Genomic DNA, 107,331 nt, shown 5'->3' on the forward strand with positions numbered 1-107,331 from the left:
GCCCGGATGTGGCGGCCTCGTCGGACGCCGCCCCGGCGGACCCGGAGGCCGCGCGCGAGGCCGAGGTGCTGGATCACTGGCGCGCGCCCCTGACCATCCGGCCGCAGGATCTGGCGCGCAAGGCGCTGGGCGGGGCCATGTCGGCGCTCAAGGCGGGGCAGGGGCTGAACGCCCTGCGGCTGGCCCGCGCCGCCGCCGAGATCGCCCGGCTCGACGCCGTGCTGGACTGGACCGAGGAGGACCCGGCCGAGGCCGAGGCGAGCGCCGAGTTCCGCTTCCAGCAGATGCAGCTCTTCATCCGCGAACGCGCCCTCAATCTCGCCGAGGACCTGTTCGCCGACCGCGACCTGCCGGAGCCCTACGCCGGACTGAAAGCCGACCTCGCCCGCCGCCGCGCGGCGCAGGCCGAGGTGGATCGGGGTGAGGGCCAGGGTGCGGGAGTGTCGGGATGACAGGGTTTCGCGATTTTTCCATGAGAGGCGCCAACCCGATCTCCTTCTCCCCTCCGGGGGAGAAGGTGGGCGGCGGAGCCGCTCGGATGAGGGGGATGTGTCCGCGCGCTCGTCGTCTGACGGTGGGGCTGCGTTTGGCTTACCCCTCATCCGTCACGCTTCGCGCGACACCTTCTCCCCCAAGGGGAGAAGGGCAATCCAGGCCGCGTCGGGTCGAGAAGGCGGAGCCTTCTGAGCGCGGCCCAAAAGAAAAGGCGCGGCTGCCGAAGCTGCCGCGCCCTTCCGTTTCGACGTGGGTGTCGATCCTTAGAGGATCTTCAGGTCCACGGCCGAGGTCTTGCCGCGCTGGGATTCCAGCTCGTATTCGACCTTGGCGTTTTCATCGAGGCCCGCGAGGCCAGCCTTTTGCACCGCGGTGATGTGGACGAAAACGTCCTGACCGCCGCCATCAGGCTGGATGAAGCCATAACCCTTGGTCGGGTTGAACCACTTGACCGTACCGGTCGCCATTGTGCGTCTCCGTAAACGCGCTTTTCCAGGCGGATGCCCCTGCGGGGAATCCGTCAGCCCATCTGGACAAGCTCGTTCAGTAGAAGGAGCGCTGCACGGGGATGGAGACCGCGCGAAATCCGGACTGCGGGCGAAGTTCTCACCCGCAAAGCAGCGGCGGTCAACAGCAAAGAGATTCGCTCGCAAGGCGAACAGGGTAAGCGAAGGCTTACCTTCCCTAGCGGCAGAGGCCCCGGGCGGCCCCGTCCAGATGCAGGTGATCGGCGTGGGCGTCGTTGTAATCCGGGCTCAGAACGGTCGAGAAGACGCGGCAGGCCCCGTTCCTCAGGGTGCGCAGGAAGCCGGCGCGGGGTTCGGCCTCCGGACCGTCTCCGTTCCAGTCGCGGGCGACGGAGATGACGCGGCCGTCCTCCAGGGTGACGCCTGCGACATCAAGCGCGTTGGCGCGGGCGTGTTCGCTGGGCCGGGCGTCGGGGTTGTCGGAGTTGTAGATGCGGCGGCAGGCGTAGGAGCCGTAGGTGTCCACCCGGGCGACCTTGCTGCCGAAGGCCTGCTGTGCGGCGGGCTGGAGGACCTGGCGGTCCCAGATGACGTAGCGGACGGCCAGGGGGCACTGCATGACCAGGCCGCCGGGGGCCAGGGGGGTGATGTCGCCGCCGGTCAGGCGCACGGCGCCCTGGACGAAGCAGAAACCGCCGTCGTCGCGGTCGTCGGCGCGCTCGACCTGCACCCCCGCCTCGCGCAGGATGCGCATGCAGGCGTCGGTGGTGGCCACGACCTCCTCGGGGGCGGCGGTGCGGGTGAGTTCGAAATCGCTGACCTTGGCGGCGGTGGCCTGACCGATCGGATGGTTCAGGTCCAGCGGCTTCCACGGCAGGTCCTGATGCGGGGCGAAGGCGTTGAGCAGGGCGAAGGCCGCGCAGACGCCCAGCGCGGCCTCCCACAGCAGGTTCCAGAAATCGGCGAAGTCGCGCTTCATGCCGGGACAGGGTTAACCGCCCCGGCGGCGCGGGCAAGGGGGAAGGGGGAAGGGGGAAGGGGGAAGGGGGCGGAGCGGCTAGGGGGCGAAGGCCAGGGGGATCAGCCGCTGCAGCGCCGCCTGGCAGGCGCGCTGGCCGGACGGGCCGTCATTGGTCAGGACGATGACGGCGCGGCGGCGCTGCGGGGCGGCGGCGACGGTGCAGTGCCACAGGGTGTTGGAGCCGTCGTGGCCGATGACCGGGCCGGGCCCGCCGACGCCGCCCCACGGCTGGTCGCGGACGCCCCAGCCGCAGGCGTAGGGCGGCGGAGACCCGGCGGGCGGGGTGGTGAGACGGCCCAGGCTGTCGGCGCTGAGCCAGCCGGGGGCGCCGCCCATCATGGCGCTGATGAAGCGGGCGTAGTCGCCCAGGCTCATGTGGGCCGTGCCCGCCGGGCCGAGGGCCGCGGGATTGTCGGCCCCGGGGTTGTCGGGCGGGACGGGGGTGCGGGTCTCGCCGATCATGCGGTGGCCCCAGGGATTGTCCCGTCCGGGCGGCGGGCCGAAGCCGGCGCTGGTCAGGTTGAGCGGGCCGTAGAGCTCGGTCCGCATGGCGTCCTCCCACGATCCGCCGGTGATCCGTTCGATGGCCGCGCCGATCAGGATGTAGTCGGCGTTGCCGTAGCTGAAGGCGCCGCGCGGACCGGCGGGCGGGGCGGCCAGCACCTGCTCGACCAGGGCCCGGCGCTGGGCGGGCAGGGGGCGGGGGTCGGCGCGGGCGCTGATCAGCCAGTCGCGGCCCAAGACGGGGGCGTCCAGCAGGCCGGCGCGATGGTGCATGACGTCCTCGAGCGTCAGGCCGTCCCAGCCGCTGTCGATCGTCAGACCGGGGAAGGCCTCGGCCAGCGGCATGGCCCAGCGGGCGCGGCCCTGCTCGATCAGACGGGCGAGGACCGCGGCGGTCATGGCCTTGGTGTTGGAGCCCAGATGCCAGCGGTCGTGGCGGCCGGCGAGGTCTACCTCGCCGCTGCGTCGCACGCCGCGCACGCCGGACCAGCCGAGCGCGCCGTCGGTGATGACGCCGGCGGCCATGGCGGGCGGGGCGGCGGCGGCGAAGACCGCGTCCAGCGCCTCGTCCGCGCCGGCCAGGTCGGTGGCGAAGGCGGCGCGGGGCAGGGCGCCCGCCACCGGAAGGGCGGCGAGGCCGGTCAGCAGTCGGCGGCGGGACGGGCTCATCCGGTGTCTCCTGTGCAGAACGACAGGCTTAGCCGTAACGGTGGTCGATTACACATTAGAACGCGGAAAGGTTTCAGCCCGACGACGAAACGCGCGCGGCGACATTGCCCTGACGGACCACCGGGCGCACGGTGGGCACATGGGCAAGAAAGACGACTACGACGACGCGCTGGAACGGCTGCAGGTCGCGATGGTGGAGACCCAGGCCTGGACCATCGCCGAGGGGCGACGGACCCTGATCGTGTTCGAAGGCCGCGATACCGCGGGCAAGGACGGGGCCATCAAGCGGCTGACGGAATATATGTCGCCGCGCCAGACGCGGGTCGTGGCCCTGCCGAAGCCGACGGAGCGCGAGGCCACCCAGTGGTATTTCCAGCGCTATGTCGGCCACCTGCCGGCGGCGGGGGAGACGGTGATCCTGAACCGCTCCTGGTACAACCGCGGCGGGGTCGAGCCGGTGATGGGCTTCTGTACGCCCGACCAGCACGCGCACTTCCTGAGGAACGCCCCGCGGTTCGAGCGGATGCTGACAGACGACGGCATCGTGCTGATCAAGCTGTGGCTGGACATCTCGCGGCAGGAGCAGTCGCAACGGCTGGCCGAGCGGCGCGAGGACCCGCTGAAGCGGTTCAAGCTGTCGTCGCTGGACGCCGAGGCCGAGGCGCGCTGGGACGCCTACAGCGGCGCCCGCAACCGGATGCTGGAGGAGACCGACAGCAAGGCCGCGCGCTGGACGGTGGTGGCGACCGACGACAAGAAGACGGCGCGGCTGAACATCATCCGCCACGTCCTGCGCAGCATCGCCTGTCCGACCGCGGAGGTGGAGGCGCCCGATCCGAAGATCGTCTTCCCGGCGGAAGACAATCTGGACCGGCTGTTCCGCTAGACGCCCAGTTCGGCCCGGAGCGCGGCGGGCGACAGCCCCTGCGACCGGAGGTGGGCGAGCGTCACCGAGCCGTCCCGCTTGGCGTAGCGGCGGCCGTCCGGGCCGGTGATCAGCCGGTGGTGGCGATAGACCGGCGTCGGCCAGCCCATCAGGGCCTGCAGCAGGACCTGGATGTGCGTCGCCTCGAACAGGTCCTGTCCGCGAATGACGTGGCTCACCCCCTGCCGCGCGTCATCGTGGGTGACGGCGACGTGGTAGGCGGTCCCGGCGTCCTTGCGGGCGACAACGACGTCGCCGGCCGTCCCGGGCCGGGCGCGGATCAGGCCGCGTTCGCCGTCCGGCCCCTCGCCCTCCTCGACGAAGGCCAGGGCCTGCCAGGCCCGGTCGCCCAGCGCCTCGCGCGCGCGGTCCAGCGACAGGCGCCAGGCGAAGGCCCGGCCTTCGGCCAGCAGGACGGCTTCTTCCTCGGGCGGGTGCGGCCCGGGACGGACGGCCTCGGCGGCGCCGTGCGGGGCGTCTCCGATGGCGTCGAGAATTTCCTTGCGGGTGCGGAAGCAGCGGTAGAGCAGTCCGCGCCGGTCGAGGGTGTCGATGACGACGGCGTAGTCGGCCAGATGCTCCGACTGGCGCCGCACCGGGGTCTCCCAGTCCAGCCCCAGCCAGGCGAGGTCTTCCAGAATGCCGACGTCGAACTCCGGCTTGCAGCGGGTCGGGTCGATGTCCTCGATGCGCAGGAGAAACCGTCCGCCGGCCGTGTTCGCGGCTGTCCACGCGGTCAGGGCCGAGAAGGCGTGGCCCTTGTGCAGGCGGCCGGTCGGGGAGGGGGCGAAGCGGGTGATCATCGGATGAAATCTCGCGGTTTCCGGACGTCATCGCCCCATCCGGCTTGCGCGGAGAGGGGCGGATGGATGAGGTCGGTCCTCGAGAACATGATCCACGCCTAGATCAGCCGTCGCGCCCTGTCGATGAGACCCGATGCCTTCTGTCCCCGGCCCTGAACAGATCGCCGCCGCCCGCGAGGCGCTGGTCGCGCTGGATGCGCGACTGGCCACGGCGCACGCCGGCCTGCCGGCTTTCGCATGGCGCGCGCGGACGGGCGGGTTCGAGGGGCTGTTCCGGATGATCGTGGAGCAGCAGGTCTCGGTGCAGTCCGCCGCCGCCATCTGGAAACGGGTGGTGGACGGGCTGGCGGGGGAGGTGACGCCCGGGCGGGTGCTGGCCGCCGAGATCGAGACGTTGCGGTCGTTCGGCCTGTCGATCCAGAAGGCGACCTACGGCCACGAGATCGCGCGCGCCCATGTGGAGGGGCGGATCGACTTCGACCATCTGGAGCGGCTGTCGGACGAGGAGGCGGTGGCCCGGCTCGTCGCCATCAAGGGCGTCGGGCGGTGGACGGCCGAGACGTTCCTGATGTTCTGCGAGGGGCGGACCGATGTGTTCCCGGGTGGGGACATCGCCCTGCAGGAGGCGATACGCTGGGCTGATGGATCGCCGGAGCGGCCGAAGGAGAAGGCGGCCAATCTTCGGGCCGAGCTGTGGTCCCCGCATCGCAGTGTGGCGGCCCATCTGCTCTGGGCCTGGTACGGGGCGGTGAAGCGCGGTGAGATCGTGCTGGAGAACCCGCCCGCATAGAGGCTAGGGTCCAGCGCATGACGCCCCTGGTCGACCCCGCCATCGCCAATCCCGAGACGGTTCTCGGCGCGCTTGATTTCGCAGGCGTGGCCGTCTTCGCGGCGACCGGGGCGCTGGCGGCCGCCCGTCAGAAGCATGACCTGGTCACCTTCGCCTTCTTCGGCGCCATCACGGGGGTCGGCGGCGGGACGCTGCGCGACCTGCTGATCGGGGCGCCGGTCTTCTGGGTGCAGGACTGGCGCTACATCGCCATCTGTCTGGCCGCCTCGGTGGCGGTTTGGATGGTGGGCGCCCGGCCGTGGCGGTTCCGCGCCCTGCTGTGGCTCGATGCGATCGGTCTGGCGGCCTACGGGGTCATGGGCGCGGCCAAGGCGGGCGCCTTCGGCATCGCGCCGCTGATCTGCATCGTCATGGGGGCGCTGACAGCCTGTTTCGGCGGGGTGGTACGCGACCTGCTGGCGGGCGAGCCCTCGATCCTGCTGCGGCGCGAGATCACCGTCTCGGCGGCCCTGCTGGCGGCGACGGTGTTCGTGGTGGCGCGGGTCGTGGGGCTGGAGGTCTGGCCTGCCGCCTTCCTGGGCGGAGCCCTGGGCTTCGGCCTGCGCGCGGGGGCGCTGGCCTGGGGCTGGAGCCTGCCCGCCTTCCCCGGCACTGTCACCCGCTGAGCCCGCGCGAACGTCGCGAAAGCGTCGTCGTCCGGTCATCGCCAAGCTGTCGAATCAGGGCTACCGTCGATCCTGCCTGACGAGGGAAGGAGACGTGTCTTCAGTCCTGTCGCTTCGATAACCCTCCGTCTCCCGGAGCGGACCTGATGCAGGTCCTCAGTCGTCCCCCCTCGGGCTGGCCCGCTCTGGTATTGAACGCCGACTTCCGGCCCCTGTCCTACTATCCGCTGTCGATCTGGCCGTGGGAGGAGGTGGTCAAGGCGGTGTACCAGGACCGCGTCGACGTGGTCTCGGTGTACGACAAGGTCGTGCGCAGCCCCTCCATGGAAATCCAGCTGCCCAGCGTGATCGCGCTGAAGAGCTATGTGGATCAGGATCGGCAGCCGGCCTTCACCCGCTTCAACGTCTTCCTGCGCGACGGCTTCGTCTGCCAGTACTGCGGGGACTCGACCGAGCTGACGTTCGACCACGTGATCCCGCGCTGCCGCGGCGGGCGCACGACGTGGGAGAACATCGTCGCCGCCTGCGGCCCCTGCAACCTGCGCAAGGGCGGGCGCACGCCCCAGCAGGCCCAGATGATGATCCGCCGCGCGCCCCACCGCCCCAGCGCCTGGCAGTTGCAGGAACACGGGCGGCGGTTCCCGCCGCACTACCTGCACCAGAGCTGGCTCGATTATCTCTACTGGGACATCGAGCTGGAGCCGTAGGGGCTAAATCAGAGGCTCTCGGCGCTGTAGGGCTTCGCTGGGGATGGCGGCAGCGTCGGCTGGAACACCAGTTCAGAGTTTTGCACATTGTCCCGCATGTGGCGCGAGAATGTCAGTTGGCCTTGGTCAAAGCACCAAGTTGCCACGTCGCCGGAGAACTGCGCCCCAAACGCGTTCTGCAGAGGCTCACTATCAACCTGACAGGGCAAGCCGTAGGCCTGCTTCAGCGCTTGAATGTGGTGGTCAAAGTCCTCGGCACTGGTCTCCAGGATCATGCCGCTGAACTTGGCGTCCTTGAAGCTCACAAACTCGTCGAGCACCGGCCTGTCTGCGAGCGAGAAGCCCACAAGATCGCAATACACAGCTATCTCATCGGAGCTTGGGCGGCATTGCTCGACAATTTTGAGATCATCTCTCGCTTGGACCAGTGTGGTTTCCCCACTGACCATTCCGCGGAAGGAGAACTTCGGCAGTGGTGCGGGTGTAGGTGGCGTTGCGCTCGTTTCCGACCGAGCTTCACAGCCCGCAAGTAAAACAATGCAGATCAAACCCGCTACCGTTCGCACTCGGCCCTCCTTCACGCGAATTCGGTTTAGCATGCACTCTTCGGTAGGTGGTGACTATCGGTGATCTGACCACCACGCAGTTAAGCAAGCGACCGAACGACGCTTCGCGATCCCCCACGGAACACCGCTCGAATCCCCACGTTGACGGCGGGCCTCTGTCGCCCCATTCGAGCCGCCATGAAAATCCGCGTCCGCGCCGAACTCGTCTATCGTTTCGATCCTCCGACGGACGCCATCTATCAGCTGCAGGTCGCGCACTGGCCGGGGCAGAACATCCTCGAGGAGCGGCTGGAGACCACGCCGCCGGTGGAGTTCATCGAGAACGAGGACGCCGAGTTCGGGGCGCGGACGCTGCGGGCGCATCTGTCGGGCGAGGTGGCCCTTACCTATGAGGCGGTGGTCGACAACGGCCTGCTGAAGGGGCTGCCGCCGGTGACGGTGCAGCATGACTGGAATGACCTGCCGGCCGAGGTGCTGACCTATCTGAACCCCAGCCGCTACTGCCCGTCGGACCAGTTCGGGCGGTTCGTGGAGCGGACCTTCGGCGGTACGGTCGGGGGCGAGCGGGTGCTGGCCATCCTCGACTGGATCAAGGCCAATATCGACTATGAGCCCGGGTCCTCGGACAGCGAGACGACGGCCGCGCGGACCTTCATCGACCGGGCCGGGGTGTGCCGCGACTTCACCCATCTGGGCATCACCCTGTGCCGGGCGTCGGGCATTCCGGCGCGGGCCGTCAGCGCCTACGCCTTCGATCTGACACCGCCGGACTTCCACGCCATCTTCGAAATCTGGCTGTCGGACGGCTGGTGGCTGGTGGACCCGACAGGGCTGGCGCCGGTCGAAGGGCTGGTGCGGATCGCCTGCGGCCGCGACGCCGCCGACATCGCCTTCCTGACCACCCAGGGGACGTGTCGCTTTGTGCGGCAGTCGGTCAGCGCCGTGGCGGTCGACTAGCGGGGTTCGCGCCCCTTCCACACCTCGATGAAGTCCAGTTTGCGCAGGACCTTGCTCTGCGGGTCGATCAGGACGTGGGCGCCGGCGGGGGCCGTGACCTCGCCCCGGCCGCCGGTCATCGATACGGTGACGAGGCGGCCATCGATCTCGACCTCGACCGGCATGGGGAAGGTTTCGCCGTCGCCGGTCACCCACTCCAGCCGCAGGGTGTCGCCGTCGCGGGTCTGGCGCAGATCGGGCAGGGCGGCGTTGTAGAGATAGCCGCGGAAGAACCAGCCCAGATCCTGACCGGTCTCCTCATTGACGATGGCCAGGAACTCGTTGGTCGTGGCGTAGCGCGTGGTGAAATTGCCGGGGCGCGGGTCCGGGCGGCCATAGACGAGCCGGGTGACCGACCGGAAGAAGGCCTCGTCACCGACCAGCATCCGCAGCGAATGCGCGATCAGCGACCCCTTGTTGTAGATGTCGAGCCCCGGACCGACGTCGCCCTTGTAGACCTCGTCCTCTGACTTGAGCGTGCCCGAGACGACCGGGAAGCGGTTGATCAGGCCGTTACGCTGGTCGAGCAGTTCGGCCTGGAAGTAGCGGTCGCCATGCAGCCAGCGCAGGTAGAGGGGCTGCATATAGCTGCCCAGACCCTCGTGCAGCCACATGTCGTCGGCGTTGCGGTTGGTCATCTGGTTGCCGAACCACTCGTGCGCCAGTTCGTGGTGCAGCAGCCAGTCGTAGCCCTTGCCGTCCAGCCGGTAGCCGTTGCCGTAGGCGTTGATGGTCTGGTGCTCCATGCCAAGGTGCGGGGTCTCAACGACGCCCATCTTCTCGTCGCCGAAGGGGAAGGGGCCGACGGTGGCTTCGTAGAAGTCCAGCATGGGCGCGAACTCGGCGAACAGGGCGCTGACATTGGCCGCGTCGTCGGTGCGCAGATACCAGTAGGACAGCCTGATCGTGTTGCCGAAACGGCTGCGGTAGTCGGCGCTGACCTCGTCGTAGGGTCCGATGTTCAGGGCGATGGCGTAGGTGTTGGGATTGGCCGCCGACCAGTTCCAGGTGGTCCAGCCGTCGCCGTGATCCTCGGTCCCCATGAAGCGGCCGTTCGACGGGGCGGCCAGGTCGGACGGGATGGTGATGTGCAGATCGACCCGGCCCGGCTCGGCCAGGGGGCTATCGATACAGGGCCAGAAGAGGTCGCAGCCTTCGCCCTGGATGGCGGTGGCGATCCACGGCTGGCCGTCGACGGTGGCGGACCAGACGAAGCCGCCGTCCCAGGGCGCGCGGGGCGCGACGCGCGGGGCGCCGGCGTAGGCGATGCGGATCCGGACGGTGTCGCCCGGCGTCAGGTCGCGGCCGAGGTCGATCCAGAGACGCCCCTCCGGATTGCGCCAGCCGCCCTCGCCCTGCGCCAGCTCCCGCCCGTCGACCTGCACCGACGAGATGGTCAGCAAGGTGTCCAGTTCGACCGGCAGGACGCTGAGCGTTCCGGTGGCGGTGAAGTCGAGGACGGCGACGCCCTCGATGGTCCTGTCGTCGGGGATGACCTTCAGCGTCAGGTCGGCCTTGTCGAAGCGGACGGCTTCCTGCTCGGGCGTGCGCGGCTGGTCGGTGGCGAGGGTGAAGTCGGTTGATTCGCGGGTGGGCTTCGGCTCGGCGGCCGGGGCGTCCTGGGCCAGGGCCGGCGCGGCCGTCAGGGCCATGAGCGAGGCGCCCAGAAGGGCGGCGCGGCGGATGGACTTGGACATGAGACAGCTCCCCGGAACAGGGGCGCAGACTGGCGGGGAGGGGCGGTTCACGCAACCGTCAGGACGCGAAGCCGTGCGCCTTTCGCTGGGCCTTCGTGGCGCGCCGGGCCCAGGCCTTGTCGATCTGCTCGCGCAGCCTGCCGTCGTCGGCCGCCTCGTAGCGGACCAGAACGGCGGGCCAGCCCTCGAAATGCGGGGTCTGGAAATAGGTCCGGGGCTCGGTCGCCATCAGGAAATCCACCGTCTCCCGATCCAGCGCCAGGGCGAGCGTGGTCGGATCGGCGTTGTCGTTGACGATCCAGTGGCCGCGCATCCGGATGCAGCGCCCGCCGTGCAGGGTCGAATCTTCCGCGCCGGGGCGGCTCAGGGCGTAGGCGAACATCTCGTCGCGCGTCATGGGCGGCAGGATGCGCCGTATTCCGCGCAAAGCAAAAGGGCCGGTGTTTCCACCGGCCCCTTCAGAACGCGTACAGCAGCGCGGCTTAGGCGGCGGCTTGCTCGGCCAGCTTGGCCTTGACCTGGCGCTTGATGCGCTGGGCGGCGACCGACAGCTGCTCGTCGCGGGCCTTGACGATGAAGGCGTCCAGGCCGCCCTTGTAGTCGAGGGTGCGCAGGGCGGCGTTCGAGATCCGCAGCGAGAAGGTTTGACCCAGGGCGTCCGAGGTCACCTTGACGGCCTTCAGCGACGGCAGGAAGCGGCGCTTGGTCTTGATGTTCGAGTGGCTCACGCTGTTGCCGACCATGGGGCCGATACCGGTGAGTTCGCAACGACGCGACATCTGACTATCCTTCGGAGCGGTCCGCGACGGGCGCGAACGCAATGAAACAGGTGCGCGCGAGACACCGTCCAGCGCGAGAGGTGGGGCGTATAGAGGAAGAGTCCGCGGGGCGTCAAGGCGTCTGCAGCCCGGGAACCGTTCAGGCCCCGTTCAATTCCCGCCATATATCCCGTCTAACCATGACTGAACCAATCGCCCGAGGGGCAAGGATGAAGACCGCACTGACCCGAACCGCCGCTGTCGCCGTTCCCGCGATCGTCGGCGCCCTGTTCCTGGCCGCGCCCGCGACGCCGCAGGCGGCCATGACCGTCCAGCAGAACGGGGACACCGTCCTGCCCGGCTACTGGGAGTATACGACCAGCGCCGTGGGCGTGCGCGACACCGAGCAGAAATGCGTGCGGCCCAGCGAGATCAACCGGTTCTTCGGCGGGCTGTCGACCCGCCGGTGGACCTGCACCTATCCCGTGCGTCAGGTCGGCGCCGGCAACGCCCGTTTCGAGGGCACCTGCGTGGATCACAAGAACCGCCGGGTGAACGTGCGTCTGAACGGCACCTACACCCAGCAGAGCTTCAGCTTCCGCGGCGGGGCCCAGCTGGCGCGCGGCACGCCCTATCTGCCCGCCTCGATCACGGCGCGCCGCATCAGTGCGACCTGCCCGGCCAACGCCGAATATTTCTGATCCCGGATCGTCTCCCGCCGCCCCCGGGCGGCGGGAGACCTTGCAGGCTTACCAGTAGCCGCCGGGGCATTCGCCGACCGCCGTCGCGACGACATAGTCGGACTTCGAGCCGTGCAGGGTGCCGGAGCCCACGTTGCCGTTGACGCAGCGGTCCAGCTGATGACCGACCACCGTCGTGTAAGTCGCGTCAGTATAATAGTATTTTTCGTAGAGCAGGCCGGGCGGAACCGCGGACGCGGCCCCGGCCACACCGGCGACGGCCACGGCCGCCACGAACGCAAGAGACTTGATCAGCTTCATCTCGAACCCTCCAGTGGTGAAGGCTCGCATCAGGCGCGCATCCGGGCGTGGATGTACAATCTTAAATAGCGTTAACCGATAACTTTCGCGTGTCTTTCTCAGTGCGCCTTCGCGCCGGGCTTGAGCCGGGCAAGCTGGTGCAGGGCGAAGGCGATGACGCCGCCGACGACCACGCCGATCACCGCCGAGGCCAGGGCGGTGGTCAGCCAGCCGACCAGACCGCCCAGCGGGCCGGTCGCGTGGGCGGCGGCGTGGGCCAGATGCTCCACGGGCTCCGCCGGCCAGTGCAGACCCAGCTCGTGCGTTCCGTGCATCAGGATGCCGCCGCCGACCCACAGCATGGCGAAGGTGCCGATGACGGACAGGGCGTCCATGACCACCGGCATGCCCTTCACCAGCCCGCGGCCGACGGTCTGGCTGAAGCGTGAGGGCTTGCGGGCCATGTGCAGGCCGATGTCGTCCATCTTCACGATCAGCCCGACCGCCCCGTAGACGATCACCGTCATGGCCAGGCCGACCACGACCAGCACCCCGGCCTTGGTCCACAGCGTCTGATCGACCACGTCGTTCAGGGCGATGACCATGATCTCGGCCGACAGGATCAGGTCGGTGCGTACAGCGCCGGAAACGGTTTTCTTCTCCAGATGGGCGGGGTCGTCGGTGGCGGGGGCGTCCGTCTCGTGATGGCCGTGGCCGCCGAACATCTCCATCAGCTTTTCGGCCCCCTCGAAGCAGAGGTAGGTCCCGCCGAGCATCAGGATCGGCGTCAGGGCCCAGGGCGCGAAGGCTGTGAGCAGAAGCGCCGCCGGCAGGATGATGAGCAGCTTGTTGCGTATGGAGCCGACGGCGATCTTGCCGATGATCGGCAGTTCGCGACTGGGCTCCAGTCCGGTGACGTATTTCGGCGTCACCGCCGCATCGTCGACCACCACCCCCGCCGCCTTGGCCCCGGCCTTGCCCGCGGCCGCTCCGACATCGTCGATCGACGCCGCCGCCATCTTGGCGATCCCCGCCACGTCGTCGAGCAGGGCAATAAGTCCGGAGGGCATGGGAGCGTCACAACGTGAGGGGAGAGAGACGGCAGAGGTAGGGCAGGCGCGGGCGCCGCGCAAAACAAAAGGCCCGGGATCGCTCCCGGGCCTCCCGCTTTCAGCGATGCGCGACTGATCAGGCGGCTTCGGCCTCGGCGGCCGGGGCGATGGCCTTCTTGGCGCTGAGCGACTTGCCCAGCAGCTCGACGGCGGCGTCCTTGTCGATCTTGTTGGCGGCGGCGACTTCGCGGGCCATGCGATCCAGGGCCGACTCGTACAGCTGACGCTCCGAGTAGGACTGTTCCGGCTGGCTGTCGGCGCGGTGCAGGTCACGGACCACTTCGGCGATCGAGATCAGGTCGCCCGAGTTGATCTTGGCTTCGTACTCCTGGGCGCGGCGCGACCACATGGTGCGCTTCACCCGGGCGCGGCCCTTCAGGGTGGTCAGCGCCTTGGTGACGACGTCATCGGCGGCCAGCGAGCGCAGGCCGGCGGTCTTGGCCTTCTTGGTCGGGACGCGCAGCGTCATCTTCTCGTGGTCGAAGGTCACGACATAGACCTCCAGCGACATGCCCGCGACTTCCTGGGTCTCGATCGCCGCCACCTTGCCGACGCCGTGCGCCGGATAGACGACCGCATCGCCAACCTTGAATTCCAGACCAGTCTTGCTCGTCATGTCACTTCCTTTCCCGGCTCAGCGGGAGGGGAGAGGCGAAGGCGCAAGGACAACAGAAGAACAGCCGCCGGAAACCTGCCCCGTCGGTGATGTGGTTCTGGTCGTCAAATGCGGAAACGGATCACCCAACCTCTGGCCGACCCCGCCTTCGTGGACGAGGTTCTGTCGCAAACGCGGGCGGCGCGAGGTTTTCGCGGACCGCCCGACCCAATGACAGTAACCTATCACAAATCTGCGGAATTTCAAAACGTCCACAGCGTCGGCGCCCGGAAGGGTGGAAATCCTCGCCGGATCGCGACAGGGGGGCGGTGAAACGATCGTCAGGCCATCCTGAGTGAAATCAGGATCCCGTGCCGGGCTTGGTTGAGAAATATTTCTCGAACTTGCCGGTCTCGCGCTCGAACTGCTCGCGGTCTTCCGGCGGCGTGCCCTTGACCGTGATGTTCGGCCAGACCTTGGCGTATTCGGCGTTGACCTGAAGCCATTTGCCGTCCGGTTCGTCTTCTGTGTCCGGGACGATGGCGTCGACGGGGCATTCAGGCTCGCAGACGCCGCAGTCGATGCATTCGTCCGGCGCGATCACCAGGAAGTTTTCGCCCTCGTAGAAGCAGTCGACCGGACACACTTCGACGCAGTCCATGAATTTGCAGCGGACGCAGGCGTCGGTGACGATGTAGGTCATGGGGCGGGAGCAAGCGTTCGGTGAGGGGCGCGGGACGCGCAGATGACCCTCACGCGGCGAACTGTCAACCGACAGCGGCAATGAGGGGGTTGCGGCGGCCCCGTGATGCTCTATTTGGTATCTATCACTCTTACAGTTTCTGGAGCCTCCCCATGCGTCCTCTCCTCCGTTACGCCGCGGCCGGCGTCGCCTCGCTCGCCTTGCTGACCGGCGGAGCCGTCGTCGCCCAGACGGCGCTCACGCGCGTGCCGGCTCAGGTCACCGCCGGCGCCTACAAGCTGGATTCCGATCACGGCAAGATCACCTGGTCGGTCAGCCACCTGGGCTTCTCGACCTACACCGGCCAGTTTGTGAACGTGCAGGCCGAACTGAGCCTGAATCCGTCGAACCCGTCGGCCTCGACCCTGACGGCGACCATTCCGCTGACGGATGTGATGACCGGCAGCCAGGGCCTGAACGGCCACCTGCAGACCGCCGACTTCTTCGACACCGCCAACCATCCGACGGCGACCTTCGTCTCGCGCTCGGTCACGGTTCATGCCGATGACGCCAATGAGGCCACGGTGGTCGGCGACCTGACCCTGCGCGGCGTGACCCGCCCGGTGACCATCGAGGTCGACTTCAATCAGGCCGGCCCGTCGATGGGCGACACCTACAAGGCCGGTTTCGACGGTGAGGCGACCATCAAGCGGTCGGACTTCGGCATCACCTACGGCATTCCGATGGGGCTGAGCGACGAAGTCGAACTGCACATCGAGGGCGAGTTCATCCTTCAGCGCTGATCGCGTACAGGGCGCGGGCCTCTTCGGGAGGTCCGCGCCGCTCGCCGAGGGCCAGAACCTCGAGATCGAACAGCCGCCCGCCGAGGGCGAAGACCAGACGGTCGCCGGGGTGGACCGAGCGGCTGGCCTTGTCGAGGCGAACCTGCCGACCCTGATGGGTCAGGCGGACCGCCCCCTTCTCCACCATTGTCGCCGCCAGCGTCCGCGTCTTCGCGAACCGCGCGCGCCACAGCCAGACATCGATACGACAGGCCGCGTCGTTCAACGCGGGGCCGCCTTGCGCCGGGGTCGCTTGCGGCGCGCCGGCTCCGACTTCGCGGCGGGTGACGGCGCGGTCAGGGCCGCGAGGGCCGCGAAAGGCGAATCCTTGACCGGCCTCGGCGTTTTGCCCGGCCGGTCCGGCTGCTGGGCGCGCACGGTCTTCAGACCGGCGAACAGGGCCCGGGCCTCGTCGGCGGTGATGCCCAGGTCTCGCAGGTCCCTGTCCGAGAGCTTGCCGTCCCCCCTCGCGCGGCGTTCGGCCAGCGCTTCCAGCAGCTCGACCGGGGCGGCGAAGCGGCCGACCGCGCGCAGGCCGAATGCGGAGAGCAGGCGCGGCGGGGGCGGCGGTTCAGGCAGGATGCTGAGACCGATCGTCTTTGGCCGGAAGGTTTCCCGCGTCATGAAGGCCTGCGCGGTGATCCGGGCGCGTGCCTTCAGCACGCCGGGCAGCCAGACGGAATGCGCGCCGACGCGGATGCCGAACTCCTTCAGGGTCCGCCGTTCGGCCTGGCTCAGGGCGGCCAAATCGCGTTCGACCTCCCGCCGGTCGATGATCCCGCCCGCTTCCAGCAGGCGGAAGGCGAGGCCGCGCGGCAGGCCCTTCAGCGTCCCGTTCTCGACCACGGTCCTGAGGCGGCGCAACGGTCGCAGGGCGCGACCGGACTCGCCCGCCAGCCAGGCCTCCAGCCGTTTGGTCGCCCGCTCGCGCGCGGCGACGGCGCCGAGGTCCCCCAGCAGTCGGACCCTGGGCGCGAAAGGCTCGCCGCCGACGATGACACCGGCCTGCGCCCCGCGCCACAGCACGGCGCCGTCCGGGGTGATGGAGAAGGCTTCGTCCGGTTCCGCCGCCAGACGACCCAGCCGTTTCGCGATCTCGGGCGTCACCGCCTGACGGGCGGCGTGGCGCAGGGCGCGGTCCTCAAGCGCGGTGGAGCCCTTGTCGATGCGGAATTCGATGCCGCTCAGATGGCCGACGGCATGGCCTTCCACGATGACCTCGCCGGTCTCGTCCTCGACCTGGGCGACGGCGTCGCCGCGGACGTTCAGGGCCTGCATCAGGGCGGTGGTGCGCCGGTCGACGAAGCGGGCGGTCAGTCGTTCGTGGAGGACGTCGGAGAGCCGTTCCTCCAGCACCTTGGTCCGGTCGCGCCAGCCCTGGGCCTGATCGAGCCAGTCAGGGCGATTGGCGATGTAGCTGAGCGTCCGCACGCCCGACAGCCGCGCCGAAAGCTGGTCGATCTGGCCGTCGTCACGGTCCAGTTCTGCGAAGCGCGGCGCGATCCAGTCCTCGGTCAGGCGACCGCGCTTTCCCGTCAACGCCTGGAAGATGTCCTTGGCCAGCCGCCCGTGCTCGTCGAGCGTGGTCTTCTGGAAGTCCGGAAGCTGGCACGCCTCCCACAGCCGCATGATGGCGCCGCGGGAGCGGCCGATCCGGGCCACCTCCTCGTCCTTGATCAGGCGGCGCAGCAGGGTCTCGTCCAGGGCGGGCGAAGTGAGGTTGAGGCCCCTCACGCCCGGCGTCTCGACCAGCGACCGGAGCAGGTCGTTCAGGGTGTTGAAATCCAGCCGGGCGTTTCGCCACTCGGCGCTATCGACCGGATCGAAGCGATGCTCAACCACCTGCTCGACCAGATCGGGGTCCAGCTCCAGCGCCTCGCCCGTGACGCCGAAGGTGCCGTCGCGCAGGTGCCGCCCGGCGCGGCCGGCGATCTGGCCGATCTCCGTGGCGTGCAGCCAGCGGGTCCGACGGCCGTCGAACTTCCTCAGCCCCGCGAAGGCCACATGGTCGACGTCCATGTTCAGCCCCATGCCGATGGCGTCCGTGGCGACAAGGAAGTCCACCTCGCCGGACTGGAACAGCTCGACCTGGGCGTTGCGGGTGCGGGGCGACAGGCTGCCCATGACCACGGCCGCGCCGCCGCGCTGACGCCGGATCAGCTCGGCGATGGCGTAGACCTGGTCGGTCGAGAAGGCGACGACGGCGCTGCGGCGGGGCAGGCGGGTCAGCTTCTTCGAGCCCGCGTAGGACAGGACCGACAGACGGTCGCGCGACACGATGTCCACGTCCGGCACGAGGGCGCGGATCAGCGGTCCCATGGTGCCCGCGCCGAGGAACATGGTCTCCTCGCGGCCGCGGGCGTGCAGCAGGCGCTGGGTGAAGACGTGGCCGCGCTCGGGATCGGCGACCAGCTGGATTTCGTCCACGGCCAGGAACTCGACCGTCCGCTCCAGCGGCATGGCTTCCACCGTGCAGACGAAATAGTGCGGCCGCTCGGGGACGATCTTCTCCTCGCCCGTGATCAGGGCGACCCGGGCGGCGCCCCGCTGTTTGACGATGCGGTCGTAGATCTCGCGCGCCAGAAGGCGCAGCGGCAGGCCGATCATGCCCGAGGCGTGACCCAGCATCCGCTCGACCGCCAGGTGGGTCTTGCCGGTGTTCGTGGGCCCCAGGATCGCTGTCACGCGCGACGGGGCCCGGCCTGTTCCGCGGTCACTCATATCGGATGAAAGGTGGCCTTTCCGGCGCGGTTCCTCAAGCGGGGTCTCGCGGTCGTGACCGGAGTAAACGCGACGCTGCGCGGGGGCGGAACAGGCGCGAAACGAATCGGGACCGAATCGGCGACTCGGCCTGATTCGGGCTTTGTTCCCTACAAGATATTGTATCTTAAGGCCGATTAACCACAACCGGAAAGTGGCGTCGCGGCGACGTCCTGTCGGGTCTGGCGACGCTGACGGGAATTTCCTGGACGCGGCCGCTTCCCCCGGCGCGTCCGACCCGCTAGGTCAGGCCCCCGTGGCCCCGTAGCTCAGCTGCATAGAGCAAGGCTTTCCTAAAGCCGAGGTCGGAGGTTGGAGTCCTCCCGGGGTCGCCATCCGGCGCGTGACCAGGCCCGTCTCCCGCACGCGGCGACGCCGTCTGCACCGCTTCTGCACATCGTCTCTGCCGACACTCCTCCGGGGGTCCCGAAGGCCTGAACCTCGAGGCGAGACAAGGGCTCCTCATCGAAGGGGAGGCCCATGTTCGGCAATCATCCATTTTCGCGTTCGTCCTTCTGGCTGAAGGGCGCCGTCGCGCTGCTGCTGGCCATTCTGGCCAATGTGCTTTTGTTCCAGAGTGTGCCGTGGGGTGCGGTTCTCGGCGGGTTCGCGGCGGCCTGGATCGCCGGACTGGTTCTGGTGCGGCGGGGGCTGGTCCGCGACCGGCGAGCCCTGCTGGCCCTGCTGGCGGCGGCGAGCTTGGCGGGACTGATGGTCGAGCGGCCGGGACTTCTGCCGTGGATGCTCTTCGGCCTGATGCTCACCTTGGCTGCGCTTTCAGGCCGGGTGAAGAGCGGCGAGCCGGTGTGGCGCTGGTTCCAGCGTCTGCTTCTGCACGGGGTGGTGTCGCTGGTCGGACCGATCCTCGACATGGTGCGGCTGGCGCGGCTGCGGCGGCGCGGCCCTTCAAGGATGTCCCCCGTCGCCCTTCTGAAGGTGGCGGCCTTGCCGCTGATCGGCGGGCTGGTCTTCCTGCTGCTGTTCGCGCGCGCCAACCCGCTGATCGCCGATGCGCTGGACGCGGCCAGCCTGCCGGCGCCGTCGGGGGCGACCGTGTTGCGCCTCATCGGCTGCGTCATCGTGGGCGTGATGGCGTGGACGACGCTGCGGCCGCGCTGGCGGCGCAAGCTTCTGGCCCTGCCGTCGCTGGGGCAGAGGGCGCTTCCGGGCGTCAGCACCGCCTCGGTGACCCTGTCGCTGATCGTCTTCAACGCCCTGTTCGCGCTTCAGAACGGGCTGGACATCGCCTTCCTGTGGAGCGGCGCGCCCCTGCCGGGAGACACCACCCTGGCCGACTACGCCCACCGGGGCGCCTATCCCCTGATCGGGACGGCCCTGCTGGCCGGGCTGTTCGTGCTGGTCGCCCTGCGTCCGGGATCGGAGACCGCGCAACGGCCGCCGGTGCGTCGGCTGGTCGTGCTTTGGGTGGCGCAGAACATGGTGCTGGTCGCCTCATCCCTGCTGCGGACGGCCGACTACATCGACGGGTACGCCCTGACCCGCTTCCGCATCGTGGCCATGGTCTGGATGGTCATGGTCGGCATCGGCCTGCTGCTGATCTGCTGGCGGATGCTGAAGGGCAGGGACGGGCACTGGCTGATCGACGCCAACGCCAGGGTGGCGCTTGTCGTCCTGACGGGGCTGAGCGTGATCGACACCGGCGCGATCGCCGCCGCCTGGAATGTGCGCCATGCGCGGGAAGTGGACGGCACGGGCGCGGTGCTGGACCTCGGCTATCTGAACGCCATCGGCGAACCCGCGCTGGTGTCGCTGGTGGAGCTGGAACAGGCGACGGATGATCCGGAGCTGAAGGATCGGGCGGCCGCCGTCCGTCGAGACGTGATGGACCGCGTCGATCGCGACAATCGGGCCTGGCGGGGCTGGACCTGGCGTCGGGCGCGGCGGCTGGCGCGGGTGGAGGCGCTGGCGGCGCGCGAACCCCTCGTCATTCCTCTCGCTGGCGAGCGGCTGTGGGACGGACGTCTGGCCCCGCCGCGCCGCCCTGAGCCTGCTCCCGAGCCTGTGGCGCCTTCCGTTCCGGTCCCGGCCTCGGACCACGCCCTCACCCCGTTGACCTCTGCCCCCGGAGTCTGAACATGGCGATCATGCAGCGCACCGTTCTGGTGGTCGATGACGACCCCCACATTCGCGATCTCCTGACCTTCGCCCTGCGCAAGGCGGGACTGGCCACGCGTGAAGCCGGGGACGGGGAAGCGGCCCTGGCCGATCTGGAGGCCCATGCCTCCGATCTGGTCGTGCTGGACATCAACATGCCGCGCATGGACGGGATCGAGACCTGTCGTCGTCTGCGGGCCAAGGGAGACACGCCGGTGCTGTTCCTGTCCTCGCGCGACGACGAGTTCGACCGTATCCTCGGCATCGAACTCGGGGCCGACGACTATGTCACCAAGCCCTTCAGCCCGCGGGAGGTGGTGGCCCGGGTGGCGGCCATCCTGCGGCGGACGGCGCGGACGCCCGCGCCCCTGCCGTCGGGGGCGGTGACCCACGGCAAGCTGTCGCTGGACGCCGAGGGCTGGCGCGCCGCCTGGGGCGGGGCCGAGGTGCCGCTGACGGTGACCGAGTTCGCCATCGTCCGGGTGCTGGCCGCCCAGCCGCGCATGGTCTTCACCCGCGACGCCATCATCGACCGGGTGCACGGCCCCGGCTTCGCCATGACGGACCGGACCATCGACAGCCATGTCCGCAACCTGCGCGGCAAGTTCGCGTCAGTGGGCGGCGGCGATGTGGTCGAGACCCGGCCCGGCCTCGGCTACCAGCTGGGACCCTGCCTCGGCGCGGCGGCGTGACGGGAGAGCCCGGCCGCTTCCGCCTGTTCGTGCGGCGCCACTGGCCGGCCCTCAGGCTGAGGACGATCCTGCTGTCGGTGCTGCTGTTCGCGGCCCTGCTGCCGGGCTTCGCGGGGATCTTCCTGCGGGTGTACGAGAACACCCTCGTCCGGCAGACGGAGGCGGAGCTGGTCGCCCAGACGGCGGCCCTGTCGGCCACGGCGGAGGCCTTGTGGCCGGGATCGCGACTGACGTCCCCGACCGAGATGCAGCGCCGCACGCCGGGCTGGTACCAGCCGGAGGGGGCGACCATCGACCTGGGGTCGACGCCGGTGCTGCCCCCCCGGCCGGCCACGGCTCCGGCCGCGCCGCCGCGACCGGATGCGGTCGGGGTCGGTGAACGACTGGATCCCATCATGGAGGAGACCAGCCGCACCACCCTGGCCTCCATCATCCTGCTGGACCGGGACGGAACGGTGGTGCGCGGCTTCGGGCAGGGGGGCGGCTGGAGCGCCCTTCCCGAGGTGCGCGCCGCCCTCGCCGGGCGGCCGTCGACGGTGCTGAGGCGCAATGCGGACTACCGGCCGCGATATTCGATGGAATGGCTCAGCCGGGCGTCGGCGCTGCGGATCCATCACGCCCGGCCGGTGACGGTGAACGGTCGGGTGGAAGGCGTCATCCTGGTGTCCCGGTCACCCCGCGCCCTGTTCCGGGGCGTCTACCAGGACCGCATCAAGATCGCGCTGGGGATCGTCGGCGTGCTGGGGTTCATCGCCTTCCTGGCGGTGCTGGTTTCGCGCGGCATCGCCAAGCCGATCGAACGTCTGAGCCGGGTGACGCGCGAGGTGGCCGCGGGTGGGGGAGAGGTCCCGCCGCCGCCCGCCACCGCGGCGGTCGAGATCCGCACCCTGTACGAGGACTTCGGGGTCATGGCGAAAGCCATCGAGCGACGCTCACGATACCTTCGCGACTTCGCGGCCGCGGTCAGCCATGAGTTCAAGACGCCGCTGGCCGGGATCAACGGCGCGGTCGAGCTGCTGCAGGACCATGAGGACATGTCGCCCGCCGAGCGGCGTCGCTTCCTGGACAATATCGCCGGCGACGGGCATCGGCTGTCGGCGCTGGTCACCCGGCTGATGGATCTGGCGCGGGCCGATATGGCGCGGCCGGAGGCAGGGCTGTCGGTCGATATTCGGCCGCCTCTTCTGAAGGCCGTGGACGCCGCCTCGCCCGGGCTGGCGGTGACGTTGGACCTGCCGGACGATATGCCGCCCGTCGCCGCCCCCGAGGCGACGCTGGAAGTGGTCGTGGCCACCATGCTCGAGAACAGCCGGCAGGCCGGGGCGTCCTCGGCGCGGATCGCCGCACGCCTGGCCGGGGATACGCTGGTTCTCTCGATCGCGGATGACGGCCCGGGGATCGCGCCGGCCGATCGCCAGCGTATCTTCGAGCCCTTCTTCACCACGCGTCGCAGTGAGGGCGGGGCCGGGCTCGGCCTGTCGATCGCCCGCGCGCTTCTGGCGGCCAATCAGGCCACGCTGGACCTGGCGCCGAGCGGGGACGGGGCGGTGTTCGAGATTGGTTTGCCGCTCGCCGGCTGAGCCTCAGCGCAGGTGCGAGCCGTCGCCGTGCTGGCCGAAGCTTTCCCACTCCGGAGGGGCCGCCTTGTGCACGAACTGTTCGGACACCAGCCAGCCCTTCAGCGGGCGGAGGACCGCCAGACAGGCGAGGGTCAGCAGGGGCATGGTCACGACGAGGTGGACCCAGACCGGCGGGTGAACGGCAAACTCGAACCACATGAACAGGCCCATGCCGATGACGCCGACCAGGCTCATGCCGAAGAAGGCCGGACCGTCAGCCGGGTCCGCGAAGCTGTAGTCCAGGCCGCAGTTCGGGCAGTTGTCCCGGATCTTCAGGAAGCCGCGCAGCAGCGGGCCCTCGCCGCATCGGGGGCAGCGGCAGCGCAGGCCGGTCTTCAGGGTGCTGAGGCGCGGATAGACGGGGTCGGTCATGGGGTCAGCCGGGGTGCTTCCAGTGCTCATTCCGACATCGCATGTCGGCCTGTCGGCGGGGTAGCGCAAGCGGGGCTGTTTGTCGCGGGGCGCCGGGCGAACAATGGCTCTCCGGTCACCATCCGTTAACCGTGCTTAAAGGGCGTTCGCGCGAGTGTGCGCGCGTATGTCCGGGGTCCGCACCAGCAAACGCATCCTGAAGTCGACCGTGGCGGTGGCCGCGGCCGGCACGGTCGCGCTCGCCCCGCTGGCGCCCCTGTACGCCCAGGAGGGCGGCGGCGCGCTGGACCCGATCACCATCCGGGTCGGCGCCAATGCGACCTTCACCCGCGTGGAATTCGCCGGCGTCATCGGCGCGCGGTCCCAGGTCCGGCGTGAGGGTGACGCGGTCATCATCCGGATCGGCTCCACCGCCGCGCCGGATATCTCGCGCCTGCGGGTTGATCCGCCCCCGGGGGTCGAGAAGGTCGAGACCCGCGCCGTCCGCGGCGGGACCGAAGTGGTCCTGACCCTCGCCGACGGGGCCGATATCCGCAGCGGCTCGTCCGACGGCGCAGTCTTCGTCAACTTCTATCCCACAGCGCCGGAAGCCTCGATCCTGCCCGCGGCGCCGGTCGAGGCGGTCACCGTGCCGGTGGCGTCGCGTCTCGGGCCGGACAAGGTCACCCTCGACTTCAAATGGGACCGTCCGGTCCCGGCGGCGGTCTTCCGCCGGGGGGAGGCGGTCTGGGTGGTGTTCGACGCGCCCGGCCGGATGGACATGGACGGCGCCCGCGCCCTCGGTCCTGCAACCGCCGCGCACTGGACGGCGACGCCTGACCATGTCGCGGTCCGGATCGCCGCGCCGCGCGGCCTGCGGGTTTCAGCGGTCGCCACGGGTTCGACCTGGAGCGTGACGATCGGTGGTCCCGCCGCTTCGGCCGGCGGCGTCACCGTCGACCGTGAGGAAACGGGAGAACCGGCGCTGGTCGCGCGGATGGCCGGGGCGACCCGGGCGATCTGGCTGACCGATCCGATGGCGGGAGACCGTTTCGCGGCCGTGACCGCCCGCGCCCCCGGAAAGGGTTTCGCGGACAGCCGCCAGACCATCGACATGACCCTGCTGCCGACGGCCCACGGTCTGGCGGTCGAGACCCTGGTGTCCGATCTGACCGTCCGGGCGGACGGCGATCTCGTGACCCTGGCCCGTCCGGGCGGGCTGACCCTGTCGGCGCCGTCGGCGACGCTGGACGAGGCCAGCACCGAGCCCGGCGCGCCGCGCAAGGGGCGTTACCCCGGCCAGATTGTGGACGGATGGGACAATACCGGCCATGCCGGCTTCGCGGCGCGCTATCGTGAGCTGCAGGACGCCGCCGGCGCGGAGTCGGCCGCGGCCGGGGACGATCCGCGTGCGCCCATCGAGGCGCGCATGGCGCTGGCCCGGTTCCTGGTGGGCTCCGGGCTTTACTACGAGGCCATCGGCGTTCTGAACGCCGTCGTCGCCCAGACGCCGAACATGCAGGGCGAGCCGGAGTTGCGGGGCCTGCGCGGCGCCGCGCGCGCCGCCATCGGTCGCCTGGCCGAGGCCCAGGGCGACTTCGCTTCCTCCGCCGTCGCGGGCGATCCCGCCTCCGCGGTCTGGCGCGGCTATATCGCCGCCAAACAGGGCGATTGGGAATCGGCGCGTCAGGCCTTCTCCGCCGGCGCCGGGGCCGTGGACGACTTCCCGCCGGTCTGGCGCGCCCGGTTCGGCTCGGCCCACGCCGAAGCCGCGCTCGAGAGCGGTGATCCGGAAGCGGCCCGCGCCCTTCTGGCCTACGTCTTCAGCCAGAACGCCCCCGCGGCGGACCAGCTGGTCGCCCGCAATGTGCAGGCCCGTCTGTTCGAGCAGGACGGCATGAGCGATCGCGCCCTCGCGGTCTACCAGGCCGTCAGCCGGGCCCCGCTCGACAATGTCGCCGTGCCCGCCAAGCTGGGCGTGATCCGGCTGTCGCTCGAACGCGGAACGATGAAGCCGGATGTGGCGGCCAGGGAGCTGGAGGCCCTGCGCTGGCGCTGGCGGGGTGATGCCATCGAGCTGTCGGTCATTCGGGAGCTGGGGCAGCTCTATCTTTCGCAGGGTCTCTATCGCGAGGCGCTGACGGCGTTGAAAGGCGTCAACGGCCGCATGCAGCGCCTGTCGGGCGCCGCCGACCTGCAGACGGATCTGTCGAACGCCTTCCGCATGCTGTTCCTTGAAGGGGGGGCGGACGGGCTGCAGCCTGTGCAGGCGCTGGGCCTGTTCTACGACTTCCGTGAGCTGACCCCGGTCGGCGCCGACGGGGACGAGATGGTTCGCCGGCTGTCCCGGCGCCTGGTCGACGTGGATCTTCTCGATCAGGCCGCCGAGCTCCTGAAGCACCAGGTGGATGAGCGGCTGGACGGCGTCGCCAAGGCCCAGGTCGCGACCGACCTGGCGACGATCTATCTGATGGACCGGCAGCCCGAGAAGGCGCTGCAGGCGCTGTGGAGCTCGCGCACGACCCTGCTGCCCACGGCGCTGAACGCCGAGCGGCGGGCGCTGGAGGCGCGGGCCCTGATGACCCTCGGTCGCTATGATCATGCGCTGGAGGTGCTGGGCGCGGACGCGTCGTCCGAAGCGAAGGCGGTGAAGGCGGAAATCTTCTGGAAGCAGGAGAACTGGGGTGGCGCGGCGGCCCTGTACGAGGCGGCGCTGGGGGACCGCTACCGGAACACCGCGGCCCTCACCCCGGACGAGGAAGCCCGGCTGATCCGCGCCGGCGTCGGCTATTCCCTGGCCCACGATGCGGCCGGACTGGGGCGGCTGTCGCGGAACTATCGTCCGTTCGTGGCCGGCGCCCGGTCCAAGGTCGCCCTGTCCATCGCGCTGGACGGCATGGGCGGCATGGACGGCGCGGTGTCGGCGAGCGATTTCGCGACCCTCAGCGCCTCGGCCGACACCTTCGCCGGCTGGGTCAACGAGATGAAGAGCGATCTCAGACAAAGAACGGGCGGGAATCGCCCCGCGACCCCCGCCCGTTCCTGACTTCAGCGCGTACGGCGCGCCCGTGGGCCCGCCGACGTGAACCGCTTACTTGTTCACCGCATCCTTGAGCGGCTTCGAGACGCGGAAGCGCACAGCCTTCGAAGCGGCGATCTGGATGGTGCCGCCGGTGGCCGGGTTACGGCCTTCGCGGGCAGCGCGGGCGGCGGTGTCGAAGACACCCAGGTTCGAGATGCGCACGTCGCCGCCGGCGACCAGCGACTTGTGGATGTTCTCGACGATCGCGGTCAGGACGCGGCCGGCGTCGGCTTGGCTGACGCCCGCGTCCTTGGCGACGGCGGCGATGAGTTCGGCTTGAGTAGTCATTGTGGGTCGTTTCCCGATTAAGTTCGCCCCGCGAGTCAGGGGCGACGACGGACGGATCAACGCCGTTTTTTTTCCGCATGGCAAGCGGCTTCGGCGCTGAAAGCCCCACGGGGTGGGGATTTATCCGCCCCCGGAGGCTCTCTGGAAGCTCTCGACCAGGCTTCCGGCGACCAGTCTCCACCCGTCCACGAGCACGAAAAAGATCAGCTTGAACGGAAGCGAGATGACGACCGGCGGCAGCATCATCATGCCCATCGACATGAGCACGCTCGCGACCACAAGATCGATCACAAGGAACGGAACGAAAAGGAGAAATCCGATTTCGAAGGCCCGCTTCAGTTCGCTGATCATGAAGGCCGGGGTGACCACCCGGAGGGGCAGGTCGACGGCTTGCCGAGGGGCCTCGATATTGGACAGGCGGGTGAACAGGGCGAGGTCGTCCTGGTCGACCTGACCGAGCATGAAAGTCTTCACAGGTTCTGATGCCGCATCGAAGGCCTGCGGCAGCTCCATCTGCTGGTCCAGCAGGGGGCGGATGCCCGAATCATAGGCGTCCTGCCAGGTCGGAGCCATGACGATGGCGCTCAGAAACAGGGCCAGGGAGACCAGAACCGCGTTGGGCGGGGATTGCTGCATGCCCAGGGCGGTCCGCAGCAGAGAGAGGACGACGACGATCCGCACGAAGCTGGTCGTCATGATCACGATGGACGGCGCCAGCGACAGCACCGTCATCAGGCCGACCAACTGGACGACCCGCTCGGTCAGGCCGGCGCCCGTGCCCAGGTCGACGTTGATCGCGGCGCCGCCCGAGGCGACCTCCTGGGCCAGGGCGGCGAAGGGCCAGCACAGGCAGAGCAGGGTGGTCAGCAGGGACAGAAGGGCCGCCCGCTTCAGCTCGGCGCGGGTCGGCACGGCGAAGACGCCCTTGAGCGCGGTCAACGGCCCAGCTCCGGGCCGCGGGGCTCAATGAGCTCCTTGCCCTCGCCGAGGAGGATCAGTCGCTCCTCGCTGTCCACCCGGACCAGGACCAGCCGCCGGGCGGGGTCCAGGACCAGGGTCTCGACCACCTGCATCCGGCGTTCGCCGCGCTCGGCGCTGAGTCGGGCCAGCAGTTGGGGCGCGTAACGCCGCGCCGCCCAGGCCGCCAGCCCGATGATGCCGAGGGTGAAGGCGAGGGCGAAAACGGCCCTGAGCAGATCAAGGAAATTCATGCGGACGGGCCCCGCCGGAGACTGATTCCGACGCAGCAGATTTCGGCGATCATGGTTAACGCCACGTTGAGATAACGCCTCATTAACCATGCAGGCGGCATTTTCTGCCCATCGAACCGTGGGCGATCCGCGCCCGGAGACCCGAACCTTGGGCTTCACCGACCTTCCCCTGCTGGGCCAGATCAAGGGCCGCCTGTCCTGGCTGGACCAGCGCCAGCGCGTCATCGCCGAGAACGTCGCCAACTCGGACACCCCGGGCTACGTCGGCCGCGACCTGACCCAGCCGACCGACTTCGCGGCGGCGCTGCGCAACGGCGGCGGCGTGCGGATGACCCGGACCAGCGCCATGCACATTGCGCCGGCCGACCAGGGGGCGACGCGTTTCGACACGGTCAAGGCGCCGGACTCCGAGACCACGCTCGACGGCAACGCCGTGGTGGTCGAGGAGCAGATGCTGAAGATGGCCGAGAGCCGCATGGCCTATGACGCGGCGATCGGATTCTACCAGAAGTCCATGCAGATGCTGCGCGCGGCGGCCCGTCCGCCGGGCCGCGGCTGATGAGAGGGAGATAGCCGATGCCGGACCCCGTTCCCCCCCGCAACAACGCCATGGCCGTCGCCGCCAGCGCCCTGAAGGCGCAGCAGTCGCGCATGCGGATCATCGCCGAGAACATCGCCAACGCCCAGTCCACGGCCCTGACGGCGGGCGGCGAACCCTATCGCCGGCAGATTCCCGTCTTCCAGGCGCGCGAGATCGACGGCGCGACCGGTGTGACCCTGGCCGAGGTGCGACCCGACCAGGGCGACTTCCGGTCGGAGTACGACCCCTCCCACCCGGCAGCCAACGCCGAGGGCTATGTATTGCGTCCGAACGTCGACACCCTCGTCGAGGCCATGGACATGCGCGAGGCCCAGCGGGCGTATGAGGCCAACCTGAACGTCATCGAGACGGCGCGGTCGATGGAGACCCGCACGCTCGACCTGATCAAGCGATAGGACTGAGCCATGAACCCCATGATGGCGGCCAAGGCCTATTCCGCGATCCAGGGCGGCGCCCTGCCGACCGCGCCGACGGCGGCGCCGCAGGCCTCGGGCTTCGCCGAGATGCTGACCAACGTCATGGGCGACATGACCCAGGCCACCCGCGGCGCGGAGGCCCAGATGGCGGCCTCGGTCCAGGGGCAGGGCAGCCTGATCGACGTGGTCACCGCCGTCAGCTCGGCCGAGGCGTCCCTGGAAACGGTCATGGCCGTTCGCGACCAGGTCATCTCGGCCTATCAGGAAATCATGCGGATGCCGATCTGACGGCGCTTCAGGCCCGATACCGGGCCTGATCCCTGATCAGCCCTCGATCGACACGACCGGTTGCAGCGGGCGAAGCGGCCGGCTGCGGCGCGACTTCAGCCAGCCGCGGATGCGGTTCTGGATCGGTGTGTCGACGATCGTGTGGAAGAGCCAGGCGAAGACGAAGGCCGCCGCCACGCCCGCGAACCAGAGCGCCCACTGAACCGGCGAGGGCAGGGCGAATTTGGCCACCAGCACATTGATCACGCCGAACCAGGCGATCCGCACGACCTCATTGGTGATGAACATCGAGAAGGAGACCTGGGCGGCCTTCTCGACCCATTTCGACGGGCGTGGCGTGGGCGTGGCGCCCGCGGCCAGGATGATGGTCGAGATGCAGGCCAGAGAGATGAGGGCGTGCTTGTCGAAATACTGGACGAAGGCCAGCAGCAGGGCCGCGCCGATCCCGGCCCAGCCCGCCGCCCGCGGCGCGATCCCGACCTTCTGCGCGAACCAGGCCAGGCACATGCCCAGCAGGAACAGCGGCAGGGCGCGGAAGAAGCCGAAGCCCATCGGCATCTGGTAGACCGGGTAGCCCAGCAGGGTCCAGGTCAGCTGGTTGGCCACCAGGTACAGGCCGACGCCCAGCGCCAGAACGCTCCAGGGGCCCAGCCTGACCAGACCGCGCAGGATCCACGGGAAGGCAAGGTAGCAGCCGATCAGGGCCGACACCGACCAGCTGGGGGCGTTCCAGCCCAGGCCGCCATGAACGCCGAACGCCTGGGTCAGGGTCACCTGCGCGGGCAGCTGGTCCCAGCGGAACCATTCCGGCGCACGGGGGGCGAAGCCCAGCAGGCCGCCGAACACGACCAGGGCCACCAGGCCGGCGACCATGATGAGGTGGGCGGGCAGGACCCGCAGATAGCGCTTCAGGAAGAAGTCGCCGGCCGACATCGATCCGCGCGACACCGCCGCGCCGTAGACCCGCATCAGCACATAGCCGCTGTCGATCAGGAAGAAGTTGGTGAGCAGGAAGCCGCCGCGTTCGAACACGGGGTGCAGGCCTTCGGCCAGCGGCACGGGGGCCGACATCTGGAAGTGATGCAGGATGATCAGGCTGGCCACAATGAAACGCAGGGCGTCCAGCCAACCGCCGCGAACGATCGGGACTGTCTCATTTCGGGTCGAAATCACATTCCAGGGCATCGAACCGGCCTCCTTCGCGGGGCGCTCCGCAAGGAGTGCGCCGGTTGCCATCCGGCCGGGACTCGGGCATTGGGCCGCGCGTCACAAGGACCCGTTCGATCGGGTGGCTACCCCGGGCGCCGATCCCCCGGGAAACCTGAACCGGTAAGGGCCGAAGTCGCCGCCGGTCCAACCGCAGACCGTTCGCATGACCCTTCTCGCCTCCGCGCGCCAGCAATGGCTCGCCAGCCCGCGCCGTGACCTCCTGGCCGGCACGGTCGTCGCCCTGGCCCTGATCCCCGAGGCCATCGCCTTCTCCATCATCGCCGGCGTGGATCCGGCGGTCGGCCTGTACGCCAGCTTCATCATCGCCGTGACCATCGCCATCGTCGGCGGACGCCCGGCGATGATCTCGGCCGCGACCGGCGCCATGGCCCTGGTCATGGTCACCCTGGTCCGGGACCACGGGCTGGAATATCTGTTGGCGGCCTCCCTCCTGACCGGGGTCTTCCAGATCCTCGTCGGCCTGCTGAAGCTCGGCCGCTATATCCGGTTCGTCAGCCGCAGCGTTATGACCGGCTTCGTCAACTCGCTGGCCATCCTGATCTTCCTCGCCCAGATGCCCGAGTTGATCGGCGCCAACTGGCAGACCTTCGCCCTCGTCGCGGCGGCCCTGGCGATCATCTATGGCGTCCCGCGCCTGACGAAGGCCGTGCCCTCGCCGCTGATCGCCATCATCGTGATCAGCGCCTTCGTCATCTGGACCGGAATGGATGTCCGCACGGTCGGCGACATGGGGCAGATGCCCACCACCCTGCCGGCCTTCCATATTCCGGCCGTGCCCCTGACCTGGGAGACGCTGACCATCATCGGCCCGGTGGCGGCGACGCTCGCCTTCGTCGGCCTGCTCGAGTCCCTGCTGACGGCCAACCTGCTGGACGACATCACCGACACCCCGTCGGACAAGGACCGCGAGACCCGGGGGCAGGGGATCGCCAACATCATGGCCTCCCTGTTCGGCGGCATGGCGGGCTGCGCCATGATCGGCCAGTCGATCATCAATGTGACCTCCGGGGCGCGCGGACGGCTGTCGACCCTGTGGGCCGGCCTCTTCCTCCTGTTCCTGATCCTGGTGCTCCAGGACTGGGTGGCCCGCATTCCCATGGCCGCGCTGGTGGCCGTGATGATCATGGTGTCGGTCGGCACCTTCGACTGGAAGTCGGTGCTCAATATCCGTGCGATCCCGCTTCAGTCCTCGATCGTGATGATCGCCACCACGGTGACGGTGGTGGCCACCCACGACCTGTCCAAGGGCGTGGTGCTGGGCGTCATCCTGTCGGCCGTGTTCTTCATGCGGAAGCTGGGCAAGACCCTGACGGTGCGGGAAATCGGGACGCCGGAACCGGGCGTCCTCCGCTATCGCGTCAGCGGTCAGCTGTTCTTCGGCTCGGCGGATGTTTTCGCCGCCGCCTTCGAGCATCACGGCCAGCCGAAGCGGGTCGAGATCGACATGAGCGAGGCCCATCTCTGGGACCTGACCGGGGTGGCCGCCGTCGACAAGGTCGTCTTCCGCTATCGTCGGCAGGGCGCCGACGTCGAGGTCACCGGCATGAACGCCGCCGCCGTGACGCTCGTCGAGCGCCTCGGAAAACACGACAAGGCCCATCTGCCCGCGGCGGGCGCCGCCCACTGACGACGGCGCATGGCGCGGCTTCGGCCGCGCCTATTTCCGCGTCAGCCGCAGGAACTCTTCGCGGGTGCGCGGGTCGTCGCGGAAGGCGCCGCTCAGGTGGCTGGTGGTCAGGCTGGCGCCCGGCGCGTTGACGCCGCGCAGGGTCATGCAGCTGTGTTCGGCCTCGATCACCACGCCTACGCCTTGCGGACGCAGCACTTCCTCGATCGCCAGCGCGATCTCCGAGGTCATCTTCTCCTGGATCTGCAGGCGGCGGGCGAAGCCGCGCACCACCCGGGCCAGCTTGGAGATGCCGACCACGCGGTCGGTCGGCAGGTAGCCGACGTGGGCCACGCCGACGACCGGCAGCATGTGGTGCTCACAGGCGCTGACGAAGCGAATGTCCTTCAGCACGACCATCTGGTTGTAGCCGCCGACCTCCTCGAAGGTCTTTTCCAGATACTGGCGCGGGTCGGTCTCATAGCCCTCGTAAAGCTCGCGGTAGCTGCGCGCGACGCGCGCCGGCGTCTCCAGCAGGCCCTCGCGGTCGGGATTGTCCCCGGCCCATTCGATCAGGGTGCGGACAGCGGCTTCGGCGTCGGCCTGGGTGATGCTCGGCTTGGTCATGGGGCCTTAGACCCCGAAGCGGCGACAGTTTCCAGCCCCAGGTCTTTATCGATGAAGGCGATGCGCTGGCGGATCGCCCATGATCGATCCTGTCGGAGCAACCGTGCCAGTGCTTCGACGTCCGCGACGGCGCGACGATGGCGAACCAATCCGTCCGCGGCGATCCGGCGAACCGCGGCGGAGCGGTCTCGCGCGGCCAGCTCGAGAATTCGGTCGAGTGGCGCGGGACGTTCAATCGGTCGACTCTGAAATTTCGGAATGCGCCGGCTGATGTTGAACGACTTGTCGATCCACTGACGATCATAGCCCATCCGACGGGTCGCCTGGCCGTCGATCAGGGTGCGAAACGCGGTGGCTCGAACGGCGACGCTGGAGGCTTCCTGGGCGATGGTCAGAAGCCGGTCATCTAGCAGACCTGTCATCAAGACATGCGCGAAGACCTGATGAACGGCCGCCGTCTGTTCGGTGGCGATGCGCCCAATAAGACAGGCCACTACGTCCGGGCGAGCGAAAGCCTGGTCCAGCACGACGGCGTCAGCATCGGTCCGCCGCCAGTGAGTTTTTCGGTCCAGGAGGAAAAGGGCCGCTTCCGCGACGACCTCGGGCGCCGCTTGCGCGAACACCCTCCTCGTGCAGCCGGTCGCCGCTCGGCGCACGGGTGCGGCCCAGTCGTTCAGCCGATAGGCGATGGCGGCGAGGACAAAGGCGCTGTCGGCTGTCTGAATCCTCGCAAGCGCGGATTCGCGGACATAGCCGTTCGCGCTGAACAGGAAGAGCGTGGCCAGTTCGGGCGCGTGTCGCATCTGGGCGATAGCCACCTCGCGATAGGAAAACGGGGTAAGGAGAGGCGGCGCCGACCGGAACAATCCGCCGAGAACCCGGTGTATCCAGCCCGGCCGAGCCAGATGGAACCAGTCGTAGTGACTCCACGCGAAAGCGGAATAGACGAGGTTGATGTCAGACGGAGGAAGCGCCGACAGCGCGCTGACAAACCTGCGAACCACCTCGCGCTCCGGCGCGCGCCTCTGCAACTGATCCAGAACGGACTCGAGCAGGACGAAGAATGAGGCCGGCAAGGCCAAGTGTGCGGGTGTGTTCACAACCGGTCGTACCACAAGGTCATGTCGAACCGCCAAGCCACTAACGCCTTGTTAACCACGCTCCCGGCATTTCTTGCCCGGTTCGGTCGCGCGTTCTGCGGCCCGTGGAGCCTGTCATGAACGGCGCGGAAGTTCTGGATGTGGGTCGCGACGCCCTGTGGCTGACGATCCAGCTGTGCGCGCCGATCCTGCTGGTCGGTCTGGTCGTCGGCGTGGTCATCGGCCTGGTGCAGGCCCTGACCCAGATCCAGGAGCAGACCCTCATCTATGCCCCCAAGATCATCGCCATCTTCGTTTCGCTCCTGCTCTTCCTGCCGCTGATGGGCGCCCTGCTGGGCGGCTTCATGCGGACCATCGCCGCGCGCATCGCCGGCATGTGACCGGCGCGTGGAGCCGTACGCCACATCCGAGCAGGTCTGGCAGGGCGCGCTGATCTTCGCCCGCATCGGCGCGGTGCTGCTGATGCTGCCCGGCGTGGGCGAAAGTTATGTGCCGCCGCGCATCCGCCTGTCGTTCGCCCTGGTCGTGACCCTGGCCCTGTGGCCGGTCGTGGCGGGCGGGCTGCCCGCCCTGCCGGGGACCCTCGGAGGAATGGCGGGCTGGGTGATCCGAGAGGTGGTCGTCGGCCTGATGATCGGAGCCCTGCTGCGCGCCTTCCTGACCGCCCTGTCGACCGCCGGCGAGATCGTTTCGCTGCAGACCACGCTCAGCTTCGCCCAGACGGCCAATCCCATGCAGGCCCAGCCGGGCACCACCATCTCGGCTTTCCTGATGCTGTTGGGCACGACCCTGATCTTCGCCACCGACACCCATCATCTCTTCATCGCCGGGCTGGTGGGCTCCTACGACCTGATCGCGCCCGCCCGTCCGCTGATGACGGGAGATTTCGCGACCCTGGCGATCCGCACGATCGGGGACAGCTTCGCGCTCGGCGTTCAGCTTTCAGCGCCGCTGCTGGTCTTTGCCCTGATCTTCAACCTCGCTTCGGGACTGGTCGGCCGGGTCATGCCGCAGTTCCAGATCTTCTTCGCCGCAGCCCCGCTCAGCGTGATCCTCGGGCTGTCCATCTTCGCCATGAGCCTCGGCGTGCTGGGGACGGTCTTCATCGACCGGTACCGCGCCCTGGCCCAGGTCTTCGCGGGAGGCGCCGGTGGCTGAAGGCGCCGATCCCGAGTCGAAGACAGAAGAAGCCACCCCACGAAAACTAGCCGATGCGCGGCAGAAGGGGGATGTCGCCAAGTCGATGGACGTCGGCTCGGCCGCCGCCCTTCTGGGCTCCACAGCGGTGCTGCTGGGCGCCGGGGGCTGGTTCGCCTCGTCGATGGCCGAGCAACTGCTGCCCTTCATCGCCGCCCCTCACCGGATGATGGGCGGACTGGATGCGGGCGCGGGCGTCGAGATCGGCATGCACGCCCTCTGGGCGGTGACGCCCTTTCTCGGCGCCCTGATGCTGGCGACGATCGTCGGCGGGGTCGGGGGCAACCTGGCGCAGTCCGGCCTGATCTTCACGGCCGACAAGCTGAAGCCGCAATGGAGCCGGCTCAATCCGCTCGAAGGCTTCAAACGCATCTTCGGCCCGGACGGCCTGGTGCAGTTTCTCAAGACCTTCCTCAAGCTTCTGGCCGTCAGCTTCATCTGCTGGATGGTGATGAAGCCGCACGTCCGGGAGTTCGAGAACCTGTCCGCCCTGCCGCCGGCGGCCATCCTGCCGCTGGCGCGGGACATGGCGATCGCCCTGATGGCGGCGGCGATCATCTTCCTCGGGTTCACGGCGGGGGCCGACTACCTGTGGCAGCGCTTCCGGTTCGCCAAGCGCATGCGGATGTCCAAGGAAGAGCTGAAGGAAGACTACAAGCAGGCGGAAGGCGACCCGCACGTGAAGGCGAAGCTGAAGCAGATCCGCATGCAGCGCAGTCGTCAGCGGATGATGGCCAATGTGCCCAAGGCGACGGTGATCGTGACCAACCCGACCCACTACTCGGTCGCCCTGCGCTATGAGCCCGACCAGGGCGACGCCGCGCCGGTCTGCGTCGCCAAGGGTGTCGACGCCCTGGCCCTGCGCATCCGGGAGGTCGCACGCGAGCACGAGGTGCCGATCGTCGAGAATGTGCCACTGGCCCGGGCGCTCTACGCCGCCGTCGACATCGACGAAACCATCCCGCGCGAGCATTTCGAAGCGGCGGCCAAGGTGATCGGATTTGTCATGGGTCAGCGCCGCAAACGCTGACCATTCACCGGTCTTAACGCGCCTCTTAACGGGTCATTTACCACGCGCCCGGCATTTTCTGCCCAGCGGGTCGAATGAGGGTCCCGTAAGTATCGGGGTCAGGGCGCGTGGGCGGCTTCACGGCGGCGTTGCAGAAGTTCGGGATCGGCCGTCTGGCCGTGGTGCTGGGCGTCGCCGCCGGCGTCGCGGCGGTGCTGATCGCCGTCATGCTGCGCATCGGGCAGGCGCCGGACGCCCTGCTGTATTCGAACCTCGATCTGCGCGAGGCGTCCGAGGTCACCACCGCGCTGGACAGCGCCGGCATCAAATACAGCTCGCGCGGCGACGGCTCGACCATCTTCGTCAGCCGTGACCAGGTCGGCGAGGCCCGCATGCTGGTGGCGGGCAAGGGGCTCGTGACTTCGGGCAGCGTCGGCTACGAAATCTTCGACAACCAGTCGGTGCTGGGCCAGACCGAGTTCCAGCAGAATCTGAACGCCAAGCGCGCCCTGGAGGGCGAGCTGGCGCGCACCATCCTGGGTCTGCGCGGCATCCAGTCGGCGCGGGTGATGATCGCCCTGCCGGAGCGCCAGCTGTTCCAGGCCCAGGCGGCCGAGCCCACCGCTTCGGTGGTCGTCGGCGTGACGGGCGGGCAGCTGAGTAGCGCCCAGGTTCAGGCGATCCGCAACGTCGTCGCCTCTTCCGTGCCCAACATGAAGCCGGAGAAGGTCACCCTGACCGACACCTCGAACCGCACCCTGGCCGCGGGCTCGGCGGCCGACGGGTTCAGCGCGGCCTCGGCCGAGGAGGCGCGGGGGCAGACCGAGGCCCAGCTGCAGGCCCGCATCAAGGATATCGTCGAGGGCGTCGTCGGCGTCGGCGGCGCGCGGGTGCAGGTCACCGCCGAGATCGATCATGCCCGCTCCACCACCCAGGAGCAGCGCTTCGATCCGGACGGGCAGGTGGTTCGCTCGACGTCCACCAACGGGACGGAAAGCACCGACACGACCGGCGTCCCGGACGGCGGAGCGACGGCGACCAACAACATTCCGGGCGGGCAGGCGCCGGGCGCCGCCCAGCAGGGCTCGCGCGACACCCAGAACACCGAGACCACCAACTACGAGATCTCCAACACCACCACGACGACGGTGAAGGAAGCCGGCGAGATCAAGAAGCTGGCCGTGTCCGTCCTGCTGGACGGCAAATGGACCCCCGCCGCCAACGGCGACGGCGAGCCGACCTATGAGCCGCGCACGGCCGAGGAGATCGCCCAGATCAAGTCGCTGGTCGCCGCCGCGGTGGGCATCGACGAGACTCGTGGCGACAAGATCGAGGTGCTGAACGTCCGCTTCAACCGCGACGCGGTGGCGGGCGGCGGCGCCGAGGCCGGGTCCTCGCTGTTCAACTTCACCAAGGACGACCTGATGCGGGGCGTGGAGCTGCTGGTCCTGCTGGTGACCGGCGTCCTGCTGATCTTCTTCGTCCTGCGCCCGCTGCTGAAGACCGCGACCGGCGGCGGCGCGCCTGAAATGGCCGGCGCCGGCGGCGTTCCGGTCACCGCCCTGCAGACCTCGATCGTCGGCGCCGGCGGCGCCGTCCCCCAGCTGGGCGCGCCGTCCGACATGGAGCAGCGTCTGGACATCGCCCGCATCGAGGGACAGGTGAAGGCGTCGTCGGTGAAGAAGGTCGCCGAGTTCGTCGAGAAACATCCGGAGGAGTCGACCTCGCTTCTCCGCAGCTGGGTGCATGAAGGCTGATGTCCGGCGCCCGCATGGTCACCAAGAAGCCGGCGGTCGATGACGTCAGGAAACTGACGGGACCGGAGAAGGCGGCTGTCATCCTGCTCTCCCTTGGCGAAGAGCACACCCGGCTCTGGGAAGGGCTGGATGATGAGGAGGTGAAGGAAATCTCCCAGGCCATGGCCGGCCTGGGCACCGTCAGTTCGACGGTGGTCGAGGAGCTGATGGTCGAGTTCGTCTCGGGCATGACCGGCTCGGGCGCTGTCATGGGCAGCTACGAGCAGACCCAGAAACTGCTGGCGTCCTTCATGCCGGGCGACCGCGTCGAAGCCCTGATGGAGGAAATCCGGGGGCCGGCGGGCCGGACCATGTGGGACAAGCTCGGCAATGTGAACGAGGCCGTGCTCGCCAACTATCTGAAGAACGAATACCCGCAGACCGTTGCGGTGGTTCTGTCCAAGATCAAGCCGGACCACGCCTCGCGCGTGCTGACCAGCCTGCCCGAGGACTTCGCCCTGGAGTGCGTGCAGCGGATGCTGCGGATGGAGCCGGTCCAGCGCGACATTCTGGACAAGATCGAGCAGACGCTGCGCACGGAGTTCATGTCGAACCTGGCGCGCACCTCCAAGCGCGACAGCCACGAGCTGATGGCCGACATCTTCAACAGCTTCGACCGTCAGACCGAGGCCCGCTTCATCGGTGCGCTCGAGGAGCGCAACCGCGAGGCCGCCGAACGTATCCGCGCCCTGATGTTTGTGTTCGAGGACCTGTCGAAGCTGGACCCCGGCGGCGTCCAGACCCTGCTGCGCGCGGTCGAGAAGGACTCGCTGGCGCTGGCCATGAAGGGCGCCTCGGAAACCCTGCGCGAGATGTTCTTCTCGAACATGTCCGAGCGCGCGGCGAAGATCATGCGGGAGGACATGGAGTCGATGGGGCCGGTGCGTCTGAAGGACGTCGACCAGGCCCAGATGGCCATGGTGCAGGTCGCCAAGGATCTCGCCGCCAAGGGTGAGATCATGCTGGTCGGCCAGGGCGGCGATGACGAGTTGATCTACTGACATGACCGCGCAAGCCGAAAAACGCCTGTTCTCCTTCGACACCGAGTTCGACGCGGGCGGCGAGGTCGTGCGCGGTTCGGGCTGGCGTCCGACCAAGCACGCCTGGACCCAGGCGGAGGTCGAGGCCCTGGTCGCCCAGGCGGCGGCGGACGCGCGCGAAACGGCGCTGGCGGAAATGGCCAGCCTGCAGGCGGCGGCCCTGTCGTCGATCAGCCAGGCCCTGGCCAATGCCGCGCCGGCGCTCGGTCAGATCGCCCGCGCCCATCGCGAGCAGTCCGCGGAACTGGCCATGGCCGCCGCAAGGGTCGTGGCCGCCTCGGCGCTCGACCGCTTCCCGCAGGCGCCGCTGCAGGCCGCGCTTGAGGCGCTCGGGCAGGAGATCGACGCGTCGCCGCGCCTGGTCATCCGCACTGGCCAGCTGAACGACGACACCCGCGAACGGCTGCAGCAGATGGCCGCCGACGCCGGCTTCTCGGGGGCGCTGGCCTTCCGCGACGAACCGGGGCTGCCGCCCGCCGCCTTCCGGCTCGAATGGGCCGATGGTCGCGCGGACTTCGAGCCGGACGCCGCCTTCGGCCGCATGGCCGAGGCTCTGAATTCTGCCCTGGCCGCCGAGGCCGGGCACGCTGAAACCCTGAACGACGGGAGGTTCTGATGGCCACCGACACCATGGCTCTGGAGGAGTTCTCCTCCGAGAACGGCTTCCCCGCCCACGAAGAGGTCACCGAGAAGTCGGCGCACGATCTGGCGCCGGTCTTTGATGTGCCCGTGAACATCTCGGCGGTCCTCGGCAAGGCTCACATGTCCGTCGCCCAGTTGCTCAAGCTGAACCGCGGCAGCGTGCTTGAGCTGGACCGCAAGGTCGGGGAGGCGATCGACATCTTCGTCAACAACCGTCTCGTCGCCCGCGGCGAGGTGGTGGTCGTGGAAGACCGTCTGGGCGTGACCATGACGGAAATCATCAAGACGGAAGACTCGGGCGCCTGATCGGCGACCGGCTGTAAGAGATTAGAGGAGAAGACCCATGCGGCTTCTGGTGGTTGGCAGGCTCAGCGGACAGCTGGCGACGGCGGTGAAGATGGCCATGGCGCACGGCGCCAAGGTCCAGCACGTCGAGCGCGGCGATCAGGCGACGGAGCAGCTGCGACGGGGGCAGGGCGCCGACCTGCTGATGGTCGACTATCGCGTCGACATCGCCGCCCTGATCTCGGCCAACGAGAACGAGCGGATCCACGTCCCGGTCGTGGCCTGCGGCGTCGACGCCGACGCGGTGGACGCGGCCAACGCCATCCGGGCGGGCGCCAAGGAGTTCATCCCGCTGCCGCCGGAAGCGGACCTGATCGCGGCGGTCCTGTCGGCGGTCGCCGACGACGAGCGCCCGATGATCTCGGCCGACCCGTCGATGAAGCACGTCATCCAGCTGGCCGACCAGGTCGCCCGCTCGGAAGCCTCGATCCTGATCACCGGGGAGAGCGGCGTCGGTAAGGAAGTCATGGCCCGCTATCTGCACGCCGGGTCCAAGCGCGCCGAGCGTCCGTTCATCAGCGTCAACTGCGCCGCCATTCCGGACAATCTGCTGGAGTCCGAGCTGTTCGGTCACGAGAAGGGGGCCTTCACCGGCGCCCTGGCCCGCCGCATCGGCAAGTTCGAGGAGGCCGACGGCGGCACCCTGCTGCTGGACGAAATCTCGGAGATGGACGTCCGGCTGCAGGCCAAGCTGCTGCGCGCGATTCAAGAGCGGGTCATCGACCGAGTCGGCGGGACCAAGCCGGTGCCGGTCAACATCCGCATCATCGCCACCTCCAACCGCGACCTGGCCAAGTCGGTCGCCGAGGGCAGCTTCCGCGAAGACCTGCTGTATCGCCTGAACGTCGTGAACCTGCGTCTGCCCGCCCTGCGCGAACGTCCGGGCGACATCGGCGTGCTGGCCGATCACTTCGTGAAGAAGTACGCGGCCGCCAATGGCGTGCCGGTGCGCCCGATCTCGGCCGAGGCGCGTCGCGCCCTGACCACCCATCGCTGGAACGGCAACGTCCGCGAGCTGGAGAACGCCATGCACCGCGCGGTGCTGCTGGCGGTCGGTCCCGAGATCGACGTGGACGCCATCCGTCTGCCGGACGGCCAGCCGCTGAGCGCCGGGACCGCGGGGGCGGCCTCGAGCCCCGACGCGGGCCCCGCCGCCCGGGCCGCCCACGCCGCGGATGTCGTCACCCGCTCCCACGTCGGCCAGACGGTGGCGCAGATGGAAAAGACCCTGATCCTCGACACCCTGTCGCACTGCCTGGGCAATCGCACCCACGCGGCGAACATCCTGGGCATCTCGATCCGGACCCTGCGCAACAAGCTGAACGAATACGCTGACGAGGGCACGTCCATCCCGGCCCCGCAGTCGGGCGTCGCCGCCTCCGGCTACGCGGCCTGATCCATGACCCACGGCCCGGACCGCAGAAGCGTCCTGAAGGCCCTCCTCCTTACGGGAGGGCTTCGCCATGACTGACGCCGTGCTGATGAAGGACGGCCTGGCCCGACCGACAGCCAGCGACATGCGCGGCTGGCTGCTGCGCGGCGAGGTGCTGATGGCCATCGGCGTGATCGGCGTGATCATGCTGCTGATCCTGCCGATCCCGAAATTCCTGCTGGATCTGCTGCTGGCTTTCTCGCTGGTGTCGTCGGTGCTGATCCTGATGACCGCCGTGATGATGAAGCGGCCGCTGGACTTCGCCATCTTTCCGACGGTCCTGCTCGTCTCGACCCTGTTCCGCCTGGGCCTCAACCTGGCCTCGACCCGCCTGATCCTGACCCACGGCCAGGAGGGGCACAGCTCGGCCGGTCAGGTCATCGCCGCCTTCGGCGAGCTGATGATGGGCGGCAATTTCATCATCGGGGTGATCATCTTCGCGATCATTCTGGTGGTGAATTTCGTCGTCATCACCAAGGGCTCGACCCGGATCGCGGAAGTGTCCGCCCGCTTCACCCTGGACTCCATGCCGGGCAAGCAGATGGCCATCGACGCCGACCTGTCGTCCGGCCTGATCACCGAGGACCAGGCCAAGCTGCGCCGCAAGGAGCTGGAGCAGGAATCGACCTTCTTCGGGGCCATGGACGGCGCCTCGAAATTCGTGCGGGGCGATGCGGTCGCCGGCCTGATCATCACCTTCATCAACGCGATCGGCGGCATGCTGATCGGCGCCATCTCGCACGGGATGCCGATCGCCGACGCCGCCAACGCCTATGTTCAGCTGACCATCGGCGACGGTCTGGTGACCCAGGTCCCGGCCATCATCATCTCCATCGCCGCCGGCTTCCTGGTGTCGAAGGCGGGTGTCGAGGGCACCGCCGACAAGGCCTTCGTCAGCCAACTGGCCACCAATCCGGTCTCGCTGGGCGTGGTGTCGGGCGCCGCCGCCCTGATCGGTCTGATCCCCGGCATGCCGATCATCCCCTTCATGGCGCTGGCCGCCGGATCGGGGTTCATGGCCTGGCGACTGGGGCGCGAACGGCTGAAGCCCAAGCCGACCGAGGCGGAACTCGCCCAGACCGCCAGCAGCCCGGCCGAGGACGTGGAAGAGCCGATCGGCACAGCCCTCACCATCGACGAGGTGAAGATCGAGCTGGGCTATTCCCTTCTGTCGCTCATCAATGATCTGGAAGGCCGACGCCTGACCGATCAGGTTCGCGCCCTCCGGCGGTCCCTGGCCCAGGAGTACGGCTTCGTCATGCCGTCGGTGCGTATTCTGGACAACATGCGTCTGGGCACCCAGGGCTATGCGATCCGGATCAAGGAGATGGAGGCCGGCGCCGGCGAGGTGCGTCTGGGCTCGCTGATGGCCATGGACCCCGCCGGGCGTCAGGTGGAGCTGCCGGGCGAACATACGCGCGAGCCCGCCTTCGGCCTGCCCGCGACCTGGATCGACGAAAGCCTGCGCGAGGAGGCGACCTTCCGCGGCTACACCATCGTCGATCCCTCGACGGTGCTGACCACCCACCTGACCGAGATCCTCAAGGAGAACATGGCGGACCTGCTCTCCTACGCGGAGGTGCAGAAGCTGCTGAAGGAGCTGGGCGCGGAAGAGAAGAAGCTGGTCGAGGAGCTGATCCCCTCGGTCGTCACCGTGACCACCCTGCAGCGCGTTCTGCAGTCCCTGCTGCGCGAGAAGGTGTCGATCCGCGATCTGGGCGCCATTCTGGAAGGCCTGGCCGAGGCCGCGCCGCACACCACCTCGGTCACCACCCTGGTCGAACACGTCCGCGCCCGGCTGGCCCGCCAGCTGTGCTGGCAGCACAAGGGTGAGGACGGCGCCCTGCCGATCGTCACCCTGTCGCCCGAATGGGAACAGGCCTTTGCCGAAAGCCTCATCGGTCCCGGAGAAGACAAGCAACTGGCCATGGCGCCGTCGCGCCTGCAGGACTTCATCCGCGCCGTCCGCGACGTCTTCGAGCGCGCGGCCATGTCGGGCGAGACGGCGGTCCTGCTGACCGGGCCTCAGGTCCGCCCCTATGTCCGCTCGATCATCGAGCGGTTCCGCGGACAGACGGTCGTCATGAGCCAGAACGAGGTGCACCCCAAGGCGCGCCTTCGGACGATCGGATCGGTCTGATCGGCAGGGGTGGCGCCGCCCCGACGGTGGTGGCCTCCGGGGCGGCGCCTGCGGACGACATGCCGATTGAAAAGTGCCGCCCGCCTTCGCCCTCTAGGCGGAAAGCGGAACTGTGGCAGCCCTAACTTTAGTTATAGCCCGGACGGAGCGGGAGGTTTACCGGACCTCGGTCCAGCCGCCGGAGGAGGCGCTGCGGGCCGCGTCGTTGACCGGTCTGGCGATGAGGCCGGACTGGGTGATCCAGAGCTCGTACTGGGCGCCGTCGGCCATCGGCATGTAGGCGGCGCCGCCATACAGGGTGTCCACGGCGTCGATGTATTTCCGGTATTTCCGCGCCGTGTCCCAGGCGCTGATCTTCCAGGGCAGGCCGTTGTCGTTGTCCGTGATCGCCAGCGGGTGAACGCTGCGCTCGGCGTTGATTTCCTGCTGGATCGACTGGTAGCGGCCCGAGAGGCGGTCGAGCCTGTACTGGGTGTTCAGGCCCAGAACGTTGGCCCAGGGCTTCCATTTCAGAACCTGGGCCTCGATCCGCCACTCGTCGCCGTGCAGCGGATAGAGGTTGGTCGCGGCGGGCAGGTTCTCGTCATTGGCGGCCTGCATGACCGTGGCCTCGAAATACTGCGGACCGATCTGGCGGGTCGTGACGGTGGCGACCGGCCGCTCAAAGGTGAGGCGGGAGTAGGTCTGCACATCGAGGGCGAGCAGGGTCGCGATCATGGCGGCGGCCAGAAAGCCCGCGCCGCCCACGCCGCCCACCAGTCCGCCGATCACCTTGCCCCGGAACAGGGCGCCGAGACCCTTGATCAGAAGGACCAGGCCCAGCAGCGCGACGACCGCCGGAACAACCCACCACCACCAAACCATCTGTGTCCCTTTCCCCCGATCAAGACGGGTCTATCTTTACCCTAAATCGGCAGCGACGCGAGGGTTTCTCCCCTGAGGCGACTGGACAGGAAATTTGATGCGTCTAATGCTCCTTTTTGATGAGTAGGGCGTGGCGCGATACCCTGTTGGGCATGGGGCGGTTCCTTCGCACGCCGGCGCTTGGTCGGCGGGTGGCGGGCTTGCTGACCCTCGCCATCGTGCTTCTGCTGGCGACCAACATCGCCACGCTTGTGATGATCAACAGGACGGCGCGCTTCAACGACGAAGTCGATGCGGCCCAGCAGCTGCGCCGCCAGACGCGGACCGTCCTTATTCACCTGATCGACGCCGAGACCGGTCAGCGTGGTTTTCTCCTGACCGGCAATCCCGATTATCTGGAGGTCCATGGAGAGGCCTCGAGAGAGCTGCCGCAGGAGCTGGAGGAGCTGACCCGGCTCGCCAGGAACGATCCGGATCTGGCGCCGCGGGCCGCGCATCTGCGTGAGCTGGCCGAGTCGAAGCTGACCGAACTGGACCGGACCGTCGCCCTGGCGCGGACGGGACGGGTGGGGCCGGCCCTGAGCATCGTCCGCAGCAACGAGGGCAAGGCGGCCATGGACGCCTTCCGGGACGAGGCCGACGCCATTGATGACATCACCGAGACGCGTCTGCAGCTCCGCCGGAGCCAGTCCGAGCGCTCCAGCAGCGTCACCGTCGGCGCCAATGCGGCCGGGGCCATTCTGATCCTTGTTCTCGCCGGCGTCAGCGGCTGGCTGGTCCGCCGCTATGTGCTGGAGATCCAGGAGGCGCGCGACGCGGTCTCGCGGATGAACGCGGGCCTTGAGGGGCAGGTGCGCGAGCGGACGGCCGACCTCACCCGGGCCAACGAGGAAATCCAGCGGTTCGCCTACATCGTCAGCCACGACCTGCGTGCGCCCCTGGTCAATGTCATGGGCTACACCTCCGAGCTCGAGCAGGCCGGCAGGGTGGTCGACAAGGCCATTACCGAGGCGGAGAGCAAGCGAAAGGTCGATCCGGACGTCGTCATGGCGGTCCGCGAGGACATGCCCGAGGCGATCGGCTTCATCCGCGCCTCCACCGAGAAGATGGATCGGCTGATCAACGCCATCCTGAAGCTGTCCAGGGAAGGTCGCCGCAGCCTCGTGCCCGAACTTCTGGACATGTCGAAAATGGTCCAGGACATCGCGGACAGCATCCGACACCAGACCGGGGAGGCGGGGGCCGAGATCGTGGTCGAGGCGCTGCCGCGTCTGGACAGCGACCGGCTGTCGATCGAACAGATCTTCGGCAATCTGATCGACAACGCCGTCAAATACCTCGACCACGACAGGCCCGGCCGGATCGTCGTCTCCGGGCAGGATGACGGGACCTGGGTGACCTACCGGATCGAGGACAATGGTCGCGGGATCGCGCCACGGGATCACGAGCGCATTTTCGAGCTGTTCCGTCGGTCCGGCCGTCAGGATCGCAAGGGCGAGGGGCTGGGGCTGGCGTTTGTCCGGAACAGCGTTCGCCGCCTCGGCGGAGACATCACCGTGACGTCGGAGCTCGGCAAGGGCTCGACATTTATCCTGAAATTCCCCACACGCCTCATCCTCGCAGAGGCCGGAGACTATTGATGAGCAGTTCCGTCAAGATCGTGATGATCGAGGACGACCTCGGTCACGCCAAGCTGATCGAGAAAAACATCCGTCGCGCCAATATCGCCAATGAGATCGCGCACTTCGCGGACGGCGGCACGGCCATCGACTATCTGTTCAGCGCCGAGGTCCGCGCCAACGGGCCGCTCCTGATCCTGCTGGACCTGAACCTTCCCGATATGTCGGGCACGGACATTCTGGAGCGGGTGAAGGGCGATGAGCGGCTGCGCCGCGCGCCGGTGGTGGTGCTGACCACCACGGACGACAAGGTCGAGATCCAGCGCTGCTATGATCTGGGCTGCAACGTCTACATCACCAAGCCGGTCGACTACGAGAATTTCGCGGACGCCATCCGCCAGCTCGGGCTGTTCCTCTCTGTCATGCAGGCGCCGGAAATCGAGTGAAATCCGAGGGCGAGGTCATTCGCCTGCTCTACATCGACGATGATCGCGGACTGTCGCGACTGGTCGAGAAGGAGCTGGGCCGTCACGGCTACGCCGTCACCTGCGCTCCCGACGGAGACGCGGGACTGGAAACGCTTGTCACCCGCTCCGGGGATTTCGACGTCATCGCCCTGGACCACTACATGCCCGGCCGTGAAGGCCTGGATGTGCTGCCGGACATCGTCGCCCTGAACGACCCGCCGCCGGTGGTCTACGTCACCGGCGCGCAGGAGGGGCGTATCGCGGTCGCCGCCCTTCGCGCCGGCGCGGCCGACTACGTCATCAAGGACGTGTCCGAGGACTTCACCACCCTGCTGCGCAATGCGGTGGAGGACGCCATCCAGCGCCGCCGCCTGCAGCGGGAGCACGACGCCGCCCAGGAGCAGGTTCGCCTCGCCCGTGACCGCGCCGAAGCCATGCTGCGCGAGGTGAACCACCGGGTCGGCAACTCGCTGCAACTGGTGTCCAGCTTCATGTCGTTGCAGATGCGGCACCTCACCGACGACGGCGCCCGGGCGGCGCTGCGGGAGTCCCAGGCCCGGATCGAGGCGGTGGCCCATGTCCACCGCCGCCTCTACACCTCCGGCGACATGTCGTCGGTCGAGATGGACGAGTATCTGCGGGGCCTGATCGACGAACTGGCCAAGTCTCTCGGCCCCGATGACAGCTCGCCGCGCCTCAGTCTGGACGCCGAACCCATCCGGGTCTCGACCGATCAGGCGGTGTCGCTGGGCGTGGTGGTGACCGAGCTGGTCACCAATGCGGTCAAATACGCCTATGCGCCCGGTCAGGGCGGCGAAATCCGCGTCATCCTGCGCACGGACGGACCGCATCGCGCCCTCCTGACGGTCGAGGACGACGGGCCCGGCATGGGCGACGGCACGCCCAAGGGCACCGGTCTCGGCGGCAAGATCATCTCCGCCATGGCCTCCGGTCTCCGCTCCGCGGTCGAGTTCGATCCGGGACACAAGGGTGTCCGGGCGCGGCTGGCCTTCGACCTCTGAGATGACCATCGCCCTGCAGTTCGGCGTGGCGGCGCCGGGACTGGACCATACGCTCCGCCCGACCGCCTTCGGCCTCGTCTTTCAGGACGGCAAGCTGGCCTGCGTTCGCGTGGATCGGGGGGAGGGCAGCTATTATGACCTGCCCGGCGGCGCGGTTGACGGCGACGAGACCGAGGCGGAGGCCCTGGTCCGCGAATTCGTCGAGGAAACCGGCATGACGGTGAGGCCCTTCGCCCGTTTCGCCGAGGCGGCGCAGTTCTTCCGCAAGTCGACCGGCGAGCCGTTGAACAACGTCGGCGGCTTCTGGATCGCCGAACAGGTCTCGCTGGATCCGGCGGCCCGGATCGAGGCGGATCACGAACTGGTCTGGCTGCACCCGCATACCGCTCTCAACGAACTGCGCCACGACGCCCATGCCTGGGCGGTGGCGGCGTGGTTGAGGCGCAAGGGCTGACCGGTCGGGGAACCCGCGCGCCACCCCATGGTTGTTCCCCCGGAAGCGCCGTCGCTCCGGCGGCGCCAGTCAAGGGAGCTCCCCATGCCCGATCAGGATCGCATTGAAGGCGCCGCCAAGAATATGGGCGGCAAGGCCAAGGAATTCGCCGGCAAGGTCACCGGCGACGAGAAGCTGAAGGCTGAAGGCAAGGCCGACCAGGTGGAAGGCAAGGTCCAGAACGCCGTCGGCGGACTGAAGGACACGCTGCGCGGCGACAAGCGCAACTGACGTCCCGCACCTCGTGCGACTGACGCCGCGTCCCGGTTCCGGGGCGCGGCGTCGTCGTGTTCAGTCCCTGTCGCCGAAGCGCAGGGACAGGCGGTCATCGTCGGGCCGGCGAGAGCCGGTCGTCCGGCATTCTTCGGTCCAGGCGACCCCGCCCTGCTCCCGGGCGCGAGGCCGTGTCTCGCAGACCCGTTCCTCCAGGGCCGCGGTCGGTCGATCGGGACGCGACGGGGCGCCGCACTGGACGGCATACCGGTCGCCGGCCGCCTCCCGGCGGCAGGTGTCGGGCGCGCCGGTCGGGCGCAGGGCCGCCGGCAGACTGTCGCCGAGGTCGGCGTAGAGGGCGACACGCACCCGCGCCTGACAGGTGTCCAGCGGCTCGCCCGCCGGCCGGATCAGCGGATGGCACTGTGCGCGTTCGTAGCCGAACGGATCGCTGCGCGCCTGCTCGGGAAGGGTGAAGCCCTGCGCCGGAGGCGAGGCGGCGGCCGGCGGCGCGACGGGCGCGCCCCAGATGACCTGGCCGGTCGCGGCCTGCGGGGTAAGCAGCAGGGAGAATACGGCGGCGGTCAGCATGGGAACCCTCCGGTCGTTGCAGCGCCAGCCTAGCCTATTTCGCGAGCGCCCGCATGGCCTTCTCCAGCCCTTCCAGCGTCAACGGATACATCCGCTCGTCGATGACCTCGCGGATCAGCCCGACCGAGGCAGAGTAGCTCCAGTACCGCTCGGGCGAGGGGTTCAGCCAGGCCACCTTGTCCCACTGCTGCGTCGCCCGCTTCAGCCAGACGGCGCCCGCCTCCTCGTTCCAGTGCTCGACCGAGCCGCCGGGCATGGTGATCTCATAGGGGCTCATGGTGGCGTCGCCGACGAAGATGGCGCGCCAGTCGGCGGGGTATTTGTTCAGCACGTCCCAGGTGTCGATCTTCTCGGTGTGTCGACGCCGGTTGTCCTTCCACACGCCCTCATAGAGGCAGTTGTGGAAGTAGAAGAATTCCAGGTGCTTGAACTCGGTCTTGGCCGCCGAGAACAGCTCCTCGCACATCTTCACATGGGCATCCATCGAGCCGCCGATGTCGAGGAACAGCAGCACCTTGATCGTATTGCGCCGCTCGGGGCGCATGTGGATGTCCAGCCAGCCCTGACGCGCCGTGCCGTCGATGGTGGCGTCCATGTCCAGCTCGTCCGCCGCCCCCTGCCGGGCGAAGCGGCGCAGGCGGCGCAGGGCCACCTTGATGTTGCGGGTGCCCAGCTCGACCTGATCGTCCAGGTTCCGGTACTCGCGCTTCTCCCAGACCTTCACGGCCCGACCGTGCTTGCCCGGCCCGCCGATCCGCACGCCCTCGGGATTATAGCCGCCGTGGCCGAACGGGCTGGTCCCGCCCGTCCCGACCCATTTGTTGCCGCCCTCGTGACGACCCTTCTGCTCCTCCAGACGCTCCTTCAGCGTCTCCATCAGCTTCTCGAACCCGCCCATGGCCTCGATGGCGGCCTTCTCTTCCTCGGACAGGTATTTCTCGTTCAGCAGCCGCAGCCAGTCCTCGGGCAGGCTGGTCGTCAGGTCCTCGCCCGCGCCCACCGTCTCGATGCCCGCGAACACCTTGCCGAACACCTGATCGAACCGGTCGTAGTGCTTCTCGTCCTTCACCAGCACGGCGCGCGACAGGTGGTAGAAATCATCCACCCGCCCCGACGCCACGCCCTTGTCCATGGCCTCCATCAGATGGAGCCATTCCTTCATCGACACCGGAACCTTGGCGTCGCGCAGGGCTGTGAAGAAGGGCAGGAGCATGAGGGCAGACTAGCAGGCTCGCGCCACCGGGCCAGTCTTGTTCAATCGCCTCCTCGCGCAAGGAGGCCGTGAGCAGGCGGTCAGTCAGCCTCGCTGACGCCGATCTGGGCGAAGGCCATCATCACGCCGCCCTCAAGGCTGACGGCCATGGCGTCGGCGTAAGGGCCGGTCACCCGCGCCTTCAGGCTCCACTCGCCCTGCTGAGCCCCGATCACCATCGTGAACTTCTCCACGCCGTCGAGCCGCACCTTGAAGGCGCTATAGGCCGGTGCGGCGAGACCCTGCACGGTCGCGAGTGTCACCTGATCCGGATAGGGCGTGGCGTCCGGCCAGCGTTGGCGGATGCCCTGCGCGGCCGCGCTGACGATGTCATTGGTGGTCGGGCGGTCCGGATAGCGGGTCGCATAGATGGTGATGTCGGTGTCCATCGCGTCGTTGCGGACGATGCAGGCCACGTCATCACCGCGAGGAATGCCCGCCCCGCCCGTCGGGAAAATGTGGACGCGGTTGGCGGGATTGTCGTCCAGCAGGCAGCGCATGCCGCTTGCGACATGTTCAATCTGAGCGACCGCACCGTCGGTTTTGTTGACGAAGATGCCCTGGGCGTCCGCGGCGGCGATGATCCGGTCGGCGATAGCGCTCGCCGCTGCGACCTGTTCAGCAGACGCGGGCGGCGCGGCGTCTTGCGCCGCCGCCACGGGCGCGAACGCCAGCGCGGCGATGAAGGTCAAGCGAGCGATCATGGCGTTCCCCCTGAAACAGGAAGCGATCAAGCCACGCTGTTCGCCCCCCGTCTATCCGCGCCGCAGGATGAACTCGTCATCCAGCCAGCTTCCGACCGGGTACTGATACTCCCCCGCCTTCTCGAAGCCGTAGGCGGCGTACAGTTTCTGCGCCTTCAGATTGCCGCTCCAGACGCCGATCCACAGCGGGCCGTCGGTGTGGGCCTCCATCCATTCCAGCGACACGGCCAGCAGTTTCGTACCGAGACCCAGCCCCTGCGCCGCCTTCGACACGTACAACCGCCGCAGCTCGGCGTGGCTGGCCCTGCCGTCCGGGTGGGGCAGGGTGTTCGGCCCCGTGTTGGCGAAGGCCAGCAGGGCGCCGTCCCGCTCCGCCACCCACCAGGCCGCGCCCGGCTCGGCCAGCTTTGTCCGGATCGTGTCGGCATTGAAGCTGGCGTCCAGAAAGGCCGTCAGGTCCGCCTCGGGATACGGGATGCCGAACCCGGTCACGAAGGTGTCGATGAAAGTCTCCCGTCCGATGTCGGCGAGCGCTTGCGCATCGTCAGGGCGGGCGGGGCGGATCAGGGCGTTGGTCATGCCTCCGCCTTAGCGGGGTATCCGCCCGCAAGGAAACGCTTCGTGATCGCCGGGTGCGGCGGATTTCGACCCGCGTGCTCCGGAGTCGCCGGGATCGTGCGCCTGTCCGACGCCGCGAAGGTTGTCTCGACGCGCGCGGGCGGTTACCACCTAGAAGGCAGGGCCGCACGGCGGTCACCCATGTACAGGCCTTGGGGGAGGAATAAGGACAGTTCGCCAGAGGCTTACGTCCGTACACCATGCCCCTCGCCGCGAGAGACTCATCCTTGTCCGACACCCCCGCGTCCGCGCAGACCGATCCCGTGCCGCCCCGCGCCGCACTGGTGGCGGTGCGCCCCGGCGCGATCACGCTCGCCCGCCATGGCGAACCGGCGCTGTCGCGTAAATGCATGCTCACCTCCGACCAGTATCGGGAGTGGTGGGCGAAATACGAGGTCGGCGGGCTGCGCGCCGGCCAGACCCCGCCGCCCGAGCTGCTGGCCACGGCCGAGGGGGCCGGCGCCATCTACGCCTCGACCCGACCCCGCGCACAGGAAACCGCCGCCGCCGCCGCCGCGGGCAAGGAAATCCTGACCGACGCCCTGTTCATCGAGGCGCCGCTGCCGCCGCCTCATTTCCCCGCGTGGTTCAAGCTGCCGCCGAAATACTGGGGCGCCGTCGCCCGCTTCTGGTGGCACGCCTTCAATCACCATGAGGGGCAGGAGACCCGCCTGGAGGCCGAGGCCCGCGCCGGGCAGGCGGCCGAGGTGCTGATCGCCCGCGCGGCCTCCGGCCAGGATGTGCTGGTTCTGGCCCACGGCTATTTCAACCATATGGTCGGCAAGCGCCTGAAGGCCGCCGGCTGGAAGCTGGTTCACAACCAGGGCTTCCGCTACTGGTCCCAGCGCCGCTACGAGAAGCGCTGATCACCAAGGAGGCCCGGATGATCCGTCGCACCCTGCTGTCCGCTGCTGTCGGCCTTACGCTGGCGCTCCACGCGCTTCCCGCCGTCGCCCAGGACCCTGCGGTCGCGCCGGTGCGGATCGCCCTGGAGACCGGCCTGGGCCGCATCGTGATCGAGACCGATCCGCGCGCGCCGATCACCGCATCCAACTTTGTCCGCTACGCCGATGAGCGCCGCTTCGACGGCGTGACCTTCTATCGCGGCATGACGGTCGCCCCCGGGCACGGGCTGGTGCAGGGCGGGGCCAGCGGCGCGTCGGACCGGGTGCTGCTGCCCATCGCTCACGAGCCGACCAGCCAGACGGGGCTCACCCACACCACGGGCGCGGTGTCCATGGCCGCCGCCGCGCCGGGACAGGCGACCGGCGACTTCTTCATCATCATCGGCGACCTGTCCTCGCTCGACGCGGGCAAGGTCACGCCCGAGGATCAGGGCTTCGCCGTCTTCGGCCGGGTCGTCGAGGGCATGGATGTGGTTCACGCCATTCTCGATGCGCCGAAATCCCCGACCGAGGGCGAGGGGGTGATGCGCGGCCAGATGCTGGACCCGCGCGTGCCCATTGTCTCGGCCCGCCGGGTGCAGGCGGCGGCCGATTGAACGGTGGACCGGGCGTTTTGAGCGCTTGAGGCGGGCGCGCCCCCCCTCTAGGGTCGCGCGCCATGACCGACGCCGCCGCCATTCCCGCAGACCTCAGCTTTGAAGACGCCCTCCAGCGTCTGGAACAGATCGTGTCCCGTCTGGAGTCCGGCCAGGCTCCGCTCGAGGAATCGATCGCCCTTTATGAGGAGGGCGCGCGTCTGAAGGCGCATTGCGAGGCCCGCCTGAAGGCTGCCCAGCTTCGCGTCGAGAAGATCGTCGTCGGCCCCGACGGCCAGCCGCGCGGCGTCGAGCCGGCGTCCTTCGACTGATGTCCGCGCCCGCCGAAACCATCGGCTTCGATGACTTCATGAAGGTCGACGTTCGGGTGGGGCAGGTCCTCAAGGCCGAGCCCTTCCCGGAGGCGCGCAAGCCCGCCTGGAAGCTGACCATCGACTTCGGTCCCGAGATCGGGGTGAAGAAGTCCTCGGCCCAGATCACCGTCCATTACTCCCTGGACCAGTTGCAGGGCCGCAAGGTCGCCGCGGTGGTCAACTTCCCGCCGCGCCAGATCGGTCCGTTCATGTCAGAGGTGCTGACGCTGGGCTTCCCCGATGAGAACGGCGCGGTGGTGCTGGTCGGAGTCGACCGCGAGGTCCCCGTGGGCGGGAGGCTGTTTTGAGCCAGATCCCCCACGCCGCAAACTCTCCCGAACAGGGCGTCATCGACCGGGTGGCCGAGATCGCCGATCTGGTCACGGTCGCGCTCGACGAGCTGCTGCCGCGGGCGGAGGGGCCCGAGTCGCGCCTGACCGAGGCCATGCGCTATGCGGCGCTGGGGCCGGGCAAGCGCCTGCGTCCCTTCTTCGCCCTCGAGGCCGCGACGCTGTTCGACATCGAGGAGCGGCCGGTTCTGCGCGCCGCCTGCGCGCTGGAATGCGTCCATGCCTACAGCCTGGTCCACGACGACCTGCCGGCCATGGACAATGACGACATGCGCCGCGGCCGGCCGACCGTGCACATCGCCTATGACGAGGCCACGGCCATCCTCGCGGGCGACGCCCTGCAGACGGCGGCCTTTGACATCATCCTGCACGAGGACACCCACGACGATCCGGCCGTCCGCTGCGAGCTGGCGGCGCGGCTGTCGATGGCGTCCGGCGCGCGCGGCATGGCCGGCGGCCAGATGATCGATCTGCTGGGCGTCCGCGACGACCTGGGCGGCGTCGCGCGCATGCAGCGGCTCAAGACCGGCGCCCTGTTCACCTTCGCCTTCGAGATCCCGCTGATCATCGCCGGCGCCCGCGAGGTTCATCGTCAGGCGCTGACCAGCTTCGCCCACGATATCGGTCTGGCCTACCAGATCGTCGACGACCTGCTGGATGCCGAAGGCGACGAGGACATCCTGGGCAAGGCCGCCGGCAAGGACGCGGCCCAGGGCAAGACCAATTTCGTCACCCTGCTGGGCGTCGACCAGGCGCGGCACAGGGTCGCGCACCTCGCCGACCAGGCCCGGGCCCATCTGGACGTGTTCGGCCCCGACGCGGATATCCTCAAGGCCAGCGTGGACTTTGTGCTTCAGCGCCGGTCCTGATAGGGCTGGCGGCCTGCACCGTTCCTGCACGGATTTTTCAGACCGTATCGACCAGACCCGCAGCGAAATGCGCTACAGCGAGTTGGAAGATCAAAGGTCCAAGGTTCACGAATAGCCGAATGCCCGACACCCCTCTGCTCGATCAGGTCAAATTCCCCGCCGACATGCGGGACTTCGACATCGCCCAGCTGAAGCAGCTGGCGGACGAGGTGCGAACCGAGACCATCGACGCCGTCTCCGTGACCGGCGGCCACCTCGGCGCCGGTCTGGGGGTGGTCGAGCTCAGCGTGGCCCTGCACCACGTCTTCGAGACGCCGAAGGACATCCTGATCTGGGACGTCGGCCACCAGTGCTATCCGCACAAGATCCTGACCGGCCGTCGCGACCGCATCCGCACCCTGCGTCAGGGCGGCGGCCTGTCCGGCTTCACCAAGCGTTCGGAAAGCGAATACGACCCGTTCGGCGCGGCCCACGCCTCGACCTCGATCAGCGCGGCGCTCGGTTTCGCCGCCGCGCGGGACCAGAAGGGCGAGAGCAACCGCGTGGTCGCTGTCATCGGCGACGGCTCCATCTCCGCCGGCATGGCCTATGAGGCCATGAACAACGCGGCCGAGGCGACCAATGGCCAGCTCATGGTGATCCTGAACGACAACGACATGTCGATCGCCCCGCCGGTCGGCGGGATGAGCGCCTATCTGGCCCGTCAGGTCTCGGGCGGCGCCTACCGTCAGGTCCGCAACATCGGCAAGAAATTCGTCGAACACATGCCGCGCCCGTTCAAGGAAGCGGCGCGCAAGGCGGAAGAGTACGCCCGCGGCATGGTCGTCGGCGGGACCTTCTTCGAGGAGCTGGGCTTCTACTATGTCGGTCCCATCGACGGGCACGACATGGACAATCTGGTGCCGATCCTGAAGAACGCGGCGGCCATCACCGACCGCCCGGTGCTGGTTCACGTCGTCACCCAGAAGGGCAAGGGCTACGCCCCGGCCGAGAGCAGCGCGGACAAGCTGCACGCGGTGGTCAAATTCGACGTCGTCTCGGGCAAGCAGTCCAAGCCGGTCTCCAACGCCCCGAGCTACACCAAGGTCTTCGGGACCGAGTTGATCAAGCGGGCCGAGCGCGATCCGTCGATCGTCGCCATCACCGCGGCCATGCCTTCGGGCACCGGCCTGGACCTGTTCGGCGCCGCCTTCCCGACCCGCACCTATGATGTCGGCATCGCCGAGCAGCACGCCGTCACCTTCGCCGCCGGTCTGGCCGCCGACGGGATGAAGCCGGTCTGCGCCATCTATTCGACCTTCCTCCAGCGCGGCTACGACCAGGTCGTCCACGATGTGGCGATCCAGTCCCTGCCGGTCCGCTTCGCCATGGATCGCGCCGGTCTGGTCGGCGCCGACGGCTCGACCCACGCCGGCTCATTCGACATCGGCTTCATGGGCGCGCTTCCCGGCATGGTCCTGATGGCCGCCTCGGACGAGGCGGAACTGGCCGCCATGATCGCCACCAGCCTGGAGATCGACGACCGCCCTTCGGCCTTCCGCTATCCGCGCGGCGACGGCGTCGGCGTCGAGATTCCGGAACTGGCCGCCCCGCTGCAGATCGGCAAGGGCCGGGTGGTGCGCGAGGGTACGACCGTCGCCCTGCTGTCGCTGGGCACCCGCCTGCAGGAAACGCTCAAGGCCTCCGACCTGCTAGCCGCGCGCGGCGTCTCGGCCACCGTCGCCGACGCCCGCTTCGCCAAGCCGCTGGACGAGGATCTGATCCTGCGGCTGGCCCGGGAACACGAGTGCCTGATCACCATCGAGGAAGGCGCCATGGGCGGCTTCGGCGGTTTCGTGCTGCAGATGCTGGCGGAGAAGGGCGCGCTGGATGCGGGGCTGAAGATTCGCACGCTGCACCTGCCCGACGTCTTCCAGGACCAGGACAAGCCCGAGCTCCAGTACGCCCAGGCCGGCCTGAACGCCGACCAGATCGCCGCCGCCGCCCTGCAGGCGCTGGGCGTCGAGGCGACCCGCGCCGTCCGGGCCTGAGGTCGGGCGGACGGCAACCCCTTGCGGGGTCCGGCCGTTCCGGTCCGACGGGTGGGCGGTTCGGAGTTCAGGTCATGAAATTGCTCGCCCCCCTCGTCGTCTTCGCCCTCGCCGCCGGCCCTGCCCTGGCGCAGGAGGCGGTTGAAGCGCCCGCGCCCCAGGTCCAGCCGATCTTCAGGGCGGGGGATGCAGACCTGACCTGCCGCCAGATCGCCGATGAGGCCGCGGCGCTCAGCCAGCAGATGGGCGGGGAGCAGGGCGACGGGGTCTTCAGTTCAGTCCTCGGGGTCGGGCGGGCCGGAGTCGCCATGCTGGTTCCGGGCGCGGGGCTGGCGATCGCCGGGGTGGACGCCATCAACCGGCCGGAACGGGAAGCGCGAGAAGCCCGCGAGGCGGCCGTCGAACAGCGCTGGTACTATCTGAACGGCCTCTACACCGGACTGCGGTGCAATCCGGAAGCCCAGGCGGCCGCGGCCGCGCCCGCGAGCGGCGGCTCGACCTGACCCACGCGGGCGTCTGACCGGCGAATCCGTCCGTCGCGCAGCGACCGTTCGCCACGCCTGTCGGTTGGCGAAACAAATGTGCGGAATTTCAACGGTCTGAGGCAATCCCAAGCCGCCTTGACCTTCGGGGGTCGCGTCTATAGGTTCCGCGCCGAATTCAGACCCCCTCCGGCGTTCGTCAACAGGCGGATCAAGGAGCGCTGAGGCCGCTATGTCCCTGCCACCGGAATCGCGCGAAGAGGCGATCGCTCGTCTCACGAAGAGCGCATCCGATATGGAGGCGCGCAACGCGCCGCCGACCTCTTCGGAGATCGCGGGCATGGCCGTGGCCAATCAGGCCTGGAAGATCGTCGCCGACCTGTTCGGTGGTGTCTTCCTCGGTCTGGCTGTGGGGTTCGGGGCGGACTGGTTCTTCGGAACCCGGCCCTGGGGGATTATCGGCGGTGTCCTTCTGGGCTTCGCCCTGTCGATTTACATGGCGCGTCGCACAGCCAACCGGCTGATGGCGCAGGCAAAAGCAGCCGGGGTGGAGCCCAAGTCCATCCCGTTCGATGACGAAGACGAGGAGCGATAGGCCTTGGCCGATCCGATTCACCAGTTCCAGATCGTTAAGGTCGTCGACCTGCCCGACGTCACCCTTCCGCTTGTCGGCACGGTGGATCTGGCCATCACCAACTCGCACATCGCCATGACCATCGCCTTCGCGCTGGTGGTGCTGTTCCTGGCGCTCGTCACCTCGAACGCCAAGGTCGTTCCGGGCCGCATGCAGGCCGCCGGTGAACAGCTGTTCGGCCTGGTCGACGGGGTGACCAGCTCGATCATCGGCCACGAGGGCCGCAAGTATTTCCCGTTCGTCTTCACCCTGTTCTGCCTGATCCTGGGCATGAACCTGCTGGGGATGTTCCTGACCTTCACCGCCACTTCGCAGCTGGCGGTCACCGGCACCTTCGCCCTGCTGACCATCCTGCTGGTCATCGGCATCGGCTTCGCCAAGCACGGCCTGGGCTTCTTCGCCCTGTTCTGGCCGACCAGCGCGCCGTTCGCCATTCGCCCCGTCGTCGGCCTGATCGAGTTCCTGTCGTTCCTGCTGCGTCCGATCACCCTGGCGCTTCGTCTGTTCGGCAACATGCTGGGCGGCCACATCGCCCTGAAGATCTTCGCGGGCTTCGTCGTGTCGATGGGCGCGCTGGCCGCCGCCGGTGGTCTGGGGCTGCTGGGCCTGCCGGTCGCCGCCCTGTCGATGGGCATGGTGGTCGGCCTGACCGCCCTCGAGTTCCTCGTGGCCTTCCTGCAGGCCTTCGTCTTCGCCGTTCTGGCCAGCATCTATCTCAACGATGTGGTCAACCTGGGCCACGGCCACTAAAAGCCCGCCCAGCCTTTCTTCCAAACCAACCCTGACTGAATAGGACACTCATCATGGAAGCCGAATCCTTCAAGTACTTCGGTATCGGCCTGGCCACCCTGGGCATGCTCGGCGCCGGCATCGGCGTGGGCAACATCTTCGGCCAGTTCCTGGCCGGCGCCCTGCGCAACCCGTCGGCCGCCGCCTCGCAAGTCGGCAACCTGTTCGTCGGCGCCGCCCTGGTCGAAGCCCTGGGCATCCTGGCCTTCGTTCTGGGCATCCTGGCCTGGCTGGGCTGATCCAGCGATCACGCTGAAACGACGGCGTGAGCGGGCTCGAAAGCCCCTCGCGCCGTCGTCGCCTTTTCCAGACCGAACGGACTTCCGATGGCCACCACCCCGACTGACCCCCACGCCGGCGCTCACGCGACGACCGAGGCCGAAGGCCACGGCGGCGGAGGCGGCCTGCCGCAGTTCGAAACCCAGCACTGGTTCGGGCAGATCGCCTACCTGCTGGTCCTGTTCGTCGTCCTCTACCTGCTGATCAGCAAGGTTTTCGCGCCGCGCATCCGCCGCGTGATGGACGAGCGGGCTGAAACCATTTCCGGCGCTGTCGCCACCGCCCGCCAGGTGCAGGCCGAGGCCGCCGATCAGGCTGAAGCCGCCAAGGCTGACGTCGCCCGCGCCCGCGCCGAATCGCGCGCCACCGCCCAAGCGGCCGCCGACCGCATCGCCGCCGAGGCCGCCGCCCGCAAGGCGACCGAGGAAGCCGCCGTCTCGGCTCGTATCGCCGAGGCCGAGGCCGCCATCGCCAAGACCCGCGACGCCGCCATGAAGAATGTCGGCGCCATCGCCAACGACACCGCTTCGGCCATCGTCGAGCGCCTGACCGGCAAGGCCCCCACGGCCGCAGAGGTCGCCGCCGCCGTCAAGGGAGCCGCCTGATATGCCCGCTTTCCTCGAAGGTCACTTCTGGACCCTGTCCAACCCCGAGCTGTGGGTCGGCATCGGCCTGGTCCTGTTCGTCGGCATCCTGATCTGGGCCGGTGTGCCGAAGCTGATCGCCAGCCAACTGGACCTGAAGGCCAACACCATCCAGGCCGAGCTGGACGAGGCCGCCCGCCTGCGCGCCGAAGCCGAGGCCCTGCTGGCCCAGATCCGCGCCGAGAAGGCCGAGGCTGAAGCCCAGGCCGCCGCGATGCTGAAGGCCGCCGAGGACGACGCCCGTCGTCTGGAAGCCGAAGCCAAGGTCAAGCTGGAAGAGTCGATGGCCCGCCGTCAGGCCCTGGCCGAGCGTCGCATCGAACAGGCCGAGGCCCAGGCCACCGCCGAGGTGAAGGCCGCCGCCGCCGATCTGGCCGCCAAGGCCGCCGAGGACATCCTGACGGCGCGCGCCGCCTCGCAAAAGAGCGATCCGCTCCTCGACGCCGCCATCGCCCAGCTGGGCACGCGGCTGAACTAAGAGGCGCGAACGCACGCCGCGCAGCGGCTCGCTGCTTGAGCGCCGCCCACAAGAATGGCCCCGCTGGTGCGAACCGGCGGGGCTTTTTTCTGGCTCAGTGGGCCGGGGCCGCGCCGACCGGATGGGCCAGCCTCTTCTCGCGGCGCACCAGCCGCCCGTAGACGTTGCCCAGCACGATGCCGAAGACGGCGTGGCTGGCGATCATCCAGGCCAAGGTGCCGAAGCCGGCCCGCATGAAGAACATGCCGGCGTTCATCATCGGGGCCAGGAAGAGGCCCATCAGGATGAAGGCCCCTACGGCGAACAGGATGCCCTTCGATTCAGGCGTGTCCGTGGGCAGCCTCGGGCACAGGATGCCGAACAGCGGCCCCAGCACCAGCGTCCCCGCGGCGACGTGTGCGATCCAGCCGACCGCCGGGATGTCCCTGGCGCCGAACATGAAGGACAGAAGCTGCGGGAAACTGACCGCCCAATGGCCGACGGTCATATTGATGGCCTCAAGGATCGAGACCACGACAGTGGCCGCGAAACCGGCGACCAGACCCTTTTGTACGCGTGACATCATGACCAGCAGCGCCTCCCAACGCTTGTTTCGGTTCTTGATTACGCAAGGGTCAGCATACGCCTCTCCCGGAGAGCGGCGTTCACTTTGACGTGCTTCGCAGGTGCGGCGCCCGAAAGGGAGAGGCTCAGCCGAACGTGACGCCGGTCAGGCGTTCCGACTCCGCCCAGAGTCGGGCGGCGATATCCGTGTCCCGCGCCTGGCGGGCGACTCTCGCCGGGCCCGGCGGTCCCTTCATGTCGCTGAAGCCTTGCGGACCGTAGTAGCCGCCCGGGGTGACCACGGGCGCCGTCGCGGCCATGAGAACCGGAAGGGCGCCGTCGGCGGCCGAGTGGCTGGCGAAGCGCTCCAGCAGCCGGGTCGCCGCCCCGAACAGGCTGCCGCCGCCCTGCGCCGGCCCGTTGGCGATCAGATCCGTGCGGGCGAAACCCGGGTGCGCCGCAACGCTGGTCAGGCCCCAGCCGTGCGCATCGCTGCGTCGCTGCAGCTCGATGGCGAACATCAGCATGGCCAGCTTGGACTGCTGATAGACCGGCCAGGCGCGGTAGCCCTGCTGAGAGTTCAGGTCGTCCAGCCGGATGCGTCCGCCCTTGTGAGCGATGCTCGCCAGCTGGACGACGCGCGCCTTCCCGGCGGTCAGCAGGGGCAGAAGGCGGGCCGTCAGGGCGAAGTGGGACAGGTAGTTGGTCCCGAACTGCATCTCGTGTCCGTCCGCCGTGGTCCGCCGCTTCGGCGGCGCCATGACGCCCGCGTTGTTGATCAGGATGTCGATGGGACGGCCGTCTGTGCGCATCCGATCCGAAAAGACGGCGACGTCCGCGAGGCTGGCCAGATCGACCTGTTCGAAACGCGGACGGGCGTCCGGGAAGGCGCTGCGAATGCGGGCGACGGCGTCGGCGCCCTTGGCCGGGTTGCGGCCCGCCAGCACCACCTCGGCGCCCTTGCCCGCCAACGCCAGCGCCGTCTCGATCCCCAGGCCGCCGGTCGCGCCTGTAACCACGGCCAGCCTGCCGGTGAGATCGGGAATGTCGTCAGTAGTCCAGGGCATGGGGCACACCTAGTGCGTCGTCCCGTCGGCGTCAGCCCCTTCCCCCGGCGGGGAAGGGGCGACACAGGGTATCAGGCCGCCTGGTTCGAGCCTTCCGGGGCGGTCCAGCGCAGCACAGGCGAACGGGCGGCGCGGGTCTCGTCCAGACGACGCAGCGGCGCGTGGAAGGGCGCGCCCTTGAAGCGGTCGACGTCGCCGGCCTTGGCGGCTTCCGCCAGCAGGCGCATGGCCTCGATGAAGCGGTCCAGCTCGGCCCTGGACTCGGTTTCCGTCGGCTCGATCAGCATGGCCCCGTGGACGACCAGCGGGAAATACATGGTCATCGGGTGGAAGCCCTCGTCGATCATCGCCTTGGCGAAGTCGAGCGTGGTGATGTCCGTGCCCTTCAGCCATTCGTCGTCGAACAGGGCCTCGTGCATGCAGGGGCCGTCCGGGAAGGCCGGGCTCATCAGGTCCGACAGGCGGGCCTTGATGTAGTTGGCGTTCAGGACAGCGTCCTCAGCTACTTGGCGAAGCCCATCAGAGCCGTGGCTCATCATGTACGACAGGGCGCGGACATACATGCCCATCTGCCCCTGGAAGGCGCACAGGCGGCCGAAGGCCTGGGCGGCCTCGTCTTCCTCACGCTCGACCAGACGATAGCCGTTGTCGTCGTGCACCACCCACGGGGCCGGGGCGAAGGCGGCCAGCGCCTCCGACAGCACCACCGGACCGGCGCCGGGGCCGCCGCCGCCGTGCGGCGTCGAGAAGGTCTTGTGCAGGTTGATGTGCATGGCGTCGACGCCCAGGTCGCCCGGGCGCACCCGGCCGACGATGGCGTTGAAGTTGGCGCCGTCGCAGTAGAAGTAGGCCCCCGCCTCATGCGTCAGGCGGCTGATCTCGAGGATGTCGCGCTCGAACAGGCCGCAGGTGTTGGGGTTGGTCACCATGATGGCGGCGACGTCGTCGCCCAGCTTGGCGGCCAGGTCGGCCACGTCCACGCGGCCGTCTTCGGTCTGGGCCACTTCCACGACCGAATAGCCGACGAAGGCGGCGGTGGCCGGGTTGGTGCCGTGGGCCGAGGTCGGCACCAGCACCTTGCGGCGCTTCTCATGCTGGCCCGAGGCCTCGTGCGCGGCGCGGATGGCCATCAGGCCGCACAGCTCGCCGTGGGCGCCGGCCTTGGGCGACAGGGCGACGGCGGGCATGCCGGTCAGGGTCTTCAGCCAGTGGGCCAGGGTGTCCATCAGCTCCAGCGCGCCCTGAACGGTCGACATGGGCTGCAGGGGGTGGATGTCCGAGAAGCCCGGCAGGCGGGCCATCTTCTCGTTCAGGCGCGGGTTGTGCTTCATCGTGCACGAGCCCAGCGGATAGATGGCCAGGTCGATGGCGTGGTTCTTCTGCGACAGGCGCACATAGTGGCGCATGGCTTCCGGCTCCGACAGGCCCGGCAGGCCGATCGGGTCCTTGCGAACCAGATCGCCCAGATCAGAGGCCGAACCCCTGGGCTCCGGCAGGTCGACGCCGGTCTTGCCCCAGCCTTCGCCCTCGAAGATCAGCGGTTCGTTCTGCAGCAGGCCGCGGCCGCCGGTCAGGGTGGCGGGCTTCGTCGTGACTTCGTTCGGCGTGGTCGGGCGGCCGACGGTGTTCATGGTGCTCATCGTCTTGTCTCCGCTCAGGCCGCCAGAACCTTGCCGAGCGCCTTGGCCAGCAGGGTGATGTCGGTATCCAGGGTGGTCTCGGTCGCGGCGACCAGCAGGACGTCGTCCATGCCGGCGTCGGGCGCCAGTCGGCTGTAGGGCACGCCGGCCAGGATGTGATGACCGGCCAGGGTGTCGACCACCTCGGCGGCCGGCTTCGGCAGCCGGATCGCGAACTCGTTGAAGAAGCGCGGGGTCAGGACCTCGACGCCGGGGATGGCGGCCAGCGCATCGCGCGTCGCCACCGCCTTCTCGTGGTTCAGCAGGGCCAGCTTCCGCAGCCCCGTCTCGCCCAGCAGGCTCATGTGGATGGTGAAGGCCAGGGTGCACAGGCCCGAGTTGGTGCAGATGTTCGACGTCGCCTTGTCGCGGCGGATGTGCTGCTCGCGGGTCGACAGGGTCAGGACGAAGCCACGCTCGCCGTCGGCGTCCACGGTCTCGCCGGTCAGGCGGCCGGGCATCTGGCGGATCAGCTTCTCGCGCGTGGCGAACAGGCCGACGTAGGGGCCGCCGAAATTCAGGGCGTTGCCGATCGACTGGCCCTCGGCCGCGACGATGTCGGCGCCCATCTCGCCGGGCGACTTCAGCAGGCCCATCGACACGGCTTCCGTCACCACGACGATCAGCAGGGCGCCGGCGGCGTGGGCGGCCTCGGCGATCTTCGTCACGTCCGTGGCGGTGCCGAAGACGTTCGGGGTCTGGACGACGACGCAGGCGGTGTCCGGGCCGATCTGGTCGATCACGGCGGCCTCGGCATCGACGGCGGCGGGCAGGGCCTGGGTCTCGACGCCGACGGCGTGGACCACGGTCTCGGTGGCGCGGACGTAGTGGGGGTGAACGCCGCCCGAGATGACCGCCTTGTTCCGGCGGGTCACGCGGGTCGCCATCAGCACGCCCTCGGCCATGGCGGTCGAGCCGTCATAGAGCGAGGCGTTGGCCACCGGCATGCCGGTCAGGTTCGCGACCTGGGTCTGGAACTCGTACAGGTACTGCAGCGTGCCCTGGGCGATTTCCGGCTGGTAGGGGGTGTAGCTGGTCAGGAATTCCGACCGCTGGATGATGTGGTCGACGGTGGCCGGGACGTGGTGTTTGTAGGCGCCCGCGCCGCAGAAGAAGGGCACCGATCCGGCCGCGGCGTTCTTCGCCGCCATGGCGCCGAGCGCGCGCTCGACCTCCAGTTCGCCCGCGACACGCGGCAGGTCGACGAAACCGTCGCGCCGGGCCGGCTGCGGCACATCGACGAACAGGTCGTCGACGGATTTTGCGCCGATCGCCGCCAGCATGGCGGAGCGATCGTCGGGCGTCAGGGGGAGGTAACGCATGGTCGTGTCCTGGGCCATGAAAGGCCGAAGACCCGCCGACATGCGCCGACGGGTCCGATGGGTCCTAGAGGGTGGCGAGGAAGGCGTCGTAGGCGGCCTGGTCCATCAGGGCGTCCAGCTGCGAGGCGTCCGAGATGCGGATCTTCGCGAACCAGCCTTCGCCTTCCGGGTCGGCGTTGACGGTTTCCGGCGCCGAGGCGAGGGCGGCGTTGCCCTCGACGACTTCGCCCGACACCGGGGCGTAAACGTCCGAGGCGGCCTTGACCGACTCGACGACGGCGAAGCTGTCGCCCTGGCTGACGGTCTTGCCGGCTTCCGGGGTCTCGACGAACACCACGTCGCCCAGGGCGTCGGCGGCGTGCTTGGAGATGCCGACGGTGGCGATGTCACCGTCCAGGCTGACCCACTCGTGATCCTTGGTGAATTTCATGACTGATCCCTCTCAGGCCCCAAATCAGGCTTTCGGTTTGCGGTAGTAGCGTTGCGCCACGAACGGCATGGCGATGACTTCGGCGGCGGCGGCCTTGCCCCGGACGATGACCTTCAGGTCCGTGCCCAGTTCAGCGAAGGCCGGGGGCACGTAGCCCATGGCGATGTTGCGCCCCAGGGTCGGCGACGGGCCGCCCGAGGTGACCTTGCCGATGACGTTCCCGTCGGCGTCGGCGATCTCGGCGCCTTCGCGGGCCGGGGCGCCTTCCTTGACGCTCAGGCCCACGCGGACCCGGCTCGGGCCCTCGGCCAGCTCCTTCAGGACGCGCTCGGCGCCGGCGAAGTCGGCGCGCTCCTTGCGCGACTTCGACAGGGCAAACGTAAGCGCGCCTTCCACCGGGCTGGTGGTCGGGTCGATGTCGTGGCCGTGCAGCGGCAGGCCGGCTTCCAGACGCAGGCTGTCGCGGGCGCCCAGGCCGATCGGCTTCACGCGGGCGTCTTCCAGCAGCAGGGTCCAGATGCGCTCGGCGTCGGCGGCCGGAACCGAAATCTCGTAGCCGTCTTCGCCCGTGTAGCCCGAGCGCGAGACGTAGCAGTCCACGCCGAAGATCATCACCCGGGCGCAGTCCATGAAGCCGAAGTCGCCGAACAGCGGGTCATGGGCGGTCATCACCTCGGCGGCCTCGGGGCCCTGGATGGCGATCAGGGCGCGGTCCAGCACGGTCAGCTTGGCGTCGCCCTGGAGATTGGCCTCCCAGAAGGCGAAGTCCTCGTCCTTGTTGCCGGCGTTGACGACGACGAACAGGCCGTCGTGGTCCGGCTTGCCGGCCATCAGGTCGTCGATGATGCCGCCGGTCTCGTTCAGCAGCAGGGAATACTTCTGCTTGCCGGCCTTCAGGATCGCATAGTCGCCGGGCACGAAGCGCTCGAACTGGGCGATGGCGTCCTCGCCGGTGATCTTGCACTGGCCCATGTGGGAGACGTCGAACAGGCCGGCGTGCTCACGGGTCCAGCGGTGCTCCGCCAGGACGCCCTCATACTGGACCGGCATGTCATAGCCGCCGAAGCCGACCATGCGCGCTCCAAGGGCACGATGCGCGGCGTTCAGGGGGGTGGTCTTCAGGGCTTGGTCGCTCATGGTCCAGACTCTCGCGGTCGCGTGTTGAAGCGGAAAGCTCCGCCGTCCTCGCGCCCCCGCTGTCCTGAAGCCTGAGAGATTCCGGCGGCGTCGGCCACCTTGCTCCGTCGGCGCGCCTCTCGGCGGCTTTCCAGCGTCCGTGCGCCTTCGCGGTCCTTTTGCCTGAGCGTTTCCGGGGCGGTTGCGCCTTCGGCTCCGGGGCCTTTTCAGGGGCTCCGATCTCTCCCGCGAGAGCGAGCGGACCTAGGCCCCGACTCCGCCGCGAAGTCAAGCAGGGCCGCTGTTTCCGGCGATACGAAAAAAGCCCCCGACCGCGAGGCCGGAGGCTTTCGTTCCAGACCGGATCGCCGGCTTACGGCGTTTCGGTGATCAGCAGGGTCGCCGAGGCGGTGCCGCCGCCGAAGGTGCCGACCCAGATGTCGTAGGTGCCGCTTTGCGGGCGGTTGAAGCGGACCTGGGCGTCGCCGTCGCCGAAGCTGTCGTCATCGCAGTACCAGCGGCCGTCGGGGCCGTTGATGATCAGGGTCGTGTCCGAGCTGGACACGGTGCGGAAGACGAGCGGCAGGCTGCCGGCCGAATAGGTCACCTCGAAGTCCGGCGCGGCGCTGATGTTGCCGACGCAGGAGCCCGGCAGGCGCGAGCCGTCGATGCTGCCGCCGGCCGTGAGCTGCACGCGATAGGGATCCGGCGTGAAGCCCGCCGACAGGCGGATCTCGCCGAAGTTGGCGGTCAGGCTGGCGTCCTGCGCGAAGGCAGGCGCGGCGGTGGCGGTCAGCGCTGCGGCGAGCGCCAGCGCCGAAAGGCGTTTGATCATGGAAGTCCCCTCATGGATGCGGCCTTCCGGCCGCGCATTCCCCGGTGTGTCCGGTATCGAACACATGGCCAATGTTATCTGAACTCGTGATGAACGGCAAAGCTGTCAGGGGTTCACGCCGCCGCGTAGGCCTTCACTTCGGCGATCCGTTCGGCCTTCTCGCCCTCATCCAGGAAGCTGCCCTCGAAGCTGTTGATGGCCATCTGCGTCACCTGCTCGCGGGTCAGGCCGACCGCCTCGGCCAGCCGGGCGTAGTTGGCGTTCACATAGCCGCCGAAATAGGCCGGGTCGTCCGAGTTCAGGGTGACGTGCAGGCCCCGGCGCAGCATCTCCGGGACCGGGTGGTCCTTCAGGTCCTTCACCACGCAGAGCTTGAGGTTCGACAGGGGGCAGACGGTCAGGGTCATCTGCTCCTTCGCCAGACGCTGGATCAGGCTCTCGTCCTCCATCGAGCGGTTGCCGTGGTCCATCCGGTCGATGTGCAGCAGGTCCAGCGCCTCATGCACATAGGCGGGCGGGCCTTCCTCGCCGGCGTGGGCGCACAGCTTCAGGCCCAGCCCGCGGGCGGCGGCGAAGACACGCTGGAATTTGGACGGCGGATGCCCGACCTCGGACGAGTCCAGCCCGACCCCGATGAAGTGATGCAGATAGGGCCTGGCCATCTCCAGGGTGGCGAAGGCTTCCTCCTCCGTCAGGTGACGCAGGAAAGACAGGATCAGGCCGGAGGTGACGCCCAGCTCCGCCTTCGCCAGGTCCATGCCCGCGATCAGGCCCTCGACCACGACGCCGAACTCGACGCCCCGGTCGGTGTGGGTCTGGGGATCGAAGAAAATCTCGGCGTGGCGCACATTGTCGGCGGCCGCCCGCCGGAAATAGGCGAAGGCGAGATCCTCGAAATCCTGCCGCGTCAGCAGGACGTTGGCCCCGGCGTAATAGATGTCGAGGAAGTCCTGCAGGTTCGAGAAGTCATAGGCCGCGCGAACGGCCTCGACGCTGTCGAACGGGATCGAGACGCCGTTGCGCTGCGCCAGCTCGAACATCAGTTCGGGCTCCAGCGAGCCCTCGATGTGCAGGTGCAGTTCGGCCTTGGGCAGGCCGGCGATGTAGGCGTCGAGCGACATGGGCTTCTCCTTGCCGGAGAAGCTTAGCCTACATCCGCTCCGGCGTGTCGATTCCCAGCAGGTTCAGGGCGATCACCAGCTGGTCCAGCGCCGCTTTCGACAGCGCCAGACGCGAGGCCTTGGTCGCCTCGTCCGGCGCGATCAGCACCGGACAGGCCGCGTAGAATTTCGAGAACGACTGGGCCAGCCGGTAGGCGTGCTCGGCCACGACGTGCGGCATCCGCTTGTCATAGGCCTCGACCGTCGCCTGAGAGAAGGCGTCCAGCGTCAGGGCCAGATCACGCTCCGCCGGTTCGCCGATGATGATGGCACCGGGCGCCAGGCCCTGGTCCGCCGCCTTGCGCAGCAGCGAGCGGATTCGGACGGCCTGATAGAGCAGATAGGGACCGGTCTTGCCTTCAAAGCTCATGAAGCGGTCGAGGTCGAACACGTAGCTGGTGGTCCGCGCGTTCGACAGGTCCGAGAATTTCAGGGCCGCGATGGCCACCTTGTGCGCGATGGCCTCGAATTCATCCGGCGACAGGTCGTCGCCCAGTTTCGCTTCCTTCAGACGCTCGCGCGCCTTCTCGGTCGCCTGATCAATCAGGTCGCGCAGTTTCAGGACGCCGCCCGCGCGGGTCTTGAAGGGCTTGCCGTCCTGACCGTTCATGGTGCCGAAGCCCAGGTGCTCCAGCGACTTCTCGGCGGCGTAGCCGGCCAGATAGGCGGCCCGGAACACCTGTTCGAAATGCTCGGCCTGACGCTCGTCGACGACATACAGGGCCAGGTCCGGGCCGATGGCCTTCTTGCGGTCGAGGATCGTCGCCAGGTCGGTCGTGCCGTACATGGCCGACCCTTCCGAGCTGATCACCAGCAGGGGCGGAGGCGAGGGGGCCTCGATCACCGAGCCGTCGGCCAGCTTCTTTTTCCGAGTCTCGCCGGGGCGGGCGACGTGCACCACCTGGGCGCCGTCGTCGGGGACCAGCAGGCCGGTCGCCTTCAGATGCTCCAGCATCTCGGGCATCAGCGGATCGGCGTCGCTCTCGCCGTTCCACAGATCGAAATCGACCGACAGGTCGCCGTACTCGCGCTTCAGCGCCTCGCGGCTGACGGCCACGAAATGCCGCCACAGGGCGCGATAGCCGGGGCGGCCGTTCTGCAGCTCCGCCGTCGCCTTGCGCGCGCGGTCGCGGAAGGCGGGGTCTTCCTTGGCCTTGCCGGCGGCGAGCGGATACAGCCGATCCAGATCGGCGAGGGTTACGGGACTCTCGGCCGGGAAGGGACCGTCGCCCTCGGCCATGAAGGCGTCCGCCAGGCCTTCATCACCGCAGGCGGTGATCAGCAGGCCCATCTGGAAGCCCCAGTCGCCGAAGTGGGCGTCGCCGGTGACCTCATCGCCGCGGAAGCGGAACAGGCGTTTCAGGCTCTCGCCGATGATGGCGCTGCGCAGGTGACCGACATGCATCGGCTTGGCCACGTTGGGACCGCCGTAGTCGATCACCACCTTGCGCGGCTCGGCCACGACGGCGGCGCCCGCACGTTCGGCGTCGGCGGCGACGCCTTCGGCGCGCTTCGCCAGCGCGGCGTCGGCGATCTTCAGATTGATGAAGCCGGGGCCGGCGATCTCGATCGAAGCCAGACGCGGGTCGCCTTCCAGTCGCGCCGCGACCTTGGCGGCCAGCTCGCGCGGATTGGCCTTCAGCGCCTTGGCGGCGGCAAGGGCGCCGTTCGACTGGAAATCAGCCAGATCGGGCCGGTCGGAGGGGGTGACGCGCGCAAGGGCCGCGTCCACGCCTTCGGCGGCGAAGGCGGCCCCGACCGCTTCGCCCAGTTCCGTCTTGAGATCGGTCATTTACTGGGCCGGGGCTTCGGTCGGTTCGGAGGTGCCGGCCGTGATGCGGAACCGGCTGCCCGAGCGGTTGAACTCGGCCATCTCGGGCGTGATGTCGAAGCCGACCAGGATCTCGAAATGGTCGCCGCTGGTCGTGGCCGCGGCGCGCGGAATCACGATGGTGTTGTCCTGGGTCACGGTCGTGGTGTTGGCCCCGGCCTCGAAGCTGACGGGCAGGTCGAAATAGACCTTGTCCAGCACGGCGGCGTTCCGCTCGGTCACGGCGATCCAGTACCGATAGGTGCGGCCCTGGCCGTCGGCCTGGGGGCCACGCCCCAGGTTGAACAGGACGCGGGTCTCGACGGTGATCGGGGAGTCGCCCTCATAGGCGCAGTCCGAGACCAGACCCTCGATCTCGCCGGTGTAGCCGACATTGGCCGCGGCGACCCGATCGCCCGTCATTTCGACATAGCGGGCGGCGTCATAGAGAATCTTCACATAGGGGCAGGGGCCCGCAGCGGTGCGGCGACGCAGGGGGGCGATGCGGGCGCGGCGGGCGCCGGTGCGCTGTTCTCCGGCCTCCGGACGGTCCTGCTGGGCGCCGCCCGGTCGCGACGACTGGGCGACCGCGACGGGCGCGACGCTCGACAGGGTGGCGGCGACAAGAGCCGAGGCGAGGGAAACCTTCAGGACGCGACGCATCAAATGCTCTTCCAGATCAAGAGGAGGCGGCGACAGCCCGACGCCGTTCGCACGCTTGCCGCTGATAGCGGCTAAACAGAGGCGCGGCAAACCCGTCGATCACGGAAACGGCGGTGGCGGCGCGCGGCCCGAGCGACTAGGTTCCCGCCCATGACCGTGCACCAGCCGATCCGACCGGCCGAAAAGCGTCCCCTGACCGTCCGCCTGGCCACGCCGCGAGGCTTCTGCGCGGGCGTGGATCGCGCCATCCAGATCGTCGAACGCGCCATCGAGAAGTACGGCGCGCCGGTCTATGTGCGGCACGAGATCGTGCACAACCGGCATGTGGTTGAGCGGCTGCGCGAGATGGGCGCGGTCTTCGTCAAGGAACTGGACGACTGCCCGGATGACCGGCCGGTGGTCTTTTCCGCCCACGGGGTGCCCAAGTCCGTGCCTGAAGCCGCCCGGTCGCGGGAGATGCTGTATCTCGACGCCACCTGCCCGCTGGTGTCCAAGGTCCATGTCGAGGCCGAGCGCCACCACGCCGCCGGGCGCCACATCATCCTGATCGGCCACGCGGGCCACCCCGAGGTCGTCGGCACCATGGGCCAGCTTCCGGCCGGCGCGATCAGCCTGGTCGAGACGGTCGACGACGCCGAGGCGTTCGAACGTCCCGGCGACGCTCCCCTGGCCTATGCCACCCAGACCACCCTGTCCGTGGACGACACCGCCGAGATCCTGGCCGCGCTCAAGCGCCGCTTCCCCGAGCTGCCCGATCCGCACAAGGAAGACATCTGCTACGCCACCACCAACCGACAGGAAGCGGTGAAGCGGCTGGGCGAGGGCTGCGACCTCGTGCTGGTGGTCGGGTCGAGAAATTCGTCCAACTCGGTCAGGCTGGTCGAGGTGGCGATAAAGGCCGGAGCCCGGGACGCCCGGCTGGTGGATGACGCCAGCCACGTGGACTGGAGCTGGCTGGACGGAGTTTCGACCCTCGGCATCACCGCCGGGGCCTCGGCGCCGGAGCGCCTGATCGAGGACCTGGTCCAGGCTGTCCGTGACCGCTTCGACGCGGATGTGGTCGAGGACGACGGCGCCCGCGAGACCGTGACCTTCAAGCTGCCGCGTGTGCTGACGACCTGAGCTGACTGTCACGCCGGGTTCGCACGGCCGTGCTTGGAGAGGGGGCTGCCCGCAGCCTTTTCTCCCGGAGCCGGTCATGGACCTGAATCGTCGTCGCCTTCTGGCCGCCGCCGGCGCGGGAGGGCTGATGCTGCCCGCCATCGCCCGCGCCATGAGCATTCCGGCCGACGTCCGGTCGGGCACCATCGCCGACGTCGATCATGTGGTCATCCTGATGCAGGAGAACCGTTCGTTTGATCACTATTTCGGGGCCTTCCGCGGCGTTCGGGGTTTCGGCGACCGCTTTCCGATCCCGCTGGCCGACACCGACCTGCGCAAGGGGCGAACCTGCTGGGTGCAGGCCAACCCCCGTCCGAACGACGCCGGACGGCCGCCGCTGGTGTCTCCCTTCGCCCTGAACACCACGACCGATTTCAGGCTCATGCGGGTGGAGGGCACGCCGCACAGCTGGCCCGACGCCCAGGCCGCATGGGACGAGGGGCGGATGTCCGCCTGGCCCGTCGCCAAGACCGAGCATTCCATGGGCTACTACCGTGAGGAGGACATCCCCTGGCAGTACGCCCTCGCGGACGCCTTCACCCTCTGCGACGCCTATCACTGCTCGATCCAGACCGGCACCAACTCGAACCGGCTGTTCCTGTGGAGCGGGACCAATGATCCCTCGGGGCTCAAGGGCGGGCCCTCGATCTCCAACTCCCACGACAGGCTCGTCGAGGACGGCGGCCACCCCGACGGCTACCGCTGGTCGACCTATCCCGAGCGCCTGCAGGCGGCAGGCGTCAGCTGGCGCATCTACCAGGACATGGCGGACAACTTCACCGACAATCCGGTGGCGGGGTTCCAGACCTTCCGCGACAGCCACGCGGGCGCGCCGGGCTCCGATCCGGAACTGGCCGCGCGCGGGCTCAGCACCCGTCACCTGGACGGCCTGCGGGAGGATGTCCTGTCCGGGACCCTGCCCCGGGTGTCCTGGATCGTCGCTCCGGCCGCGGACTCGGAGCACCCGAGCCCGTCCAGCCCGGCCCAGGGCGCGGACTACACCGCCCGCGTCATCGACGCCCTGACCGCGGATCCCGCCGTCTGGGCGCGGACCGTCCTGTTCCTCACCTTCGACGAGAACGACGGCTTCTTTGATCACATGCCGCCGCCGGCGCCGCCGTCGCGCGCCGGCCGCGAACCGCTCGAGAACCTGGGCGGCTCCACCGTCAGCACCGCCGGCGAGCATCACCTCGAGACCACGCCCAGCGAGGCCCGGACCGAACGGCCGGAGCTTATGGGCCGCCCCTACGGCCTGGGTCCGCGGGTGCCGATGTATGTCCTTTCGCCGTGGAGCCGGGGCGGCTGGGTCAACTCGCAGGTCTTCGACCACACCTCGGTGATCCGCTTCCTGGAAACCCGCTTCGGGGTCATGGAGCCGAACATCTCGCCCTGGCGCCGCGCGGTCTGCGGCGATCTGACCAGCGCGTTCGATTTCCGGACGCCCAATGCGCCCTTCCCGACAGGTCTGCCGGAGACCGGGACCGGCGCCGCGCGCGCCGCCGCCCTGCCGGGACGCACCGCGCCGACGACGCCGTCCGAGCCCGGAACGCCTGTGCAGGCGGCCGGTCACCGCCCCTCCCGCGCCCTTCCGTACGCGCTGGACGTGGAGGAGCAGGGCGGAGCCGACGCCCGGGGGCTGCGCTTCCGCAACGACGGCGCGGCCGGCGCCGTCTTCCATGTCTATGATCGCCTGCGTCTGGACCGCGCGCCCCGCCGCTATACCGTCGGGGCGGGGGACAGTCTCTCCGGCCTGTGGGACCCCGGCGCCTACGATCTCTGGGTCCTGGGGCCGAACGGTTTCCATCGCCACCTGATCGGGGACGCCCGGCGACCGGAGCCCGTTCTGACCCTGCGGGCGCATCCCCGCCGGTCGGGGCTCGAGCTGATCGTGGCGAACCCGACGGATCGACCGCTCACGCTGCATCTCGACGCCAACGCCTATCAGGCCGGGGCGGCGACCCGGATCCTGCGCGCACGGCCGGGGGGGCGGGTCGCGTGGGTCTGGCCGGTCGCCGACAGTGGGGGCTGGTACGACCTGTCGATCCGCTGTCCGGAGCTCGACGGCTGGTCGAGGCGGGTGGCGGGCCGCCTCGAGACCGGGGCCGACTCGATCTCGGACCCCGCCATGGGCGGGCCGGCGATCCTGGACCAGGTCTGACGCGCGCCGTCTTGCGCAAGCGGAGCCTTTGCCGTTCGTTGGCGTTAACCGTGCGACCGGGAAAGGGAACCTCATGCGTCTGACCGCCGCCTGCTCCGCCGTCTCCATTCTGGCCCTCGTGCTCTCGGGGTGCACGCAGGAGGCGGAGTCGCCGCCGACGCCCATGGCCGAGGCGCCCGCCCCGACGGCGCCCTCCGCCCCGCCCGTCAGCTATGCGTGCGAGAGCGGCCAGCCGGTCACCGTGGCCTATCCCGACACCGCCACCGCCCAGCTGGCCTACAAGGGCCAGACCTATGTGCTGCGGACCGTGCAGGCGGCGTCCGGGGCCCGGTACGTCGGCTCCGGCATCGAGTGGTGGACGGCGACGCGCGACGGCGTCGAAAGCGCCATCCTCAGCCGTCTCGGGCCCAATGAGGAGGTCGGCGCGGCGGTGCTGGAGCGGTGCAGCCGTCCGTCCGCCGGTCCGGTCGCGCCCGGCCCGGTTCCGACGCCGACGCCGGCGCCGGGCGGCGTCCTGCCCGCCGCCGCGCCGTGCCGGGGCCCGCAGCTGAAGCTGTCCAACGAAGGGGGCGACGCCGGGGCCGGAAACCGCGTGGCCAATATCGGCATCCAGAACATCGGCAGCGCGGCGTGCAGCCTGACCGGCTATCCGGGCGTGGTGCTTCAGGATCGTCAGGGGCGCAATCTGACCGCCATCCGCAGCGAGCAGAGCCCGGGCAGCTATTTCACCGCCGGCCAGGCGCCGGCTCCGGTCACCCTGGCCCCGCAGGCGAAGGCGGCCTTTGAGCTGGCGTGGAACGTCGTGCCGAACGAGGCCCAGGGCCAGACCAGTTGCCCGAACGTGACCCGGATCCGGGTCACGGCGCCGGGCGACACCTCGGCGGCCTCGCTGGAACTCGCGTTCGCCCCCTGTGGCGGTCGTGTGCGGGTCAGTCCGATCCGTACCCTGGTCCCCGAGGGCACGCCCGCGCCGGAGCCCGCCGTTTAGGGGGTTCAATAGTGCGCGGATTCGGCGTAGCGGAGCGCGCATGACAGCGACCTTCTATGACCGCGTCTCCGCGGAACTCGCCGACATCGAAGCCCAGGGGCTGACCAAGCCCGAGCGCGTGATCGCCTCCCGGCAGGGGCCGGTGATCAAGGTCGGCGGGCGCGACGTGCTCAATTTCTGCGCCAACAACTACCTCGGCCTCGCCGGCGACGAGCGGGTGACCCAGGCGGGCATCCGGGCCCAGGAAAAATGGGGCGCGGGCACGGCCTCGGTTCGCTTCATCTGCGGCACGCTGGAAATCCACAAGGAACTGGAGCGCGCCATCGCCGACTACCTCGGCTTTGAGGACACCATCCTGTTCGCCGCCGCCTTCGACGCCAACGGCGGCATCTTCGAGCCCCTGTTCGGCGCCGACGACGCCATCATCTCCGACAGCCTGAACCACGCCTCGATCATCGACGGCGTCCGTCTGTGCAAGGCCAAGCGCTACCGCTTCGCCACCTCGGACATGGACGACCTCGAGGCCCAGCTGAAGCAGGCCCGGGCTGACGGCGCCAAGGAGATCATCATCGCCACCGACGGCGCCTTCTCGATGGACGGCTACATCGCCAAACTGAAGGACATCCGGGCGCTGGCCGACCGGTACAACGCCCTGATCATGGTCGACGACTGCCACGCGACCGGCTTCCTCGGCCCGCGGGGGCGCGGCTCCTTCGCATGGAACGACGTCGAGGTCGACTTCGTCACCGGCACCTTCGGCAAGGCGTTGGGCGGCGCCATGGGCGGCTTTATCTGCGCGAAGTCCAACGTCGTGGCCCTGCTGAAACAGCGCGCACGGCCCTACCTCTTCTCCAACGCCCTCAGCCCCGCCGTCTGCGGGTCGTCGCTGGAGGCCATCCGCATCGCCGCGGGTGAAGAGGGCGACACGCTGCGCGAACAGCTGTTCGCCAACGCCGCCCGCTACCGCAAGGCCATGACCGAGGCGGGCTTCACCCTGCAGCCGGGCGAGCACCCGATCATCCCGGTCATGCTGGGCGACGCCAGGCTGGCGCAGGACATGGCCGCCCGTCTGCTGGAGCTGGGCGTCTACGTCATCGGCTTCAGCTTCCCGGTGGTGCCGCGCGGACAGGCCCGCATCCGCACCCAGATGTCGGCGGCGCACACCTTCGAACAGATTGATCAAGCGGTCGCGGCGTTCACGACGGCCGGCAAGGAACTGGGAGTGATCTGATGACCGACACCATGAAGGCCCTGGCCAAGACGAAACCCGAGGTCGGCCTCGAGCTGATCGACGCGCCGATCCCGTCGCCGGGCGACGAGGATGTGCTGATCAAGGTCAAGCGCACCGCCGTCTGCGGCACCGACATCCACATCTGGAACTGGGATGAGTGGTCGCAGAAGAACGTGCCGGTCCCGATGATCACCGGCCACGAGTTCGCGGGCGAGATCGTCGCCATCGGCAAGGATGTGGATCGCCGCCTCAAGGTCGGCCAGCGCGTGTCGGCCGAGGGCCATGTCATCGACCTGAACTCCGAAGCGGCCCGCGCCGGTCACTTCCATCTGGACCCGGACACCCGCGGCATCGGCGTGAACCGTCAGGGCGCCTTCGCCGAGTACGTGGTGGCCCCGGCCTTCAACGTGATCGAGCTGCCGGACGACGTGCCCTACGAGATCGGCTCGATCCTCGACCCCTTCGGCAACGCCGTGCACACCGCGCAGCAGTTCGACCTGCTGGGCGAGGACGTCATCGTCACCGGCGCCGGCCCCATCGGCATGATGGCCGCCGCTGTCGCCCGTCACGCGGGCGCCCGCACCGTCGTCCTGACAGACATCAACGATTTCCGCCTCGAGCTGGCCCAGAAGGTCGCCCCGGGCGTGCGCACGGTGAACACCAGCAAGGAAGACCTGCGCGACGTCATGCACGAGCTGGGCCTGAAGGTCGGCTTCGACGTGGCGCTGGAAATGTCGGGCTCGCCGATCGCCTTCAAGCAGTGCGTCGACACCCTGATCATGGGCGGCGGCATGGCCATGCTGGGCATTCCGTCAAAGCCGATGGAGACCGACTGGGGCCAGATCATCCTCAAGGCCCTGACCATCAAGGGCGTTTACGGCCGCGAGATGTTCACCACCTGGCGCAAGATGCTGGGCCTGCTGAAGGCCGGTCTGGACCTCCAGCCGCTCATCACCCACCAGATGTCCTACGAGAACTACCGCGAAGGCTTCGAGGCGATGCGCTCGGGCCAATCGGGCAAGGTGGTGCTCAACTGGGATCAGGCGGCCTGAGGAGGCGGGGCTGAGCGAGACCGCGCATCCTGTCCTCGCCTTCCTTGAAGGGGCGGGGGCCGACGGCCGGGGGCGGCTGATCTTCGACGTGCTGGCGTTCAACAACGCCGCGCTCGAACGGACCCACGACTACATCCAGTGGGTGTTTCCGCTGACCGAGCCCTCCGCCGCCCTGCCGGACGCGCCGGTGTTGTCATCCGACGAGGCCGCGGCGATCTCGGGTTCGAGCATGGCCCAGATCGTTCTGGCGGGCGCGACCGACCGGATGGCGGCCTTCTATCGCGACACCAATCACTGGCTGAAGGCCGAGGATCACAACCATCTGCGGATCACCCGCATCATCCGGTCGCTTCGACTTCTGCGCGGTGACGACGCGGCGGAGGCGTTCAAGGCCTGGATCATGGCCCGGGTGGACGCGACCGGGGCGCCGGTCAGCGCCCGCAGTCGCGGTTACTGGCTGACGGCCTAGGCCGCCAGAACGACCTTGCGGCCGGTGGCCCGGAATACGATCACCGTCCAGACGATCATGCCCAGCACGACCAGCGTCGGGCCGAGGATGAGCAGGATCTGGGCGATCGGCATCAGGCCGGCGACCTCGAACACGGCGAGGGTCAGGCCGATCATCATGACCGGCAGGCCCAGCCCGGCGAGCGCCAGGTGAACCTTCGGCAGCCGGCCTTCGGCGGCCTCCGGGAAGGCGCGGTAGAACAGACCGTACAGGAACATCGACACCCAGCCGAGCAGGTTGATGTGCGCGTGGACGGGCGAGACGATGAAGTTGTGCGTCATGCCCATCCAGTAGCCCAGGCCGACGCCCAGCAAGACGAACAGAACACTCATACGCAAAAAGATACTGGACATGGTTCGGGTCCCTCCGACGATTAACGGGCGGGTCGTAAACCGTCGTTCTGCGCGAGGGACAAGTTACATCGCCGTCAGGTCAGGGACCGGATCAGGGCGGTCTCGAACCCCTTGGCGTCCGGGCCGGGCAGGGCGCGCAGTTCGCCGGTCTCGAACATGTTGAAAACCTTGGGGTGGACGTAGGACGACCGGCAGACGGTCGGCGTATTGCCCAGCAGGCCCGCCACCGCCTTGACGCAGACGGTGATCTTTCGCTTCGCGTCGGTGGCGGACGTCGGGGCGTCCGCCTCGCGCAGCGCCCGCGCCGCCGAAACGGTCCCGGCCCAGGTCCGGAAGTCCTTGGCCGAGAACTGCTCGCCCATCGCCGCGCGGATGTAGGCGTTCACATCGTCCGAACCGATCGGACACAGGTCGCCGTCCGCGCTGCGGTATTTGAACAGGTGCTGGCCCGGCAGCTCCCGCAGCGAGCGCACCACCGTCGCCAGCCGTCGGTCGCGCACCCGCACCTCGTGCTCCACCCCGCTCTTGCCCCGGAAGGCGAAACCCAGGGCCGCGCCGTCCACCTCCAGATGCCGCTTGTGCAGGGTGGTCAGGCCGTAGGAGCGGTTCTGCTTCGCGTACTCGGCGTTGCCGACCCGGATCAGGGTGATCTCCAGGAGGCGCACGGCGGTGGCCAGAACCTTGTCCCGGCTCACGCCCCGCTTCGCCAGATCGGCCTCGACCCGCTCGCGCAGCTTCGGCAGTTTGCGGGCGAAGGCGGGCAGGCGCTCGAACTTGCTTTCCGAGGCGTGGCGGCTCCAGTCGGGGTGGTAGCGGTACTGCTTGCGTCCCTTCGCATCCCGTCCGGTCGCCTGGATGTGGCCGGTGGCGCGAGGACAGATCCAGACGTCGGTCCAGGCGGGCGGAATGGCCAATCCCCGGATGCGGTCCAGCACCCTCTTGTCGGTCACGGTCTTGCCGCTCCTGTCCAGGTAGCGGAAGCCGCTGCCCGAGCGACGTCGCGTCAGGCCGGCCATCTCGTCGCTGCACCATGTCAGCCCCTCCGGAACCTCGACATCGGTCACGCCGCGACCTCCACGCCGTCCTGTCGCTGCGTCCGGGGCCGCTTCGCCCCGCGCCTTGCGGTCTCGGCGCCGGCTCGCGGCGTGTCGGGAGGGACGGGCTGGTCGTTCATGGCGAACTGCAACGAGGGTTGCCTGAAGCGGTTCCTCTTGACCCGGCGGGCCCGGAGGGGGAGGGCAGGGGCATGAACTACCGCCACAGCTTCCACGCCGGGAATTTCGCCGATCTGGTCAAGCACGCGCTCGTGCTCTGGCTGCTGGATCGCCGCATGGGCGACGGCCCCGTCACGGTCATCGACACCCACGCGGGGGCGGGCGTCTACGATCTCAGCGGCGACGCCGCGCGGTCCAGGGAGGCCGAGGCGGGTATTCTCCGGCTGATGGCCTCAGGCGACCGGCCGCCCCTGATCGAGGCGCTGGCCGGAGCCGTGGCTGGGCTGAACCCCCACGGCGGCGCCAATCTCTATCCCGGGTCGCCCCTGCTGGTGGCGCAGCGTCTCCGGCGCGACGACCGTTACATCGGTTTCGAACTGAATCCGCCGGTGCTCGATCTGCTGGTGCAGGCGCTGGCGCCTTTCCCGCAGGCGACGGGGCGAGGCGGGGACGGCTACGACCAGGCGCGCGCCGAGGCCGCCCGGGCCCCCGGCGCCTTCGTCCTGATCGACCCGCCCTTCGAACGGCCCGACGACTATCTCCGGGCGGCGGACACCGCGGCGGCGATCGTTCGCGGCGACGCGCGGGCCATGGTCGCCATCTGGACGCCGCTGAAGGATCTGGAGACCTTCGACGGCTTCCTGCGGCGTCTGGATGAGGCGGGGGCGAAGCGGGTGCTGGTCGCCGAGGCGCGCCTGCGTCCCCTGACCAATCCGATGAAGATGAACGGCTGCGCCATGGTGATCCTGAACCCGCCCGCCGGGGCGGAGGCGGCGGCGGTCGAGGTCTGCGGCTGGGTGGCCGACACGCTCGGCGATACCGGTGCGAAGGGCGAGGTCTGGACGACCTGACGACCGTCAGTCGGCCTCGATCACCTCGCCGGCCTCGTACAGGTGCGGCTCGAAGGTCGCCAGGGCCATGATCGGCTCCATGGCGGCCGCGACCTCGGGAAGACGCGCCATGGCCTTCCAGTCTTCCTGCGAGCGCCAGACGGCGTGAACGGCGGCCACCTTGCCGTTCAGACCGCGATGCAGGGTGGCCGAGACAAAACCGTCGGCCCCGCGCTGGGCGGCGACCATCACCGCCAGGTGTTCCATCAACAGGGCCTGCTTCTCGGGCGCGCAGCGATAGACATTGAGCAGGACCACGGGATCGGCGTCGGACATGGCGCGCCCTCTAGACCAGTTTTGCTGCAGCTTTGTACCGTTGCGCTTAAAAATCGTTCATGCGGGCGGCGTCAGCGCCGGCGTGTCGCAAACCCTGTATCCGTGGCCCCCGGAGAGCCTCATGACCCTTATCGCGATCCTCGAAACCGGCGCCCCGCCGCCCGCCCTTGCCGTCGTTCACGGGACCTATCCCGCCATGTTCGGGGGCCTGCTCGGCGAGGGCTTCCGGACGACCGCCTTCGACGTGCAGGCCGGGGCGTGGCCGGAGGCCGCGGATTTCGACGGCGCGATCATCACCGGCTCGGCCGCCGGCGTGTATGAGGCCGAGCCCTGGATCGGCGACCTGCTGGACTGGATCCGGTCGGCGAAGGGGCGCACGCGCCTGGTCGGGGTCTGCTTCGGGCACCAGGCGCTGGCGCAGGCGCTCGGCGGCCGGGTCGAGAAGTCGGACCGCGGCTGGGGCGTGGGGCTGCATCGGTACGCGGTCGTCCGCGGCGAGCCCTGGATGACGCCCGCCGCCGATGATGTCGCCATTCCGGCCTCCCATCAGGATCAGGTCGTCGCCGTGCCGGAGGCGGCGCGGGTGCTCCTCCGCAGCGATTTCACACCCTACGCCGGACTCGGCTGGGGCGAGGATGCGATCAGCTTCCAGGGTCATCCGGAGTTTACGCCCGCCTATGCGGCCGATCTGACGGCGGGACGGCGGGGACGGATCGACGGCGCGCTCGTCGACCAGGCCCTGGAGAGCCTCGGGCGGCCGGACGACCGCGCGCTTGTCTCCGATTGGATACGGACGTTCTTTCGACCGTAAACCTTACTCAAGAAATTTGTGCGAACTGTCAGGGACATGTCGCTGTCCCGGTTCGCGTTTTCTGTCGCCGTCGTGATCGCCTGTCTGGGCGGCGCAGCGGCGGCGCATGCCGAAACCCCGACCCGTCCGGCCGGGGTTCGCGAGGCGCTTCAACTGGCCGACGCCGTCGAGCGACGGGCGTCCTCCACCAGTTTCGCGGCGCTCGAGGCGTTCGGCCGGGAGGCCATGACGCGCGAGGATCGCGAGGGGCTCAACCGGCTCTACCATGTCACCTGGACGATCCTGAACCAGGGCGAGTTCGAGCGGGCCCAGGTGTGGAATGACCGGCTTCTGGCGGCCGCCCGGCGCCAGAACGACCTTCGCTACATCGACATCGCCCGGCTCAACACCCTCGGCATGCGTTACGACCAGGGCGACGCCGCCGTCGTTTCGGACATGCGCGAGATGGCCGCGACCGGCCGGGACTGGTTCGTGCGCGCCCACGCCTCGCGCCTCACCGCGCTGTGGTTGATCGACCATGCCCGGATCGGCGACGGCCTTCATCTGCTGACCCGGGCCGAGGCCGACATCCCGGAGGGCGCCCCCTTCTCGGACACCGCCCGGGCGGGGATCTGGGAAGTCGCCGGCATGGGGCTGAAGGACCTGAACGACGTCCAGGGCGCGGCCGACGCCTTCCGGAAGTTCGAGATCGACTACTCCAACCCGGTCTATCCGCGTCCGGACTTCGACAGTCTCTACAATCTGGCGATGATGGCGGTTTCGGTCGGGGCGGCGGATCGGGCCGAACGCTATTTCGCCGCCCACCATCGTCTGGCGTTGCGCTCCGATCTGCCGACGCTGAAGATCTATGACGCCAGCCTGTGCGCCACCGTGGCCAATCTCCGGCAGGCGCCGGCGGCCGTGCTCGCCTGTCTGGAGCCCTACGGCGAAGACCTTGGCGAGGCGGCCTTCCTGGCCCGGGACGCCCTGCCATTGCGGGCGATCGCCCGTGCGCGCACCGGCCAGACCGCGGCGGCGCGGCGCGATCTCGCCCGGCTGAGGGCGCTGGAGCGCGAGGTGGGCCGTCAGTCCGAGATCAATTTCGTGGAGGCCGAGGTTCTGTTCGCCGAAGGGCGGACCGGGGACGCCTACGCTCTTCTGCGCGCCTACACCCTGTCCGACCGCACCAGCGCGGCCCAGGCCTTCAGCGCCGGTGTCCACCAGGTGACCGGCAATATGCAGGAACAGCTGGTGGAGCGGCGGAACCAGCTGGAAACCGCCAGCGCCAACACCCGGCTGCAGCTGGCGATCACCATCATCGCGGTCCTCTTCATGCTCTGCGCCGTCGGCGCCGTCGGCTGGCTCTGGCGGCAGGCGATCCACCTGCGTCAGGCGCGCCGGCGGGCCGAGGAGGCGAACCGCGCCAAGTCGGAATTCCTGGCCAATATGAGCCACGAGATCCGCACCCCGCTGAACGGCGTGGTGTCGATGGCCGACTCGCTGGCGCGCCGGAATCTGGATGCCCAGGAACACGAGATGGTCGAGCTGATCCGCTCCTCCGGCGCCACGCTGGAGCGTCTGCTTTCGGACATCCTGGACAGCGCCAAGATCGAGTCCGGACAGGTGACTCTCGAGCCGGTCGCCTTCAACCTCGAACAGGCCGTCAGCGACGTCGCCGCCCTGTGGCGGGTCAAGGCCGAGGACAAGGGCGTCGCCCTTCACGTGGCGTTTGATCCCGCCCTGGCCGGGCAGGTCGAGGGCGACGCCGTTCGCCTGCGTCAGGTGCTGAACAATCTCGTCTCCAATGCGCTGAAATTCACCGCCGAGGGCGCGGTTTCGATCGCCGTCGAGGCGCTTGGGGATCATCGGGTCCGGTTCCGCGTCAGCGACACCGGAGTCGGCTTCGACGCCGAGCAGAAGAGCCGGATCTTCATCCGCTTCCAGCAGGCGGACGGGTCAATCACCCGTCGCTTCGGCGGCACCGGGCTGGGACTCGCCATCTCCACGGCCCTGGTCGACCTGATGGGCGGCGTGCTGGACTGCGAGAGCACGCCGGGCGAGGGGGCGGCCTTCTGGTTCGAGATTCCGCTGACGCCGGTCGAAACCGTCGTCGTTGAAGCCGGGGCGTCGGCCGACACGGTCGATGTCGCCGCGGCGCCCCTGCGCATCCTGTTGGCCGACGATCACCCCGCCAACCGCAAGGTGGTCGAAATCATGCTGGCCGCCACCGCCATGGAGATGGTCGCGGTCGAGGACGGTCAGCAGGCGCTGGACGCCTTCCGCGAAGGCGGCTTCGACCTGGTGCTGATGGACATGCAGATGCCCGTCATGGACGGCCTGACCGCCACCCGCGCCATCCGCGATCTGGAAATCGCCGAGGGGCGGGTCCGCACGCCGGTCATCATGTTGACCGCCAACGCCATGGCTGAACACGTGGAGGCGGGCCGTCAGGCCGGCGCCGACGGTCACCTGACCAAGCCGGTCACCCTCGCCAGCCTGTTCGACGCCATCGGCGCCGCCCTGCAGGGCGAGGAACAGGCCGAGGCGGCCTGAGGCTCAGGGCCACTTCACCACGGGCGGCATGGAGCTGAGGATCGAGCCGACGTTGCCGCCGGTCTTCAGGCCGAACATGGTCCCGCGGTCGTACAGCAGGTTGAACTCGACGTAGCGGCCCCGCCGGACCAGCTGTTCCTCGCGTTCCTCCGCCGTCCAGGCCTCGGTCATCCGGCCGGAGACGATCCGCGAATAGACGTCCAGGAAGGCCTTGCCGACATCGCGGGTGAAGGCGAAGTCGCGGTCCCAGTCGCCGCTGTCGTGGTGGTCATAGAAGATGCCGCCGGTGCCGCGCGGTTCGTTGCGGTGGGGCAGGAAGAAATACTCGTCGCACCAGGCCTTGAACTTCGGATGCCAGCTCGGGTCGTGAGCGTCGCACGCGGCCTTCATCGCGGCGTGGAAGGCGACGGTGTCCGCCGCATCCTGATGGCGGTCCACGTCCAGCACGGGCGTCAGGTCGCCGCCGCCGCCGAACCAGCTTTTCGTCGTGGCGATGAAGCGGGTGTTCATATGCACCGCCGGCACGCGCGGGCTGACCGGGTGGCAGATCAGGCTGATGCCGGTGGCGAAGAAGCGCGGATCCTCCGCCGCGCCGGGCACCGACTTCGCATAGTCGGCCGGGAAGGTCCCGTGAACGGTAGAGACGTGGACGCCGACCTTTTCGAACAGGCGGCCATGCATCATGCCCATGACGCCGCCACCGCCCTCCTTGCGGTCCCACGGGGTGCGGACGAAGCGGCCGGGCTCGCCGGGGAACAGATCGGCGGGCGCCGCGTCCTCCAGCGCCTCGAAGCCGGCGTGGATGCGGTCGCGCAGGGTCTCGAACCACTGGCGGGCGGCGGCCTTCTTCTGGGCGAGGGGATCGGCGGCGTCGGTCATGGCCGCTTCCTAGGCTGTGGCGACGCATGACGAAAGTGTCGCCGTTGACCCGCGCTGTCGCTCTGCCACTGTCATGGTCCCGTTTCCGGAGAGTTCGCCGATGTTCCGCACCGCCCTTCTGGCCGCCGCCGCCCTGTCCGCCGTCGCGCTTCCCGCCATGGCCCAATCAGTGTCCGGTGAGGCCCAGGCGCGGCGGATCCTCGAGCGGACTCCGCTCATCGACGGACACAACGACCTGCCCTGGGCCCTGCGCCAGGGGCATGGCAGTGATCCCTACGCCGTCGATCTGGCGACCGACCTCGATGCCTCCACAAGGCTGCATACCGACATCCCGCGCCTGCGCGCCGGCGGCGTCGGGGGGCAGTTCTGGTCGGTCTATGTGCCCGCCAGCCTCAGCCCGCCGGATGCGGCCGTCGCGACGTGGGAGCAGATCGACGTGGTCCGGCGCATGGTCGCCGCCCATCCCGAGGCCTTCGAACTGGCCACGACCGCGGATGACATCGCCCGCATCCACCGTCGCGGCCGCATCGCCAGCCTGATGGGCATCGAGGGCGGCTACTCCATCGACGACTCGCTCGGCCTGCTGCGCGAGTTTCATGAAGCCGGGGTGCGTTACATGACCCTGACCCATTCGAAGACCACGACCTGGGCCGACAGCGCCACGGACGCGCCGAAATGGGGCGGCCTGTCGCCCTTCGGCGAGCAGGTGGTCAAGGAGATGAACCGCCTCGGCATGATGGTCGATCTCAGCCACGTGTCCGAGGACACCATGCTGGACGCCATTCGCGTGTCGGAAGCGCCGGTGATCTTCTCACACTCCTCGGCCAGGGCCGTAACCGGCCACGCCCGCAACGTCCCGGACAATGTCCTGCGGCTCATGCCCGGGAACGGCGGGGTGGTGATGGTCACCTTCGTGCCGGGCTTCATCAACGAGACCGTCCGGGCCTGGAGCGCCGCGCGCGCCGCGGAGGATGCGCGCCTGAAGGCGCTCAATCCGGGCAACCCCCAGGCGGTGACCGACGGCCTCACGGCCTGGACTGCGGCCAACCCTGTTCCGCGCGCCGGCGTGGCCGACGTCGTGGCCCACATCCAGCACGTCCGCGACGTGGCCGGCATCGACCACGTCGGTCTGGGTGGCGACTTCGACGGCGTGGACTCCCTTCCGGAGGGAGTCGAAGGCGTCGACGCCTATCCCCGCATCCTCGCCGCCCTGATGGCGAACGGCTGGACCGAGGCCGACATCCGCAAGCTGGCGGGGGAAAACGTGCTTCGGGTCATGCGCGCGGTCGAGGCCGTGGCGGCGGGCAAGCGCGCGGAGCGCCCCTCGCTGGCCGTCCTGCGGAATGACGGCCCTCCGGAATAGAGGCTACGGCAGGCCGTCGCTGGTCCGGAGCGCCTCGAACAGGGCGATTCCCGCCGACACCGACAGGTTCAGCGAGCGTGCGCCGGGTCTGAGCGGGATCACGACACGCGCGTCGGCGGCCTCGTGCACAAAATCCGGCGCGCCGGTCGGTTCGCTGCCGAACAGCAACACATCGTCGGCCTCGAACGCGAAGTCCTGCAGAGGCGTCGCCCCCCTGGTCGTGAACAGAACCAGCCGTCCGGGCCCCCGGTCCCGCTGGAATTCCTCCCATCCGGCATGCCGTGTCATGTGGCTGAGCGGGCCGTAGTCGAGCGCGGCGCGTTTCATCGCCCGGTCGTCGAAACGGAAACCGGTGGGCTCGATTATGTGCAGTTCGACGCCGAAACAGGCGCTCAGCCTGATGCAGGCGCCTACGTTCTGCGGAATGGCTGGTTGAAAAAGGGCGAGACGCATTCTAGAGCCCTCATACGCGCGGCCCGGGGGCTTGTCGCGGTCTGTTTTGCGATTGTTTCGCAAGTAGCGTCAGCCACTTGCGTCGAAGCGCCGCAAAATCGGGTCGGGGCGGCATCACCGGGTTTCCGCTAAAGCATCCATGCCGGTCCACCGCGCTCCGTTTCGGGCGTGGGCTCCGGCGTACGAGGAGTGACACGTGGCCGAATCGGTCGTTGAAAGTGAAGGCGGCGAAGCCACCCGCCGCGACTTCATCCACATCGCCGCCGGCGCGGCTGCCGTCGGCGCCGGCGCCATGGTGGTCTGGCCGCTGATCAACCAGATGAACCCGGCGGCGGACACGCTGGCCCTGGCGTCGATCGAATTCGACATGACCAAGGTCCAGGAAGGCCAGCAGGTCGTCATCAAGTGGCAGGGCAAGCCGGTCTTCGTCCGCTACCGTTCGCCGGCCGAGCTGCAGAAGCTCGCGTCCGAGCCCAACGAGGGCAAGCCCGTCCAGCCGGATACGGCCCGGACCAAGGAAGGCCACGGCCAGTATCTGGTCGTCCTGGGCAACTGCACCCACCTCGGCTGCGTCCCGACCTTCGGCTCCGGTGACTTCGGCGGCTGGTTCTGCCCCTGCCACGGCTCGCACTACGACGCCTCGGGTCGTATCCGTAAGGGCCCGGCGCCGCTGAACCTGGTGGTTCCGGAATACGAGTTCGTGTCCGACACCCGCATCAAGATCGGCTGAGGACGTACGAGAGAACGATGAGCGATCACGAATCCACCTACGTCCCGAAGACCGCCGTCGAGAAATGGCTCGACACCCGTCTTCCGATCGTCCGCTTCGGTGCGGACTACATGTCCCTGCCCACCCCGAAGAACCTGAACTACTGGTGGACCTTCGGCGGCATCCTGGCCCTCTGCCTGGCGACCCAGATCGCCACCGGCATCGTGCTGGCCATGCACTACGTCCCGAACGTTGACCTGGCCTTCGGCTCGGTCGAGCGCATCATGCGCGACGTCAACGGCGGCGACCTGATCCGTTACACCCACGCCAACGGGGCCTCGATGTTCTTCATCGCGGTCTACCTGCACATGCTGCGGGGGCTCTATTACGGCTCCTACAAGGCGCCGCGGGAAATGATCTGGATCGTCGGCTGCGTGATCTTCTTCCTGATGATCGCCACCGCCTTCCTCGGCTACGTCCTGCCGTGGGGCCAGATGTCCTACTGGGGCGCCGAGGTGATCACCAATCTGATCGGGGCGATCCCCGGCATCGGCGAGCCGATCCTGATCTGGCTGCGCGGCGGCCCGGCGATCGACAACGCGACGCTGAACCGCTTCTTCTCGCTGCACTACCTGCTGCCGTTCGTGATCGCGGGCTGCGTGGTTCTCCATCTGTGGGCCCTGCACCACGCCGGTCAGAACAACCCGGTCGGCATCCTGATCCCGAAGGACCGGGCGAAGAAGGACATGGTTCCGTTCCACCCGTACTTCACGGTCAAGGACGGCTTCGCCATCATCCTGTTCCTGATGCTGTTCGCGCTGTTCGTCTTCTTCATGCCGAACGCCCTGGGTCACGCCGACAACTACATCCCGGCCAACCCGCTGCAGACCCCGGCGCACATCGTGCCCGAATGGTACATGCTGCCCTTCTACGCGATCCTGCGCGCTGTCCCCGACAAGTTCGGTGGCGTGCTGGCGATGTTCGGCGCCATCGGCGTGCTGTTCATCCTGCCCTGGCTGGACCGTTCGAAGGTGCGCTCGATGCGCTACCGTCCGACGATGCGGGTGTTCTTCATCATCTTCGTGGTGGTCGGACTGCTGCTCGGCTGGTGCGGCGCCCAGCTGCCGGACGCCGCGGTCATCCCGGGCATGCCGAGCTTCACCCTGTTTGACGGCAAGCTGAACAGCTACCTGTGGCTCACCCGTCTCGCGACGCTGTACTATTTCGCCTTCTTCCTGGTGATCCTGCCGCTGGTGGGTCTGAAGGAGAAGCCGCTGCCGATCCCTGCGACGATCTCGGAGCCGGTTCTGCCGGGCGCCGAAGAGCAGAAGGGCTGATAGTGCACATGACCCTCAAGACACCGATGCGCTCCATGAAGAAGACCCTGGTCCTGATCGCCGCGGCGGCCGGCCTGACCCTGTCCGCCGGTCCCGTCCTCGCGGCGGGCGGCGGCGGCCACCACCTGCGCGACGGCGGCTTCTCGTTCGAAGGCCCGTTCGGCTCCTTCAACCAGGGCCAGCTGCAGCGCGGCTACAAGGTCTATCGCGAGGTCTGCGCCTCCTGCCACAGCATGAACCTCATGCATTTCCGCACCCTCGCGGAGCCGGGCGGCCCGTTCTACGACGTGGACCAGGTCAGCCCCGCCGAGAACCGCTTTGTTCGGGCTCTCGCCAAGGAAGTGCAGATCGCGGACATCGACACCGAAACCGGCGAGCCGGTGATGCGTGACGGCACCCCGGCCGACCGCTTCCCCAGCCCGTACCCGAACGCGACGGCCGCGGCCGCCGCGAACGGCGGCGCGGCTCCGCCCGACCTGTCGGTGATGGCCAAGGCCCGTCACGGCGGCGCCAACTACATCTACTCGCTGCTGACCGGCTACAAGACGCCGCCGGCCGGCCTGCAGATTCGTCCGGGCCAGAACTACAACGAGTACATGGCCGGCGACCTGACCCCGTTCGTCGCGGACGGCGCTCACGTGCCGCCGGGTGGCTTCATCGCCATGCCGAACCCGCTGCAGAACGGTCAGGTGACCTATGACGACGGCACCGCGCCGACCGTCGAGAACTATGCCAAGGACGTGGCCGCCTACATCGCCTGGGCCTCGGATCCGAAGCAGGTCGCCCGCAAGCGCGCCGGCGTCGGCACGCTGATCTTCCTGTTCCTCTTCGCCGGTGTGACCTATCTGTCCTACCGCCGGATCTGGAAGGGCGTCGCCCACTAGACGACCGCCTGACAGGCTGAACTGAAGAGCCCGCCGGAGCCCGCGCTCCGGCGGGCTTTTCATTGTCGACTCCCTTCGAACGAACGGCGTCTTGCGAAGGTGGGCGGATCGACTTTATAACGCAAAGTGAAATCCGGGGGAGGTTCCCATGCGTCGCCTGCATCTCGCGTCCGCCTTTGTCGCCTTCGGCCTGCTGGCCGCCGCGCCCGCCGTCGCCCAGGTCCAGCAACCCGCCGGCAGTCCGGCCCAGCGGGAGCAGGTGGGGGCGCTGGACTTCATGGACGGCGAATGGCGCGGGACGGCGACGACCACCATGCCCGGCCACACCACGGTCCTGGCCCAGACGGAACGGGTCGGTTCCCTGCTGGGCGGGTCGGTCAAGCTGATCGAGGGGCGGGGCTACGCCGCCGACGGCTCGACCCAGTTCAACGCCTTCGCCATCCTGTCGTGGGACGAGCGGGCCGGACGGTACCTCTTCCGCAGCTACGCCAATGGCTATACCGGCGAGTACCCGTTCGAGAGGACCGATAACGGCTTCCGCTGGGAGATGCCCGCCGGGCCGAACGCAATGATCAAATACGTCGCCGTGGTCGAGAACGGGACCTGGCACGAGGTCGGGGACTATGTCGCCGAAGGCCAGCCGCCCCGTCGCTTCATCGAACTGCGCCTGACCCGGGTCGGCGACACGGACTGGCCCGGCGCGGGGGCCGTGTCGCCGCAGCCCTGAAGCCTGATGTCGTCAGGGCGTGACCAGCGCGGGGAAGAGGTTGACCCCGCTGTAATTGAACACCGCCCAACCGACGACCTTGAAGATGGTGTTCAGCAGGCTCTGGGCGGCGATGTAGGGCAGGGCGAGGGTGTGGTTCAGCGTGGCGTTGAACAGCTGCTCCTGCTGGTAAAGGATAGCGTCAGCCTCTGCTTCCGTAATCTGCCTGGTCTCAAGCAGCAGGGCTGTCCGGACGGTGGCCTCGCCCAGGACCCGCAGGTTCCGCTCGAGCTTTTTCTTGTTCGCCTTCCAGACAGCGGTGAGATCGCTCCCGATCTGCCGTTGGATCTGGTCCATGAACTCGTCGGCGGAGGCGGGCTTGAATTCGGTGAGGTCGGTCATGGTCTATTTCCCGTCCCGTACGCGTTCGGCGGCCGTCAGGCAGGTCGTGTGCGCGAGCGTCAGCATCTGGTCAGCGGCCGGGTCTGAAATGCTGCCCTGTGTGGCGAGGACCTCAAAGAAGTGCCGGACGGCGTTGTCGCAGTTGTCGATGGTGCTGACCAGAAGGACACGGTGACCTTCGCTGAGTTGGTCGCCGTACGAGGTACGGTACATGTTTCTGGCCACCCGGATTCCCGTTCGAAGCTCTTCGCCCCGGGCCTGAAGCTCCGGTGTGTTGGTCAGCGGCCCGGGGTCCAGCTCAGCCTTCGCCTGCAGGTCCAGCAGTGCTTCGGCGGCGGCGCCCAACTTCTTGTCGGCCATCTGCTGGTAAGGTGAGAGCAGGGTCACGCAACCGGCGACGCCGGTCAGGCAGACGGCGAGCGCCGTCGCACGAAACACGGCGCGCCGGCGTTGCAGAAACAGGGTCATGGGGCCTCTCCCGACTGAACCAATGCGTGTTGGTTAACATAAAAACCAGTGTTACGCGAGTCCGGGCCGGACGCTCCCCGCATCGACAGTCCAGCCTTCGCGCCCTAACGTCCGGCTCCTGTTCAAAAGGCTGAGGTGTCCCGATCATGCGTCTGTCCGTTTCCGTCGCCGCGCTCGTCGCCGGCGCGCTCCTGTCCGTCGCGGGAGCCGCTCAGGCCCAGACCCCGACCTTCGACACCGGCCGCCTGTCCGAACATGTCCGCGTCCTGTCCGACGACAGCTTCGAGGGGCGCGGCATCGCCACCCCGGCCGAGCAGAAGGTCATCGACTATCTGAGCGCCCAGTACGCCGCCGCCGGTCTGCAGCCGGGCGGGCCGGACGGCCAGTGGACCCAGGACGTGACCCTGAACCGCTTCACGGCCTCCAACATCCACGCCGCCTTCCAGGTGGGCGGCGAAACCGTGCCGCTGACGCAGGGCCAGCAGATCGTGGTGTCGACCCGGCTGCCGGGCAGCCAGGTCAATCTGGCCGACGCGCCGCTGGTCTTCGTCGGCTACGGCATCGACGCGCCCGAGCGCCAGTGGAACGACTTCAAGGACGTCGACGTCCGCGGCAAGGTCATCGTCGTCCTGGTCAATGACGCCGACTTCGAACAGCCGGAACTGAACACCTTCGGCGGCCGGGCCATGACCTACTACGGCCGCTGGACCTACAAGTACGAGGAAGCGGCGCGGAAGGGCGCGGCGGGCGTCATCATCGTCCACGAAACCGCTCCGGCCTCCTATGGCTGGGCCACGGTGACCAACAGCTGGTCGGGGCCCCAGTTCGACATCGTCCGTCAGAACGCCGCCGCCGAGCGGGTGCCGATGGAATCGTGGATCCAGCGCGACGTGGCCGTGGACCTGTTCCGCCGCGCCGGTCTGGACTTCGAGGCCCTCAAGGTGGCCGCGCGCAGCCGCGACTTCCGGCCGGTCGAACTGACCGGCGCGACCTTCAGCGGGACCTTCGACGTCGCCTCGACCCAGGTGACGACCCACAACGTCATCGCCCGCCTGCCGGGGGCGAGCCATCCGGACGAGACCATCCTCTACACGGCGCACTGGGACCACATCGGGGTCGGCGCGCCGGACGCCGAGGGCGATGCCATCTTCAACGGCGCGGTCGACAACGCCACCGGCACCGCCGGCCTGCTGGAGCTGGCCCGCGCCTTCGGCGCCGGCCCCCGTCCGGAGCGCTCGATCGTCTTCATCAGCTTCACCGCCGAGGAAAGCGGTCTGCTGGGCTCGGAGTACTACGCCTCCAATCCGGTCTATCCGCTGGCCACGACCGTGGGCGGGTTCAACGTCGATTCGATGAACGTCTATGGCCGGGTGACCCGGTACGGCATCACCGGATACGGCCAGTCGGACCTCGATGAGCGCATCGGCGCCGTGGTCGAGAGCCAGGGGCGGACCGTTCTGCCGGACGCCAACCCGGCCTCGGGGGGGTATTTCCGCTCGGACCACTTCCCGCTGGCCAAGCGCGGCGTGCCGATGACCTACGGCGGCTCCAGCGGCGACTTCCGCGACGAGCCGATCGCCGAGCGTCAGGCGACCCGGTCGGAATACGGTCGCAGCCGTTACCACCAGGCCGCCGACGAGTGGTCGCCGGACTGGGATCTGCGCGGTCAGGTCGAGGACCTGCAGGTGATCTACAGCGTCGGCTCGGCCCTCGCGAACAGCCGCGACTGGCCGCAGTGGAAGGCGGGCTCGGAGTTCGGCCCCGCCCGCGCCGCAACGGCGGACCAGCGGCGGTAATCCGCCACCGGATTACATGACAAAAAAGTAAGGGGCGGTCTTTCGGGGCCGCCCTAAGGTGCGCGCCATCGATTTTGGGGATGGGAGCCTCACCATGTTTCGCAAACTGAAGAGCGGTTCGGCGATCGCCGCCGTCCTGTCCGCAGGCCTGTTGCTGTCGGCCTGTGCGACGGCGGGCGCCGGGGGCGCGGCGCCGGTCGAACCCGCCTTCTCGGCCGAGCGGATCAGCGGCGACATCCGCACCATCAGCGCCGACGACTATCAGGGGCGCTACCCGGGCACCGAGGGCGAGCGCAAGGTGCTCGCCTTCCTGCAGGCCCAGTATGAAGCCATGGGGCTGGAGCCCGGCGGCCCGAACGGCCAGTGGCTGCAGCCGGTGGAGCTCAAGCGCTACACCCCGGTCGCGGGCGGCACGGCCGGCTGGACCGGCCCGGACGGCCAGACCCACGCCCTGGCTCTCGGGACCGACATCACCCTGCGCGCCGCGACGAATGACGGCCGCGCCTCCATCCGCAACGCGGGGCTGGTCTTCGCCGGCTACGGCATCACCGCGCCCGAGCGGAACTGGGATGACTACGGCTCCGTCGATGTGCGCGGCAAGGTCGTGGTGGTCATCGCGGGCGAGCCGGACGGGGACCTGTTCAACGGCGCCTACGCCACCAACTATCAGTCGGGCGCCTACAAGGCGGACGAGGCCTTCCGCCGCGGCGCGGTGGGGATCATCACCCTGATCGCCCAACCGGCCTCCTCGCCGCAGTGGCAGGGGATGATGCGCGGCGCCAACCGCACCCGCACCCTGACGCCGGGCGCCGCGGACCTGGAGTTCTCGGGCGCCATCAACCATGACGTCGCCTTCGCCATGGCGTCCGCCGCCGGCCTCGGCATGGACAGCTTCGCCAACACCGCGAGCGGGTCGTTCAAGGCCGTGCCCCTGAGCGGCGTTAGCCTGTCGGTCGATGTGTCGGAGACCATCGAGACCCTGGTCACCCACAACCTGCTGGCCAAGATCCCGGGCACGAGCCACCCGGACGAGACCATCATCTACTCGGCGCACTGGGACCACGTCGGCGGGGCCGACCAGCATCCCGGCGTGACCGGCGACAACATCTGGAACGGCGCCTGGGACAATGCCTCGGGCACCATCGGCGTGCTGGAGATGGCCCGTCAGCTGAGCCGCGCCCCGCGTCCGCAACGCACCATCGTCTTCGCGCACATGGCGGCCGAGGAGATGGGCCTGCTGGGCTCGTACGGCTATGCGGCCAATCCGGTCTATCCGCTGGAGACGACCGTAGCCGACATCAATATCGACATGCTGCCGCTGTCGCCCTCGACCCGCGACGTGCCGATCTTCGGCAAGGGTCAGAACGATCTGGAGGACCGTCTGGAAGCGCTGGCCGCCCCGCTGGGCCGCTATGTGTCGGATGACCACCAGCCGGAGCAGGGCTTCTATTATCGCTCGGACCACTTCCCGTTCGCCCGCATGGGCGTGCCGGCGATCATGCCCTGGCACGGCTGGGACTGGGTCGAGGGCGGGCGTGAAGCCGGCGAGGCCGCCTGGCGGGCCAAGTTCGCCGCCGACTATCACAAGCCGTCGGACGAGTGGTCGGCGGACCTGGACTTCACCTCGGCGGTGGAGAACCTGACCCTGCTGTACCACCTGGGCCTCGACCTCGCGAACAGCCGCGACTGGCCGGGCTGGAAGCCGACCTCGGAGTTCGCCCAGGTCCGCGCCCGCTCGGACGCGGCGCGCCGCTGATGCTGTCGATCCGCCCCCTGACCGGCGACGGCTCGCCGCCGGCGGAGGGCGAGTATGCGCAGGCCTGTGAAGTCAGCGGGGCGACCCGCTGGCTCTACCTGTCCGGCCAGATCCCTGTCGCGCCTGACGGCTCGCTGTCCGCCGACTTCACCGGCCAGTGCGAACAGGTCTGGGACAACGTCGAGACCCAGCTGAGGGCGGCCGGGATGACGCTGGACAACCTCGTGAAGGTGACGACCTATCTGTCGGATCGGGCATACGCCCTGCCCAATCGCGAGGTGCGCCTGCGGCGGCTCGGCGGGCGGCAGACGGCGCTGACGGTGATCGTGACGGGCCTGTTCGAAGAGGGCTGGCTGGTCGAGATCGAGGCTGTGGCGGCGGCGTAACGTCGCCTTGTGAAGCTTCGCTGATCGGCTCACTGTCCCTCCATGACCCGCTGGTCACCGCAGCCCGCTCCTGATGAACCTGACGGCCTGATCCTGTTCGACGGGGTCTGCGTCTTCTGTTCCCGATGGGTCCGCTGGGTGATCGATCATGACCCCGACGGGCGCTTCCGTTTCCTGCCCATCCAGTCGGAACGGGGGCGGGCGCTGGCCGCGCGGTTCGGCATCGATCCGGAGACGCCGCAGACGAACGCCGTGGTCCTGAACGGCCGCATCCATTTCAAGTCCGACGCGGCGCTCACGGTGCTGGGCGCCTTGCCGGGGATGGGGGTGTTCAGGGGGCTGAAGCTTGTGCCGCGCCTGTTGCGGAACCCCGTCTATGACCTGATCGCCGGCAATCGCTACGCCCTCTTCGGACGGACCGACGCCTGCATGATCCCTTCGCCTGACGACCGGGAACGCTTCCTCTGATGACCACGGTCCTCGTGATCGGAGCGGGCGGCGTGTTCGGCTCGGGGTTGGCTGCAGCGGGCCTGAAAAAGGGGGGACGCCGTACCGCGTCCCCCCTTCTCCCCCTACACGTGAACGGCCCGGCTACGACGCCGGGGCCACGGTTGCGCGGCCGATCAGTTCACGCGCCTGTGCGATGGCGGCTTCGGTGGTCAGGGTTCCGGCCTGGACCTCGTCGGCCCAGTCCATCAGCGGCTTGCCGGTGACGGCGCCGCGGTTGGCCTCTTCCTCGAGCCAGACGCCGCCGTCGCGGGCGGCGACCGCGTCCCAGGCGGCGCGGACGCCGGCCCAGTAGTCCTTGGTCGCGGCCCAGTAGGCGTCGCCCGGCGCGGGGTCATAGTTGTCCACGGCGCGGTAGGTGTTGATCACGTCCTCCTGGACGATGGCGACCGGATCGGTCTCATCGCCCTCGGCGGGGCCCATCTTCACATTGTCCTGGATGTGGACCCAGCCCTCCGGCGTCAGGGCGTGGCGGTTGACGCCCAGGTAGCGGTCGTAGATCGGGTTTCGGACCGCGTCGCGGCGGGCGAGGGGACGCCAGGTCGGGGCCGAGGTCCACTCCGACCGGCCGTGGTCGTAGTTCCAGCGGCCGACGCCGCCGTAGCGGGGGCTGTCGTCCGTCTGCCAGACCGTCTGGGACCAGGCGCCGCTGCGCTCTTCGGCCGAAACCGGGGTCACGGTCCACCGGTTCGGACCAGCGTAGGTCAGGACGGTTTCGGGCTCATAGACCCAGTCCTGGCGCCAGTGCTTGATGACGAAGTGATGGCCGGCGTCATCGCTCATGACGAGGATGTGCTGCAGGCTGATCCGCGCGCCGTCGTCGTAGACGACGCGGACGATCTCGTCGCCCGCCGACAGCTTCTCGTCCAGCGGCTCGTAGCCGGCGCGGAAGCTGACGTTCTCGCGCATGTCGAAGCGCACCCGCCACTGGCCGGCCTGGGCGAGGATGGACTGGCGATCCCGCTCGAACTGGCTGGTCGCCGGAGCGGTGACCGGGGTCGTCACGGGGGCGACCCCGGCGAGGGCCGGAGCGGACGACGCCACGGCGGCGGCGAGGACGGTGGCGAGCAGCAGGGCGCGTCGCATGGGGCGGCTCCTTCTAATGCGAGTCAGTCGCGTTATCGCGTTCATGGATCAGTACCGCAAGGCCAGGGACAGGCCGAAGTTGCGGCCCGGCTGGGTGTAGGCGTCGAGCACGGCCGACGAGGCCGCCACGCCCCGGACGTCGCTCCACCAGCTGTAGGTCTCGTCGAGGAGGTTCAAGACGCCCGCGCGGGCCGTGACCTGGTCGGTGATGTTCCAGTAGGCGGTCAGGTCGACCAGGGCGAAGTCGTCGCCGGTGGCGCAGCCGGCGGCGTAGCAGCCCAGTCCGTCGGTGTCGGCGGCGTCCTTGGCCTGCGACCAGGTGGTGATCAGCTGGCCGCCGAACCGTCCGGCCGGCTCGTCATAGCCCAGGCCGAGGACCACCTTGATCGGGTCGATGGTCGGCAGCCGGGTGGTGACGCCGGCGCTGGTGGTCTCTCCTTCGGCCCAGGCGAAGGCGAAGCGGGCGCTGACGCCGTTGTCCCACCAGGCGTTGGCGCGGGCCTCGAAGCCCTGGATCTCGACGTCGGTGAAGTTGATCCACTGGTAGACGGCGGGGTCGGTCGGGGTGAAGGACCCCGACACCACCTGCTGGCTGATGAAGTCCTGATAGTCCGAGCGGAAGACCACAGCCTGGCCGGAGACCTCGGCGCCGAACAGGGTGAGGTCGCGCAGGCGGACGCCCAGCTCGACCGACTGGCTGGTCTCCGGCTTCAGGTCGGGGTTGGGGGCCGAGGTGTAGCCGTAGGCCAGGTTGCCGAAATAGTTGTTCACCTGGCTGGGCGTCGGGGCCTTGAAGCCCTCGCCCCAGCTGCCGAAGAGGCCGAGGTGGTCGCCGGTCCACCAGACCACGCCCAGCTTGGGCGAGATGTGGTCGTCCGACTGGTCGGCGCGCGGCCCCGGGTAGAGCGGGTCATCGGCGGTCTCGAGCTCGTAGCGGTCCCAGCGCAGGGCCGGGATGATCCGCAGGTCGCCGCCCAGCAGGCTGATCTCGTCCTGCACGAAGACGCCGGCGAGGGTGAAGTCGGTCTTCGGGAAGGCGCTGGTGGGGAAGGTCTCGCCGGCGGGCGGCACGGTGCCGGAGCGGACACCCTGCTGGGTGGTTCGGGACCAGTCGCCGCCGACGGTGAGGCGATGGACGCCGAGGGTGCGGGTGGCGTCGGCCGAGACGCCGAAGACCTCGTTGTCGAAGGTGTTGTCGCGGGTGCGGTCGACCGCCGGGGTGCGTCCCTCGAAGGTGTACTGGCGGGTCTCGGCGGTCTGGCCGTAGACGGTCAGGCCGCCGCTGTCGAAGCCGGGGCCGTCCTCGCCGCGCCAGCCCAGACTCCAGCCTTCGCGGGTGGTGGTGTCGTCGGCCAGCAGCCGGGTGACGGTTGCGCTGCGGCCGCTGAGGACGTCGGCGGTCATCTCGCTGTCGAAGTAGTCGTAGGTCAGGCGCAGGCTCTGGCCCGGGGCGAAGTCCCAGACGGCCTTGGCCAGAAGGGCGTCCGAGGTGAGGTCCATGGGGTTGGCTTCGGTGCGCGCGGCGCCGGTTCCGCCGACCGTCCCGGCGGTCTCGGTCTCGGAGGCGTCGCGACGGGTCCAGGCCAGCAGGCCGGAGACGGCGCCGCTGCGGCCGGCCATCATGCCGGAGGCGGTCAGACCCTCGTCGGCCGAGCTGTAGCCGACCCGGGCGCGGGCGCCGAAGGACTCGCCGTCACGGAGCAGGTCCGACGGGTCGCGGGTGGTGAAGGCCACGGCGCCGGCCACCCCGTCCGAGCCGTAGAGGGCCGAGGCCGGACCGCGCAGGATCTCGACTGACTTCATCAGGTCGAGGTCGGCATAGCCGCCGCGCCCGACGCTCTGGGCGCCGAAGGTGAAGCCGTCCGGGACGCGGACGCCGTCGATCACCATCAGGACGCGATCGCCGCCCATGCCGCGGATGGTGAAGCCCTCATTGCCGCCGCGGCCGGTGGTCCCGAGGGCGGCGCCGAAGCGCTGGGGCTGGCTGACGACGCTGACGCCGGGCTCGAAGCGGACCAGGTCCTTGATGTCGGTGACCAGCTCGGCCTCGATCTGGCGGTCGGTGATGACCGAGACGGTGGCGGGGGCCTCGTCGGGGCGGGTCTCGGTGCGGGTGGCGAGCACGCTGACCGGCGGCAGCCGGGTCGCCTCCTGCCGGCCCGCCGTCTGGGCAAGGGCCGGGGAGGCGGCGGCGGTCAGGGCGGCGAGCCCGGCGGAGAGGAGGAGAGTACGCATGGATAAGCCCCGCTTGATGAACAGGCGGGGCAATTACTGCGAACGATTTGCATAATCAATCGCACGAGGGCGACTGGGCGGCTTTTCTGCGAATTAGTCGCAGGTTGGGGTCAGGCCCGTTTGCGGACGAAGACGGTCCCGGCGGAGTAGCCCGCGCCGAAGCTGCAGATCAGGCCGGTGTCGCCGGGGGCGAAGCCGTCGTGGTGCAGGTGGAAGGCGATGATCGAGCCGGCGGACGAGGTGTTGGCGTACTCGTCGAGGATGATGACGTTCTCGTCGGCCTCGGGCTCGCGGCCCAGGACCTTGCGGCCGATGAACTGGTTCATGTTGATGTTGGCCTGGTGGAGCCACATCCGCTTCAGACCGGTGGGGTCGAGGCCCAGTTCGCCCGCATGGTCGACGATCATGTCGGACACCATCGGCACGACGTCCTTGAAGACTTTTCGTCCTTGCTGGACGAACAGCTTGTCCGGGGCGCCGATGCCCTCGGGGGCGGCGTTGTTCAGGAAGCCGAAATTGTTGCGGATGTTGTTCGAGAAGCTGGTCTTCAGGCGCGTGCCGAGGATGTCCCAGCCGCCCGGACCGGCCGTGTCGGAGGACTCGATGATGACGGCGGTGGCGACGTCGCCGAAGATGAAGTGGCTGTCGCGGTCCTTGAAGTTCAGGTGGGCCGAGCAGACTTCCGGGTTGACCATCAGCACCGCCTTGACCGAGCCGGAGGCGATGAAGTCGGCGGCCGTCTTCAGGCCGAAGGTGGCCGAGGAACAGGCGACGTTCATGTCGAAGGCGAAGCCCTCGATGCCCAGCGCCTGCTGCACCTCGATGGCCATGGCCGGATAGGCGCGCTGCATGTTGGAGGCGGCGCACAGGACGGCGCCGATCTCGCTGACCGGCTTGCCCCAGGCGGCGATGGCTTGGCGGGCGGCCTTCACGGCCATTTCGGCGAGGACCGACAGCTCCTCATTCGCGCGCTCGGGGATGTTCGGGGCCATGCGCTCGGGGTCGAGCACGCCGGCCTTGTCCAGCACGAAGCGCGACTTGATGCCGGACGCCTTCTCGATGAACTCGACCGAGGAGTGGGTCAGGGGGGCGACGTCGCCCTCGGTGATTTCGGCGCTGTGGCGTTCGTTGAAGCGGTCGGCGTAGGCGTTGTAGGCCGCGACCAGTTCTTCGTTGGAGATGGATTGATCGGGCGTGAACAGCCCGGTGGCGGCGATAACGGCGTTGCTCACTCGATACCTTCCCTGCGGCGCCTGCGGACGGCGTCCGTTCTTATTCAGGACCCTTAGATAGGCCCGTCAGCGATCCCGGTCGAGATGGCTGAGAACACGTTCGGCTTCCGAAAGATGCAGCCGCTCGACCATGCGGCCGTCGACCCGAATGGCGCCCTTGCCGTCCGCCTCGAGCGCGGCGAAGGCGGCGACGACGGCGCGGGCGTGGGCGATCTCGGCGTCCGTGGGGCCGAAGGCGGCGTTGGCCGGGGCGATCTGGGACGGATGGATCAGGCTTTTGCCGTCGAAGCCGTAGAGGCGGCCCTGGGCGCACTCGGCGGCGAAGCCCCCGGGGTCGGTGAAGGCGTTGTAGACGCCGTCGAGGGCGAGCAGGCCGTTCGCGCGGGCGGCGGCGACCGTGGCGGCCAGCCAGGGCTTGAGCGGCTCGCGGTCCGGCGACGGGCCGGCGCGCAGGCCGACAGCCAGATCGTTGACCCCCAGCATCAGGGCCTCCAGCCGTTCGACCTGCGCGATGGCGTTGAGGTTCAAGAGGGCGCGGGGCGTCTCGATCATGGCCCAGAGGACGGCGCCGAGGGGCAGGGCGGCGGTCAGGGCCCGGGCGGCGTCGGCGTCCTCGACCTTGGGCGCGACGATCAGGGTCACGCCCGCTTCGGACAGGGCCTTGAGGTCGTCGCCGCCCCACGGGGTGTCGAGCCCGTTGATGCGGACGCCGACGCGGGGCCCGAAGGCGCCGTCGCGGAGCGCCTGAACGGCGGCGGCGCGGGCGGCTTCTTTGGCCTCCGGCGCGACGGCGTCCTCGAGGTCGAGGATGGCGACGTCGCAGTCCAGGGTGCGGGCCTTCCCGATCGCGCGCGGATTGCTGGCGGGCAGGAAGAGGACGGATCTCATCACTCTTGCGCTCAGACCTTGCCCACCACCGGCACCAGCGCCCCGGTCACCGCCCGGGCTTCGGGGGAGGCGAGGAAGAGGATGACGCGGGCGAGATCGGCGGGGGCGACCCATTTGGACGGGTCGGCGTCGGGCATGTCCTGGCGGTTCTGCGCGGTGTCGAGGATCGACGGGAGGACGGCGTTGACGGTGACCGGGGTCGATTTCAGCTCCTCGGCCAGGCTTTCGGTCAGCCGATGGACGCCGGCCTTGGAGGCGGCGTAGGCGCCCATGCCCGCAGCGCTCTTGAGGGCGGCGTTGGCGCCGACGTTGACGATGCGGCCTTCGGGCGAGGCCTTGAGCCAGGGCAGGGCGGCGCGGCTGGCGTTCAGGGCGGTGGAGAGGTTCAGGGCGAACATCTTCTCCCACGCCGGGGCGGCGTCGTCGGTGGTCTGCCAGACGAAGCCGCCGGCGATGTTCAGCAGGGCGTCGAGACGGCCGAAATGGTCGGCGGCGGCGTCCACCGCCTGTTGCGCCGAGGCGGGGTCGGTCAGGTCGACGCCGCCCAGCTCCAGCACGCCTTCCGGAACCGGATGGCCCTTGGCGTGGTCGATGATCGCGACCTTCAGCCCGTCGGCCAGGGCGGCCTGAACGACGGCGGCGCCGAGCGCGCCGTGGCCGCCGGTCACCAGAACAACGCGGTCAGACATGAAAACCTCCGACGGAGAAAACAGGGTGCGGACAGGGCGATCGGGCGGGCGGGAGACGGTGCAAAAAAACCGTCCAGACCGTCCAGATCGTCTGAAACGTCTATCGACGCTTCGGGAAAGCGTAGCAAAAACAACGGCGCCCCGGATAATATTATCCGGGTATTAGTCTGGCCCCGGCGAGACGGTCGGGACGGTCAGGCGGCCGCGCCGAACACCTTGGCCAGCAGGGTCTCCAGAGCATAGGCGTCCGATGCGTCAAAAGCGGACGTCTCGGTCGCGTCGACGTCAAAAACCGCGATCAGGGCGCCCGAGGCGTCGAAGACCGGGACGACGATCTCGCTGGCCGAGCGGCTGTCGCAGGCGATGTGGCCGGGGAAGGCGTGGACGTCCTCGACGATCTGGGTCGTGCGGGTGCGGGCGGCGGCGCCGCAGACCCCGCGGTTGAAGCCGATTCGCAGGCAGCCGAGCGTGCCCTGGTAGGGACCGACCACCAGTTCATCCGTCTTCGTCTCGTCCACGACGTAGAAGCCGGTCCAGAAGAAGGCCGGGAAGGCGTCGGCCAGCATGGAGGCGACGGTGGCCATCCGGGCCACGCGATTCGGCTCGCCATCCAGAACGGCGAGGATTTCGGCCTCGACCTCCGCATAGCGGGCGGCCTTGTCGGCGGGGCGGTCGTCGCGGGCGACGTAGGACATGCGGGCAAACTCCGGCGGGCGGGGCCTGCATATAGGGCGGGGAGGAAGCGGAAGCGAGGCCGCTGATTTCGCCTGCGAGGCGAGTTCTCAAGGTGCTGATTTCGGTGGAAAACTCGCGTTACGGGACAAAATGGCGATCGCGCGGCAACGCTTTGTCGCGAAACGGCGTTAACCTTGACAGGACGTTAACGCGACCGGACTGTCGAAGTCCCGTAAGGGTTAACGGGCATGGTTAACGTGCGGGGGGCGGCGACGCCCGTAGAGGGTGTGAGGGGACATGGCCGACGGGGAAGGCGAACACGGACGACGCTCGCGCTCCGGGCACTCGCGCCCGGGCGGTTCGCGCGCGCCGGTGGCGGTCGCGGCGGTGGTCGGCGTCCTGGCGCTGGCGGCGCTGGGCATGAGCTCCTGCAACCGGGACGGCGGCGTGCGCTTCTGGCAGGGCCGTGGCGACGGGGCCTCGAACAGCTGTCCGCGTCCGGCGTCGATGACCGGCTCGGAGTTCAACGCCCAGGAGACGGGGCTGCGCGCCCTGCGCCGGGCCGCCTTCCAGAATGACTTCTTCGCCCAGCTGGAGCTGGGCGCGCGCTATTCGGCGGTGCGGGCGACCGACAAGAACATCGAGGACCCGATCGAATCGGCCACCTGGCTGGCGATGGCGCTGGCCAATGACGAGGGCTACGCCCCGATCAACCGCACCCGCCGCGACGGCTGGGGCGGCTGGCGTCCGCTGTCCCGTTATGACGACTGCCGCGCCTTCGAGCGGCATGAGGCCTACCGCAAGCTGGACCGGCTGCTGGGCAATATGACGGTGGACGAGCAGTCGGCCGTGCGGGACCGGGTGATCTACATCCTGTCGACCCAGGACGCCGAGGGCTATCGCACCCTGGCCCGGCTGCATGACGGCCTGTACGGCCCCTATGGCGAGCCGGAGGACAATCGCGAGGCGCGCGAGGCCTGGGGCCGGGGCGCCGGCGACCGGGGCGGCCGGGACCGCAACCGGCGCGGCTATCCGTCGGCGATCGGCCTGTTCCAGCGCAACGACGTGGACGCCTATCTGTACAACTATCTGGCGGTGCAGACCGGCGACGTGGGCGCCTATGTGCTGATGCGCGATTTCGAGCGCTCCTCGCCCAGCCGGGCGCAGCAGCAGCGCTTTGTCGAGGTGAAGGCGCGGCAGTGGACGCCGCCGTTCGAATTCTACCCCAACACCGCTCCGCAGTCGGGCGTGCCCTTCTCGGACGAGAGCCGTCCCCGGGGCGACGCCTATGAATATGCGCTGGGCCGGATGGGCGGCGAGCTGCCCTTCATCCATGTGGGCCGCGCCCTGCGCTATCTGGGGGTCAGCGAGACGGCGGCGCAGCGGCCGGAGGACCTGTCCAAGCGCCAGATCGAGACGCTGGAGGCCATGCTGGGCCACCCGATGGAGGGCCGGCTGTCCTATCTGGAGCGGGTGCGGGCGATCCAGCTGGCGGCGGTGAACGGCTCGTCCGAGGCCCAGCTGGTGCTGGCGGTGATGTACGCCGAGGGCATCGGCCTGCCCGCCGATTATGCGCGGGCGTTCAAGTGGTTCGAGGAGGCGGCGCGTCAGGGCAGTCCCGAGGCCAAATTCGCCATGTCCAGCTATTTCGCGCTCGGCGTCTCGGGCGTGGCGGATCAGGACAAGGCCCAGGCCGTCGCCTACCGCATCGATTCCGCCCTGTCGGGCTTCGGCCCGTCGGCGGGCCGCCTGCAGGCCGTGCTGGCCCAGGTTTCCCGTTCACAGCGCCGCTAAGGAGGGCGTGACCCATGACGACCCGCAACCTCTTCGGCGTTCTCGGCGGTCTGGCGGCGATGGCCGCCGGCGCGGCCCTGCTGACCGTCGCCGCGCCCGGCGCGGCCCAGGCCCAGACGGCGGCCCGGGTCGAGAGCCAGACCCGACCGAATTTCGGCGTCCTGCTGGACCCGCCGACCCGGTCCTACAGCCAGCGCCGTGACCGCACCCGCTACGACTATCGCCGGCACCGGCCGGACTGGGGCGGGCCCGGCTATCCCCCGCTGCGGCCGGGCGGCGAGGAGATCGTCCTGGTCGACTGCGGCGGCAATCCGGGCACGGGCGCGGTCGAGGACGCGGTGCGTCGGGTGCGGCCCGGCGGGACCCTGGTGATCCGCTCGCGGGCCGGGGCCTGCGTCGGCTGGCTGAACATCGACAAGCCGCTGACCATCATCGGCGAGGGCGGCTTCGACCTGCGCGACTGGGCCACCGCCCAGCCGACCCTGCAGGCCCCGGACGGCCTGCCCTGCCTGACCGTGGCGGCGGGCGTGCGGGTCGAGATCCGCGACATGATCTTCGCCTCGCCGCGCGCGGGCGATGCGGCCTGCGTCGTCGGCTACGGCGCCGAGATCGTCATGAACCGGGTCGGCTTCCGCCATGCGGGCGACGAGACGGCCATCTATGCCGACGGCGGCCTGCTGGACATCCGCAATGCCGTGATCGAGGCCCGCACCATCGCGCCGGCGGTGGTCGCGGACGGCGCGACCCTGAACCTGTGGGAGGCCGTGATCTCGGGCTCGCAGTCGGGGGTGGAGATCACCCCGGCGGCCGGTCCGCCCGCGCGCCTGCACTCGACCACCATCCTGGGCACCAATGCGCCGAACGCCTTCGGCCCGCGCAGCATCGGGGTGATCGTGCGCGCCGGCCGCGACTACGGCCGGGTCGAGATCGACAACACCGCCGTCTGCGGTTTCGTGGAGGGCGTGGTGGTCGAGGGGGCCTCGGTCTCCATCGACGGCAGCCGCGTCTGCCGCTCGGACAAGGGCGTGGTGCTGTACAGTGGCGAGCTGCGTCTGGCCGACAGCCGCATCCGCGCCTCCACCGTCGGGGTGGCCGCCGCCGCGGGCAATGCGGTGGTGACCAACAACGTCTTCGCCGGCGTGCGCGACGTCATCTATCGCGAGCCGCGCGCCAATGTGCAGGCCAGCGGCAACCGCGTCTGGTCGCAGCATGTCTGCCGCCCGCAGTTCCGCGACCGCTATCGCGGCCGGTACGAACCCTACTGGCGCGGCGGCGAGGGCTGGGAGTGCGTCCAGGGCTCCTATCCGCGCAGCTGGTGGGGCCAGGAGGACGGCATGCTGGGCGTCGACTACTATGACGACGGCTATGCGCTGGACGGCTGGGACGACTACCAGAACGGCGACGGCTGGTACGACCGCGACGGCCGCTATGTGCAGGACGACCGCTATCGCGGCGAGGATCGCTGGAGCCGGGGCGGGGGCGGGTTCTGGGGGCGTTGATTGGTCCCGGGGCTGCGGGTGGCGGGGAAGGCGCTGTCCGCCTTCCTTCTGCTTCTGGGCCTACTGGCGGTCTGCATTCAGGTGGATATGACGCCCTGGGTGGGCGACGCCCTGATCGACGTGTTTACGTGGGAGGATCTGAACGCCCCCGCACCCGCGTACTTTTATCGGCTTGTGCCATTTCTCGGAGCGGGCGTCGGTCTGGCTGTCATGTCCGTTGTCGGGCTGCTGGGGCGATTCCCGCCTCTGGTCAGTGTCGCGGCCTTGCTGAGATGCTGGAGCTTCTGGGCCTTGGCGAGCATGCTTCTGAAAGCGGCGCTCATGCTGATGGGATGGCGGCACTATGAGGCTGCTGAACTGTTGCGCGTGATGGTCCTGAATGGCGTCACATCCGCGACAGTGCTCACCATCGGGCTATGGCTGTTCGGTCTTTATGCGGCTTGGCGCGCCCGACCCCGGAAGCGGTGGGGCGAGGCGGCGTTGTGGTTCGGGGTGACGTCGGTCCTGCTCGTCGGCTTCAGCGTCGCCATCAACCTGCTCGGCGGGCTTTCATCGGAGCGTCTGGTTTCAGACACTTGGCAAATGGCCCTGGTCTTTGGCGGTCTTCTGGGGCTGGCTGCGGCGCTCACGCCCAGACCGGCGACACCCAGTAGGCCCGGAGGGACTCGAACCCCCAACCAGACCGTTATGAGCGGTCGGCTCTAACCATTGAGCTACGGGCCCCCGGAGCGAGGAGGGTTCCGCCTAGCAGGGGAGGCGGCGGCTTGCCAAGCGGTCGGTGACATCGGGGCGCGGGCGGCGCCGGGGCGCCCCGGAGGTTTCGGCGATTTCACGTCGATGAACGGTTTCTGCCAACGGACCCTGACCGCGCGTTCAGGCGGAAACGGCCATGGTTGGAACACGGACGCCGGTGACGGTGTTCGCAACGACAAACCGTCTCTCATGGAGCTTCTCCGATGATCCGCCGTCCCGCCGCCGCCGTCGCCACGATGCCCGCCGTCTCCAACCGCGCCCTGATGATCGGCGGCGCCCTGATGGCCGCGGCCGCCCTGCTGGCCAGCGCCCCGGTGGCCCACGCCCAGTCGCAGCCGAACGGCGGCGCGCCCCTGACCATCCAGGCGGTGACCGAGCGGCCGAGCCTGAACCTGTCGGCCTATGGCGAGGTCAAGGCGACCCCGGACATGGCGACCATCACCTTCGCCGTGGTGACCGAGGCTCCGACCGCCGCCGAGTCGATGGCCCAGAACGCCACGCGGATGAATCAGGTCATCGCCGCCCTGCGCCGCGCCGGGATCAATGAGCGCGACGTCCAGACCTCGGGCCTGAACCTGTCGGCCCAGTATGACTACGTCGAGAACAACCCGCCACGTCTGCGGGGCTATCAGGCCAGCAATCAGGTGACGGTGATCATCAATGACCTGACCAAGGTCGGCTCGACGGCGGACGCTGTGGTGGCTGCCGGGGTCAACCAGATCAACGGCATCAGCTTCGGGCTGAAGGATCCGTCGGCGGCCGAGAACCAGGCGCGCCAGATCGCCGTGCGCAACCTGCAGGCCAAGGCCGCCCTGTATTCGCAGGCCCTGGGCACGCCGCTGGGCGGCATCCGCTCGCTGACCGAAGGCGGCGGCTACGCCCCGCAACCGCCGCGCCCGATGATGGCGATGCGCGCCGAGGGGTTCATGGCCGACTCCACCCCCATCGCCGCCGGCGAGCTGGTCGTGCGGATCGATATCGCGGGTGTGTATGATCTGAACCGGTAAGCGCCGGTGGATGGAAGTGGCTAGTGATTGGTGACTAGTGGCTGGCTGGCGGCGTGCGACCGATGGGTCCGCGCCGCCCTTCCGCTGATATCCGAAGCTGCGATCCACTAGCCACTAGCCACTAGCCACTAGCCACTAGCCACTAGCCACTAGCCACTAGCTACTCGCCTAGTCCCCCGACTTCACCAGCATCAGCCCGATCGCCACGTTCAGCAGGTTGGCGACCATGACCATGGCCAGGGTGGTGACCGAGTCGAGCCTGACCAGCAGCAGGGGCAGGCTCCACGGCGCGCCGGTGATCATGGCGGGGATGAAGGTGATCCGCTCGGGCGGCAGGCCCAGCAGGGCCAGCCCCGGGGTGAAGGCCATCATCATGGCCACGGCGACCGCCAGCAGATAGCCGCCGTACAGCACCCAGCGCAGGTTCGAGATCGCACGCGTCATGGCCGGTCCTCCGAAAGGGGAGGGAAGGCCGGAGCGGCCCGGCCGTCAAGCTCAGGCGGCGGACTTGATGATGTTGTCGTCGTCGAGCAGGACGACGTTGGGCGACCACTGGCGGGCTTCTTCGGACGGCAGCTGGCCGTAGGTCACAACGATGACCTTGTCGTTCTTCTGCACCAGACGGGCGGCGGCGCCGTTGACGCCGATGACCCTGGACCCGCGCGGGGCCTCGATGGCGTAGGTGGTGAAGCGGGCGCCGTTGGTGATGTTCAGCACATCGACCTGCTCGTGCGGGAAGATGCCCGCGGCGTCCAGCAGGTCCATGTCGATGGCGATCGAGCCCTCATAGTCGAGGTCGGCCTGGGTCACCGTGGCGCGGTGAAGCTTGGACTTCATAAGCGTGACCAGCATGGGGAGGCGCGGTCCGTTACAACGCGGGGCGATCAGCCCCCGCTCGCAGGCGGCTCATATAGG

The 107,331-nt window shown here is 68.8% G+C and carries 114 protein-coding genes, 2 tRNA genes, 1 riboswitch and 1 other annotated feature; of the genes, 64 read left to right on the plus strand and 52 right to left on the minus strand.

The window, feature by feature from the left end:
- A partial coding sequence (locus tag ACLQ7T_RS07010; protein ID WP_420478780.1) for a hypothetical protein occupies positions 1-452 on the plus strand: 452 nt, incomplete at its 5' end.
- A 306-nt stretch (positions 453-758) separates the two neighbouring features.
- Here the strand turns inward: ACLQ7T_RS07010 and ACLQ7T_RS07015 are convergent.
- The 3 genes from ACLQ7T_RS07015 to ACLQ7T_RS07025 all read right to left on the minus strand — a co-directional run bounded on the left by ACLQ7T_RS07015 (position 759) and on the right by ACLQ7T_RS07025 (position 3,156).
- Positions 759-962 (minus strand): cold-shock protein, encoded by a 204-nt coding sequence (locus ACLQ7T_RS07015; RefSeq protein ID WP_420478781.1) that lies wholly within the window; start codon positions 960-962, stop codon positions 759-761.
- 217 nt (positions 963-1,179) lie between these two features.
- Positions 1,180-1,941 carry an extensin-like domain-containing protein gene (locus ACLQ7T_RS07020; RefSeq protein WP_420478782.1) on the minus strand — a complete coding sequence of 254 codons (762 nt, stop codon included), beginning with the start codon at positions 1,939-1,941 and terminating at the stop codon, positions 1,180-1,182.
- Between the two features lie 78 nt (positions 1,942-2,019).
- Positions 2,020-3,156: a serine hydrolase domain-containing protein gene (locus tag ACLQ7T_RS07025; protein ID WP_420478783.1), complete on the minus strand. Its 1,137-nt coding sequence runs from the start codon at positions 3,154-3,156 to the stop codon at positions 2,020-2,022.
- Positions 3,157-3,295: 139 nt separating this feature from the next.
- On the opposite strand from ACLQ7T_RS07025, the gene ppk2 reads away from it, so the two are divergent.
- Positions 3,296-4,042 carry a polyphosphate kinase 2 gene (gene ppk2 / locus ACLQ7T_RS07030; protein WP_420478784.1) on the plus strand — a complete coding sequence of 249 codons (747 nt, stop codon included), beginning with the start codon at positions 3,296-3,298 and terminating at the stop codon, positions 4,040-4,042.
- Here the strand turns inward: ppk2 and gluQRS are convergent.
- On the minus strand, positions 4,039-4,884 hold the full coding sequence (gene gluQRS, locus ACLQ7T_RS07035) for a tRNA glutamyl-Q(34) synthetase GluQRS (protein ID WP_420478785.1): 846 nt from the start codon (positions 4,882-4,884) through the stop codon (positions 4,039-4,041). The genes ppk2 and gluQRS overlap by 4 nt on opposite strands.
- A gap of 133 nt (positions 4,885-5,017) precedes the next feature.
- On the opposite strand from gluQRS, the gene ACLQ7T_RS07040 reads away from it, so the two are divergent.
- The 3 genes from ACLQ7T_RS07040 to ACLQ7T_RS07050 all read left to right on the plus strand — a co-directional run bounded on the left by ACLQ7T_RS07040 (position 5,018) and on the right by ACLQ7T_RS07050 (position 7,046).
- Complete coding sequence (locus ACLQ7T_RS07040) at positions 5,018-5,674, plus strand: DNA-3-methyladenine glycosylase family protein (RefSeq protein ID WP_420478786.1); 657 nt, start codon at positions 5,018-5,020, stop codon at positions 5,672-5,674.
- A 17-nt stretch (positions 5,675-5,691) separates the two neighbouring features.
- A complete protein-coding gene (locus ACLQ7T_RS07045) occupies positions 5,692-6,339 on the plus strand; it encodes a trimeric intracellular cation channel family protein (RefSeq protein WP_420478787.1) in 648 nt (215 codons plus the stop codon).
- Between the two features lie 146 nt (positions 6,340-6,485).
- Positions 6,486-7,046, plus strand: coding sequence for an HNH endonuclease (locus ACLQ7T_RS07050; protein WP_420471453.1), 561 nt, complete (start codon positions 6,486-6,488; stop codon positions 7,044-7,046).
- Between the two features lie 8 nt (positions 7,047-7,054).
- Here the strand turns inward: ACLQ7T_RS07050 and ACLQ7T_RS07055 are convergent, their stop codons facing one another.
- Positions 7,055-7,612, minus strand: a complete 558-nt coding sequence (locus ACLQ7T_RS07055; RefSeq protein ID WP_420478788.1) for a hypothetical protein — start codon at positions 7,610-7,612, stop codon at positions 7,055-7,057.
- Positions 7,613-7,789: 177 nt separating this feature from the next.
- Here ACLQ7T_RS07055 and ACLQ7T_RS07060 point away from each other — a divergent pair, with 177 nt between their 5' ends.
- The gene (locus ACLQ7T_RS07060) at positions 7,790-8,569 is read left to right on the plus strand and encodes a transglutaminase-like domain-containing protein (protein ID WP_420478789.1); all 780 of its coding nucleotides are present in this window, start codon (positions 7,790-7,792) and stop codon (positions 8,567-8,569) included.
- Here ACLQ7T_RS07060 and ACLQ7T_RS07065 read toward each other — a convergent pair.
- From ACLQ7T_RS07065 to rpmB, 3 genes are all read right to left on the minus strand, one after another.
- A complete protein-coding gene (locus tag ACLQ7T_RS07065; RefSeq protein ID WP_420478790.1) occupies positions 8,566-10,305 on the minus strand; it encodes a M1 family metallopeptidase in 1,740 nt (579 codons plus the stop codon). The genes ACLQ7T_RS07060 and ACLQ7T_RS07065 overlap by 4 nt on opposite strands.
- Positions 10,306-10,363: 58 nt before the next feature.
- Positions 10,364-10,702: an MmcQ/YjbR family DNA-binding protein gene (locus ACLQ7T_RS07070; protein WP_420478791.1), complete on the minus strand. Its 339-nt coding sequence runs from the start codon at positions 10,700-10,702 to the stop codon at positions 10,364-10,366.
- 85 nt (positions 10,703-10,787) lie between these two features.
- Positions 10,788-11,084: a 50S ribosomal protein L28 gene (gene rpmB / locus ACLQ7T_RS07075; protein WP_141627585.1), complete on the minus strand. Its 297-nt coding sequence runs from the start codon at positions 11,082-11,084 to the stop codon at positions 10,788-10,790.
- A 209-nt stretch (positions 11,085-11,293) separates the two neighbouring features.
- On the opposite strand from rpmB, the gene ACLQ7T_RS07080 reads away from it, so the two are divergent.
- The gene (locus tag ACLQ7T_RS07080; RefSeq protein WP_420471448.1) at positions 11,294-11,764 is read left to right on the plus strand and encodes a DUF3617 domain-containing protein; all 471 of its coding nucleotides are present in this window, start codon (positions 11,294-11,296) and stop codon (positions 11,762-11,764) included.
- 48 nt (positions 11,765-11,812) lie between these two features.
- On the opposite strand, the gene ACLQ7T_RS07085 is transcribed toward ACLQ7T_RS07080, so the two are convergent.
- The 4 genes from ACLQ7T_RS07085 to fdxA all read right to left on the minus strand — a co-directional run bounded on the left by ACLQ7T_RS07085 (position 11,813) and on the right by fdxA (position 14,453).
- Positions 11,813-12,094 (minus strand): hypothetical protein, encoded by a 282-nt coding sequence (locus ACLQ7T_RS07085; protein WP_420478792.1) that lies wholly within the window; start codon positions 12,092-12,094, stop codon positions 11,813-11,815.
- A gap of 68 nt (positions 12,095-12,162) precedes the next feature.
- Positions 12,163-13,113: a DUF808 domain-containing protein gene (locus tag ACLQ7T_RS07090; RefSeq protein ID WP_420478793.1), complete on the minus strand. Its 951-nt coding sequence runs from the start codon at positions 13,111-13,113 to the stop codon at positions 12,163-12,165.
- A gap of 118 nt (positions 13,114-13,231) precedes the next feature.
- Entirely contained in the window at positions 13,232-13,771 is a 540-nt protein-coding gene (locus tag ACLQ7T_RS07095) for a CarD family transcriptional regulator (protein ID WP_420471446.1), read from the minus strand.
- Between the two features lie 340 nt (positions 13,772-14,111).
- Positions 14,112-14,453, minus strand: a complete 342-nt coding sequence (gene fdxA / locus ACLQ7T_RS07100; RefSeq protein ID WP_420471445.1) for a ferredoxin FdxA — start codon at positions 14,451-14,453, stop codon at positions 14,112-14,114.
- Between the two features lie 152 nt (positions 14,454-14,605).
- On the opposite strand from fdxA, the gene ACLQ7T_RS07105 reads away from it, so the two are divergent.
- Positions 14,606-15,235 carry a YceI family protein gene (locus ACLQ7T_RS07105; protein WP_420478794.1) on the plus strand — a complete coding sequence of 210 codons (630 nt, stop codon included), beginning with the start codon at positions 14,606-14,608 and terminating at the stop codon, positions 15,233-15,235.
- Here ACLQ7T_RS07105 and ACLQ7T_RS07110 read toward each other — a convergent pair.
- Both ACLQ7T_RS07110 and ACLQ7T_RS07115 read right to left on the minus strand, forming a co-directional pair.
- Positions 15,219-15,500 carry an RNA-binding S4 domain-containing protein gene (locus ACLQ7T_RS07110; RefSeq protein WP_420478795.1) on the minus strand — a complete coding sequence of 94 codons (282 nt, stop codon included), beginning with the start codon at positions 15,498-15,500 and terminating at the stop codon, positions 15,219-15,221. The two genes, ACLQ7T_RS07105 and ACLQ7T_RS07110, sit on opposite strands and share 17 nt — an antisense overlap.
- Positions 15,497-17,995 carry a helicase-related protein gene (locus tag ACLQ7T_RS07115; RefSeq protein WP_420478796.1) on the minus strand — a complete coding sequence of 833 codons (2,499 nt, stop codon included), beginning with the start codon at positions 17,993-17,995 and terminating at the stop codon, positions 15,497-15,499. The genes ACLQ7T_RS07110 and ACLQ7T_RS07115 overlap by 4 nt, the downstream gene beginning before the upstream one ends.
- 297 nt (positions 17,996-18,292) lie before the next feature.
- On the opposite strand from ACLQ7T_RS07115, the gene ACLQ7T_RS07120 reads away from it, so the two are divergent.
- From ACLQ7T_RS07120 to ACLQ7T_RS07135, 4 genes are all read left to right on the plus strand, one after another.
- Positions 18,293-18,369 (plus strand) — tRNA-Arg (locus ACLQ7T_RS07120).
- A gap of 145 nt (positions 18,370-18,514) precedes the next feature.
- Positions 18,515-20,128: a DUF4153 domain-containing protein gene (locus ACLQ7T_RS07125; protein WP_420478797.1), complete on the plus strand. Its 1,614-nt coding sequence runs from the start codon at positions 18,515-18,517 to the stop codon at positions 20,126-20,128.
- Positions 20,129-20,130: 2 nt separating this feature from the next.
- Entirely contained in the window at positions 20,131-20,841 is a 711-nt protein-coding gene (locus ACLQ7T_RS07130) for a response regulator (protein ID WP_420478798.1), read from the plus strand.
- Positions 20,838-22,421, plus strand: coding sequence for a sensor histidine kinase (locus ACLQ7T_RS07135; protein ID WP_420478799.1), 1,584 nt, complete (start codon positions 20,838-20,840; stop codon positions 22,419-22,421). Before ACLQ7T_RS07130 ends, ACLQ7T_RS07135 begins: the two co-directional genes overlap by 4 nt.
- Positions 22,422-22,424: 3 nt before the next feature.
- Here ACLQ7T_RS07135 and ACLQ7T_RS07140 read toward each other — a convergent pair whose 3' ends face one another.
- Entirely contained in the window at positions 22,425-22,832 is a 408-nt protein-coding gene (locus tag ACLQ7T_RS07140; RefSeq protein WP_420478800.1) for a DUF983 domain-containing protein, read from the minus strand.
- A gap of 166 nt (positions 22,833-22,998) precedes the next feature.
- Between ACLQ7T_RS07140 and ACLQ7T_RS07145 the strand changes: the two genes are divergently transcribed.
- Positions 22,999-25,857, plus strand: coding sequence for a tetratricopeptide repeat protein (locus tag ACLQ7T_RS07145; RefSeq protein WP_420478801.1), 2,859 nt, complete (start codon positions 22,999-23,001; stop codon positions 25,855-25,857).
- Positions 25,858-25,902: 45 nt separating this feature from the next.
- On the opposite strand, the gene ACLQ7T_RS07150 is transcribed toward ACLQ7T_RS07145, so the two are convergent.
- From ACLQ7T_RS07150 to ACLQ7T_RS07160, 3 genes are all read right to left on the minus strand, one after another.
- A complete protein-coding gene (locus ACLQ7T_RS07150) occupies positions 25,903-26,181 on the minus strand; it encodes an HU family DNA-binding protein (RefSeq protein WP_331045640.1) in 279 nt (92 codons plus the stop codon).
- Positions 26,182-26,301: 120 nt separating this feature from the next.
- A complete protein-coding gene (gene fliP / locus ACLQ7T_RS07155) occupies positions 26,302-27,120 on the minus strand; it encodes a flagellar type III secretion system pore protein FliP (RefSeq protein ID WP_420471432.1) in 819 nt (272 codons plus the stop codon).
- Entirely contained in the window at positions 27,117-27,392 is a 276-nt protein-coding gene (locus tag ACLQ7T_RS07160; RefSeq protein WP_420471431.1) for a FliO/MopB family protein, read from the minus strand. The genes fliP and ACLQ7T_RS07160 overlap by 4 nt, the downstream gene beginning before the upstream one ends.
- Positions 27,393-27,540: 148 nt before the next feature.
- On the opposite strand from ACLQ7T_RS07160, the gene flgB reads away from it, so the two are divergent.
- Genes flgB through fliE form a run of 3 tightly spaced genes read left to right on the plus strand, consistent with a single transcriptional unit; the run spans position 27,541 to position 28,697 of the window.
- Positions 27,541-27,951, plus strand: coding sequence for a flagellar basal body rod protein FlgB (gene flgB, locus ACLQ7T_RS07165; RefSeq protein ID WP_420471430.1), 411 nt, complete (start codon positions 27,541-27,543; stop codon positions 27,949-27,951).
- 17 nt (positions 27,952-27,968) lie between these two features.
- Positions 27,969-28,388 carry a flagellar basal body rod protein FlgC gene (flgC, locus tag ACLQ7T_RS07170; RefSeq protein ID WP_420471429.1) on the plus strand — a complete coding sequence of 140 codons (420 nt, stop codon included), beginning with the start codon at positions 27,969-27,971 and terminating at the stop codon, positions 28,386-28,388.
- A 9-nt stretch (positions 28,389-28,397) separates the two neighbouring features.
- Complete coding sequence (gene fliE / locus ACLQ7T_RS07175; protein ID WP_420478802.1) at positions 28,398-28,697, plus strand: flagellar hook-basal body complex protein FliE; 300 nt, start codon at positions 28,398-28,400, stop codon at positions 28,695-28,697.
- A gap of 36 nt (positions 28,698-28,733) precedes the next feature.
- On the opposite strand, the gene ACLQ7T_RS07180 is transcribed toward fliE, so the two are convergent.
- Positions 28,734-29,882: an acyltransferase family protein gene (locus ACLQ7T_RS07180; protein ID WP_420478803.1), complete on the minus strand. Its 1,149-nt coding sequence runs from the start codon at positions 29,880-29,882 to the stop codon at positions 28,734-28,736.
- 84 nt (positions 29,883-29,966) lie between these two features.
- Positions 29,967-30,019: a sequence feature (sul1 is cis-regulatory element that is thought to sense ions involved in sulfur or methionine metabolism; They are found in Alphaproteobacteria), on the plus strand.
- A 50-nt stretch (positions 30,020-30,069) separates the two neighbouring features.
- On the opposite strand from ACLQ7T_RS07180, the gene ACLQ7T_RS07185 reads away from it, so the two are divergent.
- Positions 30,070-31,554: a SulP family inorganic anion transporter gene (locus ACLQ7T_RS07185; RefSeq protein WP_420478804.1), complete on the plus strand. Its 1,485-nt coding sequence runs from the start codon at positions 30,070-30,072 to the stop codon at positions 31,552-31,554.
- 30 nt (positions 31,555-31,584) lie between these two features.
- On the opposite strand, the gene folE is transcribed toward ACLQ7T_RS07185, so the two are convergent.
- Both folE and ACLQ7T_RS07195 read right to left on the minus strand, forming a co-directional pair.
- Positions 31,585-32,160 carry a GTP cyclohydrolase I FolE gene (folE, locus tag ACLQ7T_RS07190; protein WP_420478805.1) on the minus strand — a complete coding sequence of 192 codons (576 nt, stop codon included), beginning with the start codon at positions 32,158-32,160 and terminating at the stop codon, positions 31,585-31,587.
- Positions 32,157-33,242: a hypothetical protein gene (locus ACLQ7T_RS07195; RefSeq protein ID WP_420478806.1), complete on the minus strand. Its 1,086-nt coding sequence runs from the start codon at positions 33,240-33,242 to the stop codon at positions 32,157-32,159. The genes folE and ACLQ7T_RS07195 overlap by 4 nt, the downstream gene beginning before the upstream one ends.
- Positions 33,243-33,376: 134 nt before the next feature.
- Between ACLQ7T_RS07195 and fliQ the strand changes: the two genes are divergently transcribed.
- The 9 genes from fliQ to flhA all read left to right on the plus strand — a co-directional run bounded on the left by fliQ (position 33,377) and on the right by flhA (position 42,861).
- On the plus strand, positions 33,377-33,640 hold the full coding sequence (gene fliQ, locus ACLQ7T_RS07200; protein WP_141627527.1) for a flagellar biosynthesis protein FliQ: 264 nt from the start codon (positions 33,377-33,379) through the stop codon (positions 33,638-33,640).
- Between the two features lie 7 nt (positions 33,641-33,647).
- On the plus strand, positions 33,648-34,418 hold the full coding sequence (gene fliR, locus ACLQ7T_RS07205; protein WP_420478807.1) for a flagellar biosynthetic protein FliR: 771 nt from the start codon (positions 33,648-33,650) through the stop codon (positions 34,416-34,418).
- Positions 34,411-35,487, plus strand: a complete 1,077-nt coding sequence (flhB, locus tag ACLQ7T_RS07210; protein ID WP_420478808.1) for a flagellar biosynthesis protein FlhB — start codon at positions 34,411-34,413, stop codon at positions 35,485-35,487. Before fliR ends, flhB begins: the two co-directional genes overlap by 8 nt.
- Positions 35,488-35,594: 107 nt before the next feature.
- Positions 35,595-37,223: a flagellar basal-body MS-ring/collar protein FliF gene (gene fliF, locus ACLQ7T_RS07215; protein WP_420478809.1), complete on the plus strand. Its 1,629-nt coding sequence runs from the start codon at positions 35,595-35,597 to the stop codon at positions 37,221-37,223.
- A 14-nt stretch (positions 37,224-37,237) separates the two neighbouring features.
- Positions 37,238-38,263, plus strand: coding sequence for a flagellar motor switch protein FliG (gene fliG / locus ACLQ7T_RS07220; RefSeq protein ID WP_420478872.1), 1,026 nt, complete (start codon positions 37,238-37,240; stop codon positions 38,261-38,263).
- Between the two features lies 1 nt (position 38,264).
- Complete coding sequence (locus ACLQ7T_RS07225; RefSeq protein ID WP_420471422.1) at positions 38,265-38,918, plus strand: FliH/SctL family protein; 654 nt, start codon at positions 38,265-38,267, stop codon at positions 38,916-38,918.
- The gene (fliN, locus tag ACLQ7T_RS07230; protein WP_420471421.1) at positions 38,918-39,250 is read left to right on the plus strand and encodes a flagellar motor switch protein FliN; all 333 of its coding nucleotides are present in this window, start codon (positions 38,918-38,920) and stop codon (positions 39,248-39,250) included. The genes ACLQ7T_RS07225 and fliN overlap by 1 nt, the downstream gene beginning before the upstream one ends.
- Positions 39,251-39,287: 37 nt before the next feature.
- Positions 39,288-40,685, plus strand: coding sequence for a sigma-54-dependent transcriptional regulator FlbD (gene flbD / locus ACLQ7T_RS07235; protein ID WP_420478810.1), 1,398 nt, complete (start codon positions 39,288-39,290; stop codon positions 40,683-40,685).
- 67 nt (positions 40,686-40,752) lie between these two features.
- Positions 40,753-42,861, plus strand: a complete 2,109-nt coding sequence (gene flhA, locus ACLQ7T_RS07240) for a flagellar biosynthesis protein FlhA (RefSeq protein WP_420471419.1) — start codon at positions 40,753-40,755, stop codon at positions 42,859-42,861.
- A gap of 156 nt (positions 42,862-43,017) precedes the next feature.
- On the opposite strand, the gene ACLQ7T_RS07245 is transcribed toward flhA, so the two are convergent.
- The gene (locus ACLQ7T_RS07245; protein WP_420478811.1) at positions 43,018-43,725 is read right to left on the minus strand and encodes a hypothetical protein; all 708 of its coding nucleotides are present in this window, start codon (positions 43,723-43,725) and stop codon (positions 43,018-43,020) included.
- 152 nt (positions 43,726-43,877) lie between these two features.
- On the opposite strand from ACLQ7T_RS07245, the gene ACLQ7T_RS07250 reads away from it, so the two are divergent.
- The 5 genes from ACLQ7T_RS07250 to ACLQ7T_RS07270 all read left to right on the plus strand — a co-directional run bounded on the left by ACLQ7T_RS07250 (position 43,878) and on the right by ACLQ7T_RS07270 (position 47,557).
- A complete protein-coding gene (locus ACLQ7T_RS07250; protein ID WP_420478812.1) occupies positions 43,878-45,365 on the plus strand; it encodes a sensor histidine kinase in 1,488 nt (495 codons plus the stop codon).
- Positions 45,365-45,790, plus strand: coding sequence for a response regulator (locus tag ACLQ7T_RS07255; protein ID WP_420471416.1), 426 nt, complete (start codon positions 45,365-45,367; stop codon positions 45,788-45,790). The genes ACLQ7T_RS07250 and ACLQ7T_RS07255 overlap by 1 nt, the downstream gene beginning before the upstream one ends.
- Positions 45,787-46,833 (plus strand): sensor histidine kinase, encoded by a 1,047-nt coding sequence (locus tag ACLQ7T_RS07260; protein WP_420478813.1) that lies wholly within the window; start codon positions 45,787-45,789, stop codon positions 46,831-46,833. Before ACLQ7T_RS07255 ends, ACLQ7T_RS07260 begins: the two co-directional genes overlap by 4 nt.
- Before the next feature lies 1 nt (position 46,834).
- A complete protein-coding gene (locus ACLQ7T_RS07265) occupies positions 46,835-47,287 on the plus strand; it encodes an NUDIX domain-containing protein (RefSeq protein ID WP_420478814.1) in 453 nt (150 codons plus the stop codon).
- Between the two features lie 84 nt (positions 47,288-47,371).
- Entirely contained in the window at positions 47,372-47,557 is a 186-nt protein-coding gene (locus tag ACLQ7T_RS07270) for a CsbD family protein (protein WP_420471413.1), read from the plus strand.
- Positions 47,558-47,617: 60 nt separating this feature from the next.
- Here the strand turns inward: ACLQ7T_RS07270 and ACLQ7T_RS07275 are convergent, their stop codons facing one another.
- The 4 genes from ACLQ7T_RS07275 to ACLQ7T_RS07290 form a co-directional block, all read right to left on the minus strand.
- Positions 47,618-48,130 carry a hypothetical protein gene (locus tag ACLQ7T_RS07275; RefSeq protein WP_420478815.1) on the minus strand — a complete coding sequence of 171 codons (513 nt, stop codon included), beginning with the start codon at positions 48,128-48,130 and terminating at the stop codon, positions 47,618-47,620.
- Positions 48,131-48,164: 34 nt separating this feature from the next.
- Positions 48,165-49,343, minus strand: coding sequence for a vWA domain-containing protein (locus ACLQ7T_RS07280; RefSeq protein ID WP_420478816.1), 1,179 nt, complete (start codon positions 49,341-49,343; stop codon positions 48,165-48,167).
- Positions 49,344-49,423: 80 nt separating this feature from the next.
- Positions 49,424-50,086 (minus strand): hypothetical protein, encoded by a 663-nt coding sequence (locus ACLQ7T_RS07285; RefSeq protein WP_420478817.1) that lies wholly within the window; start codon positions 50,084-50,086, stop codon positions 49,424-49,426.
- A 51-nt stretch (positions 50,087-50,137) separates the two neighbouring features.
- The gene (locus ACLQ7T_RS07290; protein ID WP_420478818.1) at positions 50,138-50,665 is read right to left on the minus strand and encodes a GNAT family N-acetyltransferase; all 528 of its coding nucleotides are present in this window, start codon (positions 50,663-50,665) and stop codon (positions 50,138-50,140) included.
- Positions 50,666-50,931: 266 nt separating this feature from the next.
- Here ACLQ7T_RS07290 and ACLQ7T_RS07295 point away from each other — a divergent pair, with 266 nt between their 5' ends.
- The 12 genes from ACLQ7T_RS07295 to ACLQ7T_RS07350 all read left to right on the plus strand — a co-directional run bounded on the left by ACLQ7T_RS07295 (position 50,932) and on the right by ACLQ7T_RS07350 (position 59,113).
- The gene (locus ACLQ7T_RS07295) at positions 50,932-51,570 is read left to right on the plus strand and encodes a histidine phosphatase family protein (RefSeq protein WP_420478819.1); all 639 of its coding nucleotides are present in this window, start codon (positions 50,932-50,934) and stop codon (positions 51,568-51,570) included.
- Between the two features lie 17 nt (positions 51,571-51,587).
- Positions 51,588-52,205 (plus strand): peptidylprolyl isomerase, encoded by a 618-nt coding sequence (locus tag ACLQ7T_RS07300; protein ID WP_420478820.1) that lies wholly within the window; start codon positions 51,588-51,590, stop codon positions 52,203-52,205.
- A gap of 62 nt (positions 52,206-52,267) precedes the next feature.
- Positions 52,268-52,516, plus strand: a complete 249-nt coding sequence (locus tag ACLQ7T_RS07305) for an exodeoxyribonuclease VII small subunit (protein ID WP_420471406.1) — start codon at positions 52,268-52,270, stop codon at positions 52,514-52,516.
- Complete coding sequence (locus tag ACLQ7T_RS07310; protein ID WP_420471405.1) at positions 52,516-52,866, plus strand: tRNA-binding protein; 351 nt, start codon at positions 52,516-52,518, stop codon at positions 52,864-52,866. The genes ACLQ7T_RS07305 and ACLQ7T_RS07310 overlap by 1 nt, the downstream gene beginning before the upstream one ends.
- A 41-nt stretch (positions 52,867-52,907) precedes the next feature.
- Positions 52,908-53,777, plus strand: a complete 870-nt coding sequence (locus ACLQ7T_RS07315) for a polyprenyl synthetase family protein (protein WP_331046552.1) — start codon at positions 52,908-52,910, stop codon at positions 53,775-53,777.
- Positions 53,778-53,896: 119 nt separating this feature from the next.
- Positions 53,897-55,807 carry a 1-deoxy-D-xylulose-5-phosphate synthase gene (gene dxs / locus ACLQ7T_RS07320; RefSeq protein ID WP_420478821.1) on the plus strand — a complete coding sequence of 637 codons (1,911 nt, stop codon included), beginning with the start codon at positions 53,897-53,899 and terminating at the stop codon, positions 55,805-55,807.
- 74 nt (positions 55,808-55,881) lie between these two features.
- Positions 55,882-56,310, plus strand: coding sequence for an invasion associated locus B family protein (locus tag ACLQ7T_RS07325; protein ID WP_420478822.1), 429 nt, complete (start codon positions 55,882-55,884; stop codon positions 56,308-56,310).
- Positions 56,311-56,521: 211 nt separating this feature from the next.
- On the plus strand, positions 56,522-56,884 hold the full coding sequence (locus tag ACLQ7T_RS07330; RefSeq protein WP_420471401.1) for an AtpZ/AtpI family protein: 363 nt from the start codon (positions 56,522-56,524) through the stop codon (positions 56,882-56,884).
- A 3-nt stretch (positions 56,885-56,887) separates the two neighbouring features.
- On the plus strand, positions 56,888-57,673 hold the full coding sequence (locus ACLQ7T_RS07335; RefSeq protein ID WP_420471400.1) for a F0F1 ATP synthase subunit A: 786 nt from the start codon (positions 56,888-56,890) through the stop codon (positions 57,671-57,673).
- Positions 57,674-57,726: 53 nt separating this feature from the next.
- Complete coding sequence (locus tag ACLQ7T_RS07340; RefSeq protein ID WP_029416762.1) at positions 57,727-57,951, plus strand: F0F1 ATP synthase subunit C; 225 nt, start codon at positions 57,727-57,729, stop codon at positions 57,949-57,951.
- 87 nt (positions 57,952-58,038) lie between these two features.
- Positions 58,039-58,596, plus strand: a complete 558-nt coding sequence (locus ACLQ7T_RS07345; RefSeq protein ID WP_420478823.1) for a F0F1 ATP synthase subunit B family protein — start codon at positions 58,039-58,041, stop codon at positions 58,594-58,596.
- Position 58,597: 1 nt separating this feature from the next.
- The gene (locus ACLQ7T_RS07350) at positions 58,598-59,113 is read left to right on the plus strand and encodes a F0F1 ATP synthase subunit B (RefSeq protein ID WP_420478824.1); all 516 of its coding nucleotides are present in this window, start codon (positions 58,598-58,600) and stop codon (positions 59,111-59,113) included.
- A 94-nt stretch (positions 59,114-59,207) separates the two neighbouring features.
- On the opposite strand, the gene ACLQ7T_RS07355 is transcribed toward ACLQ7T_RS07350, so the two are convergent.
- The 10 genes from ACLQ7T_RS07355 to ACLQ7T_RS07400 form a co-directional block, all read right to left on the minus strand.
- Positions 59,208-59,675, minus strand: coding sequence for a DUF6789 family protein (locus ACLQ7T_RS07355; protein ID WP_420471397.1), 468 nt, complete (start codon positions 59,673-59,675; stop codon positions 59,208-59,210).
- A 127-nt stretch (positions 59,676-59,802) separates the two neighbouring features.
- Positions 59,803-60,723 carry an SDR family oxidoreductase gene (locus ACLQ7T_RS07360; RefSeq protein ID WP_420478825.1) on the minus strand — a complete coding sequence of 307 codons (921 nt, stop codon included), beginning with the start codon at positions 60,721-60,723 and terminating at the stop codon, positions 59,803-59,805.
- A gap of 71 nt (positions 60,724-60,794) precedes the next feature.
- Positions 60,795-62,363 (minus strand): aminomethyl-transferring glycine dehydrogenase subunit GcvPB, encoded by a 1,569-nt coding sequence (gcvPB, locus tag ACLQ7T_RS07365; protein ID WP_420478826.1) that lies wholly within the window; start codon positions 62,361-62,363, stop codon positions 60,795-60,797.
- Between the two features lie 14 nt (positions 62,364-62,377).
- Positions 62,378-63,724 carry an aminomethyl-transferring glycine dehydrogenase subunit GcvPA gene (gene gcvPA / locus ACLQ7T_RS07370; protein ID WP_420478827.1) on the minus strand — a complete coding sequence of 449 codons (1,347 nt, stop codon included), beginning with the start codon at positions 63,722-63,724 and terminating at the stop codon, positions 62,378-62,380.
- 64 nt (positions 63,725-63,788) lie between these two features.
- Positions 63,789-64,154, minus strand: coding sequence for a glycine cleavage system protein GcvH (gene gcvH / locus ACLQ7T_RS07375; protein WP_420478828.1), 366 nt, complete (start codon positions 64,152-64,154; stop codon positions 63,789-63,791).
- Between the two features lie 24 nt (positions 64,155-64,178).
- A complete protein-coding gene (gcvT, locus tag ACLQ7T_RS07380; protein WP_420478829.1) occupies positions 64,179-65,291 on the minus strand; it encodes a glycine cleavage system aminomethyltransferase GcvT in 1,113 nt (370 codons plus the stop codon).
- A 140-nt stretch (positions 65,292-65,431) separates the two neighbouring features.
- Positions 65,432-65,529: riboswitch (glycine riboswitch) on the minus strand.
- 114 nt (positions 65,530-65,643) lie between these two features.
- Complete coding sequence (locus ACLQ7T_RS07385) at positions 65,644-66,105, minus strand: peptidase S1 (RefSeq protein WP_420478830.1); 462 nt, start codon at positions 66,103-66,105, stop codon at positions 65,644-65,646.
- A gap of 113 nt (positions 66,106-66,218) precedes the next feature.
- Positions 66,219-67,226, minus strand: a complete 1,008-nt coding sequence (locus ACLQ7T_RS07390) for an adenosine deaminase (protein WP_420478831.1) — start codon at positions 67,224-67,226, stop codon at positions 66,219-66,221.
- 28 nt (positions 67,227-67,254) lie between these two features.
- The gene (gene argS / locus ACLQ7T_RS07395; RefSeq protein ID WP_420478832.1) at positions 67,255-69,057 is read right to left on the minus strand and encodes an arginine--tRNA ligase; all 1,803 of its coding nucleotides are present in this window, start codon (positions 69,055-69,057) and stop codon (positions 67,255-67,257) included.
- Complete coding sequence (locus ACLQ7T_RS07400; RefSeq protein ID WP_420478833.1) at positions 69,058-69,738, minus strand: Tat pathway signal sequence domain protein; 681 nt, start codon at positions 69,736-69,738, stop codon at positions 69,058-69,060.
- 150 nt (positions 69,739-69,888) lie between these two features.
- Here ACLQ7T_RS07400 and ispH point away from each other — a divergent pair, with 150 nt between their 5' ends.
- From ispH to ACLQ7T_RS07430, 6 genes are all read left to right on the plus strand, one after another.
- Positions 69,889-70,860 carry a 4-hydroxy-3-methylbut-2-enyl diphosphate reductase gene (gene ispH / locus ACLQ7T_RS07405; RefSeq protein ID WP_420478834.1) on the plus strand — a complete coding sequence of 324 codons (972 nt, stop codon included), beginning with the start codon at positions 69,889-69,891 and terminating at the stop codon, positions 70,858-70,860.
- Positions 70,861-70,936: 76 nt separating this feature from the next.
- The gene (locus tag ACLQ7T_RS07410; protein ID WP_420478835.1) at positions 70,937-73,057 is read left to right on the plus strand and encodes a phosphocholine-specific phospholipase C; all 2,121 of its coding nucleotides are present in this window, start codon (positions 70,937-70,939) and stop codon (positions 73,055-73,057) included.
- Between the two features lie 73 nt (positions 73,058-73,130).
- The gene (locus ACLQ7T_RS07415; protein WP_420478836.1) at positions 73,131-74,045 is read left to right on the plus strand and encodes a DUF4232 domain-containing protein; all 915 of its coding nucleotides are present in this window, start codon (positions 73,131-73,133) and stop codon (positions 74,043-74,045) included.
- Positions 74,046-74,085: 40 nt separating this feature from the next.
- A complete protein-coding gene (locus ACLQ7T_RS07420; RefSeq protein ID WP_420478837.1) occupies positions 74,086-75,276 on the plus strand; it encodes a glycine C-acetyltransferase in 1,191 nt (396 codons plus the stop codon).
- Complete coding sequence (gene tdh / locus ACLQ7T_RS07425; protein ID WP_489671808.1) at positions 75,276-76,328, plus strand: L-threonine 3-dehydrogenase; 1,053 nt, start codon at positions 75,276-75,278, stop codon at positions 76,326-76,328. The genes ACLQ7T_RS07420 and tdh overlap by 1 nt, the downstream gene beginning before the upstream one ends.
- 88 nt (positions 76,329-76,416) lie before the next feature.
- Positions 76,417-76,797: an opioid growth factor receptor-related protein gene (locus ACLQ7T_RS07430; RefSeq protein WP_420478838.1), complete on the plus strand. Its 381-nt coding sequence runs from the start codon at positions 76,417-76,419 to the stop codon at positions 76,795-76,797.
- Here ACLQ7T_RS07430 and ACLQ7T_RS07435 read toward each other — a convergent pair.
- Both ACLQ7T_RS07435 and ACLQ7T_RS07440 read right to left on the minus strand, forming a co-directional pair.
- Positions 76,794-77,189, minus strand: coding sequence for a hypothetical protein (locus tag ACLQ7T_RS07435; RefSeq protein WP_420478839.1), 396 nt, complete (start codon positions 77,187-77,189; stop codon positions 76,794-76,796). The genes ACLQ7T_RS07430 and ACLQ7T_RS07435 overlap by 4 nt on opposite strands.
- 74 nt (positions 77,190-77,263) lie before the next feature.
- Positions 77,264-78,253, minus strand: coding sequence for a DNA topoisomerase IB (locus tag ACLQ7T_RS07440; protein ID WP_420478840.1), 990 nt, complete (start codon positions 78,251-78,253; stop codon positions 77,264-77,266).
- Positions 78,254-78,435: 182 nt separating this feature from the next.
- On the opposite strand from ACLQ7T_RS07440, the gene rlmJ reads away from it, so the two are divergent.
- The gene (rlmJ, locus tag ACLQ7T_RS07445) at positions 78,436-79,254 is read left to right on the plus strand and encodes a 23S rRNA (adenine(2030)-N(6))-methyltransferase RlmJ (protein WP_420478841.1); all 819 of its coding nucleotides are present in this window, start codon (positions 78,436-78,438) and stop codon (positions 79,252-79,254) included.
- 6 nt (positions 79,255-79,260) lie between these two features.
- Here the strand turns inward: rlmJ and ACLQ7T_RS07450 are convergent, their stop codons facing one another.
- A complete protein-coding gene (locus ACLQ7T_RS07450; RefSeq protein WP_420478842.1) occupies positions 79,261-79,569 on the minus strand; it encodes an antibiotic biosynthesis monooxygenase family protein in 309 nt (102 codons plus the stop codon).
- Between the two features lie 121 nt (positions 79,570-79,690).
- On the opposite strand from ACLQ7T_RS07450, the gene ACLQ7T_RS07455 reads away from it, so the two are divergent.
- Complete coding sequence (locus ACLQ7T_RS07455; RefSeq protein WP_420478843.1) at positions 79,691-80,380, plus strand: glutamine amidotransferase-related protein; 690 nt, start codon at positions 79,691-79,693, stop codon at positions 80,378-80,380.
- A gap of 36 nt (positions 80,381-80,416) precedes the next feature.
- Positions 80,417-82,912: an ATP-binding protein gene (locus tag ACLQ7T_RS07460; RefSeq protein WP_420478844.1), complete on the plus strand. Its 2,496-nt coding sequence runs from the start codon at positions 80,417-80,419 to the stop codon at positions 82,910-82,912.
- Positions 82,913-82,915: 3 nt separating this feature from the next.
- Here the strand turns inward: ACLQ7T_RS07460 and hemF are convergent, their stop codons facing one another.
- The gene (hemF, locus tag ACLQ7T_RS07465; RefSeq protein WP_420478845.1) at positions 82,916-83,791 is read right to left on the minus strand and encodes an oxygen-dependent coproporphyrinogen oxidase; all 876 of its coding nucleotides are present in this window, start codon (positions 83,789-83,791) and stop codon (positions 82,916-82,918) included.
- A 100-nt stretch (positions 83,792-83,891) separates the two neighbouring features.
- Between hemF and ACLQ7T_RS07470 the strand changes: the two genes are divergently transcribed.
- Positions 83,892-85,154 carry a dipeptidase gene (locus tag ACLQ7T_RS07470; RefSeq protein ID WP_420478846.1) on the plus strand — a complete coding sequence of 421 codons (1,263 nt, stop codon included), beginning with the start codon at positions 83,892-83,894 and terminating at the stop codon, positions 85,152-85,154.
- A gap of 3 nt (positions 85,155-85,157) precedes the next feature.
- On the opposite strand, the gene ACLQ7T_RS07475 is transcribed toward ACLQ7T_RS07470, so the two are convergent.
- Positions 85,158-85,607, minus strand: coding sequence for a tRNA (cytidine(34)-2'-O)-methyltransferase (locus ACLQ7T_RS07475; RefSeq protein ID WP_420478847.1), 450 nt, complete (start codon positions 85,605-85,607; stop codon positions 85,158-85,160).
- A gap of 196 nt (positions 85,608-85,803) precedes the next feature.
- Between ACLQ7T_RS07475 and petA the strand changes: the two genes are divergently transcribed.
- The 4 genes from petA (at position 85,804) to ACLQ7T_RS07495 (ending at position 89,264) form a co-directional block, all read left to right on the plus strand.
- Positions 85,804-86,337: a ubiquinol-cytochrome c reductase iron-sulfur subunit gene (gene petA / locus ACLQ7T_RS07480; RefSeq protein WP_420471372.1), complete on the plus strand. Its 534-nt coding sequence runs from the start codon at positions 85,804-85,806 to the stop codon at positions 86,335-86,337.
- 17 nt (positions 86,338-86,354) lie between these two features.
- Positions 86,355-87,653 carry a cytochrome b gene (locus ACLQ7T_RS07485; RefSeq protein ID WP_420471371.1) on the plus strand — a complete coding sequence of 433 codons (1,299 nt, stop codon included), beginning with the start codon at positions 86,355-86,357 and terminating at the stop codon, positions 87,651-87,653.
- A gap of 8 nt (positions 87,654-87,661) precedes the next feature.
- Positions 87,662-88,537, plus strand: a complete 876-nt coding sequence (locus ACLQ7T_RS07490) for a cytochrome c1 (protein WP_420478848.1) — start codon at positions 87,662-87,664, stop codon at positions 88,535-88,537.
- Between the two features lie 148 nt (positions 88,538-88,685).
- Positions 88,686-89,264, plus strand: coding sequence for a DUF1579 domain-containing protein (locus tag ACLQ7T_RS07495; RefSeq protein WP_420478849.1), 579 nt, complete (start codon positions 88,686-88,688; stop codon positions 89,262-89,264).
- Positions 89,265-89,276: 12 nt separating this feature from the next.
- On the opposite strand, the gene ACLQ7T_RS07500 is transcribed toward ACLQ7T_RS07495, so the two are convergent.
- Both ACLQ7T_RS07500 and ACLQ7T_RS07505 read right to left on the minus strand, forming a co-directional pair.
- Positions 89,277-89,645 carry a hypothetical protein gene (locus ACLQ7T_RS07500; protein ID WP_420478850.1) on the minus strand — a complete coding sequence of 123 codons (369 nt, stop codon included), beginning with the start codon at positions 89,643-89,645 and terminating at the stop codon, positions 89,277-89,279.
- Positions 89,646-89,648: 3 nt separating this feature from the next.
- Positions 89,649-90,113 carry a hypothetical protein gene (locus ACLQ7T_RS07505; RefSeq protein ID WP_420478851.1) on the minus strand — a complete coding sequence of 155 codons (465 nt, stop codon included), beginning with the start codon at positions 90,111-90,113 and terminating at the stop codon, positions 89,649-89,651.
- Between the two features lie 146 nt (positions 90,114-90,259).
- Here ACLQ7T_RS07505 and ACLQ7T_RS07510 point away from each other — a divergent pair, with 146 nt between their 5' ends.
- The 4 genes from ACLQ7T_RS07510 to ACLQ7T_RS07525 all read left to right on the plus strand — a co-directional run bounded on the left by ACLQ7T_RS07510 (position 90,260) and on the right by ACLQ7T_RS07525 (position 94,519).
- Positions 90,260-91,909, plus strand: coding sequence for a M28 family metallopeptidase (locus ACLQ7T_RS07510; RefSeq protein ID WP_420478852.1), 1,650 nt, complete (start codon positions 90,260-90,262; stop codon positions 91,907-91,909).
- Between the two features lie 94 nt (positions 91,910-92,003).
- Positions 92,004-93,665 carry a M28 family peptidase gene (locus ACLQ7T_RS07515; protein WP_420478853.1) on the plus strand — a complete coding sequence of 554 codons (1,662 nt, stop codon included), beginning with the start codon at positions 92,004-92,006 and terminating at the stop codon, positions 93,663-93,665.
- The gene (locus ACLQ7T_RS07520) at positions 93,665-94,051 is read left to right on the plus strand and encodes a RidA family protein (protein WP_420478854.1); all 387 of its coding nucleotides are present in this window, start codon (positions 93,665-93,667) and stop codon (positions 94,049-94,051) included. Before ACLQ7T_RS07515 ends, ACLQ7T_RS07520 begins: the two co-directional genes overlap by 1 nt.
- Before the next feature lie 42 nt (positions 94,052-94,093).
- Positions 94,094-94,519 (plus strand): thiol-disulfide oxidoreductase DCC family protein, encoded by a 426-nt coding sequence (locus ACLQ7T_RS07525; RefSeq protein WP_420478855.1) that lies wholly within the window; start codon positions 94,094-94,096, stop codon positions 94,517-94,519.
- Between the two features lie 123 nt (positions 94,520-94,642).
- Here the strand turns inward: ACLQ7T_RS07525 and ACLQ7T_RS07530 are convergent, their stop codons facing one another.
- The 6 genes from ACLQ7T_RS07530 to ACLQ7T_RS07555 all read right to left on the minus strand — a co-directional run bounded on the left by ACLQ7T_RS07530 (position 94,643) and on the right by ACLQ7T_RS07555 (position 101,383).
- Positions 94,643-95,644, minus strand: a complete 1,002-nt coding sequence (locus ACLQ7T_RS07530; protein ID WP_420478856.1) for a DUF6607 family protein — start codon at positions 95,642-95,644, stop codon at positions 94,643-94,645.
- A 48-nt stretch (positions 95,645-95,692) separates the two neighbouring features.
- Complete coding sequence (locus ACLQ7T_RS07535; RefSeq protein WP_420478857.1) at positions 95,693-97,879, minus strand: TonB-dependent hemoglobin/transferrin/lactoferrin family receptor; 2,187 nt, start codon at positions 97,877-97,879, stop codon at positions 95,693-95,695.
- Between the two features lie 110 nt (positions 97,880-97,989).
- Positions 97,990-99,111 (minus strand): beta-ketoacyl-ACP synthase III, encoded by a 1,122-nt coding sequence (locus ACLQ7T_RS07540; RefSeq protein WP_420478858.1) that lies wholly within the window; start codon positions 99,109-99,111, stop codon positions 97,990-97,992.
- Positions 99,112-99,177: 66 nt separating this feature from the next.
- Positions 99,178-99,999, minus strand: coding sequence for an HpcH/HpaI aldolase/citrate lyase family protein (locus ACLQ7T_RS07545; RefSeq protein WP_420478874.1), 822 nt, complete (start codon positions 99,997-99,999; stop codon positions 99,178-99,180).
- A gap of 11 nt (positions 100,000-100,010) precedes the next feature.
- Entirely contained in the window at positions 100,011-100,688 is a 678-nt protein-coding gene (locus ACLQ7T_RS07550; protein ID WP_420478859.1) for an SDR family NAD(P)-dependent oxidoreductase, read from the minus strand.
- Positions 100,689-100,882: 194 nt separating this feature from the next.
- Positions 100,883-101,383 (minus strand): GAF domain-containing protein, encoded by a 501-nt coding sequence (locus ACLQ7T_RS07555; RefSeq protein WP_420478860.1) that lies wholly within the window; start codon positions 101,381-101,383, stop codon positions 100,883-100,885.
- Between the two features lie 277 nt (positions 101,384-101,660).
- Here ACLQ7T_RS07555 and ACLQ7T_RS07560 point away from each other — a divergent pair, with 277 nt between their 5' ends.
- Positions 101,661-103,157 (plus strand): tetratricopeptide repeat protein, encoded by a 1,497-nt coding sequence (locus tag ACLQ7T_RS07560; protein WP_420478861.1) that lies wholly within the window; start codon positions 101,661-101,663, stop codon positions 103,155-103,157.
- 14 nt (positions 103,158-103,171) lie between these two features.
- A complete protein-coding gene (locus ACLQ7T_RS07565; RefSeq protein ID WP_420478862.1) occupies positions 103,172-104,656 on the plus strand; it encodes a right-handed parallel beta-helix repeat-containing protein in 1,485 nt (494 codons plus the stop codon).
- Positions 104,657-105,306: 650 nt separating this feature from the next.
- On the opposite strand, the gene ACLQ7T_RS07570 is transcribed toward ACLQ7T_RS07565, so the two are convergent.
- A tRNA-Ile gene (locus tag ACLQ7T_RS07570) sits at positions 105,307-105,379 on the minus strand.
- 233 nt (positions 105,380-105,612) lie between these two features.
- Between ACLQ7T_RS07570 and ACLQ7T_RS07575 the strand changes: the two genes are divergently transcribed.
- Positions 105,613-106,416, plus strand: a complete 804-nt coding sequence (locus ACLQ7T_RS07575; protein ID WP_420478863.1) for an SIMPL domain-containing protein — start codon at positions 105,613-105,615, stop codon at positions 106,414-106,416.
- 168 nt (positions 106,417-106,584) lie between these two features.
- On the opposite strand, the gene ACLQ7T_RS07580 is transcribed toward ACLQ7T_RS07575, so the two are convergent.
- Together ACLQ7T_RS07580 and panD are read right to left on the minus strand one after the other, a co-directional pair.
- Positions 106,585-106,860: a hypothetical protein gene (locus ACLQ7T_RS07580; protein WP_420478864.1), complete on the minus strand. Its 276-nt coding sequence runs from the start codon at positions 106,858-106,860 to the stop codon at positions 106,585-106,587.
- A 51-nt stretch (positions 106,861-106,911) separates the two neighbouring features.
- Complete coding sequence (panD, locus tag ACLQ7T_RS07585; RefSeq protein WP_420478865.1) at positions 106,912-107,268, minus strand: aspartate 1-decarboxylase; 357 nt, start codon at positions 107,266-107,268, stop codon at positions 106,912-106,914.
- Between the last annotated feature and the right edge of the window lie 63 nt (positions 107,269-107,331).

This window comes from Brevundimonas sediminis (assembly GCF_048799765.1).
GTDB lineage: Bacteria > Pseudomonadota > Alphaproteobacteria > Caulobacterales > Caulobacteraceae > Brevundimonas.

Excerpts from the sequence above, each read along its gene's own strand:
- ACLQ7T_RS07310 (WP_420471405.1), top strand. The coding sequence starts at position 52,516 with ATGTCCGCGCCCGCCGAAACCATCGGCTTCGATGACTTCATGAAGGTC.
- ACLQ7T_RS07095 (WP_420471446.1), bottom strand. The coding sequence starts at position 13,771 with ATGACGAGCAAGACTGGTCTGGAATTCAAGGTTGGCGATGCGGTCGTC.
- ACLQ7T_RS07565 (WP_420478862.1), top strand. The coding sequence starts at position 103,172 with ATGACGACCCGCAACCTCTTCGGCGTTCTCGGCGGTCTGGCGGCGATG.
- ACLQ7T_RS07050 (WP_420471453.1), top strand. The coding sequence starts at position 6,486 with ATGCAGGTCCTCAGTCGTCCCCCCTCGGGCTGGCCCGCTCTGGTATTG.
- ACLQ7T_RS07040 (WP_420478786.1), top strand. The coding sequence starts at position 5,018 with ATGCCTTCTGTCCCCGGCCCTGAACAGATCGCCGCCGCCCGCGAGGCG.
- ACLQ7T_RS07485 (WP_420471371.1), top strand. The coding sequence starts at position 86,355 with ATGAGCGATCACGAATCCACCTACGTCCCGAAGACCGCCGTCGAGAAA.
- ACLQ7T_RS07145 (WP_420478801.1), top strand. The coding sequence starts at position 22,999 with ATGTCCGGGGTCCGCACCAGCAAACGCATCCTGAAGTCGACCGTGGCG.
- ACLQ7T_RS07475 (WP_420478847.1), bottom strand. The coding sequence starts at position 85,607 with ATGCGTCTCGCCCTTTTTCAACCAGCCATTCCGCAGAACGTAGGCGCC.
- ACLQ7T_RS07460 (WP_420478844.1), top strand. The coding sequence starts at position 80,417 with ATGTCGCTGTCCCGGTTCGCGTTTTCTGTCGCCGTCGTGATCGCCTGT.
- ACLQ7T_RS07115 (WP_420478796.1), bottom strand. The coding sequence starts at position 17,995 with ATGAGTGACCGCGGAACAGGCCGGGCCCCGTCGCGCGTGACAGCGATC.
- ACLQ7T_RS07245 (WP_420478811.1), bottom strand. The coding sequence starts at position 43,725 with ATGGTTTGGTGGTGGTGGGTTGTTCCGGCGGTCGTCGCGCTGCTGGGC.
- fdxA (WP_420471445.1), bottom strand. The coding sequence starts at position 14,453 with ATGACCTACATCGTCACCGACGCCTGCGTCCGCTGCAAATTCATGGAC.
- ACLQ7T_RS07160 (WP_420471431.1), bottom strand. The coding sequence starts at position 27,392 with ATGAATTTCCTTGATCTGCTCAGGGCCGTTTTCGCCCTCGCCTTCACC.
- gluQRS (WP_420478785.1), bottom strand. The coding sequence starts at position 4,884 with ATGATCACCCGCTTCGCCCCCTCCCCGACCGGCCGCCTGCACAAGGGC.
- ispH (WP_420478834.1), top strand. The coding sequence starts at position 69,889 with ATGACCGTGCACCAGCCGATCCGACCGGCCGAAAAGCGTCCCCTGACC.
- ACLQ7T_RS07490 (WP_420478848.1), top strand. The coding sequence starts at position 87,662 with ATGACCCTCAAGACACCGATGCGCTCCATGAAGAAGACCCTGGTCCTG.
- ACLQ7T_RS07510 (WP_420478852.1), top strand. The coding sequence starts at position 90,260 with ATGCGTCTGTCCGTTTCCGTCGCCGCGCTCGTCGCCGGCGCGCTCCTG.
- ACLQ7T_RS07305 (WP_420471406.1), top strand. The coding sequence starts at position 52,268 with ATGACCGACGCCGCCGCCATTCCCGCAGACCTCAGCTTTGAAGACGCC.
- ACLQ7T_RS07345 (WP_420478823.1), top strand. The coding sequence starts at position 58,039 with ATGGCCACCACCCCGACTGACCCCCACGCCGGCGCTCACGCGACGACC.
- ACLQ7T_RS07560 (WP_420478861.1), top strand. The coding sequence starts at position 101,661 with ATGGCCGACGGGGAAGGCGAACACGGACGACGCTCGCGCTCCGGGCAC.
- ACLQ7T_RS07515 (WP_420478853.1), top strand. The coding sequence starts at position 92,004 with ATGTTTCGCAAACTGAAGAGCGGTTCGGCGATCGCCGCCGTCCTGTCC.
- ACLQ7T_RS07350 (WP_420478824.1), top strand. The coding sequence starts at position 58,598 with ATGCCCGCTTTCCTCGAAGGTCACTTCTGGACCCTGTCCAACCCCGAG.
- ACLQ7T_RS07555 (WP_420478860.1), bottom strand. The coding sequence starts at position 101,383 with ATGTCCTACGTCGCCCGCGACGACCGCCCCGCCGACAAGGCCGCCCGC.
- tdh (WP_489671808.1), top strand. The coding sequence starts at position 75,276 with ATGACCGACACCATGAAGGCCCTGGCCAAGACGAAACCCGAGGTCGGC.
- ACLQ7T_RS07360 (WP_420478825.1), bottom strand. The coding sequence starts at position 60,723 with ATGCCCTGGACTACTGACGACATTCCCGATCTCACCGGCAGGCTGGCC.
- flhA (WP_420471419.1), top strand. The coding sequence starts at position 40,753 with ATGACTGACGCCGTGCTGATGAAGGACGGCCTGGCCCGACCGACAGCC.
- rpmB (WP_141627585.1), bottom strand. The coding sequence starts at position 11,084 with ATGTCGCGTCGTTGCGAACTCACCGGTATCGGCCCCATGGTCGGCAAC.
- fliG (WP_420478872.1), top strand. The coding sequence starts at position 37,238 with ATGGTCACCAAGAAGCCGGCGGTCGATGACGTCAGGAAACTGACGGGA.
- ACLQ7T_RS07435 (WP_420478839.1), bottom strand. The coding sequence starts at position 77,189 with ATGTCCAGTATCTTTTTGCGTATGAGTGTTCTGTTCGTCTTGCTGGGC.
- ACLQ7T_RS07385 (WP_420478830.1), bottom strand. The coding sequence starts at position 66,105 with ATGATCAAACGCCTTTCGGCGCTGGCGCTCGCCGCAGCGCTGACCGCC.
- ACLQ7T_RS07580 (WP_420478864.1), bottom strand. The coding sequence starts at position 106,860 with ATGACGCGTGCGATCTCGAACCTGCGCTGGGTGCTGTACGGCGGCTAT.
- ACLQ7T_RS07090 (WP_420478793.1), bottom strand. The coding sequence starts at position 13,113 with ATGCCCTCCGGACTTATTGCCCTGCTCGACGACGTGGCGGGGATCGCC.
- ACLQ7T_RS07550 (WP_420478859.1), bottom strand. The coding sequence starts at position 100,688 with ATGTCTGACCGCGTTGTTCTGGTGACCGGCGGCCACGGCGCGCTCGGC.
- ACLQ7T_RS07225 (WP_420471422.1), top strand. The coding sequence starts at position 38,265 with ATGACCGCGCAAGCCGAAAAACGCCTGTTCTCCTTCGACACCGAGTTC.
- ACLQ7T_RS07060 (WP_420478789.1), top strand. The coding sequence starts at position 7,790 with ATGAAAATCCGCGTCCGCGCCGAACTCGTCTATCGTTTCGATCCTCCG.
- ACLQ7T_RS07450 (WP_420478842.1), bottom strand. The coding sequence starts at position 79,569 with ATGTCCGACGCCGATCCCGTGGTCCTGCTCAATGTCTATCGCTGCGCG.
- ACLQ7T_RS07495 (WP_420478849.1), top strand. The coding sequence starts at position 88,686 with ATGCGTCGCCTGCATCTCGCGTCCGCCTTTGTCGCCTTCGGCCTGCTG.
- hemF (WP_420478845.1), bottom strand. The coding sequence starts at position 83,791 with ATGACCGACGCCGCCGATCCCCTCGCCCAGAAGAAGGCCGCCGCCCGC.
- ACLQ7T_RS07275 (WP_420478815.1), bottom strand. The coding sequence starts at position 48,130 with ATGCTGACCGCCGCCGTATTCTCCCTGCTGCTTACCCCGCAGGCCGCG.
- ACLQ7T_RS07150 (WP_331045640.1), bottom strand. The coding sequence starts at position 26,181 with ATGACTACTCAAGCCGAACTCATCGCCGCCGTCGCCAAGGACGCGGGC.
- ACLQ7T_RS07180 (WP_420478803.1), bottom strand. The coding sequence starts at position 29,882 with ATGCCCTGGAATGTGATTTCGACCCGAAATGAGACAGTCCCGATCGTT.
- gcvPA (WP_420478827.1), bottom strand. The coding sequence starts at position 63,724 with ATGCGTTACCTCCCCCTGACGCCCGACGATCGCTCCGCCATGCTGGCG.
- ACLQ7T_RS07265 (WP_420478814.1), top strand. The coding sequence starts at position 46,835 with ATGACCATCGCCCTGCAGTTCGGCGTGGCGGCGCCGGGACTGGACCAT.
- ACLQ7T_RS07015 (WP_420478781.1), bottom strand. The coding sequence starts at position 962 with ATGGCGACCGGTACGGTCAAGTGGTTCAACCCGACCAAGGGTTATGGC.
- fliE (WP_420478802.1), top strand. The coding sequence starts at position 28,398 with ATGAACCCCATGATGGCGGCCAAGGCCTATTCCGCGATCCAGGGCGGC.
- ACLQ7T_RS07045 (WP_420478787.1), top strand. The coding sequence starts at position 5,692 with ATGACGCCCCTGGTCGACCCCGCCATCGCCAATCCCGAGACGGTTCTC.
- ACLQ7T_RS07255 (WP_420471416.1), top strand. The coding sequence starts at position 45,365 with ATGAGCAGTTCCGTCAAGATCGTGATGATCGAGGACGACCTCGGTCAC.
- fliN (WP_420471421.1), top strand. The coding sequence starts at position 38,918 with ATGGCCACCGACACCATGGCTCTGGAGGAGTTCTCCTCCGAGAACGGC.
- panD (WP_420478865.1), bottom strand. The coding sequence starts at position 107,268 with ATGCTGGTCACGCTTATGAAGTCCAAGCTTCACCGCGCCACGGTGACC.
- flgC (WP_420471429.1), top strand. The coding sequence starts at position 27,969 with ATGCCGGACCCCGTTCCCCCCCGCAACAACGCCATGGCCGTCGCCGCC.
- ACLQ7T_RS07285 (WP_420478817.1), bottom strand. The coding sequence starts at position 50,086 with ATGATCGCTCGCTTGACCTTCATCGCCGCGCTGGCGTTCGCGCCCGTG.
- ACLQ7T_RS07080 (WP_420471448.1), top strand. The coding sequence starts at position 11,294 with ATGAAGACCGCACTGACCCGAACCGCCGCTGTCGCCGTTCCCGCGATC.
- ACLQ7T_RS07420 (WP_420478837.1), top strand. The coding sequence starts at position 74,086 with ATGACAGCGACCTTCTATGACCGCGTCTCCGCGGAACTCGCCGACATC.
- ACLQ7T_RS07525 (WP_420478855.1), top strand. The coding sequence starts at position 94,094 with ATGACCCGCTGGTCACCGCAGCCCGCTCCTGATGAACCTGACGGCCTG.
- folE (WP_420478805.1), bottom strand. The coding sequence starts at position 32,160 with ATGACCAAGCCGAGCATCACCCAGGCCGACGCCGAAGCCGCTGTCCGC.
- ACLQ7T_RS07020 (WP_420478782.1), bottom strand. The coding sequence starts at position 1,941 with ATGAAGCGCGACTTCGCCGATTTCTGGAACCTGCTGTGGGAGGCCGCG.
- ACLQ7T_RS07400 (WP_420478833.1), bottom strand. The coding sequence starts at position 69,738 with ATGCGTCGCGTCCTGAAGGTTTCCCTCGCCTCGGCTCTTGTCGCCGCC.
- ACLQ7T_RS07505 (WP_420478851.1), bottom strand. The coding sequence starts at position 90,113 with ATGACCCTGTTTCTGCAACGCCGGCGCGCCGTGTTTCGTGCGACGGCG.
- ACLQ7T_RS07085 (WP_420478792.1), bottom strand. The coding sequence starts at position 12,094 with ATGCGAGCCTTCACCACTGGAGGGTTCGAGATGAAGCTGATCAAGTCT.
- ACLQ7T_RS07575 (WP_420478863.1), top strand. The coding sequence starts at position 105,613 with ATGATCCGCCGTCCCGCCGCCGCCGTCGCCACGATGCCCGCCGTCTCC.
- gcvPB (WP_420478826.1), bottom strand. The coding sequence starts at position 62,363 with ATGAGCACCATGAACACCGTCGGCCGCCCGACCACGCCGAACGAAGTC.
- rlmJ (WP_420478841.1), top strand. The coding sequence starts at position 78,436 with ATGAACTACCGCCACAGCTTCCACGCCGGGAATTTCGCCGATCTGGTC.
- ACLQ7T_RS07300 (WP_420478820.1), top strand. The coding sequence starts at position 51,588 with ATGATCCGTCGCACCCTGCTGTCCGCTGCTGTCGGCCTTACGCTGGCG.
- dxs (WP_420478821.1), top strand. The coding sequence starts at position 53,897 with ATGCCCGACACCCCTCTGCTCGATCAGGTCAAATTCCCCGCCGACATG.
- ACLQ7T_RS07470 (WP_420478846.1), top strand. The coding sequence starts at position 83,892 with ATGTTCCGCACCGCCCTTCTGGCCGCCGCCGCCCTGTCCGCCGTCGCG.
- ACLQ7T_RS07530 (WP_420478856.1), bottom strand. The coding sequence starts at position 95,644 with ATGCGACGCGCCCTGCTGCTCGCCACCGTCCTCGCCGCCGCCGTGGCG.
- ACLQ7T_RS07390 (WP_420478831.1), bottom strand. The coding sequence starts at position 67,226 with ATGTCGCTCGACGCCTACATCGCCGGCCTGCCCAAGGCCGAACTGCAC.
- ACLQ7T_RS07130 (WP_420478798.1), top strand. The coding sequence starts at position 20,131 with ATGGCGATCATGCAGCGCACCGTTCTGGTGGTCGATGACGACCCCCAC.
- ACLQ7T_RS07330 (WP_420471401.1), top strand. The coding sequence starts at position 56,522 with ATGTCCCTGCCACCGGAATCGCGCGAAGAGGCGATCGCTCGTCTCACG.
- ACLQ7T_RS07185 (WP_420478804.1), top strand. The coding sequence starts at position 30,070 with ATGACCCTTCTCGCCTCCGCGCGCCAGCAATGGCTCGCCAGCCCGCGC.
- ACLQ7T_RS07290 (WP_420478818.1), bottom strand. The coding sequence starts at position 50,665 with ATGACCAACGCCCTGATCCGCCCCGCCCGCCCTGACGATGCGCAAGCG.
- ACLQ7T_RS07355 (WP_420471397.1), bottom strand. The coding sequence starts at position 59,675 with ATGTCACGCGTACAAAAGGGTCTGGTCGCCGGTTTCGCGGCCACTGTC.
- ACLQ7T_RS07070 (WP_420478791.1), bottom strand. The coding sequence starts at position 10,702 with ATGACGCGCGACGAGATGTTCGCCTACGCCCTGAGCCGCCCCGGCGCG.
- ACLQ7T_RS07250 (WP_420478812.1), top strand. The coding sequence starts at position 43,878 with ATGGGGCGGTTCCTTCGCACGCCGGCGCTTGGTCGGCGGGTGGCGGGC.
- ACLQ7T_RS07140 (WP_420478800.1), bottom strand. The coding sequence starts at position 22,832 with ATGACCGACCCCGTCTATCCGCGCCTCAGCACCCTGAAGACCGGCCTG.
- ACLQ7T_RS07025 (WP_420478783.1), bottom strand. The coding sequence starts at position 3,156 with ATGAGCCCGTCCCGCCGCCGACTGCTGACCGGCCTCGCCGCCCTTCCG.
- ACLQ7T_RS07410 (WP_420478835.1), top strand. The coding sequence starts at position 70,937 with ATGGACCTGAATCGTCGTCGCCTTCTGGCCGCCGCCGGCGCGGGAGGG.
- ACLQ7T_RS07545 (WP_420478874.1), bottom strand. The coding sequence starts at position 99,999 with ATGAGATCCGTCCTCTTCCTGCCCGCCAGCAATCCGCGCGCGATCGGG.
- argS (WP_420478832.1), bottom strand. The coding sequence starts at position 69,057 with ATGACCGATCTCAAGACGGAACTGGGCGAAGCGGTCGGGGCCGCCTTC.
- ACLQ7T_RS07340 (WP_029416762.1), top strand. The coding sequence starts at position 57,727 with ATGGAAGCCGAATCCTTCAAGTACTTCGGTATCGGCCTGGCCACCCTG.
- ACLQ7T_RS07500 (WP_420478850.1), bottom strand. The coding sequence starts at position 89,645 with ATGACCGACCTCACCGAATTCAAGCCCGCCTCCGCCGACGAGTTCATG.
- ACLQ7T_RS07325 (WP_420478822.1), top strand. The coding sequence starts at position 55,882 with ATGAAATTGCTCGCCCCCCTCGTCGTCTTCGCCCTCGCCGCCGGCCCT.
- ACLQ7T_RS07270 (WP_420471413.1), top strand. The coding sequence starts at position 47,372 with ATGCCCGATCAGGATCGCATTGAAGGCGCCGCCAAGAATATGGGCGGC.
- gcvH (WP_420478828.1), bottom strand. The coding sequence starts at position 64,154 with ATGAAATTCACCAAGGATCACGAGTGGGTCAGCCTGGACGGTGACATC.
- ACLQ7T_RS07065 (WP_420478790.1), bottom strand. The coding sequence starts at position 10,305 with ATGTCCAAGTCCATCCGCCGCGCCGCCCTTCTGGGCGCCTCGCTCATG.
- gcvT (WP_420478829.1), bottom strand. The coding sequence starts at position 65,291 with ATGAGCGACCAAGCCCTGAAGACCACCCCCCTGAACGCCGCGCATCGT.
- ACLQ7T_RS07520 (WP_420478854.1), top strand. The coding sequence starts at position 93,665 with ATGCTGTCGATCCGCCCCCTGACCGGCGACGGCTCGCCGCCGGCGGAG.
- ACLQ7T_RS07280 (WP_420478816.1), bottom strand. The coding sequence starts at position 49,343 with ATGCTCCTGCCCTTCTTCACAGCCCTGCGCGACGCCAAGGTTCCGGTG.
- ACLQ7T_RS07535 (WP_420478857.1), bottom strand. The coding sequence starts at position 97,879 with ATGCGTACTCTCCTCCTCTCCGCCGGGCTCGCCGCCCTGACCGCCGCC.
- ACLQ7T_RS07455 (WP_420478843.1), top strand. The coding sequence starts at position 79,691 with ATGACCCTTATCGCGATCCTCGAAACCGGCGCCCCGCCGCCCGCCCTT.
- fliQ (WP_141627527.1), top strand. The coding sequence starts at position 33,377 with ATGAACGGCGCGGAAGTTCTGGATGTGGGTCGCGACGCCCTGTGGCTG.
- flbD (WP_420478810.1), top strand. The coding sequence starts at position 39,288 with ATGCGGCTTCTGGTGGTTGGCAGGCTCAGCGGACAGCTGGCGACGGCG.
- ACLQ7T_RS07415 (WP_420478836.1), top strand. The coding sequence starts at position 73,131 with ATGCGTCTGACCGCCGCCTGCTCCGCCGTCTCCATTCTGGCCCTCGTG.
- ppk2 (WP_420478784.1), top strand. The coding sequence starts at position 3,296 with ATGGGCAAGAAAGACGACTACGACGACGCGCTGGAACGGCTGCAGGTC.
- ACLQ7T_RS07105 (WP_420478794.1), top strand. The coding sequence starts at position 14,606 with ATGCGTCCTCTCCTCCGTTACGCCGCGGCCGGCGTCGCCTCGCTCGCC.
- ACLQ7T_RS07125 (WP_420478797.1), top strand. The coding sequence starts at position 18,515 with ATGTTCGGCAATCATCCATTTTCGCGTTCGTCCTTCTGGCTGAAGGGC.